The organism is Burkholderia perseverans (genome assembly GCF_022870505.1).
Lineage (GTDB): Bacteria > Pseudomonadota > Gammaproteobacteria > Burkholderiales > Burkholderiaceae > Burkholderia > Burkholderia plantarii.
In genome coordinates this window covers 2,603,430-2,716,357 of record NZ_CP045093.1, presented here as the reverse complement: position 1 = coordinate 2,716,357, position 112,928 = coordinate 2,603,430, and the positions used below count along the sequence as shown (strand labels likewise).

Annotated in this window: 100 protein-coding genes, 1 pseudogene and 1 riboswitch; of the genes and pseudogenes, 70 read left to right on the top strand and 31 right to left on the bottom strand. The window is 69.7% G+C overall.

What is annotated here, in order from left to right; genetic code table 11:
* Window positions 1-91: 91 nt before the first annotated feature.
* Entirely contained in the window at window positions 92-1,711 is a 1,620-nt protein-coding gene (locus BpN12_RS11200; protein WP_246792666.1) for a methyl-accepting chemotaxis protein, read from the top strand.
* Between the two features lie 299 nt (window positions 1,712-2,010).
* Here BpN12_RS11200 and BpN12_RS11195 read toward each other — a convergent pair whose 3' ends face one another.
* From BpN12_RS11195 to BpN12_RS11180, 4 genes are all read right to left on the bottom strand, one after another.
* Complete coding sequence (locus tag BpN12_RS11195; protein ID WP_246792665.1) at window positions 2,011-3,348, bottom strand: dicarboxylate/amino acid:cation symporter; 1,338 nt, start codon at window positions 3,346-3,348, stop codon at window positions 2,011-2,013.
* A gap of 437 nt (window positions 3,349-3,785) precedes the next feature.
* Window positions 3,786-4,820: an alpha/beta fold hydrolase gene (locus BpN12_RS11190; RefSeq protein WP_246792664.1), complete on the bottom strand. Its 1,035-nt coding sequence runs from the start codon at window positions 4,818-4,820 to the stop codon at window positions 3,786-3,788.
* Window positions 4,821-4,826: 6 nt separating this feature from the next.
* Entirely contained in the window at window positions 4,827-6,470 is a 1,644-nt protein-coding gene (locus BpN12_RS11185) for a flavin-containing monooxygenase (protein WP_246792663.1), read from the bottom strand.
* Window positions 6,467-7,375 (bottom strand): SDR family NAD(P)-dependent oxidoreductase, encoded by a 909-nt coding sequence (locus BpN12_RS11180; RefSeq protein WP_246792662.1) that lies wholly within the window; start codon window positions 7,373-7,375, stop codon window positions 6,467-6,469. The genes BpN12_RS11185 and BpN12_RS11180 overlap by 4 nt, the downstream gene beginning before the upstream one ends.
* Window positions 7,376-7,476: 101 nt before the next feature.
* On the opposite strand from BpN12_RS11180, the gene BpN12_RS11175 reads away from it, so the two are divergent.
* Window positions 7,477-8,160 (top strand): TetR/AcrR family transcriptional regulator, encoded by a 684-nt coding sequence (locus BpN12_RS11175; RefSeq protein WP_246792661.1) that lies wholly within the window; start codon window positions 7,477-7,479, stop codon window positions 8,158-8,160.
* Window positions 8,161-8,287: 127 nt separating this feature from the next.
* Here BpN12_RS11175 and BpN12_RS11170 read toward each other — a convergent pair whose 3' ends face one another.
* Window positions 8,288-9,187, bottom strand: coding sequence for a LysR family transcriptional regulator (locus BpN12_RS11170; RefSeq protein WP_246794691.1), 900 nt, complete (start codon window positions 9,185-9,187; stop codon window positions 8,288-8,290).
* Between the two features lie 144 nt (window positions 9,188-9,331).
* Here BpN12_RS11170 and BpN12_RS11165 point away from each other — a divergent pair.
* Window positions 9,332-10,321, top strand: a pseudogene (locus BpN12_RS11165) (pyridoxamine 5'-phosphate oxidase family protein); the annotation flags it as partial.
* 467 nt (window positions 10,322-10,788) lie between these two features.
* On the top strand, window positions 10,789-11,178 hold the full coding sequence (locus tag BpN12_RS11160) for a cytidine deaminase (protein ID WP_246792660.1): 390 nt from the start codon (window positions 10,789-10,791) through the stop codon (window positions 11,176-11,178).
* A 29-nt stretch (window positions 11,179-11,207) separates the two neighbouring features.
* On the opposite strand, the gene fnr is transcribed toward BpN12_RS11160, so the two are convergent.
* The 3 genes from fnr to BpN12_RS11145 all read right to left on the bottom strand — a co-directional run bounded on the left by fnr (window position 11,208) and on the right by BpN12_RS11145 (window position 13,247).
* Entirely contained in the window at window positions 11,208-11,972 is a 765-nt protein-coding gene (fnr, locus tag BpN12_RS11155) for a fumarate/nitrate reduction transcriptional regulator Fnr (RefSeq protein ID WP_246792659.1), read from the bottom strand.
* Window positions 11,966-12,382: a response regulator gene (locus tag BpN12_RS11150; RefSeq protein ID WP_246792657.1), complete on the bottom strand. Its 417-nt coding sequence runs from the start codon at window positions 12,380-12,382 to the stop codon at window positions 11,966-11,968. The genes fnr and BpN12_RS11150 overlap by 7 nt, the downstream gene beginning before the upstream one ends.
* 232 nt (window positions 12,383-12,614) lie before the next feature.
* Complete coding sequence (locus BpN12_RS11145; protein ID WP_246792656.1) at window positions 12,615-13,247, bottom strand: helix-turn-helix transcriptional regulator; 633 nt, start codon at window positions 13,245-13,247, stop codon at window positions 12,615-12,617.
* Between the two features lie 248 nt (window positions 13,248-13,495).
* Between BpN12_RS11145 and BpN12_RS11140 the strand changes: the two genes are divergently transcribed.
* The 5 genes from BpN12_RS11140 to BpN12_RS11120 all read left to right on the top strand — a co-directional run bounded on the left by BpN12_RS11140 (window position 13,496) and on the right by BpN12_RS11120 (window position 19,144).
* The gene (locus BpN12_RS11140; protein ID WP_246792654.1) at window positions 13,496-15,031 is read left to right on the top strand and encodes an amino acid permease; all 1,536 of its coding nucleotides are present in this window, start codon (window positions 13,496-13,498) and stop codon (window positions 15,029-15,031) included.
* 631 nt (window positions 15,032-15,662) lie between these two features.
* Complete coding sequence (locus BpN12_RS11135) at window positions 15,663-16,379, top strand: ABC transporter permease (RefSeq protein WP_246792653.1); 717 nt, start codon at window positions 15,663-15,665, stop codon at window positions 16,377-16,379.
* On the top strand, window positions 16,376-17,329 hold the full coding sequence (locus BpN12_RS11130) for a glycine betaine ABC transporter substrate-binding protein (protein WP_246792651.1): 954 nt from the start codon (window positions 16,376-16,378) through the stop codon (window positions 17,327-17,329). The genes BpN12_RS11135 and BpN12_RS11130 overlap by 4 nt, the downstream gene beginning before the upstream one ends.
* 13 nt (window positions 17,330-17,342) lie before the next feature.
* Window positions 17,343-17,996 (top strand): ABC transporter permease, encoded by a 654-nt coding sequence (locus BpN12_RS11125; RefSeq protein ID WP_246792649.1) that lies wholly within the window; start codon window positions 17,343-17,345, stop codon window positions 17,994-17,996.
* Window positions 17,993-19,144: an osmoprotectant ABC transporter ATP-binding protein OsmV gene (locus BpN12_RS11120; RefSeq protein WP_246792648.1), complete on the top strand. Its 1,152-nt coding sequence runs from the start codon at window positions 17,993-17,995 to the stop codon at window positions 19,142-19,144. Before BpN12_RS11125 ends, BpN12_RS11120 begins: the two co-directional genes overlap by 4 nt.
* Window positions 19,145-19,292: 148 nt before the next feature.
* Here BpN12_RS11120 and BpN12_RS11115 read toward each other — a convergent pair whose 3' ends face one another.
* Both BpN12_RS11115 and BpN12_RS11110 read right to left on the bottom strand, forming a co-directional pair.
* The gene (locus tag BpN12_RS11115) at window positions 19,293-19,478 is read right to left on the bottom strand and encodes a hypothetical protein (protein WP_246792646.1); all 186 of its coding nucleotides are present in this window, start codon (window positions 19,476-19,478) and stop codon (window positions 19,293-19,295) included.
* 173 nt (window positions 19,479-19,651) lie between these two features.
* Window positions 19,652-20,692 (bottom strand): AraC family transcriptional regulator, encoded by a 1,041-nt coding sequence (locus BpN12_RS11110; RefSeq protein ID WP_425306260.1) that lies wholly within the window; start codon window positions 20,690-20,692, stop codon window positions 19,652-19,654.
* 119 nt (window positions 20,693-20,811) lie between these two features.
* Here BpN12_RS11110 and BpN12_RS11105 point away from each other — a divergent pair, with 119 nt between their 5' ends.
* The 6 genes from BpN12_RS11105 (at window position 20,812) to cyoD (ending at window position 29,150) form a co-directional block, all read left to right on the top strand.
* Window positions 20,812-22,845 (top strand): NADPH-dependent 2,4-dienoyl-CoA reductase, encoded by a 2,034-nt coding sequence (locus BpN12_RS11105; protein ID WP_246792644.1) that lies wholly within the window; start codon window positions 20,812-20,814, stop codon window positions 22,843-22,845.
* A gap of 649 nt (window positions 22,846-23,494) precedes the next feature.
* On the top strand, window positions 23,495-25,048 hold the full coding sequence (locus BpN12_RS11100) for a complex I subunit 4 family protein (protein WP_246792643.1): 1,554 nt from the start codon (window positions 23,495-23,497) through the stop codon (window positions 25,046-25,048).
* 240 nt (window positions 25,049-25,288) lie between these two features.
* Window positions 25,289-26,179, top strand: a complete 891-nt coding sequence (gene cyoA / locus BpN12_RS11095) for a ubiquinol oxidase subunit II (protein WP_246792642.1) — start codon at window positions 25,289-25,291, stop codon at window positions 26,177-26,179.
* A gap of 2 nt (window positions 26,180-26,181) precedes the next feature.
* Window positions 26,182-28,197, top strand: a complete 2,016-nt coding sequence (cyoB, locus tag BpN12_RS11090) for a cytochrome o ubiquinol oxidase subunit I (RefSeq protein WP_246792641.1) — start codon at window positions 26,182-26,184, stop codon at window positions 28,195-28,197.
* A complete protein-coding gene (gene cyoC / locus BpN12_RS11085; RefSeq protein WP_042628642.1) occupies window positions 28,197-28,808 on the top strand; it encodes a cytochrome o ubiquinol oxidase subunit III in 612 nt (203 codons plus the stop codon). Before cyoB ends, cyoC begins: the two co-directional genes overlap by 1 nt.
* Window positions 28,809-29,150 (top strand): cytochrome o ubiquinol oxidase subunit IV, encoded by a 342-nt coding sequence (cyoD, locus tag BpN12_RS11080; protein WP_042628641.1) that lies wholly within the window; start codon window positions 28,809-28,811, stop codon window positions 29,148-29,150. It begins immediately after the preceding gene.
* Window positions 29,151-29,255: 105 nt separating this feature from the next.
* Here cyoD and BpN12_RS11075 read toward each other — a convergent pair whose 3' ends face one another.
* Entirely contained in the window at window positions 29,256-29,921 is a 666-nt protein-coding gene (locus tag BpN12_RS11075) for a hypothetical protein (RefSeq protein WP_246792640.1), read from the bottom strand.
* 141 nt (window positions 29,922-30,062) lie between these two features.
* Between BpN12_RS11075 and BpN12_RS11070 the strand changes: the two genes are divergently transcribed.
* The 3 genes from BpN12_RS11070 to BpN12_RS11060 all read left to right on the top strand — a co-directional run bounded on the left by BpN12_RS11070 (window position 30,063) and on the right by BpN12_RS11060 (window position 32,647).
* Complete coding sequence (locus BpN12_RS11070; RefSeq protein ID WP_246792639.1) at window positions 30,063-30,800, top strand: response regulator; 738 nt, start codon at window positions 30,063-30,065, stop codon at window positions 30,798-30,800.
* Window positions 30,784-32,031 (top strand): ATP-binding protein, encoded by a 1,248-nt coding sequence (locus tag BpN12_RS11065; RefSeq protein ID WP_246792638.1) that lies wholly within the window; start codon window positions 30,784-30,786, stop codon window positions 32,029-32,031. Before BpN12_RS11070 ends, BpN12_RS11065 begins: the two co-directional genes overlap by 17 nt.
* A 196-nt stretch (window positions 32,032-32,227) precedes the next feature.
* On the top strand, window positions 32,228-32,647 hold the full coding sequence (locus tag BpN12_RS11060; protein WP_246792637.1) for an HIT family protein: 420 nt from the start codon (window positions 32,228-32,230) through the stop codon (window positions 32,645-32,647).
* 186 nt (window positions 32,648-32,833) lie between these two features.
* Here the strand turns inward: BpN12_RS11060 and BpN12_RS11055 are convergent, their stop codons facing one another.
* On the bottom strand, window positions 32,834-34,465 hold the full coding sequence (locus BpN12_RS11055) for a phospholipase D family protein (RefSeq protein WP_246792636.1): 1,632 nt from the start codon (window positions 34,463-34,465) through the stop codon (window positions 32,834-32,836).
* A gap of 398 nt (window positions 34,466-34,863) precedes the next feature.
* Here BpN12_RS11055 and BpN12_RS11050 point away from each other — a divergent pair, with 398 nt between their 5' ends.
* From BpN12_RS11050 to BpN12_RS10980, 15 genes are all read left to right on the top strand, one after another.
* Window positions 34,864-36,153 (top strand): DUF445 domain-containing protein, encoded by a 1,290-nt coding sequence (locus tag BpN12_RS11050; RefSeq protein WP_246792635.1) that lies wholly within the window; start codon window positions 34,864-34,866, stop codon window positions 36,151-36,153.
* Between the two features lie 368 nt (window positions 36,154-36,521).
* Entirely contained in the window at window positions 36,522-38,105 is a 1,584-nt protein-coding gene (locus BpN12_RS11045; RefSeq protein ID WP_246792633.1) for a Na+/H+ antiporter, read from the top strand.
* A 60-nt stretch (window positions 38,106-38,165) separates the two neighbouring features.
* Window positions 38,166-38,603, top strand: coding sequence for a hypothetical protein (locus BpN12_RS11040; RefSeq protein WP_246792632.1), 438 nt, complete (start codon window positions 38,166-38,168; stop codon window positions 38,601-38,603).
* A 397-nt stretch (window positions 38,604-39,000) separates the two neighbouring features.
* On the top strand, window positions 39,001-40,641 hold the full coding sequence (locus BpN12_RS11035) for an acetolactate synthase large subunit (RefSeq protein WP_246792631.1): 1,641 nt from the start codon (window positions 39,001-39,003) through the stop codon (window positions 40,639-40,641).
* A 55-nt stretch (window positions 40,642-40,696) separates the two neighbouring features.
* Window positions 40,697-42,130, top strand: coding sequence for an aldehyde dehydrogenase family protein (locus tag BpN12_RS11030; protein WP_246792630.1), 1,434 nt, complete (start codon window positions 40,697-40,699; stop codon window positions 42,128-42,130).
* A 469-nt stretch (window positions 42,131-42,599) separates the two neighbouring features.
* Entirely contained in the window at window positions 42,600-43,697 is a 1,098-nt protein-coding gene (locus tag BpN12_RS11025; RefSeq protein ID WP_246792629.1) for a hybrid sensor histidine kinase/response regulator, read from the top strand.
* Window positions 43,698-43,985: 288 nt separating this feature from the next.
* The gene (locus BpN12_RS11020) at window positions 43,986-45,665 is read left to right on the top strand and encodes a methyl-accepting chemotaxis protein (protein WP_246792628.1); all 1,680 of its coding nucleotides are present in this window, start codon (window positions 43,986-43,988) and stop codon (window positions 45,663-45,665) included.
* Window positions 45,666-45,685: 20 nt separating this feature from the next.
* On the top strand, window positions 45,686-46,201 hold the full coding sequence (locus BpN12_RS11015; RefSeq protein WP_246794689.1) for a chemotaxis protein CheW: 516 nt from the start codon (window positions 45,686-45,688) through the stop codon (window positions 46,199-46,201).
* A complete protein-coding gene (locus BpN12_RS11010; protein WP_246792627.1) occupies window positions 46,198-47,874 on the top strand; it encodes a CheR family methyltransferase in 1,677 nt (558 codons plus the stop codon). Before BpN12_RS11015 ends, BpN12_RS11010 begins: the two co-directional genes overlap by 4 nt.
* Window positions 47,858-48,607, top strand: coding sequence for a chemotaxis protein CheW (locus BpN12_RS11005; RefSeq protein WP_246792626.1), 750 nt, complete (start codon window positions 47,858-47,860; stop codon window positions 48,605-48,607). The genes BpN12_RS11010 and BpN12_RS11005 overlap by 17 nt, the downstream gene beginning before the upstream one ends.
* Window positions 48,604-51,159 carry a hybrid sensor histidine kinase/response regulator gene (locus tag BpN12_RS11000; protein ID WP_246792624.1) on the top strand — a complete coding sequence of 852 codons (2,556 nt, stop codon included), beginning with the start codon at window positions 48,604-48,606 and terminating at the stop codon, window positions 51,157-51,159. The genes BpN12_RS11005 and BpN12_RS11000 overlap by 4 nt, the downstream gene beginning before the upstream one ends.
* Window positions 51,156-52,181, top strand: a complete 1,026-nt coding sequence (gene cheB / locus BpN12_RS10995) for a chemotaxis response regulator protein-glutamate methylesterase (RefSeq protein ID WP_246792623.1) — start codon at window positions 51,156-51,158, stop codon at window positions 52,179-52,181. The genes BpN12_RS11000 and cheB overlap by 4 nt, the downstream gene beginning before the upstream one ends.
* A gap of 190 nt (window positions 52,182-52,371) precedes the next feature.
* Window positions 52,372-53,961: a helix-turn-helix transcriptional regulator gene (locus BpN12_RS10990; RefSeq protein WP_246792621.1), complete on the top strand. Its 1,590-nt coding sequence runs from the start codon at window positions 52,372-52,374 to the stop codon at window positions 53,959-53,961.
* Window positions 53,962-54,148: 187 nt separating this feature from the next.
* Window positions 54,149-54,334 (top strand): CsbD family protein, encoded by a 186-nt coding sequence (locus tag BpN12_RS10985; RefSeq protein ID WP_042628628.1) that lies wholly within the window; start codon window positions 54,149-54,151, stop codon window positions 54,332-54,334.
* Window positions 54,335-54,491: 157 nt separating this feature from the next.
* A riboswitch (Fluoride riboswitch) is annotated at window positions 54,492-54,560 on the top strand.
* A gap of 95 nt (window positions 54,561-54,655) precedes the next feature.
* Entirely contained in the window at window positions 54,656-55,960 is a 1,305-nt protein-coding gene (locus tag BpN12_RS10980) for a voltage-gated chloride channel family protein (protein WP_246792620.1), read from the top strand.
* Window positions 55,961-56,253: 293 nt separating this feature from the next.
* Here BpN12_RS10980 and BpN12_RS10975 read toward each other — a convergent pair whose 3' ends face one another.
* Both BpN12_RS10975 and BpN12_RS10970 read right to left on the bottom strand, forming a co-directional pair.
* Window positions 56,254-57,225 carry a CPBP family intramembrane glutamic endopeptidase gene (locus BpN12_RS10975; RefSeq protein ID WP_246792618.1) on the bottom strand — a complete coding sequence of 324 codons (972 nt, stop codon included), beginning with the start codon at window positions 57,223-57,225 and terminating at the stop codon, window positions 56,254-56,256.
* A 490-nt stretch (window positions 57,226-57,715) separates the two neighbouring features.
* The gene (locus BpN12_RS10970; protein WP_246792617.1) at window positions 57,716-59,611 is read right to left on the bottom strand and encodes an ABC transporter ATP-binding protein; all 1,896 of its coding nucleotides are present in this window, start codon (window positions 59,609-59,611) and stop codon (window positions 57,716-57,718) included.
* A 1,074-nt stretch (window positions 59,612-60,685) separates the two neighbouring features.
* On the opposite strand from BpN12_RS10970, the gene BpN12_RS10965 reads away from it, so the two are divergent.
* From BpN12_RS10965 to BpN12_RS10935, 7 genes are all read left to right on the top strand, one after another.
* Window positions 60,686-61,987, top strand: coding sequence for a 3-phosphoshikimate 1-carboxyvinyltransferase (locus BpN12_RS10965; RefSeq protein WP_246792614.1), 1,302 nt, complete (start codon window positions 60,686-60,688; stop codon window positions 61,985-61,987).
* Between the two features lie 39 nt (window positions 61,988-62,026).
* A complete protein-coding gene (locus BpN12_RS10960; RefSeq protein WP_246792613.1) occupies window positions 62,027-63,382 on the top strand; it encodes a 3-phosphoshikimate 1-carboxyvinyltransferase in 1,356 nt (451 codons plus the stop codon).
* 37 nt (window positions 63,383-63,419) lie between these two features.
* Complete coding sequence (locus BpN12_RS10955; RefSeq protein ID WP_246792610.1) at window positions 63,420-64,955, top strand: asparagine synthetase B family protein; 1,536 nt, start codon at window positions 63,420-63,422, stop codon at window positions 64,953-64,955.
* A 154-nt stretch (window positions 64,956-65,109) separates the two neighbouring features.
* Entirely contained in the window at window positions 65,110-65,451 is a 342-nt protein-coding gene (locus BpN12_RS10950) for a Rid family hydrolase (RefSeq protein WP_425306308.1), read from the top strand.
* A 78-nt stretch (window positions 65,452-65,529) separates the two neighbouring features.
* Window positions 65,530-66,750 carry an ATP-grasp domain-containing protein gene (locus BpN12_RS10945; protein ID WP_246792607.1) on the top strand — a complete coding sequence of 407 codons (1,221 nt, stop codon included), beginning with the start codon at window positions 65,530-65,532 and terminating at the stop codon, window positions 66,748-66,750.
* A gap of 107 nt (window positions 66,751-66,857) precedes the next feature.
* Window positions 66,858-67,724: a DMT family transporter gene (locus BpN12_RS10940; RefSeq protein WP_246792605.1), complete on the top strand. Its 867-nt coding sequence runs from the start codon at window positions 66,858-66,860 to the stop codon at window positions 67,722-67,724.
* 410 nt (window positions 67,725-68,134) lie between these two features.
* Window positions 68,135-69,022, top strand: a complete 888-nt coding sequence (locus BpN12_RS10935; RefSeq protein ID WP_246792603.1) for a LysR family transcriptional regulator — start codon at window positions 68,135-68,137, stop codon at window positions 69,020-69,022.
* 39 nt (window positions 69,023-69,061) lie between these two features.
* Here the strand turns inward: BpN12_RS10935 and BpN12_RS10930 are convergent, their stop codons facing one another.
* Entirely contained in the window at window positions 69,062-71,425 is a 2,364-nt protein-coding gene (locus BpN12_RS10930; protein WP_246792602.1) for a TonB-dependent receptor, read from the bottom strand.
* 368 nt (window positions 71,426-71,793) lie between these two features.
* On the opposite strand from BpN12_RS10930, the gene BpN12_RS10925 reads away from it, so the two are divergent.
* Window positions 71,794-72,735: a Dyp-type peroxidase gene (locus BpN12_RS10925; RefSeq protein ID WP_425306307.1), complete on the top strand. Its 942-nt coding sequence runs from the start codon at window positions 71,794-71,796 to the stop codon at window positions 72,733-72,735.
* Between the two features lie 95 nt (window positions 72,736-72,830).
* Here BpN12_RS10925 and BpN12_RS10920 read toward each other — a convergent pair whose 3' ends face one another.
* Together BpN12_RS10920 and BpN12_RS10915 are read right to left on the bottom strand one after the other, a co-directional pair.
* On the bottom strand, window positions 72,831-73,235 hold the full coding sequence (locus BpN12_RS10920; protein ID WP_198256954.1) for an OsmC family protein: 405 nt from the start codon (window positions 73,233-73,235) through the stop codon (window positions 72,831-72,833).
* Between the two features lie 133 nt (window positions 73,236-73,368).
* Window positions 73,369-74,298 (bottom strand): LysR family transcriptional regulator, encoded by a 930-nt coding sequence (locus tag BpN12_RS10915; protein ID WP_246792598.1) that lies wholly within the window; start codon window positions 74,296-74,298, stop codon window positions 73,369-73,371.
* Window positions 74,299-74,435: 137 nt separating this feature from the next.
* Here BpN12_RS10915 and BpN12_RS10910 point away from each other — a divergent pair, with 137 nt between their 5' ends.
* From BpN12_RS10910 to BpN12_RS10885, 6 genes are all read left to right on the top strand, one after another.
* Complete coding sequence (locus BpN12_RS10910) at window positions 74,436-75,677, top strand: acyl-CoA dehydrogenase family protein (RefSeq protein WP_246792597.1); 1,242 nt, start codon at window positions 74,436-74,438, stop codon at window positions 75,675-75,677.
* Entirely contained in the window at window positions 75,674-76,747 is a 1,074-nt protein-coding gene (locus tag BpN12_RS10905) for a phosphotransferase family protein (protein WP_246792595.1), read from the top strand. The genes BpN12_RS10910 and BpN12_RS10905 overlap by 4 nt, the downstream gene beginning before the upstream one ends.
* On the top strand, window positions 76,744-77,475 hold the full coding sequence (locus tag BpN12_RS10900; RefSeq protein WP_246792593.1) for a histidine phosphatase family protein: 732 nt from the start codon (window positions 76,744-76,746) through the stop codon (window positions 77,473-77,475). The genes BpN12_RS10905 and BpN12_RS10900 overlap by 4 nt, the downstream gene beginning before the upstream one ends.
* Before the next feature lie 42 nt (window positions 77,476-77,517).
* Complete coding sequence (locus BpN12_RS10895; RefSeq protein WP_246792591.1) at window positions 77,518-78,288, top strand: SDR family oxidoreductase; 771 nt, start codon at window positions 77,518-77,520, stop codon at window positions 78,286-78,288.
* Window positions 78,289-78,380: 92 nt separating this feature from the next.
* Window positions 78,381-79,175, top strand: a complete 795-nt coding sequence (locus tag BpN12_RS10890; RefSeq protein WP_246792590.1) for an SDR family oxidoreductase — start codon at window positions 78,381-78,383, stop codon at window positions 79,173-79,175.
* A gap of 75 nt (window positions 79,176-79,250) precedes the next feature.
* Window positions 79,251-80,270, top strand: a complete 1,020-nt coding sequence (locus BpN12_RS10885) for an NADP-dependent oxidoreductase (RefSeq protein ID WP_246792589.1) — start codon at window positions 79,251-79,253, stop codon at window positions 80,268-80,270.
* Window positions 80,271-80,301: 31 nt separating this feature from the next.
* Here BpN12_RS10885 and BpN12_RS10880 read toward each other — a convergent pair whose 3' ends face one another.
* From BpN12_RS10880 to BpN12_RS10855, 6 genes are all read right to left on the bottom strand, one after another.
* Window positions 80,302-80,751, bottom strand: a complete 450-nt coding sequence (locus tag BpN12_RS10880; RefSeq protein ID WP_246792588.1) for a hypothetical protein — start codon at window positions 80,749-80,751, stop codon at window positions 80,302-80,304.
* A 104-nt stretch (window positions 80,752-80,855) separates the two neighbouring features.
* On the bottom strand, window positions 80,856-81,407 hold the full coding sequence (locus BpN12_RS10875) for a hypothetical protein (RefSeq protein ID WP_246792587.1): 552 nt from the start codon (window positions 81,405-81,407) through the stop codon (window positions 80,856-80,858).
* A 335-nt stretch (window positions 81,408-81,742) separates the two neighbouring features.
* A complete protein-coding gene (locus tag BpN12_RS10870) occupies window positions 81,743-82,903 on the bottom strand; it encodes an epoxide hydrolase family protein (protein ID WP_246792586.1) in 1,161 nt (386 codons plus the stop codon).
* 254 nt (window positions 82,904-83,157) lie between these two features.
* Complete coding sequence (locus BpN12_RS10865) at window positions 83,158-83,856, bottom strand: glycoside hydrolase domain-containing protein (RefSeq protein WP_246792584.1); 699 nt, start codon at window positions 83,854-83,856, stop codon at window positions 83,158-83,160.
* Window positions 83,857-83,980: 124 nt separating this feature from the next.
* Window positions 83,981-84,298, bottom strand: coding sequence for a hypothetical protein (locus BpN12_RS10860; RefSeq protein ID WP_246792582.1), 318 nt, complete (start codon window positions 84,296-84,298; stop codon window positions 83,981-83,983).
* Between the two features lie 20 nt (window positions 84,299-84,318).
* Window positions 84,319-84,759: a hypothetical protein gene (locus BpN12_RS10855; protein WP_246792579.1), complete on the bottom strand. Its 441-nt coding sequence runs from the start codon at window positions 84,757-84,759 to the stop codon at window positions 84,319-84,321.
* A gap of 530 nt (window positions 84,760-85,289) precedes the next feature.
* Here BpN12_RS10855 and BpN12_RS10850 point away from each other — a divergent pair.
* The 10 genes from BpN12_RS10850 (at window position 85,290) to BpN12_RS10805 (ending at window position 89,762) form a co-directional block, all read left to right on the top strand.
* Window positions 85,290-85,577 carry a RebB family R body protein gene (locus tag BpN12_RS10850; protein ID WP_246792577.1) on the top strand — a complete coding sequence of 96 codons (288 nt, stop codon included), beginning with the start codon at window positions 85,290-85,292 and terminating at the stop codon, window positions 85,575-85,577.
* Between the two features lie 45 nt (window positions 85,578-85,622).
* Window positions 85,623-85,892, top strand: a complete 270-nt coding sequence (locus tag BpN12_RS10845; RefSeq protein ID WP_246792576.1) for a RebB family R body protein — start codon at window positions 85,623-85,625, stop codon at window positions 85,890-85,892.
* Between the two features lie 43 nt (window positions 85,893-85,935).
* Window positions 85,936-86,205 (top strand): RebB family R body protein, encoded by a 270-nt coding sequence (locus BpN12_RS10840; RefSeq protein ID WP_246792575.1) that lies wholly within the window; start codon window positions 85,936-85,938, stop codon window positions 86,203-86,205.
* Window positions 86,206-86,251: 46 nt separating this feature from the next.
* On the top strand, window positions 86,252-86,521 hold the full coding sequence (locus BpN12_RS10835) for a RebB family R body protein (protein WP_246792573.1): 270 nt from the start codon (window positions 86,252-86,254) through the stop codon (window positions 86,519-86,521).
* Window positions 86,522-86,549: 28 nt separating this feature from the next.
* Entirely contained in the window at window positions 86,550-86,819 is a 270-nt protein-coding gene (locus tag BpN12_RS10830; protein ID WP_198256973.1) for a RebB family R body protein, read from the top strand.
* Between the two features lie 38 nt (window positions 86,820-86,857).
* Window positions 86,858-87,130 (top strand): RebB family R body protein, encoded by a 273-nt coding sequence (locus BpN12_RS10825; RefSeq protein WP_246792571.1) that lies wholly within the window; start codon window positions 86,858-86,860, stop codon window positions 87,128-87,130.
* A gap of 67 nt (window positions 87,131-87,197) precedes the next feature.
* Window positions 87,198-87,407 (top strand): RebB family R body protein, encoded by a 210-nt coding sequence (locus BpN12_RS10820; RefSeq protein ID WP_246792570.1) that lies wholly within the window; start codon window positions 87,198-87,200, stop codon window positions 87,405-87,407.
* 29 nt (window positions 87,408-87,436) lie between these two features.
* A complete protein-coding gene (locus tag BpN12_RS10815) occupies window positions 87,437-88,048 on the top strand; it encodes a RebB family R body protein (RefSeq protein ID WP_246792568.1) in 612 nt (203 codons plus the stop codon).
* 131 nt (window positions 88,049-88,179) lie between these two features.
* Window positions 88,180-88,527, top strand: a complete 348-nt coding sequence (locus tag BpN12_RS10810; protein ID WP_198256977.1) for a hypothetical protein — start codon at window positions 88,180-88,182, stop codon at window positions 88,525-88,527.
* Between the two features lie 20 nt (window positions 88,528-88,547).
* Entirely contained in the window at window positions 88,548-89,762 is a 1,215-nt protein-coding gene (locus BpN12_RS10805; protein WP_246792565.1) for a hypothetical protein, read from the top strand.
* A gap of 49 nt (window positions 89,763-89,811) precedes the next feature.
* On the opposite strand, the gene BpN12_RS10800 is transcribed toward BpN12_RS10805, so the two are convergent.
* Window positions 89,812-90,012, bottom strand: a complete 201-nt coding sequence (locus tag BpN12_RS10800) for a hypothetical protein (RefSeq protein WP_246792563.1) — start codon at window positions 90,010-90,012, stop codon at window positions 89,812-89,814.
* A gap of 16 nt (window positions 90,013-90,028) precedes the next feature.
* On the opposite strand from BpN12_RS10800, the gene BpN12_RS10795 reads away from it, so the two are divergent.
* Together BpN12_RS10795 and BpN12_RS10790 are read left to right on the top strand one after the other, a co-directional pair.
* The gene (locus BpN12_RS10795) at window positions 90,029-90,364 is read left to right on the top strand and encodes a hypothetical protein (RefSeq protein WP_246792560.1); all 336 of its coding nucleotides are present in this window, start codon (window positions 90,029-90,031) and stop codon (window positions 90,362-90,364) included.
* A gap of 446 nt (window positions 90,365-90,810) precedes the next feature.
* On the top strand, window positions 90,811-92,493 hold the full coding sequence (locus tag BpN12_RS10790; RefSeq protein WP_246792558.1) for a helix-turn-helix domain-containing protein: 1,683 nt from the start codon (window positions 90,811-90,813) through the stop codon (window positions 92,491-92,493).
* 24 nt (window positions 92,494-92,517) lie between these two features.
* Here BpN12_RS10790 and pdxR read toward each other — a convergent pair whose 3' ends face one another.
* Complete coding sequence (gene pdxR / locus BpN12_RS10785; RefSeq protein ID WP_246792556.1) at window positions 92,518-94,029, bottom strand: MocR-like pyridoxine biosynthesis transcription factor PdxR; 1,512 nt, start codon at window positions 94,027-94,029, stop codon at window positions 92,518-92,520.
* 83 nt (window positions 94,030-94,112) lie between these two features.
* On the opposite strand from pdxR, the gene BpN12_RS10780 reads away from it, so the two are divergent.
* From BpN12_RS10780 to BpN12_RS10770, 3 genes are read left to right on the top strand one after another with little or no spacing between them, the layout of a single operon-like run.
* The gene (locus tag BpN12_RS10780) at window positions 94,113-95,366 is read left to right on the top strand and encodes an MFS transporter (RefSeq protein WP_246792554.1); all 1,254 of its coding nucleotides are present in this window, start codon (window positions 94,113-94,115) and stop codon (window positions 95,364-95,366) included.
* Window positions 95,367-95,414: 48 nt separating this feature from the next.
* Entirely contained in the window at window positions 95,415-95,588 is a 174-nt protein-coding gene (locus BpN12_RS10775; protein ID WP_246792553.1) for a hypothetical protein, read from the top strand.
* Window positions 95,579-96,553, top strand: coding sequence for an alpha/beta hydrolase (locus tag BpN12_RS10770; protein WP_246792552.1), 975 nt, complete (start codon window positions 95,579-95,581; stop codon window positions 96,551-96,553). The genes BpN12_RS10775 and BpN12_RS10770 overlap by 10 nt, the downstream gene beginning before the upstream one ends.
* Here the strand turns inward: BpN12_RS10770 and BpN12_RS10765 are convergent.
* The gene (locus BpN12_RS10765) at window positions 96,534-97,559 is read right to left on the bottom strand and encodes a zinc-dependent alcohol dehydrogenase family protein (RefSeq protein ID WP_246792550.1); all 1,026 of its coding nucleotides are present in this window, start codon (window positions 97,557-97,559) and stop codon (window positions 96,534-96,536) included. The genes BpN12_RS10770 and BpN12_RS10765 overlap by 20 nt on opposite strands.
* Window positions 97,560-97,681: 122 nt before the next feature.
* On the opposite strand from BpN12_RS10765, the gene BpN12_RS10760 reads away from it, so the two are divergent.
* Window positions 97,682-98,611 carry a LysR family transcriptional regulator gene (locus BpN12_RS10760; protein ID WP_246792548.1) on the top strand — a complete coding sequence of 310 codons (930 nt, stop codon included), beginning with the start codon at window positions 97,682-97,684 and terminating at the stop codon, window positions 98,609-98,611.
* A 52-nt stretch (window positions 98,612-98,663) separates the two neighbouring features.
* On the opposite strand, the gene BpN12_RS10755 is transcribed toward BpN12_RS10760, so the two are convergent.
* The gene (locus BpN12_RS10755; RefSeq protein ID WP_246792547.1) at window positions 98,664-99,611 is read right to left on the bottom strand and encodes a LysR family transcriptional regulator; all 948 of its coding nucleotides are present in this window, start codon (window positions 99,609-99,611) and stop codon (window positions 98,664-98,666) included.
* Window positions 99,612-99,793: 182 nt separating this feature from the next.
* Here BpN12_RS10755 and BpN12_RS10750 point away from each other — a divergent pair, with 182 nt between their 5' ends.
* From BpN12_RS10750 to BpN12_RS10740, 3 genes are all read left to right on the top strand, one after another.
* Window positions 99,794-100,486, top strand: a complete 693-nt coding sequence (locus BpN12_RS10750; RefSeq protein ID WP_425306259.1) for an SDR family oxidoreductase — start codon at window positions 99,794-99,796, stop codon at window positions 100,484-100,486.
* 886 nt (window positions 100,487-101,372) lie between these two features.
* Window positions 101,373-103,427, top strand: a complete 2,055-nt coding sequence (locus BpN12_RS10745; RefSeq protein ID WP_246792543.1) for a TonB-dependent receptor — start codon at window positions 101,373-101,375, stop codon at window positions 103,425-103,427.
* A gap of 297 nt (window positions 103,428-103,724) precedes the next feature.
* Complete coding sequence (locus BpN12_RS10740; protein ID WP_246794688.1) at window positions 103,725-104,147, top strand: hypothetical protein; 423 nt, start codon at window positions 103,725-103,727, stop codon at window positions 104,145-104,147.
* 126 nt (window positions 104,148-104,273) lie between these two features.
* Here BpN12_RS10740 and BpN12_RS10735 read toward each other — a convergent pair whose 3' ends face one another.
* From BpN12_RS10735 to BpN12_RS10720, 4 genes are all read right to left on the bottom strand, one after another.
* Window positions 104,274-105,329: an AI-2E family transporter gene (locus BpN12_RS10735; RefSeq protein WP_246792542.1), complete on the bottom strand. Its 1,056-nt coding sequence runs from the start codon at window positions 105,327-105,329 to the stop codon at window positions 104,274-104,276.
* Window positions 105,330-105,514: 185 nt separating this feature from the next.
* On the bottom strand, window positions 105,515-106,102 hold the full coding sequence (locus BpN12_RS10730) for a BPSL1445 family SYLF domain-containing lipoprotein (protein ID WP_246792541.1): 588 nt from the start codon (window positions 106,100-106,102) through the stop codon (window positions 105,515-105,517).
* A gap of 52 nt (window positions 106,103-106,154) precedes the next feature.
* The gene (locus tag BpN12_RS10725; RefSeq protein WP_246792540.1) at window positions 106,155-106,538 is read right to left on the bottom strand and encodes an ElaB/YgaM/YqjD family protein; all 384 of its coding nucleotides are present in this window, start codon (window positions 106,536-106,538) and stop codon (window positions 106,155-106,157) included.
* Window positions 106,539-107,267: 729 nt separating this feature from the next.
* A complete protein-coding gene (locus BpN12_RS10720) occupies window positions 107,268-109,127 on the bottom strand; it encodes an ExeM/NucH family extracellular endonuclease (RefSeq protein ID WP_425306258.1) in 1,860 nt (619 codons plus the stop codon).
* A gap of 282 nt (window positions 109,128-109,409) precedes the next feature.
* Here BpN12_RS10720 and BpN12_RS10715 point away from each other — a divergent pair, with 282 nt between their 5' ends.
* The 4 genes from BpN12_RS10715 to BpN12_RS10710 form a co-directional block, all read left to right on the top strand.
* Entirely contained in the window at window positions 109,410-109,763 is a 354-nt protein-coding gene (locus BpN12_RS10715) for a YciI family protein (RefSeq protein WP_246792539.1), read from the top strand.
* Window positions 109,764-109,912: 149 nt separating this feature from the next.
* A complete protein-coding gene (locus BpN12_RS33305; RefSeq protein WP_280529115.1) occupies window positions 109,913-110,041 on the top strand; it encodes a hypothetical protein in 129 nt (42 codons plus the stop codon).
* 354 nt (window positions 110,042-110,395) lie between these two features.
* The gene (locus BpN12_RS33300; RefSeq protein ID WP_280529114.1) at window positions 110,396-110,527 is read left to right on the top strand and encodes a hypothetical protein; all 132 of its coding nucleotides are present in this window, start codon (window positions 110,396-110,398) and stop codon (window positions 110,525-110,527) included.
* Window positions 110,528-110,856: 329 nt separating this feature from the next.
* A partial coding sequence (locus BpN12_RS10710) for a beta strand repeat-containing protein (protein WP_246792538.1) occupies window positions 110,857-112,928 on the top strand: 2,072 nt, incomplete at its 3' end.

Below are 112,928 nucleotides of genomic sequence, written 5' to 3'. Positions count from 1 at the left end.
CGGCTCGACAGAAGGTCAAGAAGCGGCCTGCGCCTGCCGTTAACCCCGTCGTCGTCCCCCCGAACTCGTGTACTTCCCCCTGGTGTCAAAAATGCTCAGCAAGATCAAGGTTGCATCCGGCCTGCTATGCGTTCTGGTCGCTTTTTGCGTGTTCCAGATCGCCACGGCGGCTTTCGGTTACTGGGCGCTCTCGCGCACCCATGACGACGTCGCCGACCTGTCCAACATCGCACTCAAGCAGTCCAACGCGGCCAGCGACGCCACCCAGTTGCTGATGGACGCGCGCATCAACCTGTCGCGCGCCGGCACGCGGATGGTGAAGGGCGGCGAGGAGCCCGTGCCGATCGTGCAGCACGCACGCGATTCGCTGGCGGCCTCCGATCGCAGCTTCGCGAACTTCATGGCCTCGGCCAAGCTCAACGACGAGGACACCACGCGCGCGGCCGCGCTCAACGAGCGCTACCAGGCCTATCACAAGGCGCTCGGCGAACTCGCGCAGTATCTCGACGCCGGCAACATCCAGGCGTTCCTCGACCAGCCGACGCAGTCGTTCCAGGATGCCTACCTGGCCGAGCTGCACAACTTCACGCAGTTCGGCGACCGCGCGAACCACGCCTCGATCGATGCGATCGACACGCGCCTCGCGCTGTTCACCGACGTGGCGATCGGCATCGTGGTGCTGCTGCTGGCGGTTACCGCCTTCGTCCACCTGATGCTGCGCCGCGGCCTGGTGGAGCCGCTCGAGGAAGCCGGCCGCCACTTCGACCGGATCGCCGCCGGGCGTCTCGACACGCCGATCGCGCTGCGCGGCAGCAACGAGATCGGCCACCTCTACGCCGGCCTTGCCAACATGCAGGCGAGCGTGGCGCGGACCGTGAAGACGGTGCGCGAAGCGGCCGACGCGATCCACCTCGGCGCCGACGAGATCGCCACCGGCAACGCCGATCTCTCTTCGCGCACCGAAAGCCAGGCGGCCTCGCTGGAGGAAACGGCGGCGAGCATGGAAGAGCTGACCACCAACGTGCATCACAACGCCCAGCACGCCGGCGAGGCGAACCAGCTCGCGGCGAGCGCGCTGTCGGCCACCTCCACCGGCAACCAGGTGGTGGGCGAGGTGGTGGACAAGATGCGCGGCATCGCGCAAAGCTCGGACCGCATCGCCGAGATCATCTCGGTGATCGACGGCATCGCGTTCCAGACCAACATCCTGGCGCTGAACGCGGCCGTGGAAGCGGCGCGCGCCGGCGAGCAGGGGCGCGGCTTCGCGGTGGTGGCGGGCGAGGTGCGGGCGCTCGCGCAGCGCAGCGCGCAGTCGGCCAAGGAGATCAAGTCGCTGATCAGCGAATCGGTGAACCAGATCCGCGGCGGCTCGCAGCTCGTCGAGAACGCGGGCGAGGCGATGCGCAACGTGTCGGTGTCGATCGAGCGCGTCGCGCAGATGATGTCGGACATCAGCGCCTCGTCGCACGAGCAGAGCACCGGCATCGGGCAGGTCAACCAGGCCGTCAACCAGATGGACGAGATGACCCAGCAGAACGCGGCGCTCGTCGAGGAAGCGGCGGCCGCGGCGGCCTCGCTGCACCAGCAGACGCAGCGCCTGAAGGAAGCGGTGTCGGTGTTCCAGATCTCGGACGCGGTGCTGCGTCCGGCGGCGGCCTCGCCGTTCGGCGCCGGCGCGCGCTTTGCCGGTTCGGAGCCGCGCGTCGCGTAAGCGTTTGGATGAGATGGCCGGCAGTCTCGCCGGGCCATCATCGAATCGTCATCGTCGCGGTGCCTGCCCGCGATGATGACGATCTTCTTCCGCCAATTCCCTTCATGCGGGATGCGGCCGGTGTCATGCGGCTGACGCATCGGCCGCGTCGTTCGTTCCCCGCGATGGCTTTGACTGTCCCGGCGCTTGCCTTGCCGCGATGCGCGACGGCGCGCGCCTCGGCCGCTTCGATCCGCTTCAACGATTCATCCAGGCGCCGGCATCGGCTTGCGCCTACCGCCGCCGCATGTCCGCGACGACTACGAACGCCCTTCGTGCGCGGCCAGCGGCGCCGGCTCGTGCTGCCGCGTGGCCGGCTGCTCGGCGGGCGGCGGCTCGCGGTCGAGCACCGCGCGCGCCGTCTTCATGTCGAGCGCGCCTTCCCAGCGCGCCACCACCACCGTCGCCACGCCGTTGCCGATCAGGTTCGTGACGGCGCGCGCCTCGTTCAGGAAGCGGTCCACGCCGAGCAGCAGCACCAGCCCCGACACGGGGATCTGGTGCATCGAGGCGAGCGTCGCGGCCAGCGCCACGAAGCCGGCGCCGGCCACCCCGGCCGAGCCCTTCGAGGTCAGCAGCATCACGCCGAGCAGCAGCAGCTGGTCCCAGATCGACAGGTGGATGTTGAACGCCTGCGCCACGAACACGGCCGCCATGGTCAGGTAGATCGCGGTGCCGTCGGCGTTGAACGTGTAGCCGGTGGGCAGCACCATCCCCACCACCGGGCGCGAGCAGCCGAGCTTTTCCATCTTGAGCAGCATCTGCGGCAGCACGGCCTCGGTCGAGGCGGTGCCGAGCGTGATCAGGATCTCGTCGCGGATGTAGCGCAGGAACTTCCACAGCGACAGGTCGCAGAGCTTCATCGCGATGCCGAGCACCACCACCACGAACAGGATCGAGGTGGCGTAGAGGCACAGCATCAGCTGGCCGAACGAGGCCAGCGTGCCGATGCCGTATCTGGCGATGGTGAACGCCATGCCGCCGAACGCGCCGATCGGCGCGACGTACATGACGATCCGCACCACCCCGAACATGCCTTGCAGGAACATGTCGAGCATGTCGACGAGCGGCGCGGTGCGCGGCCCGAGCCTGGCCAGCGCGATCGCGAAGATCACCGAGAAGAAGATGATCGGCAGCATCTCGCCGTTCGCGAACGCGCCCACCACGCTGTTGGGCACGATGCTCATCAGGAAGTCGAGCGTGCCGTGCTGCTTGGCCGCGTGCGTGTAGCTGGCGATCGCGGCGGCGTCGAGGTGGCCGGGGTCGGCGTTCATGCCGCTGCCGGGCCGCACCAGGTTGACGATCACGAGGCCGATCGCGAGCGCCAGCGTGGAGGCGATCTCGAAGTAGACGATCGCCTTGACGCCGACGCGACCGGCCTCGTGCAGGTCGCTCATGCGCGCGATGCCCACCACCACCGAGGCGAAGATGATCGGCGCGAGCAGCATGCGGATCAGCTTGATGAACAGATCGCCGAGCGGCTTCAGCTGCGAGCCGACATCGGGGAGAAAGTGGCCGACGAGGATGCCGGCGACGATGCCGATCAGAACCTGGACGTAAAGCCTGGAAAGCGACTTCCGAATGCGGGATGCCAGCATGCCTGTCTCCTGTGCGTGGCGCGGTTCACGGCAAACCCGTGCGCCGCTGCCCGCGAGACGCGTCGCGGCGAAATGGGTGCGCGGGTTTCGCCTTGCAGTCCTTCCGGATCTTTTGTCGTACCTAAGACGGGCTAGCATAGTCCCGCGCCGCGACCCGACAATTCACCGCCATTCATTTCATTTTTCACTCAAGGTGAAAACTGGAACGGCGGTTGGTTCGCGATCGGGATGGGGCGGGAGATGCCGGCCGCCGGGCGGGGCCGGGAGAGCGTAGCGGGAGCGGGAGGCGGGGCGTTGAAGCGGGCCGGACGAGGTGGCTGGGGCGGTGCTCGACGTGGGCGGTGATGCGGATCGGCGAATACGCGCAGGCCCGCCCGGCTGCGGCACGCGCGGCAAACCTGCGACGAGCGCGGTAGCGCCCGCCGCGCGCGACGTTATCAGCGCCCCGTGGCGAGGCGCGCGGCCGGCTGCAGCGTGCCGGCCTGGTCGACCTCGGGCAGTGCCGGATCCGGCCGAGCCGAATCGTGCCGCGACGCCGCGTTCGCCGCCGCGGCCACCGCGAGGAGCCAGTCGGTGGTCTCGGCCGGCTGCGTCACGGGCAGCATGTGGCCGCCCTCCACGGCGCTCAGCTCGACGCCGTCGAGCTTGCGCTTGAGCCCCTCGCCATGCTTGTGGAAATCGAGGATCGCGTCCTGGCGCCCGTACAGCATGCTGACCGGCACGCCCAGCGTCGGGTAGCGGCGCTCCAGGTCGGGCAGGTCCTCGGGCGCGGCGACCAGGTCCGACGACGCCGCGTAGAACGCCTCGGGCCGCAGCCCCATCAGGCCGCCGCCCTTCAGCGGGAAATCACGCGGCACCGGCTCGGGCGCGAAGATCGCGTCGATCGCCTTGCGGCTTTGCAGGATCATGATCGGGATGCCCATCGTCAGCGACGCGAAGCGGCGCAGCGCCGCCGGGCGCAGCGCGAGCCCGCGGAACGCCTTGGGCGGCTCGGTCTCGGTGTGCGTGAGCGGCGCGATCAGCGCGATGCGGCTCACGCGCTCGGGGTAGTCGAGACCGACCGCGAGCGCGATCGCGCCGCCGAGCGAATGGCCCACCAGCACCGGCCGCTCGAGGCCGAGCGTCTCGATGAAGCGCGCGATGGCGCGCGCCTGTGCGTAGACGTTCGCGCGCGAGGCGGGGCCGCGCGTCGAGCGTCCCGAGCCGGCCCGATCGACCAGGATCACGCGATGCGATTGCGCGAGCCGCGCCAGGTCGAGGTAGGCGAAGTTCAGCAGCTGCCCGCACAGGCCATGCACCATCACGATCGGCGGGCCGCTGCCGTAGTCGACGTAGTGCAGGCGGTCGCCGTCGATCTCGACGAACTTGCCCTCGGGCGGAAAGCGGCGGCGCACCTGATGCGCGGTGAACAGCGTGAACGCGAACAGCACGGCGTAGAGGGCAACCACGATGGCGATCAATTGGACGATCATGATTTTTCACCTTCTCTCGTAGGCGGGTTCGGAAGCGGCGTGGCGCGGGTCCGCGGCGGCGGCCGGGCGGGTCGCGGCCGGCCGGCGCGCAAAGCGCATCGCGCCGTCGGCGAGCGAGCCGAAGCGCAGCAGCGCGAGGTCGCGTGCGTAATTCTGATGCGATTTCCACGGATTGCGCAGGCCCTGCTTCGGCAGCAGCGCGGCGGCGCGCTGGATGTAGCCGGAGCTGAGGTCGACGGCCGGCGCGAGCGGCATGGCCGCGTCGTCGAGCGTCGGCGTGCAGCTGTCGTAGCCGTGCGCGCGCATGTGGTTGAGCAGCCGGCAGACGTACAGCGAGATCAGCTCGGCCTTCAGCGTCCACGACGCATTGATGTAGCCGAACGAGGTCGCGAGGTTCGGCACGCCGCTCGCCATCATGCCCTTGTACGACACGGCCTCGCCGAACTCGACGGCGCGCCCGTCCACGCTCAGCGTCGCGCCGCCGAGCATGCGCACCTTGAGCCCGGTGGCGCTGACGACCAGGTCCGCCGCGAGCGTCTGGCCGCTTTTCAGCAGCAGGCCCTCGGGCGTGAAGCGCTCGATCTCGTCGGTGGCGATCGACGCGCTGCCGGCGCGGATCGCCTTGAACAGGTCGCCGTTCGGTACCAGGCAGAGCCGCTGGTCCCACGGCGCGTAGCGCGGCGTCAGATGCTTCGCGACGTCGAAGTCCGGCCCGAGCTGGCGGCCCGCGGCGCGCAGGATGAAGCGCTTCGCCACCTCGGGGCGGCGCCGCGCGAACCGGTACACGTACATCGTCAGCAGCACGTTCCGGGCCCGCACCAGCCGGTGCGCGAGGCCGGCCGGCAGCCAGCGGCGCAGCCGCATCGCGAGTTTGTCGCGCGCCGGCATCGAGAGGATGTAGGTCGGCGAGCGCTGCAGCATCGTCACGTGCGCGGCCTCGCGCGCCATCGACGGCACCAGCGTGACCGCCGTCGCGCCGCTGCCGATCACCACCACGCGCTTGCCCGCGTAGTCGAGATCGCGCGGCCAGTGCTGCGGATGCACGATGCGGCCGCGAAAGTTCTCCATGCCGGGCCAGCTCGGCGCGTGGCCGTTCTCGTAGTCGTAGTAGCCGCTGCACATGTAGAGGAAGCGGCAGGTGAAGCGCAGCGCCTGCGGCGGCTGGCCGTCGCCGCTGCCGTCGGCATCGCCGCGCAGCACCTCCACCTGCCAGCGCGCCGTGGCCGGATCCCAGTTCGCGCCGGTCACGCGGTGCTGGAAGCGGATCGCGCGCTCGAGGCCCGCCTCGCGCGCGGTGTCGCGAATGTAGTCGAGGATCGTCGCGCCTTCGGCGATCGCGTTGTCGCTGTGCCAGGGCCGGAAGCTGTAGCCGAGCGTGAACATGTCGGAGTCGGAGCGCACCCCGGGATAGCGGAACAGGTCCCAGGTGCCGCCCAGCGTCGCGCGGCTTTCGAGGATCGCGAAGCTCGCCCACGGGCAGCGCTCGCGCAGGTGGTGCGCCGCGCCGATGCCGGACAGGCCCGCACCCACGATCAGCACGTCGAGATCGGTGGCCGCCGGGGCCGTCCCGCCGTCCTGCCCGTGTTCTTGCCCGTGCAGGCGTCCGGCGGCGGGGCGGGCCGCCTCGCCCGGCAGGTGGGGAGCGCTCATGCCGCGTCCCTCGTATCGGTCGAGCGGTTCGCGGCTGCGTCGCCGCCGCCGTGGCGCCGCAGATTGCGTTCGCGCGACTGGCGCACGAAGCGCAGCACGAACACCTGGTAGGCGGCGCCGAACAGCCGCGCGATCCGGTCGAGCCGGCGCGCATCGGCGCCGATCAGCACGCGGCGCGCGTTGCGCGTCACGCCGGCGAGGATCTGCCGCGCGGCCTCGTCGGCGCTGGTCGCGTCGATCAGCTTGTTGGCGGCGCGCCGGTGCGCGTCGGGGCTCTGGCCCGTCAGCGTGACGATCCGCTCGTCGATGCGCGAGGCCGTGGCGATGTTGGTGGCCACGCCGCCCGGATGCACGCAGGTCGCGCTGACCGGCGCGCGTTCCAGTTCCAGCTCCATGCGCAGTGCTTCGGTGAAGCCGCGCACGGCGAACTTGCTCGCGTTGTAGGTGCCCTGGGTGGGCATCGCGACGAGCCCGAACAGGCTCGAGGTGTTGATCACGTGGCCGTCGCCCGATTCGCGCAGGTAGGGCAGGAACGCCTGCGTGCCATGCACGACGCCCCAGAAGTTGATGCCCATGATCCACTCGAAATCCTCGATGCGGACCTGTTCGGCCGGCGCCGCGAGCGACACGCCCGCGTTGTTGAACACCAGGTGTACGCGGCCATGCGTTTCGCGCGTGGCTTTGGCCCAGCCGAACACCGCCTCGCGCGAGGCCACGTCGAGCCGTTGCGAACTCACGCGCACGCCGTGCGCGCCGCATAGCGCGACGGTCTGCGCGAGGCCGATCTCGTTGATGTCGCTCAAGGCGAGGTGGCAGCCGCGGCGCGCAAGCTCCACGGCGAGGCTGCGGCCCATGCCGGAGCCCGCGCCGGTGATGGCGGCGACCTTGTTGGCAAAATCCTTCATCGACGCTCCTTGCGGGCTTGCCGCCTGGCCGAAACGCGGCTTAAATGTGGTGTTGAGCGTCACCAATTTAATGATGCCATTGTGCGATGTCAAATAGCGAAATGGAGAAATCCCTCGAAACCGCCGAGAAGGGGCGCCCCTACGGCGGCGTGGCCCGCGAGGCGCGCGACGCGGAACGGCGCGCCGCGCTGATCGGCGCCGGCACGCGGCTGTTCGGCTCGCAGGGCTTTCGCCGCACCACGGTGCGCGCGATCTGCCGCGAGGCACGGCTCAACGACCGGTATTTCTACGCGGCGTTCGCGAACACCGAGGCGCTGCTGCAGGCCACCTACCAGCATCACGCGCAGCGCCTGCGCGACGCGATCGGCGCGGCGCTCGACGGCGCGGGCGAGCGGCTCGACGCGCGCGTCGACGCGGGGCTGCGCGCGTTCTTCGCGTTCCTGCGCGACACCTGCGCCGCGCGCGTGCTGCTGCTGGAGGTGATGGGCGTGAGCGCCGAGACCGATACGACCTACCAGCGCAACCTGCTCGAATTCGGCCGGCAGATCGTCTCGGTGGCGCGCGCGGGCGACCCCGAGGATCCCGAGCAGCGCGCCGACGCGCGGCTGACCGGGCTCGCGCTGGTGGGCGCGATGACGAACGCCGGCGCGGCCTGGCTGCTGACCGGCTATCGCGATCCGGAGGCGCGCATGGTGCGCAATTGCCGGCGCGTGCTGCTCGGCACGCTGGCGATGTTCGATGCCGATCGGGATGGGGCGCGGATCGATGTCGATGCTTCTGCATGAGGTGGTGAGCGAGGTGCCGGCAGGCGGGCCGTGCTTGTCCGGTCGCGGGTCCGGTCGCGCCGCATCTTCCCGATAGCGGCCTGCCGCGCGAGCGCGGGCCGCTTTTCCCTCGCGTTTCCCTTCTCCATCAGCCGCCGAGCCGCGCCTTCAACACGTCGATCGCCGCGCGCACCTTCGCGGAAGGATGATGCGTGGACGGATAGATCGCATGGATGTCCGCCTCCGGCATCGACCAGTCGGGCAGCAGGCGCACCAGCCGGCCCGCGGCGATGTCGTGCTCGACGGAAAAGCTCGTCGCGATGCCGAAGCCGCAGCCGGCGAGCAGCGCCGCATGCACGGCGGGCATCGAGTTCGAGGCGAACGCGCGCCGGCAGCGGACCCGCGCGCGGCGGCCGTCGCCGTGCTGCAGCTCGAATTCGGGCCGCTGCAGCGCGGACAGCGACGCGTAGGGCCAGCCGGCCAGCGCGGCCGGCTCGGCGGGCCGGCCCCAGCGCGCGATCGCGGCCGGCGGCGCGACCACCCAGCGCTCGAAGCCGCCGATGCGCACCGAGCGGTGGTTCGAATCGGACAGCCGGCCGAAGCGCACCGCCACGTCGATCCGTTCGGCCACCAGATCGACGCGGCGGTCGTCGCAGATCAGTTCCACGTCGAGCGCCGGATGCGCGTCGCGCAGTGCCACCAGCGCCGGCGCGACCACCAGCGCGCCGTAGTCGATCGGCGCGCCCACCCGCAGCGTGCCGCGCAGCGGCCCCGCCTCGCCCGCCACCGCGTCGAGCGCGGCCTCGGCGGTGCGCAGGATCTCGCCGGCCGCCTCGTAGAGCGTCTGCCCGGCGTCGGTCACGCTGAGCCGCCGCGTGGTGCGCACCAGCAGGTTCGCGCCCACCTCGGCCTCGAGCCGCTGCATGTGCGTGCTGACCATCGTCTTGGCGATGCCGAGCCGCGCGGCGGCGGCCGTCAGCGAGCCGGTCTCGACCACCGCCGCGAAGATCGCGAGGCGGTTCAGGTTCACGTTGCGCGTATCGACCATCGGATTGTCCATGATGAGTGGATTGTGTTTCGTCGATTATCCGTCTTTCGCGAACGAACCGGCGGGCTTAGGCTGTCGATTCGCGTCGGGCGATCGGCCAATCGGCCGGATTGGCCCGTGGCGCGCCACGACGGAGGCACAACGATGAACGGACCCACGACGATCGAACGCGGCAAGGCGGCCGGCGCCTCGCCGTTCCATGCAGGCGAACTCGCGGTGCAGCGGCGCGCGGGCGTCGCCGAACACGCCGACGCGGCCGGCCGCATCGGCATTCGCGGCTTCATGCCCGAGCAGCACCGCGCGTTCTTCGCGCAGCTGCCGTGGTTGATCGTCGGCGGCGTCGATGCCAGCGGCCAGCCGTGGGCGACGCTGCGCGCGGGCGAGCCGGGGTTCGTCGCGTCGCCCGATCCGGTCACGCTGCGCGTGGCGGGCGGCGCGCTGCGCGACGATCCGCTCGCCGACGCGTGGCGCCCCGGCGCGCCGTTCGGCGGCCTCGGCATCGAGCTGCCCACGCGGCGCCGCAACCGCGTGAACGGCACGGTCGCGGCGCTCGACGGCGCGGTGCTGTCGATCGCCGTCACGCAGAGCTTCGGCAATTGCCCGAAATACATCCAGCGCCGCACGCCGGAGCCGGTCGCGCCGGCCTGGCCGGCGGTGCCGTCGCGGCGCGCGAACGCGCTCGACGAGGCCGACCGGGCGCTGATCGCGCGCGCGGACACGTGCTTCGTGGCGAGCGCGAATCTCGATCCGGACGCACACCACGCGCGCGGGGTGGACGTGTCGCATCGCGGCGGCCTGCCCGGCTTCGTGCGCGTCGACGACGCCCGGACGCTGACCGTGCCCGACTACAGCGGCAACCGCTACTTCAACACGCTCGGCAACTTCGTCTCGAATCCGCGCGCGGGGCTGCTGTTCGTCGATTTCGAGCGCGGCGACCTGCTCTATGTCGCGGCACGCGCCGAGATCGTCTGGGACGGGCCCGATCTGGCCGCGTTCGAGGGCGCGCAGCGGCTCGTGCGGTTTTGCCTGAGCGAGGTGCGGCGCAGCGAGGCGGCGCTGCCGTTTCGCTGGTCGGCGGCCGAATATGCGCCGCAGTTCGCGCGGGCGGGGGCGGGCGGGGCCGGCGGAAGTGCCCAAGGGACGGGACCGGGGCAGCGGACGTTCGCGGGGGGCGACGGTGGTGCGGAGCATGCCGCGCGGCGTGGCGACTAGGTGGCGCCGCCGGTCGCGCTGCGCGACGGCGCCGCGAATGTGCCTGCCGCCGCGCTGATCGAACGCGGTGGACGGACTGATAAGGGCGAGGACCGCGGCCCCGACCGGCGTTCCCGCCTTCGACGGCACGGTTTCTCGCCCCCGGCATGCGGCGCCGCGGCGGCTGCCACTGCCGCGCGGACGAACGAGGCCGGGGCGTTCGCCTGCCTCGCGCCACCCGGCCGTGTCGGGGCCGACGAGGCGCGTGGTTCTCGATGATCTCTGGCGTTCGGCGATCGGCGCGGCTAGGATGCCAGCGGAGCGCATCCGCCCGGGATCAAGCCCGGGATCGGCCCGCGACGCGCACCCAGCGGCAGTATGAAGCGACCTGAAGCAGCGAGGAGAAGACGATGGACCACGACACCCTGATCGAAGCCGCACGGCGCGCGCGCGAGCACGCCTACGCGCCGTATTCCCGGTTCAAGGTCGGTGCGGCGGTGGCGACGCACGACGGGCGCGTCTTCGAGGGATGCAACGTGGAGAACGGCTCGTATGGCTTGAGCAACTGCGCCGAACGCACGGCGTTGTTCGCGGCGATCGCGGCCGGCTGCCGGCCCGGCGATTTCGCGGCGCTGGCCGTGATCGGCGACGTGCCCGAGCCGATCGCGCCGTGCGGCGCGTGCCGGCAGGTGATGGTCGAACTCGGCGGCGCGGCGCTGCCGGTGGTGCTGGCCAACCTGGCCGGCGCGCGGCAGGAAACGACGGCGGCAGATTTGCTGCCGGGCGCGTTCCGTCTCTAAGCGGGGTGCGGAATGAAGCGCGCCGCGCGTCAGACCTGCACGAGCCGCTGCGCGTCGGTGATGCGGATCTGCCGGCCGCGCGAATCGATCATGCCGCTGCGCTGGAATTTCGACAGCATGCGGCTCACGGTTTCGAGCGTCATGCCGAGGTAGCAGCCGATTTCCTCGCGCGTCATCCGCAGGTTGAATTCGGCCGGCGAATAGCCGCGCGCCTTGAAGCGCGCCGACAGGTTCAGCAGGAACGAGGCCACGCGCTGCTCGGCCGTCATGGTGCCGAGCAGCATCATGGCGCGCGATTCGCGCACGATCTCGCCGCTCAGCAGCTGATGCAGATGCTGCTGCAGCGGCCGCATCTCGCGGCACGCCGCTTCGAGCTGCGCGAACGGGATGATGCAGACGGTGCTGTCCTCGAGCGCGATCGCGTCGCTGTGATGCTCGCCGTCGCCGAGGCCGTCGAGCCCGAGCGTCTCGCCCGTGATCTGGAAGCCGGTCACCTGCTCGTGGCCGTCGCGATGCATCACGATCGTCTTGAACGAGCCGGTGCGCACCGCGTAGAGGCTCGTGAACGGATCCTGGGCGCGGAACAGCGCGTCGCCGCGCTTGACGTGTCGCATCGTGCAGATCAGCGCGTCGAGCCGACGGAATTCGGCGTGCGTGAGCCCCGCGGGCATGCAGACGTTGCGTGTCGCGCAATTCGAACAGCGCGCGCCGGGCTGCTTCAGCGCGTCGAGCTGCGCGGCCGCGGGCGGCGGCACGTCGGGGGCGATCGGAGCGGGCTTCGTGGCGGTCAGCATGATGGGGCTCGTTCGGGGGCGGGTTGAGGGCGGCGCGCATGGGCGAGCGCGTCGATCGTGCGGCATGCCAGCTCGAATTCCGTGGTCTTGTCGAAGAAGTAATGCGCGCCGGCGTCGTGGCTCGCGGCCCGGAAAGCCGGCCCGGACAGGTTCGTCAGGATCACGGTGGTCACGTGCGGCGCGAAGCGGGCCAGCGCGCCGAGCAGTTCGAGCCCGCTGCCGGACGGCAGGCGCAGCTCGATCACGGCGACGTCCGCGCCGCTCGACACGATGCCGGCGAACGCCATCGCGTGATCCTCCGATTCGCCGACCACCGACACACCCGCGAGCGGTTCGAGCAGCGCCGCGACGCGCCGGCGGATCGCGACGGCCGGTTCGACGACGTAAACACGGAGAAGGGTGGTGTCCATGCGGGCGAGTATCCCAGCCGCGCGCACCGAATGAAATCAGCGACGTATGAAATCGCGGTAGGTGTTTCGCTGAAATTTGTAGGCCGTTTCCTACAAACGCGACGCGCCGGTCGGTGAATGGCGTCCCGGGCGCGGCGAGCCGGAAGGCCGGGGGACCGGCAGCCGGCTCGAAGTCCGGCCGCGAGACCGGCGCTGCAACCGGCGCAAAGAGCAGCCGGCCGCGTCCGGCGCCTTATTTCGCGTCGTTGTAGACCGTGGCGCGCGACACGCCGAGATGCTGCGCGATGACTTCCATGGCGCGGCGCACCTCGAGGTAGCCCTCGCCGCGCAGCGCCTGCATCAGCTCGCGGCGCTGCTCGGTCTTCAGCGAGCGCGGCGTGGTGGCGAGCGTCATCGCGAAGCGGTCGATCCGCTCGCGGATCGCGTCGGCGTTGGCCGGGTCGAGCGTCTCGCCGACGTGATCCGGCCCGGTCTGGCAGAACTGGTTCAGCAGGCTCTGGATGCCACGGAACAGCGTGACGTCGACGTTCATGCACAGCGCGGCAACGTAGTCGCCGTTGGTGTCCTTGATGCCGATCGAGGTGCTTTTCGCGGGCCGCCCGTCGGCGAAGCGGTTCGCGTAGTTCGTCAGCAGCGGCGGGTAATCGCTGTCGGCGATGCGCGCGAGGCCGAGCTCGGTGGTCGGATCGCCCACGGCGCGGCCCGACAGGTTGTTGTGGATCGCGATGATCGAGTTCTCGGGCGTGCGCAGGTCGTGTACCACCACCTCGGTGAACGGCGCGAACATCTCGCCGAGCCCTTGCGCGATGGTGCGGACCTGCTCGATCAGCGAAGCCTGTTCCGACGCGGAAGTCTTTCGGGTCATATTGGACGTTTTATCCGGAATTTGACGGTATTGTAACCATCGCCCGGAGCATCGCCCGGCATCGCCTCGCGATCCCCGCGCCGGGCGTTCGCCGCGCGCTCCGGGCGCAGCGGGGGTGCCCGGCGAATCGGGTAGAATCCGCGCTGCGCGCGAGACGCGCCGGCGCCGGTTCGCGGCCGCGCCGCCCGACCCGGGCGGCCCACGGCACGCGCGACCGACGCCGCCAGCCCGCCCTCAGTCCGTCCGTTATGTCATTACAAGATCCGAATTCCGAGCACACCGCCGCCCCTTCTCCCCAACTCAAGCGCAGTCTCAAGGCCCGCCACCTGACGATGATCGCGATCGGCGGCTCGATCGGCACGGGCCTGTTCGTCGCCTCGGGCGCCTCGATCTCGCAGGCCGGCCCCGGCGGCGCGATGCTCGCCTATCTGCTGATCGGCCTGATGGTCTACTGCCTGATGACGAGCCTCGGCGAGATGGCCGCGTTCATGCCGGTGTCCGGCTCGTTCGCCACCTACGGCGCGAAATACGTCGAGGAAGGCTTCGGCTTCGCGCTCGGCTGGAACTACTGGTACAACTGGGCCGTCACGATCGCGGTCGAGCTGGTGGCCGCGCAGCTCGTGATGGGCTACTGGTTTCCGCACGTGCCGGGCGTCTGGTGGAGCGCGGCGTTCCTCGCCGTGATGTTCCTGCTCAACGTGTTGACCGTGCGCGGCTTCGGCGAGGCCGAATACTGGTTCGCGCTGATCAAGGTGGTGACGGTGGTGGCGTTCATCGGCATCGGCCTGCTGATGATCTTCGGGATCCTGACGGGTGGCCCGATGCCGGCGTGGCAGAACTTCACGATCGGCGACGCGCCGTTCGCGGGCGGCCTGCCGGCCATGATGGGGGTGGCGATGATCGCCGGCTTCTCGTTCCAGGGTACCGAGCTGATCGGCATCGCGGCCGGTGAATCGGAGAACCCGCACACCACGATTCCGCGCGCGGTGCGCCAGGTGTTCTGGCGCATCCTGCTGTTCTACGTGCTGGCGATCTTCGTGATCGGCATGCTGGTGCCGTACACCGATCCGAGCCTGCTCAAGAGCGACGTCACCGACGTGGGGGTGAGCCCGTTCACGCTGGTGTTCCGCCACGCGGGCCTCGCGTTCGCGGCCGGCGTGATGAACGCGGTGATCCTCACGGCCGTGCTGTCGGCCGGCAACTCGGGCATGTACGCATCCACGCGGATGCTCTACGACCTCGCCAGGGAAGGCCGCGCGCCGCGCCTCTTCGCGCGCCTCTCGAAGGGGGGCGTGCCGCGCAACGCGCTGATCGCGACCACGGCGGTGGGCGCGCTCTGCTTCCTGTCCTCGCTGTTCGGCGACAAGACCGTCTACCTGTGGCTGCTGAACACCTCGGGCATGACGGGCTTCATCGCCTGGCTCGGCATCGCGGTCAGCCACTACCGGTTCCGTCGCGGCTTCGTGAAGCAGGGCTTCGCGCTGTCGAGCCTGCCGTATCGCTCGCGGCTGTTTCCGTACGGGCCGATCTTCGCGTTCGTGCTCTGTCTCGTGATCGCGCTGGGGCAGGACTACCAGGCGTTCCTCTCGAACCGGATCGACTGGGTCGGCGTGCTGGCCACCTACGTCGGCATCCCGCTGTTCCTCCTCGTCTGGTTCGGCTATCGCCTGACGCATCGCGACAGCCGCCTGGTGCGCTACGAGGACATGGAAATCGCGCCGTGGCTCGACGGCGACACGCGTCGCGAAGCGCGCCAGCTCAAGGAAAAACCGGACACGGCGTGAGCGCCGTCGCGCGCTGCGCGGCCCGATTGTCCGGCCGCGCAGCGTGTAACGATCGTGGCACATGGCTTGCTATGCAGGAGCGAATCGTTTCGTTTTCCTGATCGATTCTTCCGTGTCTCGCCCAGCGCAAACGGGACCGGCGCGCTTCGCGCCCGATTTCATTCCCGCCGCCGCGCGGGAACCGTTTTTGTGCGATCGTACCCTTCAAGGGTAGACGCTTTCTTGGAAATTCCCTTATACTGCGCAGCAAGTCGCTGACTTTTCCCGGTGAATTACACGCCGATGCGTGCATGATCGCTGCAACCGGAAAGTCGGTTCAAGTATCCCGTCAACCGGAGCAACCTGCTCCTGCGGCGTCCGCATCTTCTTGCAGCCGCATCCTTGCCGTCTTCAGACGGTGCCTGGCCTGGGCAGCGCACGCGCGCTGTGCTGGCTGAACATGACAATCGAACGAACGCGGTAGCGTTCAAGCAGGACTCCGGACCATCGCATCGCTGGCCGGATGCGATGCCGTTTTTGTCGGTTCGATCCCGGCACGCCCGGGATCCGTACCTTCCATTCGCGACGCCTCACGGCGTTTTCGCGGCGTGTGGCCGTTCGCGCGCGCCGCTCCGATAAGGGGGCACTTTTCATGACTCGACGCACTGTCCGTATCGCGGGCAGCCTGCTGCTGGCCATCATCCTGTTGGGCTGGATCGCGCATGCGATCGGCGCCGACACATGGCGGCAATACTCGGGCGATCTCGTCTACTACACCGGCCGGCATCTGATGCTGGTGGGCTGCTCGATGGCACTCGCGATCCTGGCGGGCATTCCGGCCGGCGTCGCGCTGAGCCGGCCGTCCGCCTCGCGCCACGCCGAGCGCTTCATGCAGGTGTTCAACATCGGCAACACGGTGCCCTCGCTCGCGGTGCTCGCGATCGCGCTCGGCATCTTCGGCATCGGCGACGTTCCGGCGATCGTCGCGCTGTTCCTGGCTTCGCTGCTGCCGATCACGCGCAATGCCTACGAAGGCATGCGCAACGTGCCCGCCGCGCTGCGCGAGGCGGCGCGCGGCATCGGCATGACGCCATGGCAGTCGCTCATGCGCGTCGAGCTGCCGAACGCGCTGCCGATCATCATCGGCGGCGTGCGCACCGCGCTCGCGATCAACGTCGGCACCGCGCCGCTCGCCTACCTGATCGGTGCCGACAGCCTCGGCACGCTGATCTTCCCCGGCATCTACCTCGACAACCAGCAGATGCTGCTGCTCGGCGCGGCCTCCACGGCGGTGCTCGCGCTGCTGCTCGACGGCATCGTCGCGGCCGGCAGCCGCCATGTGTTCGCCCGCAACGGAGGTGCCGCATGAGTTTCGCGAAACTCGCCCGGTCCGCCGGCGCCACGCTGGCGCGCCGCTTCGCGGCGGCCGTCGCGCTGCTGCCGCTCGTCTCGCTGGCCTCGTTCTGCGCGCTCGCGAGCGCGCCGGCCGCGGCGCAGTCGTTGACGGTGGGCGGCAAGAACTTCACCGAGCAGTACGTGCTGGCCGAGATCACCTCGCAGTACCTGCGCTCGCGCGGCTACACCATCGAGACCCGCACCGGCCTCGGCAGCGTGCTGCTGCGCAGCGCGTTCGTGAACGGCCAGGTCGACGTGGTGTGGGATTACACCGGCACCGCCGCGCTCGTCTACGACAAGATCAAGGACAAGCTCTCGCCCGAGGCGATGTACCAGCGCGTCAAGGAGATCGACGGCAAGCAGGGCCTGGTGTGGCTCAACGCATCGCCGCTCAACAACACCTACGCGCTGGCGCTGCCGGCCGAGGCGGCGAAGCAGACCGGCATCCGCACCATCTCGCAACTGGCCGCGAAGATCGCGAGCGACCCGAAGGGGACGCGCCACACGTTCGGGATGGACGCGGAGTTCGCCAATCGTCCGGACGGCCTGAAGCCGCTGGAAGCCGCCTATCACCTGCATTTCCGCCGTTCGGAGACGAAGCAGATGGACGCGGGGCTGGTCTACACGGCGCTGCACAACAACCAGCTGACGATCGGCCTCGTCTACACCACCGACGGCCGCGTGCGCGGCTTCGGCATCGTGCCGCTCGAGGACGACCTGCACTTCTTCCCGCCCTACAACGCCACGCCGGTGGTGCGCGCGGAAGTGCTCAAGCGCAATCCGAAGCTCGCCACGCAGCTGAACGCGCTGTCGGCCGCGCTCAACAACGACGTGATGCTCGACATGAACAAGCGTGTCGACATCGACGGGGCCTCGGTGCAGCAGGTGGCGGCAGATTTCCTGCGCACGCACCCCTTACCGTGACCGGGAGACGACCATGACCGTCCAAGACTACCTGGCCGCCAACTGGCCTGAACTGCTCCAGCTCACGCTGCAGCACATCTATCTCGTCGGCATCGCGGTGGGCTGCGCGATCGTCGCCGGCGTGCCGCTCGGCGTCGTGATCAGCCGCCACGAATGGCTCGCGCCGCCGCTGCTCGGCATTGCCACCGTGATCCTCACGCTGCCTTCGATCGCGCTGTTCGGGCTGATGATCCCGATCTTCTCGCGCTTCGGGCAGGGCATCGGCGCGGTGCCGGCGATCACCGCCGTGTTCCTCTATTCGCTGCTGCCGATCATGCGCAACACCTATCTGGCGCTGCGCAACGTCGATGCCGGCATCAAGGAGGCCGGCATCGGCATCGGCATGACGTCGTGGCAGCGGCTGCGGCTCGTGGAGCTGCCGCTCGCGGTGCCGGTGATCCTCGGCGGCGTGCGCACGGCGGTGGTGATGAACATCGGCGTGATGACCATCGCGGCCGTGATCGGCGCGGGCGGGCTCGGCTCGCTGATCGTCCGCGCGATCGGACAGAGCAGCATGATGAAGCTGCTGGTGGGCGCGGTGCTCGTGAGCGTGCTCGCGATCGTCGCGGATCTGCTGTTGCAGGCGCTGCAGCGCGCATTGACACCGAAGGGAGTGCAGAAGACATGATCGAACTCGACCAACTGACGAAGACCTTCTCGCAGAAAGACGGCCAGCCGGTGCGCGCCGTCGATTCCGTGAGCCTGACCGTGCCGGAAGGCGAAATCTGCGTGTTCCTCGGCCCCTCGGGCTGCGGCAAGACCACCACGCTGAAGATGATCAACCGGCTGATCACGCCGACCTCCGGGCGCGTGCTGATCGACGGCGAGGACACCACCAGCCTGAACGAGGTGGACCTGCGCCGCCGCATCGGCTACGTGATCCAGCAGATCGGCCTGTTCCCGAACATGACGATCGAGGAAAACATCACGGTGGTGCCGCGCCTGCTCGGCTGGGACAGGAAGCGCTGCAAGGAGCGCGCGACCGAGCTGATGTCGATGGTGGCGCTCGATCCGAAGCTGTACCTGAAGCGCTATCCGCGCGAGCTGTCGGGCGGCCAGCAGCAGCGCATCGGCGTGGTGCGCGCGCTGGCGGCCGATCCGCCGGTGCTACTGATGGACGAGCCGTTCGGCGCGGTCGATCCGATCAACCGCGAATCGATCCAGAACGAGTTCTTCCAGATGCAGCGGCAGCTGAAGAAGACCGTGATCATGGTGAGCCACGACATCGACGAGGCGATCAAGCTCGGCGACCGCGTGGCCGTGTTCCGGCGCGGCAAGCTGGTGCAGTACGACCATCCCGACACGCTGCTCGCGCATCCGCGCGACGAGTTCGTCGGCCAGTTCGTGGGCCAGGACAGCACGCTCAAGCGCCTGCTGCTCGTGAAGGCCGGCGACGCGGCCGCGCAGCCGCCCACCGCGCGCGCCGACACGCCGCTCGCCGAGGCGTTCTCGATCATGGACGACAACGACAGCCGCTACCTGACCGTGGTGGACGACGCGCAGCACGCGCTCGGCTTCGTCGCGCGCCGTGTCGCGCGCGGCGCGACGGGCACCTGCGGCGAGCGGCTCAGCGAGTTCCCGGCCACCGTCTCGTCGGAGGACAACCTGCGGATCGTGCTGTCGAAGATGTACCAGTACCGCTCGTCGTGGATGCCGGTGCTCGATGGCGACGGCGCCTATCTCGGCGAGGTCACGCAGGACTCGATCGCCGACTACCTGAGCTCGGGCCGTTCGCGCCAGCAGACCGGCCAGCCGCCGCGCATCGTGACGGCGTAGGCGACACAGGCAACGCGCCGGTGGTTCCACCGGCCCGTGGTCGAACACGGCCCGGATCGTCCCGAACCTGGGCGATCCGGGCCGGTTTCGTTTTCAGGTTCGGAAAACCTGGCCGGAGCGGCCGAGGTAGTCAGAGTGGCCGTGCCGCTCAGTGCGGCACGCGGGCCAGCGTCAGCAGGGCCAGCAGTTCGTCGACGCTGAAGCGGCCGTCGAGCGTGACGCGTCCGCCGACCCAGTTGGGGCGGTTGCGCGCCGTGTCCCAGTCGATCCAGCCCGGCGCGCCGCGCAGGATGGCGACGGCGCTCTGCCTTGAGGTGCGTTCGTTGTCCGACATCGAGATTCGATTCCCTTCAGTGCCGCGCGTCGATTGAAACGGCCGGCGCCATGCGCGCGGAGCAGGGCAGGGCCGGCCGATGGAAAACGAGCGATTGTCGGTCGCGTGGCGGCGTCTGGATATCGGAATGGCTGGAGATGGCGCCGGTTTCCGCTGCGCCGCGCCGGCGAGCTTCAGGCACCGTGCCGGTATGCGCTCGGCGTCATGCCGGCCCACTTGCGGAACGCGCGCGTGAAGTTCGCCGGGTCGCTGAACTGCAGGCGCGCGGCGATCGTCTTCAGGTCGAGGTCGGAGGCGCGCAGCAGCTGCCGCGCATCGCGATGGCGCGCGTCGTCGAGCAGCGCGCGATAGCCGGCGCCGGCCTCGTCGAGCCGGCGCCGCAGCGTGCGCGTGGACACATGGAGGCGGCGCGCGAGCGCGCCCGGGTCCGGATAGCCGTCGGCGCCGAGCACCAGTTCCGCGCGCACGCGCTCGACCCAGTCGCCCTCGTCGTGGCGCACCGCCGCGTAGTCGCGCTCGACCTGCGCGAGCGCCTGGCGGTGCGCGACCTCGTCGGCGAACGCCAGTGGCCAGTCGAGCGCCTCGCGCGCCACCCACAGCGCATGCGCGTCGCAATCGAAGCGCACCGGCGGCAGGCGCTCGCGATAGCGCGCGAACCAGGGCGGCTGCGGCCACGCGAAACGCAGCTCGAGCGGCGGCGCGCCATCGGGCGCGCGCGGGCCGGTCAGCAGCGGCAGGCTCTGCGCGATGCCGGTCAGCACGAACTCGAACATGGTGTGATGGCGCAGCACCGGGCTCGCCTGCACGCCGGCGAGCGTCAGCGTCGCGCCGTCGCCGTGCTCGGCGTAGGTCAGCGTGTATTGCCGGTTGCGGGTGCGGAAGTAGCGCGCGTTGACGGCCAGCGCGGTGCGTAGGTCGGGCGCGGTGAGCGTGGCGTAGCCGAGGAAGCCGTGCGCCGACGGCCGCAGCCGCAGCCCGAGCGCGAAGCCGAGCCCCTCGTCGCCGGTCAGCCGGATCGCGTTCAGCACCAGCCGCGCCCATTGCGAGGGCGCGACCCGCGCATCGGGCTGCGCCAGCACCTCGTCGCGCAGGCCGGTGCCGGCGCGCACCTCGCGCGCGTCGAGGCCGCGCTCGTCGAACACCTGCAGCAGCAGGCGCGGGTAGGCCACCGGAATCGTCGGCCGCCGCAGCCCGAGGCCGTCCTTGCTTCCCATGCCGGTCACCGCCTTGATTCTGGCCACGAATGACAAGCATTATGGCTGTTTGACCCCTCACGCTCAAGGCGCCGCGCGCCTACGATCGGCGGATCACAAAAAAGAGACGCCCCGCCATCATGACCACTCCGTTCCCGCATCTGCTCGCGCCGCTCGATCTCGGCTTCACCACGCTGCGCAACCGCGTGCTGATGGGCTCCATGCATACCGGCCTCGAGGACAGCCGCAAGACGCTGCCGCGGCTCGCCGACTATTTCGCCGAACGCGCGCGCGGCGGCGTCGGGCTGATCGTCACCGGCGGCTTCGCGCCGAATCTGGCCGGCTGGACCAAGCCGTTCGGCGGCACGCTGGCCACCGGCGCCGCCGCGCGCCGCCATCGCGCGATCGCCGACGCGGTCCACACGGAAGGCGGCAAGATCGCGCTGCAGATCCTCCATACCGGCCGCTACGGCTATCACCCGCTCGCGGTCGCGCCGTCGCGCATCAAGTCGCCGATTTCGCCGTTCACGCCGCGCGCGCTGTCGGCGGCCGGCGTCGAACGGCAGATCCGTGCGTTCGTGCGCTGCGCGGCGCTGGCGCGCGAGGCCGGCTACGACGGCGTCGAGATCATGGGTTCCGAGGGCTACCTGATCAACCAGTTCCTCTCGCTGCACACCAACCGGCGCGACGACGCCTGGGGCGGCAGCTACGAGCACCGCATGCGCTTCCCGGTCGAGATCGTCGAGCGCACGCGCGAGGCGGTCGGCCGCGACTTCATCATCATCTACCGGCTGTCGATGCTGGACCTGATCCCGGCCGGCAGCGACTGGGACGAGACGGTGCGGCTCGCGAAGGCCGTCGAGCGCGCGGGCGCGACGCTGATCAACACCGGCATCGGCTGGCACGAGGCGCGCGTGCCGACCATCGCCACTTCGGTGCCGCGCGGCGCGTTCGCCTGGGTCACGCGCAAGATGAAGGGCGAGGTCGGCATTCCGCTGGTCACCACCAATCGCATCAACCGGCCGGAGCTGGCCGAGCAGATCCTCGCGGACGGCGCGGCCGACATGGTGTCGATGGCGCGGCCGTTCCTGGCCGACCCCGAGTTCGTGAGCAAGGCGGCGAGCGGGCGCGCCGACGAGATCAACGTCTGCATCGGCTGCAACCAGGCCTGTCTCGACCACGCGTTCAGGAACCGCATCGCCTCGTGCCTCGTCAATCCGCGCGCCTGCCACGAAACGCTGCTGAACTTTACGCCGGCCGTGCGCGTGAAGCGCATCGCGGTGGTGGGCGCGGGGCCGGCCGGGCTTTCCTGCGCGACGCAGCTGGCGCGGCGCGGGCACCAGGTCGAGCTGTTCGACGCGGCCGACGAGATCGGCGGCCAGTTCAACCTGGCCAAGCGGATTCCCGGCAAGGAGGAGTTCCACGAGACGCTGCGCTACTTCGGGCGGCAGATCGAGCTGAGCGGCGTGACGCTGCGGCTGGCCCGGCGCGTGGACGCCGACCAGCTGATCGCGGGCGGTTACGACGAGATCGTGCTGGCCACCGGCGTGGCGCCGCGCGACCCGCGCATCGCCGGCGGCGACGGCCCGAACGTGCTCGGCTATGCCGACGTGCTGAACGGCCGGCGGCCGGTGGGGGCGCGCGTCGCGGTGGTGGGGGCGGGCGGGATCGGCTTCGACGTGGCCGAGTACCTGGTCCACGCCGGCACCTCGCCGTCGCTCGACGCGGCCGCGTGGCGGGCCGAGTGGGGCGTGACCGACCCGGCGCTCGCGCGCGGCGGCATCGCGCCGGCACGCGTGGCGCCGCCGGCACGGCAGGTGACGCTGCTGCAGCGCAAGCCGGCGCCGCTCGGCAAGGGGCTCGGCAAGACCACCGGCTGGATCCACCGCGCGACGCTGAAGATGAAGGCGGTGGAGATGGTCGGCGGCGTCAACTACGAGCGCATCGACGCGAGCGGGCTGCACGTGACGTTCGGCGAGAAGCGCGAGCGGCCGACGCTGATCGAGGCCGACACGATCGTGCTGTGCGCCGGGCAGGAGTCGCGCCGCGACCTGCAGGCGCCGCTGCTGGCGGCGGGCCTCGCCGTGCATCTGATCGGCGGCGCCGAGCTGGCGGCCGAACTCGACGCGAAACGCGCGATCGAGCAGGGCGCCCGGCTGGCCGCGCGGCTCTGAGTGCCGCGCTGGCCGTGGCCCGGATGCAGCGGGAAACGGGCTGCAACCCGGGCTGCAAGCCGGGCCACGAGCCGGGCCACGAGCACGAGCCAGACGCGCAGGAAACACGGCTCGCCGCGGGCTGGACGAGCGGCCCGCGTGAGCGTTATTCTGTCGCGCGACACTGACGGTTTAGGAATACAAAGCTTTCATTTTCGTTGCGGCGAGCGTGCCTCGGAGATGGCCGCTTTCCTCATAACTGAAAGTATTCTGTAATGTTGTATGTAAGTATTTTGGAAGATTTGGCGAAGCCGTGGATCGCTTCAGCTTCGCGTCCAAAACGTCAAATTAGTATAGATTTTGATTTGTCAAGCCCCACTTTGATGCAGTCTGACAGCCCCGCGTCCGCCGCAGCCGTGAAAAAAAACCTAGTAAAAACAACGGCTTGATTGTGCGAAAAAAATGCAACGGAATGTTGCGATGCAAAAGGTCGCACTTCCATTTATCCTCGTTAACCCGGCGCGGTGTGATTTCTTTTGTTACATAGCTTTCAATCAAATTACATCGCGAGCGCGTCGCCGCCGCGAGCGAGCTGACATTACAAATCTTACGTTTCTTTCGTCTCAGTCGACCGACTCTCTGACCGGGTTTTCATAGGGTTTTTGCCGCCATGCAATCTGTACCATTTCTGAGCCTCGCGATCTGGACGCCGATCGTGTTCGGCGTGGCCGTCCTGCGCATCGGATCGGATCGTTATCCGCACCGGGCTCGGTGGCTCGCGCTGGTGGGCGCGATCGTCGGCCTGCTGCTGACCGTGCCGCTCGTCACCGGTTTCGACGCGCACAACACGGCGGTGCAGTTCACCGAATACAAGCCGTGGCTCGCGGCCTTCGGTTCGGCATGGCGAATGGGCGTGGACGGGCTGTCGCTGTGGCTGGTGGTGCTGTCGGCGTTCACCACGCTGGTGATCGTGATCGCCTCGTGGGAATCGGTCACGACGCGCGTGGCGCAATACCACGGCTCGTTCCTGATCCTGTCGGGGTTGATGATCGGCGTGTTCACCTCGCTCGACGGGATGCTGTTCTTCATCTTCTTCGAAGCCACGCTGATCCCGCTGTTCGTGCTGATCGGCACCTGGGGCCACGCGAACCGCTCGTATGCGGCGATCAAGTTCTTCTTCATCTCGTTCGCCGGCTCGCTGCTGATGCTGGCCGCGATGCTGTACCTGTTCGGCCTCACGCACACCTTCGACATGGCCGTCTGGCAGCACGCCCGGCTCGGCTTCGCGCCGCAGCTGCTGGTGTTCCTCGGCTTCTTCGCGGCGTTCGCGGTCAAGGTGCCGATGTGGCCGGTCCACACCTGGCTGCAGGACGTCTACACCGACGGCCCGACGGGCGCCGCGGTCTCGCTGGGGATGATCAAGATCGGCGGTTACGGCTTCCTGCGCTTCGCGTTGCCGATCACGCCCGACGCGGCCCACTACCTGGCGCCGGTGATGATCGGCCTGTCGCTCGTCGCGGTGGTCTACGCGAGCCTGCTGGCGCTGGCGCAGAAGGACATGGCCAAGATGCTGGCCTACTCGTCGGTCGCGCACATGGGCCTCGTCACGCTCGGCGTGTTCCTGTTCAACCAGATGAGCATCACCGGCGCGATCGTGCAGATGATCTCCTACGGTTTCGTGGCCGGCGCGATGTTCCTCTGCGTCGGCGCGCTCTACGATCGCACGCGCACCCGCGCGATCGCCGAATACAGCGGCGTGGTCAACACCATGCCGCGCCTCGCGCTGTTCGCCGTGCTGTTCGCGATGGCCAACGTCGGCCTGCCGGGCACCTCGGGCTTCGTCGGCGAATTCCTCGTGATCATGGGCGCCGTGCGCGTGAACTTCTGGATCGGCGCGATCGCCGCGCTGACCCTGATCCTGAGCGCCGCCTACACGCTCTGGATGTTGAAGCGCGTGATCTTCGGCGCGATCAAGCACGATCGCGTCGGCAAACTGATCGATCTGAGCCGTCGCGAGTCGATCGTGTTCGCGGCATTGGCCGTGATCGTGCTCGCAATCGGTATTTATCCGAAGCCGTTCACCGACGTGATCGACCCGGCCGCCGCCAATATCGTCGCGCAGCTCGAGCGCGCGAAGCCGGCGGACGACGGGGCGGGCGCCGCGCCGACGGCTTCCACGATCAGCGTTCAGACCGATGCGCGCATCCCGCGCACACCGACCTGAACGTCGACGCCACGCCTGAAAGCCCCACGGGGCGGGCGTGGCGAGCCGGTTCCCAGGCTGCGCAGGGACCGGCTGACAAGTTGCATGATGTGGCAACCTGTCGCACGGTGGCTTTTGGTAAAAATGATTTGCTAAGATTCACCGCTTTTTCCCACTTCGATGGACTTATGATGCTGGCGCTTGGCGAATCGGGGCATAGCCGGTTTGCTTTATCGTCCACGCGTAAATCAGGCAAATGTGATGAATAGAAAGGCTTTTAGAAGCTTCTTGCTTTTATTGGGCGCCGGGTTGCTTGTCTGTCTATCCGGTTGCAGCTACGACCTGCTGGATCCGAAAGGCAGCGTCGGTGTCGCTGAGAAAGGACTGATCTGGACTTCGACGTGGGTGATGCTGATCGTGGTCATCCCCGTGATCGTGCTGACGCTGCTGTTCGCGTGGCGCTATCGCGAGTCCAACCGCAACGCGACGTATGCGCCGAAATGGTCGCATTCGAACGCGATCGAAGTCGTCGTCTGGACGATTCCGACGCTGATCATCCTGTACCTTGGCATCCTCACCTGGAAGTCGACGCACGAGCTTGACCCGTACAAGCCGCTCGCCTCGAACGTGAAGCCGATCAACGTCGAAGTCGTTGCGCTCGACTGGAAGTGGCTGTTCATCTACCCGGATCTGGGTATCGCATCGGTGAACCAGCTCGCGATTCCGGTCGGCACGCCGGTGAACTTCCGCATCACGTCCGACTCGGTGATGAATTCGTTCTTCATCCCGCAGCTCGGCACGCAGGTGTACGCGATGGCCGGCATGCAGACGCGTCTGCACCTGATCGCCGACGAAGCGGGCGATTTCGCCGGCCTGTCCGCGAACTACAGCGGCCGCGGCTTCTCGGACATGAAGTTCCGTACGCTCGCCACGTCGCAGGGTGACTTCGATGCATGGGTGCAGAAGGTCCGCGCCTCGTCGCAGCGCCTCGACATGAACGAGTACACGAGCGTCGCGAAGCCGAGCGAAAAGGATCCGGTGCGTTTCTTCTCGACCGTCGATCCGCGCCTGTTCAATAACATCGTTGGCAAGTACAACAACGGCCACGTCATGGAATTCAATGACGCGTCGTGCAGTACGACGAAGGGGTAAGCATGTTCGGAAAACTTACACTCGACTCGATCCCGTATCACGAGCCAATCCTCGTGATCACGGCGCTCGGCGTCGGCATCGTCGGGGCGCTCGTGCTGGGCCTCGTCACTTACTTCGGTAAGTGGAAATATCTCTGGACCGAGTGGCTGACGAGCGTCGACCACAAGCGTCTTGGCGTGATGTACATCGCCGTTGCCCTCGTGATGCTGCTGCGCGGCTTCGCCGACGCGATCATGATGCGTACCCAGCTCGCGCTCGCGTACAACGCGCCGGGCTTCCTGCCGCCGCACCACTACGACCAGATCTTCACCGCGCACGGCGTCATCATGATCTTCTTCATGGCGATGGCGTTCATGGTGGGCCTGATGAACCTGGTGGTGCCGCTGCAGATCGGCGCGCGCGACGTGGCGTTCCCGTTCCTGAACTCGCTGTCGTTCTGGATGACGGCAGTGGGCGCGATCCTGCTGATGATCTCGCTGTTCATCGGTGAATTCGCGCAGACCGGCTGGCTCGCGTATCCGCCGCTCTCGGAGCTTGCGTACAGCCCCGGGGTAGGGGTGGATTACTACATCTGGGCGCTGCAGATCTCCGGGGTGGGCACGCTGCTGACCGGCGTGAACTTCTTCGTGACGATCATCAAGATGCGCGCGCCCGGCATGACGCTGATGAAGATGCCGGTGTTCACGTGGACGGCGCTCTGCACCAACGTGCTGATCATGGCGGCGTTCCCGATCCTGACCGTCACGCTGGCGCTGCTCGGCCTCGACCGTTATCTGGGGATGCACTTCTTCACGAATGACGGTGGCGGCAACGTCATGATGTACCTGAACCTGATCTGGGCCTGGGGTCACCCCGAGGTGTACATCCTGATCCTGCCGGCGTTCGGCGTGTTCTCGGAAGTCGTGGCGACCTACGCGAAGAAGCCGCTGTTCGGCTACAAGACGATGGTCTACGCAACCTGCGCGATCATGGTCCTGTCGTTCCTCGTGTGGCTGCACCACTTCTTCACGATGGGCTCGGGTGCCGACGTCAACGCGTTCTTCGGCATCGCCACGATGATCATTGCGATCCCGACCGGCGTGAAGATCTTCAACTGGCTGTTCACGATCTACCGTGGCCGCCTGGAATTCAGCGCGCCGATCCTCTGGACGCTGGGCTTCATGGTGACGTTCACGGTGGGCGGCATGACCGGCGTGATGATGGCGATCCCGGGCGCGGACTTCGTGCTGCACAACAGCCTGTTCCTGATCGCCCACTTCCACAACGTGATCATCGGCGGCGTGCTGTTCGGCTACCTGGCGGGCTTCAACTACTGGTTCCCGAAGGTGTTCGGCTTCAAGCTCAACGAGAAGCTCGGCAAGCGTGCGTTCTGGTTCTGGCAGTTCGGCTTCATCTTCGCCTTCACGCCGCTGTACGTGCTCGGCTTCATGGGCGTGACGCGTCGTCTGAACCACTACGACAACCCGTCCTGGCATCCGTGGATGGAAATCGCGCTGTTCGGCGCGGTGCTGGTGCTGATCGGCATCGTCCACCAGCTGCTGCAGCTGTACGTGTCGATCCGCGACCGCAACCTGCCGGGCAACCGTGACCTGACGGGCGATCCGTGGAACGGCCACACGCTCGAGTGGGCAACGTCCTCGCCGCCGGCTTCGTACAACTTCGCGATCATCCCGACGATCCACGAACTCGACGAAGTGTCGTACCGCAAGGAACGCGGCCTCGGCTTCGGTCTCGAGAAGGGCCAGCAGTACGAGGACATCCACATGCCCTCGAACACGAGCGCGGGCTTCTTCATCGGCATGTTCTCGCTGGTGCTCGGCTTTGCCGGCGTCTGGCACATCTGGTGGATGGCCATCATCGGCTTCGTCGGCATCGTTGCGACCGCGATCATCTACAGCTCGCAGAAGAACGAGGGCTACTACATTCCGGCCGACACGGTGCGGAAGATCGAAGAGCAGCGTGGCGGCGCGCGCGTCGCGGTACCGCGTCCTGCTGAAGTGGAACTGGAGGCCAACTGATGGCACAAAGCACCCTGACTGCCGATCACCATCACGCGGCAGAGCATCACCATCCGCCGTCGCATTCGGTGTTCGGCTTCTGGCTGTACCTGATGACCGACTGTATCCTGTTCGGCACGCTGTTCGCCGTGTTCGCGGTGATGCAGCACGAGTTCGCCGGCGGCCCCACGGCCAAGGATCTGTTCGACATCCCGGGCGTCGCGCTCGAAACGGCGGCGCTGCTGCTGAGCTCGATCACCTACGGCTTCGCCATGATCGGCGCGCACCGCAACAACCGCGGTGCCGTGTTCGGCTGGCTGGCCGTGACGTTCCTGCTCGGCGCGTCGTTCCTGTTCATGGAAATCCGCGAGTTCACGCACCTGATCGCCGATGGCGCGGGTCCGGACCGCAGCGGCTTCCTGTCGTCGTTCTTCACGCTGGTGGCCACTCACGGTCTGCACGTGACGATGGGCCTGATCTGGATGGTCGTGCTGGTGGTCCAGATCGCGCGCAACCCGGAGCTGTCGGAGCAGGACGTGCGTCGCCTGACGTGCCTGAGTCTGTTCTGGCACTTCTTGGACATCGTCTGGATCTGCGTGTTTACCTTCGTCTACCTCGTGAGTGTGATCTAAATGGCCCATTCGCATACGCATGCGTCGCACGACGACGCCTCGCACGGCACCGTCAGCAGCTACCTGGTCGGGTTCGTGCTGTCGGTGATCCTGACGGCCGCGTCGTTCGGCGTGGTGCTCGGCGGCTGGTTCTCGACCAACGAAGTCAAGATCCTCGTGCTGGCCGCGCTGGCCGCCGTGCAGATCGTGGTTCACCTGATTTTCTTCCTGCACATGAACGGCTCGTCGAGCCAGCGCTGGAACGTGACCGCCTTCGCCTACACGGTGTTGACGGTGGTGATCCTGATCGTCGGTTCGCTGTGGATCATGCACAACGTCAGCATCAACATGATGTCGCGCTGATCGAGCGCCGGCCTGCTTCGCCCGGATTGACGGGCGAGGCGGTCGAAAAGAAAGCCGCCCGTCGGGGCGGCTTTTTTTTTGTTTGCGTGGCCGGAGCCGTGCCGCTCAGGGGATGATGTCCGGCAGCAAGTTGTTGTCCTTGATGTACGTGTCGCTATCGCACCAGGTGAACAGCGCCTGCCCGTCCCGATCGTGCCTGGCGTAATCGATCTTGGGGTCGTTCGGGCCGCTGACCTGCACCATGGTGGCGTCGGGAAATGCGGCGGCAATGCCCAGCGATTTTTTCAATTCGTCGGGCGTGAAGGCATGCGAAAAATTGCCGTCGTCGTCGCCATGAAAACCGTAATAGACGGTGATTTTCCCGGCCGCCTCGATCTGTGGCGCCACCACTGCCAGCTTTTTGGCGAATCCGTCGACGTCGGATTGGCCGTCGTTGGTGAACACGTTCTTCGGGTACGACATGATCTGGTCCGGCATGATCGATTCCTTGAATTGAGTTGAAAGCGTCGTTGCCCGGCCGGCCATGCCCGTCAATGCACGCCAATCGTGAGGTTTGTCCCTGGCAGCAACGGCCGTGAACGGAAGGTGGCGCGTGGCGGGCTTCACACCACGCGACGCGGAACCCGCGGCCCACGGAATCGAGTATCCCCGGCAAGGAATCGCGGCGATTGAGTGAAACGACGGGAAATACGAAGAAAACAGCGATTCCGGTATCGGGCAAGCCGCGCGCCCTTCGGCGGCGGTGGCGTCGGCGCAAACCCCCGCACGCACGTAAGACTCCGTAAGCCGTCTTAAGGCGAAGCAAGCATGAGCGCACCGGCTTCGCTTATAGTCACCGGATTGCAAGCCGGCGCGGCGGGCCGTTGCCGCGTTTCACCGTCCGTTTCCGTTTCTTACCGTTTTCCCGAGCACATGTCCGATACGCCCATCCAGGTCCTGCTGGTCGACGACGATGCCGCGCTGCGCGATCTGCTCCGTACTTTTTTCCAGCAACGCGGCATCGAGGTGTCGGTGCTGCACGACGCCACCACGCTGGAGCGGCGCCTCGAGCGCGAGCGGCCGTCGGTGATCGTGCTCGACCTGATGATGCCCGGCATCGACGGGCTGACCGTGCTCAAGCAGCTGCGCGCGAGCGGCGACACGATTCCGGTGATCATGCTGACGGCGCGCGCCGACGGCGTCGATCGCGTGATCGGCCTCGAACTCGGCGCCGACGACTATCTCGGCAAGCCGTTCATGCCGCAGGAACTGCTCGCGCGGATCCACGCGGTGCTGCGCCGCCACGCGCCGGCCGGCCTCGCGCGGCCCGCCGCCGAGCGGCGCGAGGCGCTGCGCTTCGGCCCGTTCCGGCTCGACTTCACGACCCGCACGCTGTATCGCGACACCGAGGCGCTCAAGCTCACGGGCGGCGAATACGCGCTGCTCGAAGTGTTCGCGATGCATCCGATGGAGACGCTCTCGCGCGCGCGGCTGCTCGACATGCTGCACGGGCCGTATTCGAACCTGACCGAGCGCGGCATCGACGTGCCGGTCTGGCGCCTGCGCCGCCTGCTGGAAGACGACCCGGCCCAGCCACGCTACGTGCAGACGATGCGCGGCGTCGGCTACATGTTCGTGCCCGGCGGCGATGCTGATGAAGCGCCGGTTTGACACGCTGTTCGTCCGGCTCGCGTTGATGGCGATCGGCCTCGTGCTGGTGGTCCACGCGATCGGCCTGGTGCTGCTCGACCGCGAGCGGCTGCGCCTGGAAGTGGAGCAGACGCGCCGCGTGATCGCGCTGTCCACGCAGGCGCAGGCGAGCGGCAGCGCGCTCGGGCTCGCGGTCAGCGCGATGCTCGGCACCTCGTTCGTCGACGTGAAGGACGCCGTGGCGTTCGGTTGCCCGAAGCCCTGCGTCGACACCTACGGCCCGTTCGAGCGCCATCTGCGCGAGGCCATGCCGCCCGGCACGCACGTGGTGGGCGACGGTAGCTCGCGCACCATCTGGGCACGCTACCCGGGCGCGCGTTACTGGATCACGCTGCCCTCGACGATGCCGTCGGTCACGCGCTTCATCGGCGCCTCGTCGCTGACGATGCTGATCGGCATCGGCCTCGCGATCTTCGGCGCGTGGCGCATCCAGCGCCCGCTGCGGCGGCTCGCGCAGGCGGTGCGCGATTTCCGGCTCGGCAACCGGCAGCCGGCGGTGCCGGTCGGCGGCCCGCGCGAGGTCAAGGACGTGATCGCGAACTTCAACGAGATGGTGAGCGAACTCGCGCAGGGCGAGCAGGAGCGCGCGGTGATGCTGGCGGGCCTCGCGCACGACCTGCGCGCGCCGATCACGCGCATGCAGGTGCGCGCCGACCTGCTGCCCGACCAGGCCACGCGCAACGGTTTCCTGCGCGATGCCGAGGCGCTCTCGCGGATCGTCACGCAGTTCCTCGATTTCGCGGGCGAGGGCGTGCAGCCGTCGCCGACCGCGAGCGTCGACGCGCACTGCCGTCAGCATTACGGCGGCGAACTCGACGACGCGCTGGTCAGCGTCGACCTGCGCGCCGGCGAGGGCTTCCGGCTGCCGCTCGTCGATCTCGACCGGATTCTGTCGAACCTGATCGAGAACGCGATGACCTACGGCGAGCCGCCGGTGGAGATCGCCACGGTGGCGCTCGCGCAGGGTTACCGGCTGGTGGTGCGCGACCACGGCCCGGGCATTCCCGAGGCCGAACTCGAACGCGCGCAGCGGCCGTTCGTGCGGCTCGACGCGGCGCGCGGCGGCGACGCGCATTGCGGGCTCGGGCTCGCGATCGTCAAGCGGCTGGTGCGCCAGCGGCGCGGCAGCTTCGTCGCCTCGAACGCCGACGACGGCGGCTTCGTGGTCACCATGACGTTCCCGGCGGCGTGACGCAACGAGCGGGCGGCGCGCGGCCCGGCGGCGCTGCCGTATCCGCGAGGGCGGCTCGCCGCTCCGCCGTTGCGCCGTTGCGCCGGAACGCCCGACGGCGATGCGCGGCCAGCTTGCCGGTCGTGCTTGCGCGTTCGCGCGCGAGCCCCGAGAATCGTCGTTCCCGTTCAACCGAACCCAGACGACGAGCGACCTCATGGCTTACGACGACAACAACATCTTCGCGAAGATCCTGCGCGGCGAGCTGCCCTGCACGAAGGTCTGCGAGACCGATACGACGATCGCGTTCATGGACATCATGCCCCAGTCGCCGGGGCACGTGCTGATCGTGCCGAAGGAAGCGGCGGTGATGCTCTACGAGCTGTCCGACGAGGCGGCGGCCGAATGCATCCGCCTGAGCAAGCGCGTCGCGCTCGCGATCCGCGAGGCGCTGCAGCCGGACGGCCTGTTCGTCGGCCAGTTCAACGGCGAGGCGGCCGGACAGACGGTGCCGCACGTCCACTTCCACCTGATCCCGCGCTGGGCCACCCAGCCGCTCGGCGCGCACTCGCGCGAGGTGGCCGATCCGGCCGAACTGACGGCGATGGCCGAGCGGATTCGCGCGGCGCTGAAGTAAGGGAAGGCGGCGCGGCCGGTCGCGATTCAGTCACGCATCGGCCACGCCTTCCCGTCACATTCTCATCACCCACTCGCCGGCCACACCCGGTTCGCCGTCAGGCGGCCTCGCGCGGCCGTTCGCCGTGGCGGCGCGGCTCGCGTTGGCACCTTATCCGGCATCTTATCCGGCACCTCACCCGCCACCTCACAGCTGGCCGTCCACCGGCAGCATCCGGAACAGCCCCGTCAGCGCGTTACGCAGCAGCCCCGCGTGCGGATCGACGCTGTAGGTACGCTGCTGGCCATCCTCCACGTCGGTCCAGACCAGCGGCGAATGCCAGCCGTTCGGCGACGGCGACGGATCGGCCAGCGTCACGCGGTAGCTCTCGGTCGGCGCCGTGACGTGGTCGAACAGCGTGGCGACCTCGCCGGCCAGCTGCGGGCTGCGGATCACCAGCGCGAGTTCGGTGTTGAGGTAGGCCGAGCGCGGATCGAGATTGAGCGAGCCGATCACGAGCGTGCTGCGGTCCACCACGTAGGCCTTCGCATGCAGGCTCGCGCGCGACTGCGAGCCGAACATCCGCACGGTCGAGCCTTGCGGCTGCTCGGCACGGAATTCGTAGAGCTCCACGCCGCGTTCGAGCAGCGGCACGCGGTAGGGCGCGTAGCCGGCCTGCACGGCCACCGCGTCGGTGGCCGCGAGCGAATTGGTCAGCACGGCCACCCGCACGCCGCGCGCGGCGAGCTGGCCGAGCGCCTCGACGCCGGCATCGTGCGGCACGAAGTATGGCGAGATCAGCAGGAATTCGCGGCGCGCCTCCTTGGTCAGCATCGCCAGCTGCTGCATCGGCGGGCTCTGGTAGGTGCCGGCCGCCATCGTGATCTTCTCCGGCGAATCGACCGCGAACGTCGCGTTGGCCCACACCAGCCCGAGCTGCTCGCGCGCGATCTGGTCGGCGAGCGGCGTGGCGTTCAGCGGCTTCGCGTCGTAGGGCGTGGCGTTCTCGCGCCAGTGCTCGCGCAGCGCGTCGCGCGTGCGGTCGAGATCCTGCGGATCGAAATGCTGGTGATTGAGCACGCGCAGCGGGTAGGCGCTCGCGCTCGCCCAGTAGGTGTCGAAGCTGCGCGAGATGTCGGCCGTGACGGGGCCGGCCGCGAGCACGTCGAGATCGCGGAACTGCAGCGTCGGGCTCGCGCTGAAATACTCGTCGCCGAGGTTGCGGCCGCCGACGATCGCGAGCTGGTTGTCGGCGATCATCGCCTTGTTGTGCATGCGCCGCGTGAAGCGGTCGATCTTCGAGACGAAATCGGCGGTGCGCGCGAACACGCCGCGCTGGGTCGCCCCGAACGGGTTGAACACGCGGATCTCGATGTTCGGATGCGCGTTCAACGACGCCATCACCTGCCCGATGTCCTTGAAGTTCAGGTCGTCCACCAGCATCCGCACCCGCACGCCGCGATCGGCCGCGTAGAGCGCCGCGGCCAGCAGCAGCTTGCCGGTGGTGTCCTCGGTGGCGATGTAGTACTGCATGTCGAGCGTCTTGGTGGCGGCGCGCGCGAGCGCGATGCGCATCTGCAGCGCGTCGGTGCCCACCGACAGCACGCGAAAGCCCGACTGCCCCGGATGCGCGCGCTCGGGCGCCGCGAGCGCGTCGTGCAGCGGCGTGGGCGTGTCCGGCGGCAGCGCGTGCGAGACGGGGCGCGACAGCGTGGTGGCGGGCGGATGCGTGGCGCAGCCGGCGAGCCACAGCGCGGCCAGGCCGGCTGCGGCGAAGCGGCGAGCCGCGTGCGCCGGATGGCGGACGCACGGCTCGCGACGGACGGGGATGGCCGGCACGCTGCGGACTCCTTGGGGATGCGAGGCGAGTGGGGCGCCGGCGGGCGGGAACGCCGGGCGCGGTGTGCGCAACGATTCTACGGGCGAGCCCCGCCGGCGGCAACCGGCGGGCGATCCGGCGTGGCGTGCCGCTGATGGCCGGGCGAGGCCATGTGTCGTCGCGTGTTTCCGGTAGCGGGAACGCCGCTTGCGAGCGGGCATGCGGGCATCTGTTGCGGCCGGCGCGGACGGGCATGCCACAGCCTCGGTGTACCATCGGACAGCTCGCGCCGGTCCGCTTTTTAGTGTATCTGGCGCGATGCAGCGCGAAGTCACGGCAACCACGCGAACACGCGACAACCAGGGGCCGCCCGCCGGCGCGGGCGGCGTGATGCGGACGATCTCCAGGACGGGACCCGATGCGGGACAAGGCGGCGGAACTGAAGGCGAGCAAGCGGCGCGCGCTCGGATTGCTGATCGGCGTGACGGCCGTGTTCGTCGTCACGCTGGGTTTCCCGGGCGGGGTCTGGGTGGACGGCGTGAAGGCCGTGGCCGAGGCCGCGATGGTGGGCGCGCTGGCCGACTGGTTCGCGGTGGCGGCGCTGTTCCGGCGCGTGCCGATTCCGATCGTGTCGCGCCATACCGAGATCGTGCCGCGCAACCAGGCACGCATCGCCGACAATCTCGCGCAGTTCGTGCATGACCGCTTTCTCGATCCGGCCTCGATCGTCGCGCTGATCCGGCGCCACGATCCGGCCGAACGCTTCGCGCAGTGGCTCGTCGAGCCGGCCAACACGGCGCTGCTCGGCGGCTACGTGGCGCGGCTCGCGAGCCTCGCGCTCGACATGGTCGACGACGCGCGCGTGCGCGGCTTCATTCGCGACGCATTGCGCGCCGCGCTGGACCGGATCGACCTGTCGCGCTCGGCCGGTGCGATCCTCGAGACGCTGACGCACGACGGGCGCCACCAGCAACTGCTCGACGACGGCATCGCGCAGCTGGTCGCGCTGCTGCGCGAGCCCGACAACCGCGCCGCGATCGCCGCCTACATCGTCGAGTGGCTGAAGGGCCGCTACCCGAAGATGGAGCGCGTGATGCCGACCGCCTGGATCAGCGAGAGCGGCGCCGAGCTGATCGCGAACACGGTCACGCGCGTGCTGGTGCAGATCGGCGAGGATCCGGATCATCAACTGCGGCGCAGCTTCGACGCCACCGCCGGACGGCTCGTCGAGCGGCTCAAGACCGATCCGCGGTTCCTTGAAAAGGGCGAGGAGCTGAAGCGCTACCTGCGCGACGGCGAGGCGTTCAACGGCTACGTGGCCGAGCTCTGGACCCAGCTGCGCGACTGGCTCAAGGCCGATCTCGCGCGCGAGGATTCGGTGCTGCACCGGCAGGCCGCCGCGCTCGGCGGCTGGCTCGGCGAGCGGCTCGCGGCGAGCCCGGCGCTGCGCGCCTCGATGAACGAGCACGTCGAGAAGGCCGCCGCCGAGATGGCGCCCGAGTTCGCGGTGTTCCTCACGCGCCACATCAGCGACACGGTCCGCAACTGGGATACGGCGGAGATGTCGCGTCAGGTCGAGCTCAACATCGGCCGCGACCTGCAGAGCATCCGCATCAACGGCACGGTGGTGGGCGGGCTGATCGGGCTCGCGCTGTATCTCGTGACCTGCGCGGCGCGCTGGGCCGGCGCCTGGGCGCCGCCGCACTGAGCGCGGTGCCCAGGCGGCGCCGGTGGCGTGGCGCGGCACGATGAGAATGCCGATGTGACGGGAGCGGGGGGCGATGGGCATCGATGGCTTTCCAGGGCATCCGGACGGCCGCCTGCCCGGCAAACGCGACCGGCCGTGCCGGGGGCTGCCCGGCTCGCCGCCACCACGCCATCACCAAGCCATCTCCGTGCCGCTTCCGGGCTGCCAGCCCGCTGCCGCCGGGGCCGCGCCGCGCCGCAGCCAGGCCGTTTCCGTGCCGTTTCCCACCCCCTCCGCCTCACCGCGCCGACGCTTATCACCGTCGCGCGCGGCGTTGTGGTGTAATCGCGCGGCCGTAAGCTGCCATTCATCCGCGTGAAGGAGTGCCCGTGTCTCCCGTGTCCGTCTTCAAACTCGTCCTGCTGTCGTTCGCCGCGATCGTCGTGCTCGAGCTCGTCGCCAAGAAGCTGCGGCTGCCGCCGGCCGCCGCGCTGCTGGTGGGCGGCGCGGGCATCGCGTTCGTGCCGGGCCTGCCGCCCGTCAACCTCGATCCCGATCTGGTGCTGATCGTGTTCCTGCCGCCGCTGCTGGTGGACGGCGCGTATTTCTCGGTCTGGGAGGAGTTCAAGCGCAACCTGGGCGGCATCATGCTGCTGGCGATCGGCGCGGTGGTGTTCACCACGCTCGCGGTCGGCGTGGCCGTGCATTGGGTCGTGCCGGCGCTGCCGTGGGCCGCCTGCTTCACGCTCGGCGCGATCGTCTCGCCGCCCGACGCGGTGGCCGCCAAGGCCGTGCTCGAACGGGTCGCGCTGCCGCGCCGGCTGATGGTGCTGCTCGAAGGCGAGAGCCTGCTCAACGACGCGGCCGGCCTGGTGCTGTTCCGCTTCGCGGTGGCCGCCGCGCTGACCGGCGCGTTCAGCTTCGAGGGCGCGGTGGTGCGCTTCGCGGAACTCGGGCTGGGCGGCGTGGCGGTGGGCTTCATCGTCGGCTGGCTGCTGATCCGCTTCATTCGTTTGTTGTCCGACGAATACCTGATCGTCACGACCGCCGTGCTCGGCGGCTGGGTCAGCTACATCGCCGGCGAGACGCTGGAGGTGTCGGGCGTGATCTCGGCCGTCACGATGGGCATGATGCTCGGCTGGCACCAGCACGAGATCTTCAGCGCCACGGTGCGGGTCCGCTCCACGGCGTTCTGGCAGATCATGGTGTTCCTGCTGGAGGCGCTGGTGTTCGTGCTGATCGGGCTGTCGCTGCGCGGCGTGATGCTGCGCCTGGGCGGCTTCGGCGAGGTGTTCGCCACCATGACGCCGGCCGTGCTCGCGGTGCTGGCGGCCGTGATCGGCTCGCGCTTCGTCTGGGTGTTCGCGGTCGAGACGCTGAAGCTGCCGCGCCGCTGGCTCGGCCATGCGGAACCGCGCGCGGACTGGCGCGCGGCCACCGTGATGAGCTGGGCCGGCATGCGCGGGGTGGTGACGCTCGCGATCGCGCTGTCGCTGCCTGAGGCGATGCCGGGCCGCGACATGATCCTGGTGGCCGCGTTCGCGGTGATCCTCGTCACGGTGCTGCTGCAGGGCACCACCATCGGCCCGCTGATCCGGCTGGTCGCGCCGCGCGACGCGCATGCGCCGGACGCGCGCCACCTGAGCGAGCCGCAGGCCTGGAGCCGGCTCGCGCGCGCGCAGCTCGCGGCGATCGAGCCGCTGGTGCGCGACGCCGCCGGCAACGTCGTGCATCCGCGCCTGCTCGAGCAATACACCTATCGCGCGGCGATGGCCGAGCGTTTCCAGCACGAGACCGCGTTCCCGGCGCAGGACGTCCACGCGCACTACGACGTGGTGCTGGCGGCGGTCTCGGCCGGGCGCGCCGAGATGCTGAAGATGCATCGCAGCGGGCTGATCCACGACGAGATCCTGCACGTGCTCGAACGCGATCTCGACCTGCAGGAAGTCACGGCGCGCCACGCCATGGAATGAACGGCGCGGGCCTGGCCCGACGCCGTTGCGAACCTCCACCACGAACCCAGGGCTTGACCGATGAAACGATCCGCCATCGCCACCATCGCCGCCGGTTTGCTGGCCGGCCTCTTCGCCGGCACCGCGCACGCCGGGATCGACCAGCAGATGCGCTGCTTCCATTCCGACGACGCGGTGATCCACCTCGAATTCCGCACCTTCGACGATTCCGGTTCGGACTGGTCGGGCGGCTACGTGCGCTACAAGGGCGCGAAGCGGGTGATCCCGATCGTGCCGAGCACCGAGCATGCCACCGAGCTCGTGCCGGGCCGGCCCGACGAGGTCGCGCGCGTCTGGGTGGAGGTCGTCGACGGCAAGGTGACGGGGCAGTACGAGATGGACAGCCAGGGCGCGATCGTCAACGACATGCGCTACACGAAGTTCTCGCCGCGCCGCACTTACCATTTCGTCGACGATCCGCAGGCCTACGCGGACGGGAACGGCAGCTGCAAGTGGTGAGCGCCCGGCACGGCGCGGTGGGGCCGACCGCGCCCGCCGGCGCCGTGCATGGCAGTGGTCGTCCGGTCCACCGTCAAAGCCACCTTCCAATCCACCCGCGGATTGCTCATCCGCTCCGGCTCCGCGCGCGCTGACGATTGCCTTACTCGTTGCGCCCGCCTGCAGCCCACGCGCCGATCTCCTACAATCGAACCCATCGCTCGCCGCACCGCGCGCCGGGTTTCACGCCGGTGGCCGTGCGCTTCCCGCCTTGCCTCCCGCTTCCCGCCGCGCGCAACGGCATGCTTTTGCATTGGTCAATCTGCAGGTAACGAGCCGCCCGCGTCGTAGGCCGACACGGGTGTCTGCCACGCCGTGCGCCGGAAACCGGCACGCGGCATCCACCGAGAGCGTCCCCATGAAAGCATCCGATCTGTTCGTCAAGGCACTGGAAGCGGAGGGCGTCGAATACGTATTCGGCATCCCCGGCGAAGAAAATCTCGATCTGCTCGAATCGATCCGCCACTCGCGGATCAAGCTGGTGCTGACGCGCCACGAGCAGGCGGCGGGCTTCATGGCCGCCACCTACGGGCGGCTCACCGGCCGCGCCGGCGTCTGCCTTTCCACGCTCGGCCCGGGCGCCACCAACCTCGTCACGGCCGCCGCCTACGCGCAGCTGGGCGGCATGCCGATGCTGATGATCACCGGCCAGAAGCCGATCAAGACCAGCAAGCAGGGCCATTTCCAGATCGTCGACGTGGTCGACATGATGCAGCCGCTCACCAAGCTCACGCGCCAGATCGTGTCGATCGGCCATATCCCGTCGGCGGTGCGCGAGGCGTTCCGGCGCGCCGAGGACGAGCGCCCCGGCGCGACCCATCTCGAACTGCCCGAGGACATCGCGCACGAGGAAGGCGACGGCAAGCCGATCCCGGCCAGCTACAGCCGCCGCCCGGTGGCCGAGGAAAAGGCGGTGGGGCGCGCGGTCGAGGCGATCCGCCAGGCCCGCCATCCGCTCTTGATGATCGGCGCGGGCGGCAACCGCAAGACCAGCTGCAAGATGCTGCGCGAGTTCGTGGACGCCACCGGCATCCCGTTCTTCACGACGCAGATGGGCAAGGGCGTGATCGACGAATCGCATCCGCTCTGGCTCGGCAACGCCACGCTGTCCGACGGCGATTTCGTGCATCGCGCGATCGACCATGCCGACTGCATCATCAACGTCGGCCACGACGTGATCGAGAAGCCGCCGTTCTTCATGCGCGGCGGCGACCGCACGGTGATTCACGTCAACTTCCTCGGCGCGCAGGTCGATCCGGTCTATTTCCCGCAGATCGAGGTGGTGGGCGACATCGCCAACGCGGTCTGGCAGATGAAGGAGGCGCTGGCCGAGCCGCCGGAGTGGGATTTCTCGCGCTTCATGCTGATCAAGGAACGCTTCGACGCGCACCTGAAGAAGGGCGAGGACGACCCGCGCTTCCCGCTGCACCCGGTGCGGGTGGTGCATGACCTGTACGGCGCGCTGCCCGAGGACGGCATCGCCTGCCTCGACAACGGCATGTACAAGATCTGGTTCGCGCGCTACTGGCGCGCCCACGAGCCGAACTCGCTGCTGCTCGACAACGCGCTGGCCTCGATGGGCGCCGGGCTGCCCTCGGCGATCGCCACCAAGATCGTCCACCCGGACAGGAAGGTGGTGGCGATCTGCGGCGACGGCGGCTTCATGATGAATTCGCAGGAGCTGGAGACGGCGGTGCGCCTGAAGCTCGACCTGGTGGTGCTGGTGCTGCGCGACGACGCGTTCGGCATGATCCGCTGGAAGCAGGAGAACATGAACTTCCCCGATTACGCGATGACGCTCGACAACCCCGACTTCGTCGCCTATGCGCAAAGCTACGGCGCGCACGGCCATCGCGCGGAATCGGCCGACGCGCTCGCGCCGCTGCTGGCGCGCTGCCTGGCAAGCCCGGGCGTGCATCTGGTCGACGTGCCGATCGACTACTCGGACAACGAGAAGATCCTGAACCGCGAGATCCCGCGCCTGTCCGCGCAGCTCTGAGCGGCCGCCGCGACGTTTTCTTTCCTGCTGTCTTTACCGCACGGAGGCATCTGCCATGAAGGAATCCTATCCGTATTACCTCGCCAACGAGGCCGTGTACGCCAACACCGATCTCGAAGTCACCGACAAGTTCAGCGGCAAGGTGGCCACGCGCGTCGCGCTGGCCGACGCGAAGGCGATCGACGCCGCGATCGCGGCCGCCGTCGAGGCCCAGCAGCCGCTGCGCGAATGGCCCGCGTTCCGCCGCCAGGCCGTGCTCGACCACTGCGTCGCGCGCTTTCGCGAGCGCTTCGACGAACTCGCCGACGCGCTCTGCGTCGAGGCCGGCAAGCCGATCAACGATTCGAAGGGCGAGGTCACGCGCCTGATCGACACGTTCCGCGTGGCCGCCGAGGAATCGGTGCGGATCGGCGGCGAACTGGTCGATCTCGAGATCTCGCAGCGCGCGCAGGGCTATTCGGGCTACACGAAGCGCGTGCCGATCGGGCCGTGCTCGTTCATCTCGCCGTTCAATTTCCCGCTGAACCTGGCGGCCCACAAGGTCGCGCCGGCGCTCGCGGTGGGCTGCCCGTTCGTGCTGAAGCCGGCCAGCCGCACGCCGATCGGCGCGCTGATCATCGGCGAGGTGCTGGCCGAGACCGACCTGCCGAAGGGCGCGTTCTCGGTGCTGCCCGCGCGGCGCGACGGCGCGGACCTGTTCACCACCGACGAGCGCTTCAAGTTGCTGTCGTTCACCGGCTCGCCGGCGGTGGGCTGGGACCTGAAGCGGAAGGCCGGCAAGAAGAAGGTGGTGCTCGAACTGGGCGGCAACGCGGCCGCGATCGTCGACGCGGACCAGCGCGAGCGGCTCGACTACGTGGTGGACCGGCTGATCTTCGGCGCGTTCTACCAGTCCGGCCAGAGCTGCATCGGCGTGCAGCGGATCCTCGCTCACGCGAGCCTCTACGACGCGCTGCGCGAGAAGCTGATCGCGAAGACGCGCGCGCTGAAGATGGGCGACCCGAAGGATCCGCAGACCTTCGTCGGGCCGATGATCTCCGAGTCCGAGTCGAAGCGGCTGGCGGGCTGGATGGAGGCGGCGGTCGGCGCGGGCGCGAAGATCGTGGCGGGCGGCAAGGTGGACGGCGTGATGTTCGAGGCCACGCTGCTCGAGAACGTCGGCCGCGAGCAGGACCTCTACCGCAAGGAGGCGTTCGGGCCGGTCGCGCTGCTCGAGCCGTTCGAGCGCTTCGACGAGGCGCTCGCGCGCGTCAACGACAGCGACTTCGGCCTGCAGGCCGGCGTGTTCACCGATTCGCTCGCGCACGCGCACCGCGCCTGGGACGAACTCGAGGTGGGCGGCGTGGTGATCAACGACGTGCCGTCGTTCCGCGTCGACAACATGCCCTACGGCGGCGTCAAGGATTCGGGCCTCGGCCGCGAGGGCGTGCGCTACGCGATGGAGGACATGACCGAGCCGCGCTTGATGGTGATCCGCAAGCCGTCCTGAGCATCGCGCGGGCGGTTCGCGCCGGGATGGCCGTGCGCGGGGCTCCCGGCGCGGGCCGCCATGCCCCGGGGGCCGGCCGGTTCGCCGGCATGGCCCGAGCACCGCCGGGGCAGTTCCCGGGCGCTTTCCGGGCATTTCGGGCGGTCCACCGCGCCGCGTCTTTCCCGCGGTTTCCACCGCACCGGCGGCGCGCCTGCCGCGTTTCCCGCCCCCGTCAAGTCCCGCGCGCGGCAGGCCGCGCCGTGTCGCGGTAATCCCACCGTTTGCGGCCCGATTCCGTCATTGTTGTATGGATGGAAGGAAAATCATTTAAAATCATCGGCTTATATTTACTTAAAAGAATCAATATCGTGCAAATCCGGCGATTCGTAACCGGGAATGCGCCAGCAAGGACGTCGGCGGTGCGTGTGCCCGCTCCCGACGAACCCGCCGTCCGCCGCGGCCGCAAGGCGATGGCACTCGCGATGCGATGAATGGAATGACTCACACGAACTACGCATCGGATTCATACGAATCCGGCATTTCCGTGCTGCTCGTCGACGATCAGGCCTTCGTCGGCGAGGTGATCCGCCGCCTGCTGGCCGCCGAGACCGACATCGCGCTGCATGTCTGCGTCGATGCCGGCAGCGCGCTCGAACTGGGCCGCACGCTGCGCCCCACCGTGATCCTGCAGGACCTCGTGATGCCCGACGTCGACGGCCTGGATCTGGTGCGCGCGTGGCGCGCCGAGGCGGCCACCGCGCAGGTGCCGATCATCGTGCTGTCGATCAACGACGATCCGCTCGCCAAGCGCGAGGCGTTCTTCGCCGGCGCGAACGACTACCTCGTGAAGCTGCCGGACCCGATCGAGATGATCGCGCGGATCCGCTATCACTCGAACTCGTACCACATGCTGCGCCAGCGCGAAGAGGTGCTCGACTTCCTCTCGCACGACATGCGCGCGCCGCAGGCTTCGATCCTCTCGCTGCTGGAGGCCTATCGCGCGGCGCACGGCGGGATGCCGATGCTGCTCGAACGGATCGAGATGCATGCGCGGCGCGCGCTCGCGCTGGCCGACGGCTTCATCCAGCTCACGCGCGCGCAGTCGGAGAAGCGGCCGAGCGAGCTGGTGTGCCTCAACGAGGTGCTGCTCGACGCGGCCGACCAGCTGTGGGAGAAGGCGGCCACCACCGGCAGCCGCGTGAAGGTGGAATTGCCCGAGACGGAGTGCCTCTGCGTGGGGGACCGGATGATGCTCACGCGCGCGCTGGCGAACCTGATCGACAACGCGCTGAAGTACGCGCCGCCCGCCTCCGAGGTGCGCGGCCTGATCGCCGACGACGGCGAGCGCTGGCTGATCGGCGTGGAGGACGAGGGCGAGGGGATCGCGCCGGCGCAGCGCGCGAGCGCGACCGAATCGTTCGTGCGGCTCACGCATGGCCCCGACTCGCAGAAGGGCGGCTTCGGGCTCGGCCTCGCGTTCGTGCGCGCCACGGCCGCGAAGCACGGCGGCGCGCTGATGATGCGCTACACGCCGCGCGGGTTCATGGCCGGGCTCGGGCTACCGAAGGCGCGCGCGGCGCGCTGAGCCGGCGCGGGCGGCAGGGCCGCCTGCCGGCACGACGGCACGCGGCGGGCGGCGGGCGGTGGGCGACGTAGCGGCGGCCGCACGACCGGCTTGCGCCGGAATGCGGCCTGGCCACCACGCCGGGCCGGCCCGGGCTGTCTCGGCGGCCATAAAGAAAGTACACTCTGCTGGCTCGCGCCCGCCGGCGCGGCGGCCGCAGCGGTACGGCGTCCGGCACCGGGCCGCCGCGCCGGCCATGCGCCCCGCCGGCGGCTCCTGAACGCATCAGCAGACTACCCACATCGAAACATGGCCAACGTGTCGCCTCGCGCAAGCACCGAAAGTCTCCCCCAGTCCGCCACCGGTGCGCGGATCACGCTCGGCAACCGGATCCTGCTCAGCTTCGGCGTGCTGTTCGTGCTGATGCTGCTGATGGCCGGCCTGTCCTACACCCAGCTGCGTTCGATCGATCAGGAGACGGTCAGCATCCAGCGCGACTCGCTGCAGGGCGTGTATCTGGCCACGTCGCTGCGCGCGGCCGCGAACGAGTCGTACACGGCGATGCAGCGCGCGATCTTCGTCGATCCCGATTCGGATGCCTCGCGCCGCGATCTCGACCGCATCCCCGGCATGCTGGAGTCGTTCGAGAAGCTCTCGACGTCGTACCAGAACGCCACGTTCCGCGACGACGACCGCGCGCGCTTCGTCACCTTCCGCGCCGTCTACGACCGTTACCTGCCGCTCTTGGCCGACGCCGTGCAGAAGGCGCGCACGGGCGCCCACGCCGACGCGGCGGCGTCCTACGGGCGCGTCACGCCGGTCTGGGAGGACGTGATCCGCAACGCCAACGTGCTCGTCACCGAGAACCGCACGTTCGCCGATCAGTCGGCGCAGGCGATCCGCGAATCGGTGTACGGCACCGAGGTCACGCTCGCCACCGTGCTGGCTGTGGTGCTGATCTGCTCGGCCGTGCTCGGCTGGTTCCTGTACCGCGCCGTGATGCGGCCGATGACCGAGCTGGTCGGCGTCCACGACGTGATGCGCACGGGCGACCTGACCCGGCGCCTCGACCTGCGCCGCCGCGACGAGTTCAGCATGCTCGAGACCGGCTTCAACCGGATGGCCGACGAGCTGACCACGCTGGTCGCGCAGGCCCAGCAGTCGTCGCTGCAGGTCACCACCTCGGTGGCCGAGATCGCCGCCACCTCGCGCGAGCAGCAGGCCACCGCCAACGAGACGGCCGCCACCACCACCGAGATCGGCGCGACCTCGCGCGAGATCTTCGCGACCTCGCGCGACCTGGTGCGCACCATGAACGAGGTGTCGTCGGTGGCCGAGCAGTCGGCCTCGCTCGCGGGCCTGAGCCAGAGCGGCCTCACGCAGATGGGCGAGACCATGCGCAGCGTGATGGACGCGGCCGGCTCGGTCAACGCGAAGCTCGCGATCCTCAACGAGAAGGCGCTCAACATCAACCAGGTGGTGGCCACCATCACCAAGGTCGCCGACCAGACCAACCTGCTGTCGCTGAACGCGGCGATCGAGGCAGAGAAGGCCGGCGAATACGGCCGCGGCTTCGCGGTGGTCGCCACCGAGATCCGCCGGCTGGCCGACCAGACCGCGGTGGCCACCTACGACATCGAGCAGACCGTCAAGGAGATCCAGTCGGCGGTGTCGGCCGGCGTGATGGGCATGGACAAGTTCTCCGAGGAAGTGCGGCGCGGCATGCTCGACGTGCAGCAGGTGGGCTCGCAGCTCTCGCAGATCATCCACGAGGTGCAGACGCTCGCGCCGCGCTTCCAGCTCGTCAACGAAGGCATGCAGACCCAGGCGAGCGGCGCCGAGCAGATCACCCAGGCGCTCTCGCAGCTGTCCGAGGCGGCCCAGCAGACGGCCGAATCGCTGCGCCAGTCGTCGCAGGCGATCGACGACCTGACGCTGGTGGCCAACGCGCTGCGCACCAGCGTGTCGCGCTTCAAGGTCGAGGCGTGAGCGCCGAGGCCCGCCACGCCATGCTGTTCCTGCTGTTCGAACTCGACGGCGCGCGCTACGCGCTCGACGTCGCCGACGTCGCCGAAGTGCTGCCGCTCGCCGAGACCAAGCCGATTCCGGGCGCGCCCGACTGGGTGGCCGGGATCCTGATCCATCGCGGCGAGCCGGTGCCGGTGATCGACGTGACGCGGCTCGCACTCGGCCGGCCCGCGGCGCGGATCCGCTCGACGCGGCTCGTGATCGTGCGGGTGCGCGTGCCGCTGGCCGGCGACGCGGAGCCCGCGCCGGCCGACGGCGAGCGCCGGCTCGGACTGATCGTCGAGCACGGCACGCAGACGGCGCGCTTCGAGGGCGCCGCGTTCCGCGACGGCGGCGTCGATACTCCGCACGCGCGCTGGCTCGGGCCGGTGGCGCACGACGCGCATGGCGTGGTGCAACGGGTGACGGTGCGCCATCTGCTCGGCCCCGAGGCGCGCGCGCTGCTGTTCGCGGCCGCGCACGAGGCGCGGCAGGCAGCGGCGGGAGGCGAGGCATGACGGCAGGCGATTTCGAGGCGCGTTTCCATGCATGGCTGTCGCGCGAGACCGGCATCGATCCGGCCTCGCTCGGCGCCGATTTCGTCGCGCGCGCGCTGGCCGAGCGGATCGGCGCGACGTTCGGCGGCGACGCCGCGCGCGAGCTGGCGGCGGTGGCGCGCACCTGGCAGCCGTCGCCGGCCGAGATCGACGCCTACTGGCAGCTGCTGAACGCGTCGGCCGCCGAGCGGCGCGCGCTGATCGAGCTGTTCGTGGTGCCGGAGACCTGGTTCTTCCGCGAGCGCGAGGCGTTCGCCGCGCTCGCCGCGCTGGCCGTCGAGCGGCTGCGCACGCGGCCCGCGCAGCCGGTGCGGGTGCTGAGCGCGCCGTGCTCGACGGGCGAGGAGCCCTACACGGCGGCGATGGCGCTGGTCGATGCCGGCCTCGACGCGAGCCAGCTGCGGATCGACGCGCTCGACATCAGCGCGCGCGCGATCGATCACGCGCGGCGCGGCGAATACGGCCGCAACTCGTTTCGCGGCCACGCGCTCGAGTTTCGCGGCCGCCACTTCGATTCGACCGCCGACGGCTGGCGCCTGCACGAGCGGATTCTCGACTGCGTGCAGTTCCGCCATGCCAACCTGCTCGAACTCGGCACCGCCGGCGAGCTGCGCTACGACTTCATCTTCTGCCGCAACGTGCTGATCTATTTCGACCGCGGCGCGCAGGAGCGCGTGCTGCGCACGCTCGACGCGCTGCTCGCCGACGACGGCATGCTGTTCGTCGGCCCCGCCGAGACTGGCGTCGTGATGCGCCACGGGATGAGTTCGGCGAGGATTCCGCTCGCGTTCGGCTTCCGCCGCGGGACCGAGAGCGGCGGTGCCGGCGCGATGTCGCCCGCCGCGCCGCCCGCGCAACCCGCGCCGGTGGCCGCGAGCCGCGCCGGCGTGGGCACGGCGCCGCTGCCGCCCGTCGGCGCGCTGCCGACGCTCGTCGCGGCGCCCGAGCCGGCCGCGCGCGAATGGTTCGGCGACATGCCGTGGCCGCTGCCCGGCTCGGCCTCGCGGCCGGCCGGCGCGGCTCACGGCGGCGCCGGTTTCGCGGGCGCGGTGGCGGGCCGGGCCGGCGCGCCGGCCCGCGTGCCGCGCGCGGGGGGCGGTGCCGGTGCCGGTACTGGTTTCGCTGCGGAGGAGACCGGTCCGGCCCGCGCGGGCGCCCTGCGCGGCAGCAGCACGCTCGCGACGCGCGCGCCCGCCGCGATGGCCTCGATGCGTTCGTCGATGGCCTCGATCTCGACCGCGGCCACGCCGGCGCGCCTGCCCGGCCAGCTCGACGCGCCGGACGGCGCCGGCTCGCTCGACGCGGCCCGCGCGCTGGCCGACGCGGGCGAGTTCGACGCGGCCGAGCGCGCGGTCCACGCCGCGATGGACGAGGCCGGCCCGAGCGCCGACGCCTACTACCTGCTCGGCCTGATCGCCGACGCGCAGGGGCAGCCGGCCGCCGTCACGTATTACCGCAAGGCGCTGTACCTGGCGCCGACCCATCGCGAGGCGCTCACGCACCTGGCGACGCTGCTCGACATCGCCGGCGACCACGAAGGCGCGCGCTGGCTGAAGGAGCGCGCGCGCCGCGCCGACGCGCAGGCCGGCAAGCACGGCGAACCGGGAGGACGCGGCCATGCACGACGCCGCTGAAATCGGGCGCGGCCCGGACGCGAACCGGGACCTGGTCCCGGACCTGACGCCGGGCGCGATCGACGATTGCTGGAACCGCATCGGGGTGCGCGGCGACCAGTCGTGCGAGCGCCTGACCGAGGTTTCGCGCTGCCTGAACTGCCCCGTGTTCGCGCGCAACGCGGCGCTGCTGCTCGACCGCCCGCTGTCCGCCGACGATCTCGCGCAGGCCGCGCGGCGCGTCTCGGAGCCGGTCGCGCCGGGCGTCGGACACGGCGGCGCGGAGGCGGGCGCGCGCCAGGCGGTGCTGGCGTTCCGCGTGGCCGACGAATGGCTCGCGCTGCCCACCGCGGTGGTCCGCCAGATCGTCGACGATCTGCCGATCCACTCGCTGCCGGACCGCCGCAGCCGCGCCGTGCTCGGCATCGTCAACGTGCGCGGCACGCTGCGTATCGCGGTGTCGCTCGCCGAGCTGCTCGGCCTCGAGGCCGGCGCGCCGCGCGCGGCCGGCGGCGCGCGCGCCGGCTTCCGGCGCATGCTGGTGGTCGCGCATCGCGGCGAGCCGGTGGTGTTCCCGGTCGACGACGTCGAGGGCGTGCTGCGCTTCGGCGCGGCCGACCGCGCGGCGACCCCGGCCACCGTGGCGCGCGCCGGCAGCGCGCACACGCGCGGCGTGTTCGTCTGGCGCGACCGGATCGTCGGGCTGCTCGACGAGGACCGGCTGTTCGAATCGCTGTTGCGGAGCCTGCGATGAGCCAAGACGACGACCTGAGCCGCCAGTCGCTGCTCGAGCTGTATCAGGAGGAGACCCAGACCCAGACCGAGGCGCTGTCGCGGCAGCTGCTCGCACTCGAACACGGCGCGCAGGACGCGGCCGCGTTCGAGGCCTGCATGCGCGCGGCGCATTCGCTGAAGGGGGCCGCGCGCATCGTCGGCGTGCCGCAGGGCGTGGCGATCGCCGGCCGCATGGAGGATTGCTTCGTCGGCGCGCAGCGCGGCGAGCGCGTGCTGGGCGCGAGCCACATCGACGCGCTGCTGATGGGCGTGGACCTGCTGGTGCGGGTCGGCGATCCGCGCAGCGCCGCGTCGGTCACGCCGATCCAGATCGATGCGTTCGAGGTCGCGCTCGCCAACGCCGACGATGCCGGCGACGCCGGACGCGCGGTGCCGGACGAGACCGCGCCGCTGCCGTCGGGCTTCGCGTCGGGGGCCGCCTCGGCGGTCTCGTTCGACGCGCCGGGCTCGCTCGGAGGCGCCGCGGCGGCTTCGGGCGCCATGGATTTCTCCGATCTGTCCGCGCTGTTGCGGCTCGATGCGCCGGCTGCCGGTGGGTCCGATGCGTTCGGCGTGCCCGGCGCGCCGTTCACCGGCGATGCCGAACCGGCGGTGCCGGCCGATCTCGCCGCCCAGCTGCGGATCGCCGCCGATACCGCGCCCGTGCCGCCCGGCGCGCCCGAAGCGGACGCGCCCCCGCCGGGCGCCCCGGTGGCGCCGCCGCCGGCCGCGAGCCTGACGGCGCCGTCGTCCGAGGCGCCGCCGCCGGCCGAGCCGGGCGGCGACGCTGGCCAGATGCGCCGCGTGCGCGCCGACAGCCTGAACCGGCTGCTGAGCCTGTCGGGCGAATCGCTGGTGGAATCGCGCTGGCTCAAGCCGTTCGCCGAATCGATGCAGCGCATGCGGCGCGCCCAGCGCGATGCGGGCCGCGCGCTCGATTCGCTGTACGAAGCGCTCGCCGACGATCTCGACCCGGCCCGCGAGGCCGCGATGAGCGAGGTCCGGCAGATGCTCAACGACCTGCAGCGCACGTTCGCGGCCCGCATGGACGACCTGGATCGCTTCGAGCGGCGCAGCTCCCACATCGCCGAGCAGCTCTACGACGAGGCGCTGCAGTGCCGGATGCGCCCGTTCGGCGACGCCACGCGCGCCTATCCGCGCGTGGTCCGCGATCTGGCGCGCTCGCTCGGCAAGCGCGTGCGCTTCGCGATCGTCGGCGAGACCACCCAGGTCGATCGCGACCTGCTCGACCTGCTCGATGCGCCGCTCGGCCACCTGCTGCGCAACGCGCTCGACCACGGCGTCGAGCCGCCCGAGGCGCGGCTCGCGCGCGGCAAGCCGGCCGAGGCCACCATCACGCTCGAGGCGCGCCACAGCGCCGGCTCGCTGCTCGTCAGCGTGGCCGACGACGGCCCCGGCGCCGATCTCGCCGCGGTGCGCGCCGCGATCGTGCGCCAGCGGCTGACCGACACCGAGACCGCGGCGCGGCTGACCGACGCCGAGGTGCTCGAATTCCTGCTGCTGCCCGGCTTCTCGATGCGCGAGCAGGTGACCGACGTGTCGGGGCGCGGCGTCGGCCTCGACGCGGTCCACGAGATGGTCAAGCGCGTGCGCGGCGCGGTGCGGATCTTCAACGAGCCGGGCGAGGGCATGCGCTTCGTGCTGCAGCTGCCGCTCACGCTGTCGGTGATCCGCAGCCTGCTGGTGGAGGTGGGCGGCGAGCCCTACGCGTTCCCGCTGGTCCACGTGCGGCGCGCGCTCGAACTCGAACGCGCCGCGATCGACGTGCTCGAGGGCCAGCAGCATTTCTCGCTCGACGAGCGCCGCGTCGGGCTGGTCACCGCGCACCAGCTGTTCGACGCAGGCGAGCCCGACGGCGCTCGCGCCAACACGGCCGTGGTGGTGATCGGCACCGAGCCCGAGACCTACGGCGTGGCGGTGGACCGCTTCCTCGGCGAGCGCATGCTGGTGGTGCAACCGCTCGACGCTCGGCTGCAGAAGATCCGCAACATCGCGGCCGGCGCGCTGCTCGAGAACGGCGATCCGGTGCTGATCGTCGACGTCGAGGATCTGGTGCGCTCGATCGACAAGCTGATCCGCGGCGGCCAGCTCACCAAGCTGCGCAGCGGCGCCGACCAAGCGCTCGCGCGGCGCCGCAAGCAGGTGCTGGTGGTGGACGATTCGCTGACGGTGCGCGAGCTGGAACGCAAACTGCTGGAGAAGCGCGGCTACGCGGTGACGATCGCCGTCGACGGCATGGATGGCTGGAACGCGATCCGCAGCGACACCTTCGACCTGGTCGTGACCGACATCGACATGCCGCGCATGGACGGCATCGAGCTCGTCACGCTGATCAAGCGCGACCCGCTGCTCAAGGGCGTGCCGGTCATGATCGTGTCGTACAAGGATCGCGACGAGGACCGCCGGCGCGGGCTCGACGCCGGCGCCGACTACTACCTGGCGAAGGGCAGCTTCCACGACGAGGCGCTGCTCGACGCCGTCCACGACCTGATCGGGGAGGCGACGTCATGAACATCGGCATCGTCAACGACTTGCCGCTCGCGGTTGCCGCGCTGCGCCGCGCCATCGCGCACCGGCCCGACCACCGCGTGCTGTGGGTGGCCGCCGACGGCGAACAGGCGGTGGATTTCTGCCAGGCGAACCCGCCCGACCTGGTGCTGATGGACCTCGTCATGCCGAAGGTGGACGGCGTGGCCGCCACGCGGCGCATCATGGAGCGCTCGCCGTGCGCGATCCTGATCGTCACGGCCAGCGTGGACGCGAACAAGGCCACCATCTACGAGGCGATGGGCGCCGGCGCGCTCGACGCGGTGGATACGCCCACGCTCGCGCAGGGCATGATCGCCAACGAATCGCAGCCGCTGCTCGCGAAGATCGACCAGATCGGCCGGCTGCTCGCCACGCGCGGGCCGCTGCCGCCGTCGGCGCAGCCGGCCGGCCCGGCGGCGCTCGCGCAGCCGCCGCTGGTGGCGATCGGCGCGTCGGCGGGCGGCCCGACCGCGCTCGCGGCGCTGCTCAAGCCGCTGCCCGAGGATTTCCCGGCCGCGATCGTGATCGTGCAGCACGTCGACCAGGCGTTCGCGATCGGCATGGCCGAGTGGCTCGACGGCTTCACGCGGCTGCCGGTGCGCGTCGCCCGGGCCGGCGGCATGCCGCAGCGCGGCGAGGTGCTGCTGGCCGCCACCAACGATCACCTGCACCTGAACGCGCGCGGCCAGCTCGGCTACACGCGCTATCCGGAAGAGACGCCGTACCGGCCGTCGGTGGACGTGTTCTTCCACAGCGTCGCCGAATCGTGGCGCGGCGAGGCGCTCGGCGTGCTGCTGACCGGCATGGGCCGCGACGGCGCGCTCGGCCTGAAGGCGATGCGCACCAAGGGCTTCTACACCATCGCGCAGGACGCCGCGACGAGCGCCGTCTACGGCATGCCGAAGGCCGCCGCGGCGATCGACGCGGCCTCGGCGATCCTGCCGCTCGAGCGCATCGCGGAACGCCTGATGTCGCAATTACAGCGCGTGCCGCGTCTGCGCTGATCCGGGGCACGCCGCTTGCGCGGGCGCCACGGGCCCGCCCGGCGGGCCGGAGCGGGCGGGCGTGAGCGGCGGCGGCGGGGCGGGCACGCGGCGTGCTCACCCTGGAGGTTTTCCACGCTCGGTGCTCCCCATGTCGCGCATCCCCCTCGTTTCCGGCCTGGCCCGGCGCTCCAACCGAATGCACCTGTCGATGACCCAATCCGCCAACGAGTACCAACCCGCCCCGGCCGACGAGCAGGCGCTGAAGACCCACACCGACCGGCGCCAGCTGCACCAGATCATCGCCGGGCTGACCGAGGGCGTGATCCTGGTCGAGCCGGACCAGCGCATCGTCTGGGCCAACGAGGCCGCGCTCGCGATGCACGGCGTGGCCACGCTCGCCGAACTCGGCGCCGACGTGACCGAGTACCGCGAGCGCTTCCGGCTGCGCGACACCAACCACGATCCGGTGCGGCAGGGCCAGTATCCGATCGATCGCGTGATCAGCGGCGAGCAGTTCAGCGACGTGACGGTGGAGGTGGAATCGGCCGCCGACGAATCGCAGCGCTGGGTCCACCGGATCCGCAGCCTGGTGCTGACCAACGCCGCCGGCGAGCCCGACTGTCTCGCGCTGGTGCTGCACGACGCCACCGAATGGGCCAGCGCCGAGCAGCGCTTCGAGCGCACCTTCAACGCGAATCCGGCGCCGGCCGCGATCTGCCGGCTCAGCGACTTCCGCTACGTGAAGGTGAACCAGGGCTTTCTCGACATGACGCGCCACGCGCTCGACGACGTGATCGGCCGCTCGGTCTACGAGCTCGACGTGTTCGATCGCGCCGAGCGCCGCGAGCTGGCCATCGAGCGGCTCGGCGACGGCATGACGATCCCGCCGATGGAGGCGCTGCTGCGCACCGCCGACGGCGGCGACCACGCCGTGATCGTGGCCGGCCAGCCGATCGACATGGGCGACGACGCCTGCATGCTGTTCACGTTCACCGACCTGCAGCCGCGCCGGCAGGCCGAGACCGCGCTGCGGCAGAGCGAGGAGCGCTTCGCCAAGGCGTTCCGGATGGCGCCCGTGGCGATGGCGATGCTGACCGCCGGGCGCTTCGAGATCCTCGACCTGAACGACGCGTTCGTCGCGATGACGGGCCACGAGCAGGGCGAGCTGCTCGGCCGCGCGGCCGACGAGGTCGGGCTGTGGGCCGATCCCGGCGCGCTGCGCGAGATCGCGGCGGCGCTGCAGGGCGAGGCCGTGGTGCGCATGCGCGACGTGCAGGTGACGACGCGCGACGGCGACCTGCGCGACTGCGTGGTGTCGGCCGACGCGGTGGCGATCCACGGCCAGGACTGCATCCTGATCGCGCTGCTCGACATCAGCGAGCGCAAGCGCACCGAGATGGAACTGATCCAGGCGATCGAGACGGCGATGCAGGATGCCTCGTGGTTCAGCCGCACGCTGATCGAGAAGCTCGCCAACGTGCGCCGCGCCAAGGCGCCCGACGCCGGCGCGCAGCTCGCCGACCTGACCGCGCGCGAGCGCGACGTGTTCGACCTGCTCTGCCACGGGCTGCCCGACAAGGAGATCGCGAACCGGCTCGGGCTCGCGCCGAACACGGTGCGCAACCACGTCGCCACGATCTACACCAAGCTCGACGTGCATAGCCGCGGCGAGGCGATCGTCTGGGCGCGCGAGCGCGGCATCGTCGGCGCCGATCCGGCCGCGGGCAGCGCCGACGACGCCGCGCCGAGAGCCGCGTCGAAGTCCGGGCGCCCGCCGCGCCGGCCGGCGCGACGCTGAAAGGCGATTGAATGAAAGGGCGGTGGGTTGAAAAAAATACACGGCGCTCCGGTGCGAATGCACTAGCGGCGCTGGCCCATCTGCACCTGCCGCGGCGCGCGCGGCGGCGCGATCATGGTCACTCCCGGCTCGCGGCCCACGGCCAGCGTGGCCGGTTCCCCCGACGAATCTCTCGAAGGAGTCGACCATGGACAAGAACCGAATCGACGGCAAGCTCAAGCAGGTGAAGGGCTCGGTGAAGGAAGCGCTCGGCAAGGTGACGGGCGATCGCAAGACCGAGGCCGAAGGCGTGGCCGAGAAGACCCAGGGCAAGCTGCAGGAGAAGGCCGGCCAGACCGCCGACGCGATCCGCAAGCACTCGAACCTGCACTGACGCCGCTGTCGGCCCGGCGCCCGCTTCTTTGCAGCGGGCGGCGGGCCGGCCGGCACCGCTCACGTCCCGCCGCGCCGCGTCGCGCGGCGGGACGTTTTCATGCGGGGCATGGAATGACGGCGGCCGGTTGCCGCCCGCGGGGCACCTCGCGTACAATCCGCGCTTCGGAGATGGCATGCCTCCGCCCCCAACCGCCGGTCAGCCGGCTGATGATGCCTACGGATCCTGGGTGCAGGAGGTCGTAGGCCGTCCCGATCGCAAGCCGATCTCAAGCGGCATCCCCTGCCGCCCGGGTTTGATGTCCTGTCGAACCTGAAAACCATGAAAGCTTTCGAAACCGTCGAGCAGTTCGCGATGCTGCGCGCGCTCGGCCGCTGGCTCGCGCTGTCGTCCGTGGTCGGCGCGCTGGCGGGCTCCGCGTCCGCGCTGTTCCTTTACCTGCTCGACCTGGCCACCGGCACGCGGCTCGCGCATCCGTGGCTGCTGGGGCTGCTGCCCGCGGCCGGCTTCGCCACCGGCTGGCTCTACCTGCGCTTCGGCAGCGCGGTGGAGGGCGGCAACAACCTGCTGATCGACGAGATCCACGATCCCGCGCGTGCGGTGCCGACGCGGATGGCGCCGCTGGTGATGATCGCCACCGTCGTCACGCATCTGTTCGGCGGCTCGGCGGGCCGCGAGGGCACCGCCGTGCAGATGGGCGGCGCGCTCGCCGACCGCATCGCGCGGCTGCTGGGCGTGGATGCCGAGACGCGCCGGATCCTGCTGATGGCCGGCATCGCCGCCGGGTTTTCGTCGGTGTTCGGCACGCCGCTGGCGGGCGCCGTGTTCGGCCTCGAGGTGCTGGCGATCGGGCGCCTGCGCTACGACGCGCTGCTGCCGTGCGTGGCCGCCGCGATCGTCGCCGACGGGGTGTGCCGGCTGTGGGGCATCCGTCACCCGGTCTATCCGGTGCCGTTCGTGCCGGCGGTGGGCGTGGCCACGGCGGCCTCGGCGATCGTCGCGGGCATCGCGTTCGGAGTGGTGGGGATGCTGTTCGCCGACGCCACGCATGCGCTCGGCGCGCGCTTCAAGCGCTGGATTCCGTACGCGCCGCTGCGGCCGGTGGCGGGCGGCGCGCTGGTGGCGGTGGCGGGCGCCGCGCTCGCGGTGCCGCAGTATCTCGGGCTCGGCATTCCCACCATCGAGGCCGCGTTTCGCGGGCCGCTGCCGGCCTGCGATTTCGCCGGCAAGTTCGCGTTCACGGTGGTCACGCTCGCCTCGGGCTTCAAGGGCGGCGAGGTCACGCCGCTGTTCTACATCGGCGCGACGCTCGGCAACGCGCTCTCGCACCTGCTCGCGCTGCCGCTGCCGGTGCTGGCCGGGCTCGGCTTCGTGGCCGTGTTCGCCGGCGCCGCGAACACGCCGATCGCCTCGACGATCATGGCCATCGAGCTGTTCGGCGCGCCGATCGGCGTGTTCGCGGCGCTCGCCTGCGTGGTGGCCTATCTGTTCTCGGGGCATACCGGCATCTACCGCGCGCAGCGCATCGGCCATGCGAAGCATCCGTGGCTCGACGCGAGCGGACGGCTCGCCGACGTGGCGGCGCGGCGTGTGGCGATGAAGCGCGAGCGTGACGTGGCGGGTTGAGCGCGAAAGCGCATCGGCGGGCCGGCGCGGGGTGCGGCTGGCGCCTGCCGTGGATGGCGCGCGATGGGTTGATGGCCGGCGATCGAGACGGGTGGTCGGTGCCGGCTGGCCGTCTTCGCGGCGGGCGGAGCGACTGGCTCGCATGGCCGGTTCGCATGACCGGCGCGCCGGGGGATCCGTGAAGCCGGTCGGTGGCGTCGATTCGCGGTGGCGTCCCGCTGGGGCGATCGGTCGAGTCGGTCCACGCAGCCGGCCGGCGCAATGCATGCGCGCCGGCCGGCTGGCGGCGGCCCTCAGCCCGCGTGGCCGGCGCCGCCGTGGACGGACGGATGCGGCGCGGCCGCGTCGCGCGCGGTGCCGGTACGCGCCGGCACCGCGCGCCAGACGAACCACGCGAGCGCGCCGAGCGCCGGGAACACCAGCACGCTGCCCTCGGGCCCGACCGTGCCGCCGCTGAGCCAGACCGGCCCCATCGCGTGGCTTTCGAGCAGGCTCTGGGCCGGCATCAGGCCGCTGGTGGGCGCGCCGAACAGGAACGACTCGGCCCAGTCCCAGGTCGCGTGCATGCCGAACACCCACCAGAGCGAGCCGGTGCGCCAGATCGCGAGACAGGCGACGAAGCCGTAGATCACCACCGGCACGATGCCGCCGAGGTTCTCGCCGTGGTTCGACATGTGCGAGAGGCCGAACGCGAGCGAGGTCAGCACCGCGGCGACGGCCGGATGCGTGCCGCGCGCGAGCCGGAAGAACACGTAGCCGTGGAACGCGAGTTCCTCGGCGGCGGCCACCAGCGCGAACGCGAGCGCCCAGGTCAGGCCCGCCTCGAGCGCGGCCGGCAGGCTGCCGCCCGAATAGGTCAGCGTGGCGCCGCCCGTGGCCACCAGCAGCGCCATGATCGTCGAGACGGCGACGAGCCCGCACAGGCTGCCGAGCAGCAGGTGCCGGACGCGGCCGGACGCGCGCAGGCCGAAGTCGAGCCACGAGCGCCGGTCGACGCGGCTCATCACGCGCGTGGCGACCAGCACCGCGCCGCACATCGCGAGTTCGAACACGAACTGGTGGCCCGCCGTGAGCTTGCCCTGCAGCCGGAACGGCAGATCGAAACGCGCGGCGGCGAGATCGGCGAGCGCCATCAGCGCGGCCACGATCGCCGTGTAGAGCAGGGCCGCCCAGCCGCTGCGCAGCCCGGCGGCGCCGAACCACAGATCGCGGAAGCGGAAGGGCGGAGCGACGCGTGATCGGTCGGTGTGCGAGACGTCTTTCACCGGATAGGTCCTCGTTCTTTTGTCATGGCGCGAGCGGACGGATGGCCGGGTGCGTTGCAGGCCGGTTGAAGGCCGTTCGACGCCCATCGGCAAACCCTCGTGATTATGTGGATCATCGGCGCCGAATGGTATAGCCGCGTCGGCGCGCGTGGAATCGTTCCGCGTGCGGCACGTTGCGCCCGGCGCGCGCCGGGCCGCATCGGACGGCGCGTGGCGCGGGCCCTGCGCGCAGGCCTCGCGGGCCGTGGCGGTGCGAACGAAACGACACGGAACGCGCGGCTGCGCTCGCCGTGGACGCGCGAGGCGGCGGTGACGGGTTGTTGAAAGGATCGACGCGTCGTGCGACCGTGCGTGCGAAAAGACAACGTGGCGGCAAGCGATGCCCGCCGCCACGTCATGCGTCGCGCCGCCAGCGGAAGCCGCTGGAGCCACCGAGGCCGCTGGAGCGGCGTGATGCGACGCCGCCAGGAAGCAAGCCCCACCCGCGCCGCTACGAAGCCCCGAGCGCCGGATCGCGCGCGCCGTTGCCGCGATCGTCCGCGCCGGGCGTGCGCAGCCCGTCGATGCCGTAGCCGCCCGTCTGCTCGATCAGCCCCTTCGCGAGTTCGAGCGCCTGCTGCTCGAACAGGCGCCGGTAGACGCCGCCCTCGATGCGGATCAGCGCGTCGTGCCTGCCTTCCTCGATCACGCGGCCGCGATCGAGCACGAGCAGGCGATCGAGCGAGCGCACCGTCGACAGCCGGTGCGCGATGACGATGGTGGTGCGCCCCTCCATCAGCCGTTCCATCGCGTGCTGGATCAGCAGCTCGCTCTCGCTGTCGAGGCTCGAGGTGGCCTCGTCGAGGATCAGCACCGGCGCGTCGGCCAGGAACGCGCGCGCGATCGCCACGCGCTGGCGCTCGCCGCCCGACAGCTTCACGCCGCGCTCGCCCACCAGCGTGTCATAGCCGTCCGGCAGCGCTGCGATGAAGCCGTGCGCGCTCGCCAGCGTGGCGGCATGCACGATTTCCTCGCGCGTGGCGCCGGGGCGCGCGTAGGCGATGTTGTCGGCGAGCGAGCGGTGGAACAGCACCGGCTCCTGCTGCACGATCGCGATGCGGCCGCGCAGCGACGCCTGCGTGACCTGCGCGATGTCCTGCCCGTCGATCGTGATGCGCCCGCCGTCCACGTCGTAGAGCCGCTGGATCAGCTTGATGAACGAGGTCTTGCCCGAGCCCGAGTGGCCGACCAGCCCGAGCCGCTCGCCCGGCGCGATGCGCAGCGAGAAGTCCGAATAGAGCGGGGTGCCGCGCGAGCCGTAGCGGAACGTGACGTGTTCGAAGCGGATCTCGCCGCGCGTGATCGTGATCGGCGGCGCGCCGGGCGCGTCGTCGATGCCGAGCGGCTGGCTGTCGAGCGCGACCAGTTCCTCCATGTCGTTGACCGAGCGCTGCAGGTTGCGGATGTGCATGCCGATGTCGCGCAGATAGCCCTGCAGCATGAAGAACATCGTCAGCGCGAACGCGATGTCGCCCACGCTCGCGCGATCGTGCGTCCAGAGCCACAGCGCGCTGCCGAGCATGGCTGCCTGCATCAGCACCAGCAGGGTGGCCTGCGCGCAGCCGCTCAGCGTGCCGCGCAGCCAGGTGCGCCGCGTGCGCAGCCGCCACTTGCCGATCACGCGGCCGATCCGCGCTTCCTCGCGCGTCTCGGCGCCGAACGCCTTGACCACCGCGTTGCAGCTGACCGAGTCGGCGAGCGTGCCGCCCAGCCGCGTGTCCCACGCGTTGCCGAGCCGCGCGGCCGGCGCGATCAGGCCGAGCGAGAGCGACACGGTGATCGCGATGAACAGCAGCGAGCCCACCCCCACCACCAGCCCCATCACCGGCCAGTGCAGGCCGAGCAGCAGCGTCGCGCCGGCCAGCATCACCACCGACGGCAGCAGCGCGATCAGCAGCGTGTCGTTGAGCAGGTCGAGCGCCCACATGCCGCGCGTGATCTTGCGGACCGTGGAGCCGGCGAAACTGTTGGCGTGCCAGTCGGTGGAGAAGCGCTGCACGCGATGGAACGCGCCCGCCGCCACCTCGCTCATCATGCGCAGCGTCAGCGAGATCAGGTTCATGAACATCACCTGGTGCAGCAGCGCGCCCGCCACGCCGAGCGCGACCAGCGCCGCGAACGCGTGCAGCGCGGCGGCCAGGGCGGCGGCGCGGTCGGTCAGGCCGAGCGAGATCGCGTCGACCAGGCGGCCCGCGAACATCGGGGTGAGCACGTCGCAGAGCGCGGCGAGCAGCGCGAACAGCGTGACGCCGGTGAAGCGCAGCGGCTGGTCGCGCCAGCGGCGGAACGTGAAGCCGAGCACGTCGTTGAACGGCCGGCTGCCTTGACGATCGGTAGATTGGGTCATGTGTCGTGGCCCGGTCGCCTCGTGAGCGCCGGACGGTTTCGATGTCGGTGACGGATGGATCGCCGGCTCCGCATGCCGCGCCGCCATGACGGCGGGGACGGACGGCGGGCGAAACCGGAAAAATACGCTCGCGTCCGGCGCAAGGCGCGGAACAGGAACCAGGGACGATCGGGAAAAACGGGCGGAAGGCTCCGGGAGCCGGCCGCCGGCAGCGGACCTAGACGGCGCCGTGCCGCATGCCGTTCAGGAAGGCACTACGTGATGGCAGCTTGAGCATCTCGACCTCCCTTGAACGCGAATGGATGGAGCGTTGATGGACACGAAACGGGCGGGCGCCCGCTGCGCGCACGGGCGAATTGTCGCCCGTGCGGTGATTCTAAGCGCAGCCGCGCGGCGTTGCCAAGCGCCGCGGCGCCGGCGGTGTTGCCGAAGCGAGACGGCGCGGCGGCTCGCCGGTTCGCCTCGGGGAATCGACATTCGCGATGCCGGATTAGCGGGTCCGCAATGCGTTTATCGAAGCTGCCTATATTGTTTTGCGTGATGATTAATTAATCTCGAATTGTCAAATCAATATCCTGAATAATGGATTCCAAGCCGGAATCAAACTTGTGACGGATTTTCATCAAAAACTGCTTGCGGCCTGAAAGTATGTGAAGTGATACTGACGCTCGCATCGTCTCTGGTCGCGGGTTTCTGAAATTCGAATCAGTTTTTGATTGTGGTCAATATTGCGATTTCAAATTACGGGATCGGTTGATTTTGCGAATTTCCGGTGATCTCGAAACAATGGTGCGGGTTATGTATGGCGGTGTTTTATTTTTGAATATTCGAGTGATTGATTCGTGCCGGTCTGCATGAATGAATCGCCCTCGGGAACCGGTTCGCGTCCCTTCTGAAAACGGCTGCGCGTACCCGGCCGGCATCCTGCCGGGCGGCGGCGATGCTGCCTCCGTCGCGGCCGTCAAATAGTCGCGATGGTGTCATTCGTGCCACCTCCGGAATCGCGGGATTCGATCGGAAAACTGGTGGAGTGCCATTTTCACGAACATTCAAGCTTCGTGCGGGAGTGTGATTGTGAGCAAAGTGACTGTTTATCCGGGGGCGGAACTCGCGGGCAGCGTCGCGATTCCGGCCTCGAAGCCGCATATGCAGAGAGCGTTGCTGCTGGCGCTGCTCAATTCCGAAACAACGTGTATCAATAACATCTCCTGGTGTGCCGAAACCGAAAGGTTATTGGCCGCCCTGCAGCATTTCGGTTTGAAAATCCTGGCGCGGGAATCGCATGCGCTGAGATTGCGCGGCGTGGGGCGCCGGCTCGAGATCGGCGCGCCGATCGAGGCGGAGGGCTCCGGCATGCTGTTCCGGATGAGCGTGGCGCTGGCCTCGCTGGCGGGCGATACGGTGCGGATTCGCTGCAACGATTCGCTGTTCAGTCGCGACAGCGTGTTCGACGAGGCGTTCTTCTCTCACCTCGGCGTGCAGGCGCGCCGCCGCGACGGCAATCTCGTCGAGATCACGCGCAAGCCGTACCCGGCGCGCATCCCGATGACCACGCGCAAGAGCACGCAGTTCGCGTCGTTCGCGCTGTTCGTCGCGCCGTTCGGCGAGCGGCCCGAGATCCTCGTCGAGCCCGACGCGGGGCAGGCCGGCTACATCGACATGACGGTGCGGACCATGGCGCTGCTCGGCAGCACCGTCACGCACGAGCCCGGCCGCATGAGCGCGAGCGCCTATCGGCCCGGCGACATCACGATCGACATCCCGTCCGATTTCACCTCGCTCAGCTATCTCGCCTCGTCGGTGCTCAGCATCGGCCGGCCCGGCGGCGTGACGATCGCCGGCTACTACCCCGGCCACACGCTGAACGAAGGCCGGCTGTTCGGCCTCTACCGGCAGTTCGGCCTCGCGCTCGACTACGACGCGGCGGGCCGCGCGCTGCGCGTGTCGCGCGAGGCGCCGCCGCGCGAGGCGAGCGAGGAGATCTCGCTGAGCGAGCTGCCTTCGGTGGCGGCGAACCTGATCGCCGCCACCTCGAACCTCGGCGAGCGGATCCGCTTCGGCGGCGTGAGCGGCATCAACAACCACAAGTGCCAGCGCGCCTTCGTGATCAGCGAGAACATCCGCGCCATGGGCGGTCGCAGTTCGCTGCTGTTCAACAGCATCGGCATGTTCGACCGGATCCAGATCGAAGGGCGCGGGCCGCTGGCCGGCGGCACCGAGCTGCCGAGCTACCGCGATCACCGGATCTGCGCGGCGAACATCATCGCCGCGCTGGGCGCGAAGCAGAAAACGGTCGTCCACGACGCCGACAAGCTCGACGACGGCTTCCCCCGCTTCATCGAGACGCTGCGCGCCCTGGGCGCCGAGATCGCCTGAGCGCGCGTGTCTTTCCCCCTACCTGCCAATGGAGCAGCCATGACAACACGAAGCAATCAGTCGCCGAGTTTCTTCGAAATCAGTCAAACCGCGAAGCTGGGCGGGACCCTCGATCTGCCGGCCTCGAAGAGTTCGTCGACGCGCGCGCTGCTGACGGCGTCGCTGACGCCGGGCATCAGCTCGATCCGCAACCTGGCCTCGGGCTTCAACGCCACGGCGATGAAGCAGAACTGCGAGCGGCTCGGCGCGTCGTTCAGCAGCGAGGGCAGCCACACGACGGTCAAGGGCATCGACGTGCGCCACATCGAGCGCCCGATCAGCTTCGATCCCGGCAATTCGGGCGTGGTGCTGCGCCTGCTGATGGGGGTGGCCGGCTACCTGCCCGACAGCGAGTTCGTCACGCAGTATCGCCACTCGCTCGGGGTGCGCTCGCAGGCCGAGATGATCGGCGCGCTGCGTCGCCTGAACGTGCAGTGCGAGGCGGTGGGCGACGACGCGCGGCTGCCGATCCGGATCCGCTCGGACCGGCGCCTGAGCGGCTACACCGAGGTGTCGTGCCGCAAGAGTTCGCAATTCCTGAGCGGCCTGCTGTATCTCGGCGCGGTCGGCGACGACGATCTCGAGATCCAGGTGACCGACCACATCACGGCGCCGTCGATGGTCCACACGACGATCAACAACCTGCGCCACGCGGGCGTGCCGGTGGAGTACGACGACGCGTTCCGCCGCTTCTTCGTGAAGGGCGCGAGCCGCTTCGGCGCCAGCAGCTTCACGGTCGGCGCGGACCCGGCCAGCACCGCGGCGATCCTCGCGCTGTGCGGCTCGCTGACGGCCGACGTGACGCTGAACGGCTTCTTCGAGGAGGAACTGGGCAACGGCGCGGTGATCCAGTACCTGACCGATACCGGCACGCGCATCACGCCGCTCGACGACAACCGCATCCGCGTCGAGGGCGGCACCGAGATCCGGGCCCGCGACTTCGACGGTTCGCTCGCGCCCGACGCGGTGCCGGCGCTGGCCGCGCGCGCCGCGTTCGCGAACGGCACCAGCGTGTTCCACAACATCGAGCACATCCGCTACAAGGAGTCTGACCGGATCTCCGACTTCCGGCACGAACTCGACAAGCTCGGCGTGCATTCCGACGAAAAGCTCGACCAGCTGATCATCCACGGCAATCCGCGCGGCTACGCGGGCGGCGTGGTGCTGGACGGCCACTACGATCACGGGCTGATCATGGGCCTGACCACGATCGGCCTGCACTGCAAGGAGCCGGTGCTGATCAGGGAGCCGTTCCACGTCGGCCAGACCTACCCCGGGTATTTCGCCGACATCGCGTCGCTGGGCGCGCAGGTCGCCGAGCTGACCTATCCCGCCGCGGCCCTCGAACGCGCCTGAGCGCGCTCGCCCCCGACAACCTTCCCGAGAGAAAGCCATGTGTGGAATCGGCGCCATTTTCACGACGCAGCGCTCGTCGATCGACGATCTCGAGCCTTCGCTGACCGCCTTGATGACCAAGATCGCGCATCGCGGCGACGCTTCGCGCTTCAACGAGAACCTGATCCGGCCGCGCTTCGGCCTGTCGACCAACCGGCTCGCGATCCTCGAGCGCGAGCATGCCCGCCAGCCCGCCTCGGACCACGAGCTGGACATCCATGCCGTGCTGAACGGGCAGATCTACAACTACCGGGAAATCCGCGACGAGCTGAAGGCGCGCGGCCATCGCTTCCAGGGCGGCGACGCCGAGGTGCTGCTGCGGGCCTACATCGAGTACGGCCGCGACTTCGCGACCAAGCTCGACGGCATGTTCAGCTTCGTGATCTATGACAATCGCAACGGCCGCTTCCTGATCGGCCGCGATCACGTCGGCATCAAGCCGCTCTACTACGCGAGCCGCGACGAGGTCTGGTACGTGGCCTCCGAGATCAAGTCGCTGACCGGGCTCGGCGTGGAGATCCACACGCTCGAACCGGGCACGCTGTTCGACGGCGCCGCGCCGTACCGCTACGCGCGCTACGACGAGAACCATCCGGCCAGCCGCGACAGCTTCGAGGTCGCGAGGGCGCGCGTGCGCATCCTGCTGGAGGAATCGGTGCGGCGGCGCGTCGACACCGACCTGCCGGTCGCGGTGATGTTCAGCGGCGGCATCGACAGCGCGATCGTGCTGTACCTGGCCAAGCAGTACCACCCCGACGTCACGGCGATCACGTTCGGCCTGCCCGGCTCGAAGGACACCGAGGTCGCGCAGCGCTACTGCGCCGAGCACGACATCCGGCTCGTCACCTACACGTTCACGAAGCAGGACCTGATCGCCAACATCGACGACGCGGTCTACTACAGCGAGTTCTTCGAGAAGATCGATGCGATCGATTCCACCATCGCGCACTTCGGCTACTACGTGGCCAGCAAGCTCGGCTTCAAGGTGTCGCTGTGCGGCGAGGGCAGCGACGAGATCTTCGCCGGCTACGACCTGTTCAAGACCCACGCCGCGCCGGACGCGCTGTCGCTGTACCGGCTCAACAACCTGCACCGCACCGACCTGCAGCGCGTCGATCGCGCCAGCATGCGCAACACCGTGGAGGCGCGCGTGCCGTTCATGGACGCGGCGCTGATCGACTACGTGCTGGGCCTCGACTTCTCGTACAAGCTGCGCGACGGCGTCGAGAAATACATCCTGCGCGAGGCGTTCCGCGACGCGCTGCCCGACTACATCATCGATCGCCCGAAGATCCGCATGCCCGACGGCAGCGGCGTGAAGAACACCATCATCGATCACATCGAGGGGCTCGGCGAGGCGGCCTCCGGCGACATCGTGGTGGCGGACCGGCTGCGCGAGATCGGCCTGTCGGACCGGCCGGCGCTGTACTTCGCGCAGAAGTATCTGTCGAGCGGCTATCCGTTCCCGACCCGGCGCTTCAAGGAGGCCGGCAAGGACTATTCCGAATCGGGGTACTTCCATTTCGTGTCCTGAGCCCGCCGTGCGCGCGCCGTCCGACTCGCGTCGGCCGCGGCGTGGCGCGGCACCCACCCTTTCATTCCATCCTTCATGAGGTGAAACAGCCATGTCCACCAGTCTCGATTCAACGAGAAACACCGTGTTCAGCCCGTCCTTCTGGGAAGACAAGATGGGCTACGCGCGCGGCAAGCGCGTCGGCAACCAGGTCTTCATCGCCGGCTGCGTGGCATCGGACGGCAATGCCGAGGTGATCGGCGACAACGCCTACGACCAGACCGTATTCGTGATCGGCAAGATCGAGAAGTACCTGAACCAGCTGGGCGCCCGGCTGGACGACGTGGTCAGCACCACGACCCACCTGACCGGCTTCGAGCATTTCGACGGCTACTGCCGCGCGTTCAGCGAGCGCTTCAGCGAGATCCGCCCGGTCAACACCACGGTGGCCGTGAAGTCGCTCGTCAAGCCCGAGCACGTCGTCGAGATCACCGCGATCGCGATCGTCGACGACTGACGCATCGTCCCGCGCGGCGGTCGGCCCGGCCGCCGCGCGCATCTTCCAACCATTGCAGGTCGTGAAGGAGCGGCAGACATGAAGACATTCCTGTTCATCGAGGCGCGGCCGATCGAATGCGCCGGCATCGCCTACCTGCGCGAAGCGGGCTTCTCGCCGGTGCTGCTGACCTCGCTGAACCGCATGAACAAGACGCTTTACGACGATCTCGACCTGTCGCTGTTCGATGCCGTGCATGAAGTCGACACACGCGACGTGGCCGCGATGCTGGCGTTCGTGGCCGCGCGCGGCCTCGAGGTGGCGGGCGTGCTCGGCTGCTTCGACGATTTCGTGATTCCGGCGGCCGAGGTCGCGGCGGCGCTGGGCCTGCCGCATCCGTCGCTCGACGGGCTGCGCAACGCGTTCAGCAAGAAGCAGGTGCGCGACGTGCTGATCCGCAGCGGCTTCGCGCAGCCGGCCTACGAGCTGCTGCAGGCCGACGCGCTGCCGGCGCGGCCCGGCATCGGCTTTCCGTGCGTGATCAAGCCGCTGCGCGACGCCGGCGCCTACAACGTGAGCCTGTGCCGCGACGAACACGATTACGCGGCCGCCGTCGAGCGGATCCGTGCCGGCGGCGCGCGCTCGATGCTGGGCCGGTCGCAGGCCACCTATCTCGCGGAGGAATTTCTCGAAGGCCGCTTCTACGGCGCCGAACTGATCCATGCCGCCGGCGCCTGGCGGATCCTCGGCATCAACCGGATCTTCGTCGCGCCCGAGGACGGCCTGTGCATGACGGGCATCTCGCATCCGTCCGACCTGTCGCCGGCCGAGGCCGACGCGCTCGGGGCCGTGATACTCGACTGGATCGCCGCGCTGGGCCTGAGCGGCGGCGCGCTCAACGTCGAGTTCATCCTGACCGCGCGCGGGCCGATGCTGGTCGAGATCAACCTGCGCATCGCGGGCGCGCGCGCGGTACGCCAGATCGCGCTGACCTCGGGCGTCGACATGGTGCGCCTGCTGATCGACTTCTGCCTCGGCCGCCCGGCGCCGGTCGTGCCGCGCGTCGAACGCGCCCACGCCTACGTGGCCGACGCGTTCGTGTTCTGTCCCGAGGCCGGCACGATTCGCGACATTCGCTTCGCGTCGTCGGACCCGCACTACGTTGCGAGCGGATTCCGCAAGCTGCCGTTCGTCTCCACCACCGGCTCGCGCAATTTCGGCTCCGTGATCGGTTACGTGCTCGCGCACGGCGCCAGTTGCGACGAGGCGATGCGGCACGCGCGGGCACTCGCCACCAGCGTGCGCGTCGAGGTCGAATGAGGCGTGGTACACGCGCTCGGCACAAATGCACTATCTTCGCAGTGCTGGCCGATGCGGGGCCATCCCGGCCTCGGCTGCCCGCATCCGAAAACAAAATGAGAGGCGACATGGCAATCCTGATGGGCTTGATTTCCGCGTTGTGCTGGGGCAGTACCGATTTCATGGCGGGGCAGGCCGCCCGGCAGGTCGGCGTGACACGTTCGCTGTTCTACAGCCAGTCGTTCGGCTTCCTGCTGCTGACCGCCGTCCTGGCGTTTCGGCCGGCCTCGCTGCGGATCTCGGCGATCGATACGGGCCTGCTGATCGCGATCGTCGCCGCGATCTGCAACCTGGTGGCGATGGCCGCGCTGCTCAAGGCGCTGTCGATCGGCAAGGCCTCGGTGGTGGCGCCGATCGTCTCGCTGTACGGCGCGGTCACGACGCTGCTGGCCGTGCTCGGTGGCCAGTCGGTGACAGGCATGACGGTGGCGGGCCTCGCGCTCTGCATCGTCGGCGCGAGCCTCGCGAGCATGTCGAAATCGAGCGGCGGCAAGGCCGAATCGCCGGCCTCGATCGGCTTCGCGATGCTGTCGGCGCTCGCGTTCGGGCTCGGCTTCTGGCTGCAGGGCGCGTTCGCCGTCAAGAGCCTCGGCGTGCTCAGCGCGCTGTGGATCTACTACCTCACCGCGGTGGTGATCCTGTTCCTGCTGCTGGTCGGCCAGCGCAAGCTGGTCGCGCCGCCGGGCTCGATCGTGGTGCTGCTGATGTCGATCAGCCTGTTCAGCCTGGTCGGCTTCTTCTCGCTGGCGTTCGGCGCCACCACCGGCCACGTCGCGATCGTCACCGTGCTCAGTTCGCTCGCGAGCGGCGTCACCGTGCTGCTCGGCTTCTTCATCCGCCACGAGCGACCGAGCCAGGCGCAGTGGGCAGGAATCGTCGCGATCATCGTCGGCGTGGTGCTGCTGAAGCTCACGCCGCAGCTGCTGGCCGCCTGAGCCGGCGCGCGCTTCGAGCGGCCCGCGCCGGCCGCGCGCGCCGCCTCCGGGGCGCTGAGCGGACGGCCGGCGGCGTGCCGGCACGCGTGTCGGCGCCGCGTGGACGGCCGGCCTCGCCGCGACGGCACGCGGGCGCCGCGCCATCGCATCGCCGGCATGCGGCCGCCGTCCGCGTCGAGTGTCTCGCATCGCCGCGCGGCTTGGGCAGGCGCCTCATGTAAGCGGCTCACCCCGACGCTCGCACCGGATCGCCCGCGGACGGCCTTCGGACGCCGGAGGCCACCCGGTCCGGCGCGCCGCCGACGCCGCCTCGGCCCGCACGGCACAGATTGGCGGAAAACGGCCCCGGTAACAACGGGATGGAGTTCACAACGCTCATGACGGTGCCGTCATGAATCACGGGCGAGTTCATGGAACATCTCGGATCGCTGGACGTCTTCGTGCGGGCGGCGGAGGCGCGCAGTTTCACGGCGGCGGCGCAGCAGCTCGGCCTCTCGACGTCGGCCGTCAGCAAGGCCATCGTCCGGCTCGAGACGCGCGTCGGCGTGCGGCTGTTTCACCGCTCGACGCGCACCGTCGCGCTGACGCCCGAGGGCACGCTGTTCCTCGGGCGCTGCCGGCGCATCCTCGGCGAGGTCGAGGCGGCGGAATGCGAGCTGCAGCACCTGCAGAACAGCCCGCGCGGCAAGCTGCGCATCAGCCTGCCGTCGATCGGCATGCTGTTCATCGAGAAGATCGCCGCGTTCAAGGCCATGTATCCCGAGATCGAACTCGACATCGACTACGGCGACCGGTATGTCGAGATGATCGAGGAGGGGTTCGACGTGGTGATCCGTACCGGCGAGCCGACCGACTCGCGGCTGATCACGCGGACCATCGGCAATTACCGGCGCGTGATCGTCGGGAATCCAGACTATTTTTCCCGCGCCGGCAAGCCGGAGCGGCCCGAGGATCTGGTGCGGCACGCCTGTCTGCTCTACCGCTATCCGAGTACCGGCAAGCTGGATGTCTGGCCGCTCGGCGAGAGCGCGCGCTTCCTCAGCGCCGACCTGCCGGTCAGCATGGTGGCCAACACGCTGGCGCCGCTCGTCTGCTTCGCCGAGCAGGGGCTCGGCGTGACCTGCATTCCCGACATCGCGATCCGCGAGCAGCTGGCCAGCGGATCGCTGGTCAGCGTGCTCGACGGCTACAACAGCGACGTGACCACGTTTCGCGTGATGTGGCCGTCCAGCCGCCAGCTCGCGCCGAAGCTGCGCGTGTTCGTCGACTACGTCGCCGAGCATCTGTTGCGGCTCTGAGGCCGGCCGCCGGCGCCGGCCCCGCGCATCGCGCAAGCCTCAGAAATACTTCGTGACGCCCGCGTACACCGCGCGGGTCGGGCCGTACTGCGGCGCGAACACGCCGATGCCCGAGCCGTCGCGCAGCGCGTAGTTGCTGCCGAACGCGTTGACCAGCACGAGCCGCCCGTCCGCCTTGCCGAGCCACGGCAGGTCCAGATGCTGCACCACCGACAGGTCGACCTGCTCGTACATCGGCAGCTTGCCGGTGTTCGCGAAGCCCTCGCGCAGGCCGCTGCCGACGATGCCGTCGAACGAGAAGGTGGTGCGCCGCCAGGTGTAGGCGCCGCCGAACGAGATCGTCACGCGCTGGTCGTGGTCGAGGTTGACCCAGTGGTTCGAGATGAACGCGAGTTCGTCGGGATCGAAGTTGAACTGCGCCGAATCCACGTTCTTGCCCATCGCGCGGCTGAACGCGACGTTCAGGTAGGCCGAGACGTTGTCGTGCTTGTAGTTCGCGGTGAACTCCACGCCGTACACGCGCCCGTACTGGTAGTTGAACGGCGTGTAGATCAGCGCGCTGCCGAACTGGCCGAGATCGAGCAGGTTGTGGGCCTTCTTGTAGTAGGCGTCGAGGCCGAACGTCATGGCGCCCACCTCCTGGATCACGCCGAGATCGAAGTAGTCGTCGCGCTCGGGCTGCACCGCCGAGTTCTGGGTGACGGCGCTCTGGTTGGTGGTGCCCGTGTAGGCGCCGATCGTCGAGTTCGACACCAGCTCGAACGAGGGCGGCGTGAAGTAGCGCGAGTAGCCGGCGTGCAGCGTGGTGGTCTCGGTCGCCTTGAACACCAGGCCGATGCGCGGGCTCAGCTGGTTGGCCGTCACGTACTGGTCCATGCCGTCGTAGCGCACGCCGTAGTTGACGGTCAGCCGCGAATTGAGCTTCCACTCGTCCTGCAGGTACGCGCTGTAGAGGTAGCCGGTCTTGCTGCTCGCGTTGGCGATCGGGAACGGCACGTCCGAGGCCTGGTTGCCGTCGGCGTCGGTCGGGAACACCGAGACGCTGTCGCGGAACTGCGCGTGCTCCTGCTGCAGGAACAGGCCGGCGCGCAGCGTGTGGTGATCGTTGAGCCGGTAGGTGGTGTCGGCCTGGAGGCCGTAGGCGGTGTCGCTGTGGAAGTCCTGCGAGGCCACGCCGTTGTAGATCAGGTCGCCGATCGGGTCGGGATTGAACTGGGTCCGCGTGTAGCGCGTGAAGAACGCCACCTGGTAGTCGAGCGCCGCGCCTTTGGTGCCCTGCAGCGCGATCACGGCGAAGTTGTTCAGCTCCGACTGGGTCTCGTTGAGGTTCGACGAATCGAAGCCCGGCGTGCCCGCCAGCGTGAAGTTCGGCGTCAGGCCCGGCGTGTTCGGGATCTCGAACTGGTTCGCGGTGGTGCCGAACATCAGGCTCACGCGCGTGCGCGGATCGATCACGTAGGACAGGTAGCCGAACGCGTCGCCCTGGCGCGTGTGGTCGTGCAGCGGATCGGCCGACGAGGTGGGCGCCTCGATGCCGAGGTTGTTGACGCCGAGCGAGCCGGTGAAGAAGTAGCTGAGGTTGCCCTGGTTGCCGTACACGTCGGCGCTGGTCTTCAGCGTCTGGTGGCTGCCGCCGTAGACGTCGATCGCGCCGCCGTTGCCGAGCGCGTCGCCGGACTTGGTGCGGATGTCGACGATGCCGGCCGTGCGGTAGCCGTATTCGGCCGGCAGCGCGCCCGTCAGCAGGTTGACCTGATCGATGATGCGCGTGTCGAGCGACTGCCCGAAGCCGCTGATCGGCTCGGGGATCAGGATGCCGTTGATCCGGTATTGCAGGTCCGCGTGATCGCCGCGCACGTGCAGCTGGCCATACGAATCGTTCGCCACGCCGGGCGCCTGCAGCAGCACGCGGTTGAGCGGCGTGTCGGCGCCCTGCGGCATCGCCTCGATGTCCTTGCTGGTGATCCGGTAGATGCTGCTGCCGGTCTCGGGCAGCAGGCCGTTGCGGGCCGCGTCGAGGCGCCTGGCGGTCACGCTGATGGTCGGCACGTTCTGCGCCGTGACGTCCACCGGCAGCGTCACCGCGATCTCGGCCGGGTGGCCCGCGGCGGGACTGACGGTGTGCGTGACTGCCGCGAAGCCCGGCGACGACACGGACAGCGAGTAGGTGCCCGGCGCCACCGGCGCGGTCGTGAAGCGGCCGGCCGGATCGGTGGCGAGATGGGCGACCTCGTGGCCGGCGGCATCCGTCAGCACGACGCTGGCCGCGTCGACGGGCGCGCCGGCGGCATCGGTGACGGTGCCGCCGAGCGCGACGCCCGGAACGGCCGCGCGGGCAGGGAGGGAGGCAAGGGCGAGCGCGGCCAGCAGCACGGCGCGCGAGATCGGAGTCAGTGTGGTCATGTTGGAGGCCGGGCGGTGGCGGCGCGTGGTTTGCCCTGCCGGTGGCGGGCTTGGAACGGGTTGTGAACGGATTGGGAGCGAAATGATATAACGTATCAAAACCAATACAAAGGATTAATGCAAATCCCCGGAAAATCGGCCCAGGCATTGATTTTGAAAGCCTTTTCCTTGCATTTTCATTCGATGAAACGCGTGTCGAATTGAATTGGAAAGGAATCGGAACGGATCGGGTATCGGCTTGCCGGGCGGCGGGAAAGGGGCGAACGGGACGAGACACGACGGGAACGGGAACGCGGTGCGCGCCGTGCGTGCCACCACCGCGCCGTGCCTTGGGCCGGCGCGCGCCGTATGGGACAATCGCGCCCGCGATTTCGCGCTGTCCCCGCCCATCACCGAACTCCGATTCGACGAACCCGAACCCTACGATGCATCCCATCCAGCAAGGCATTCTCGCGCCGCTTCCGTCGGCCAACCGCTACCTGTCGTTCCAGACCGCCCGGCCCGAGGAGGCCGTCGCCACGCTCGCCGCGCTGCGCGAGGCGGCCGACGGCACGCATACCGTGGTCGGCATCGGCCCGTCGCTGGTGCATGGCCTCGACCGCAAGATCGACGGCCTGAAGCCGTTCCCGGACCTCTCGAAGCCCGGCGCGCCGGTGCCCTCGACGCAGGTCGCGCTGTGGGTCTGGCTGCGCGGCGAGGATCACGGCGAGATCACGCTGCGCTCGCGCGCGATCGAGGCGCTGCTCGCGCCGGCGTTCACGCTGGAGAGCGCCGCCAACGCGTTCCGCTACGCGGACGACCGCGACCTGTCCGGCTACGAGGACGGCACCGAGAATCCGAAGGGCGAGGAGGCGGTGGAGACCGCGTTCGTGACCGGCAAGGGGCCGGGCCTGGACGGCGCGAGCTTCGTGGCGGTCCAGCAGTGGGTCCACGATTTCGCGGCGATGGGCGCGATCGACGGCGACGAGATGGATCGCATCGTCGGGCGCCGCAAGTCCGACAACGAGGAGCTCGACGACGCGCCGGCCTACTCGCACGTGAAGCGCACCGAGCAGGAGAGCTTCAATCCCGAGGCGAAGGTGCTGCGCCGCTCGGCGCCGTGGGCCGACGAGCGCCGCGCGGGGCTCTACTTCGTCGCGTTCGGCCACTCGTTCCGCGCCTTCGAGGTGCAGATGCGGCGCATGGTGGGCGCGACCGACGGCGTGCTCGACGGGCTGTTCCGCTTCACGCAGCCGATCACGGGCGCGTTCCTCTGGTGCCCGCCGGTGGCGGCCGACGGCGGGCTCGATCTGTCCGCGCTCGGGATCTGAGCGGCGGGTGCGGCGCGCGGGCCGGCGCGCCGCGTTTCATGGATTTTTGCGCATTCAACACGGCGCATGCCGTGCCGAATGCGCTCGCTTGCCGCTCAGCGCAGCGTCGTCTCGATCCGCGTGCCGCGCTTGATGAACAGCGTGACGGGCGTTTTCTCGCCGATCTCGCCGAGCCGCGCGCGCTGCGCCTCGTCGAGCGTGTCGCCCTCGATCGTGATGGTGCGGCGCACGTACTGTGCGCCCTCGCGGTCCGCGTGCAGTTCGGCATGCACGTGCAGCGGCACGGCCGGCCATTCCTTGCGCTGCATGTACATCCGCAGCGTCGCGGCGGTACAGGCGCACAGGCTCGCGAGCAGCAGCTCGAACGGCGCCGGGCCGATGCCCTGGCCGCCTTCGCGTTCGGCCTCGTCGCCCTGGAAGCGGTGGGCGCCGGCCTGGATGTCGACGACGTAGTTCGGCGCATCGGCAGCCATTCCGGCTGCGGCATGGATCAGCGGCATGAGAATCCTCGATTCGGAAAACTTCGGAAAACGGATGAAGGCGGGTGCCCGTCCGACAGCGACAGCATAAACGCCTTGTCGCGCGCCTGTCGTCAAGCGTCCGCGCGTGCGTCAGGACAGATTCAGTGCCGAGTCAGGGCAGGCCGTCGCCGCCGCGCGCCGCCTCGCGCACGATCGCGGCCACGCGCTCGCGAAACCAGCGATGCACGCGGTCCGCGTCGCGCGATTCGTGCCAGTAGGCATGGATCGCGTAGGGCTTCACGCGCAGCGGCACCGGCTTGACGACGATCGGCAGCAGCCCCGTCATCCGCAGCGCGTAGGAACGCGGCAGCGTCAGCAGCAGGTCGCCGGCCGCCGCGATCTGGCAGGCGGCGAAGTAATGCTGGCAGGTCAGCTGGATGCGCCGGAACTTGCCGTCGGCGGCCAGCAGCACGTCGAGCGAGTTCGGCTCGCCGAGCGGCGAGACGCTCACGTGGCGCGCCGCGAAATAGTCGGCGCGGCGCAGCGGCCCGGCCGCGAGCGGATGAGCGCGGCGCAGCACCACCACCAGCGCATCGTCGGCCAGCTCGTCGCGCACCACGTGCGGGCCGGTCGGCACGCGCCGCTCGACCGCCAGATCGAGCTGGCCGCTGGCGAGTTCGCGGCCCACGTCGGCCAGCGCCACGCGCCGGCTCACCAGCGTGACGCGCGGCGCCTCCTGCGCGAGCCGCTCGACCAGTTGCGGCAGCGCGATCGATTCGAGCACGTCGCGCACTCCCACCACGAAGCGCTGCTCGACGGTGGCCGGCTCGAAGCTGGCCTGCGCGTGGACGGCGGCCTGCAGGCCCTTCAGGTGGCGCTGCACGTCGGCGATCACGGCGCGCGTGCGCTCGGTGGGCGTGACGCGGTTGCCCTGGCGCACGAACAGTGGATCGCCGAAGTGGCTGCGCAGCCGGTTCAGCGCGTGCGTGACGGCCGGCTGCGTCAGATGCAGCGCGCGCGCGGCCGCGCTGATGCCGCCGTGGACGTAGATCGCGTCGAGCACGCGGAACAGGTTCAGGTCGAGACGCAGGTCGGAGGTCACGGGCGAACGGCGCGCGAAGGCCGTGGAAGAAGGGATCCCGCATATTACTTCCGCTGATGACCCGACATGAAGAACATTCATTTCATCGATCGGACCGATCGGCGTAGGCTGGCGTGCATCTCATCCGGATCGACACCATGGACTTCACGCCCACCGACCGCAGCCAGGCACTTGCCGATCGCCTGACCCGCTTCATGCGCGACGAGATCGTGCCCGCCGAGGCCCGCTACGCGGCCGAGCTGACGGGCGGCGCGGACTGGCGGCGCTGGCGCCAGCCGGCCGTGATGGAAGCGCTGAAGGAAAAGGCCCGTGCGGCCGGCCTCTGGAACCTGTTCCTGCCGGAGACCGAACTCGGCGGCGCGGGCCTGACCAACGCCGAATACGCGCCGCTCGCCGAGATCATGGGCCACTCGTTCATCGCGCCCGAGGTGTTCAACTGCAGCGCGCCCGACACCGGCAACATGGAGGTGCTGGCGCGCTACGGCAGCGAGCAGCAGCAGCGCGACTGGCTCGCGCCGCTTCTCGCGGGCCAGATCCGTTCGGCGTTCTGCATGACCGAGCCGGACGTCGCCTCGTCGGACGCCACCAACATGCAGGCCACCGCCACGCTCGACGGCGACGGGATCGTGCTGAATGGGCGCAAGTGGTGGTCCACCGGGATCGGCCATCCGCACGCGCGCTTCGCGATCTTCATGGGCCTGACCGACGCGCAGGCCGAGCCGCATCGGCGCCATACGATGGTGATCTGCCCGCTCGACGCGCGCGGCGTGACGATCGAGCGGATGCTGCCGGCCTTCCATCACTACGACGAACCGTCGGGCCACGGCGAGGTGCGTTTCGAGCAGGTGCGCGTGCCGGCCGCGAACGTGATCCTCGGGCCGGGCCGCGGCTTCGAGATCGCGCAGGGGCGGCTCGGGCCGGGCCGCATCCACCATTGCATGCGCGCGCTCGGCGCCGCGGAACGCGCGCTGACGCTGCTATGCACGCGCGCCGCCGGGCGCCACGCGTTCGGCAAGCCGCTCGCGGCGCTCGGCGGCAACGCCGACGTCGTCGCGAACCTGCGCATCGCCATCGACCAGGCGCGGCTCCTGACGCTGAAGGCCGCCTGGACCATCGACACGCAGGGCGTGAAGGCCGCGCTGAGCCTGATCTCGCAGATCAAGGTGGCCGTGCCGGCCGTCGCGCAGCAGGCCGCCGACGCGGCGATCCAGATCCACGGCGGCGCCGGGGTGTCCGACGACGTGCCGTTGACGATGCTGTATGCCTACGCGCGCGTGCTGCGGCTCGCCGACGGGCCGGACGAGGTGCATCGCGGCGTGGTGGCGAAGCTCGAGATGAAGCGCCAGCTGGCCGGCGCGGCGGCCGGGGTGGCGCAATGAGCGCGCCGCTCGACACGGCACGCGAGGTGCGCGACGAGGACCGGCTCGACGCCGCGCGGCTCGATGCGTTCCTGAAGGCGCGGCTGCCCGGCCTGGCCGGCGAGCCGGCGATCCGCCAGTTCCATGGCGGCGCATCGAACCTGACCTACCTGATCGCCTATCCGGACCGCGAACTCGTGCTGCGCCGCCCGCCCGCCGGCGCGAAGGCCGGTTCCGCGCACGACATGCTGCGCGAGGCGGCCGTGATGGCGGCACTGAAGCCCGCCTATCCGCGCGTGCCGGCGATCGTCGCGCGCTGCGACGACACGGCCGTGCTCGGCACCGAGTTCTACGTGATGGAGCGCATCGCCGGCGTGATCCTGCGCCGCGACCTGCCGCCCGAACTCGGGCTCGACGCGGCGCTCGCGCGGCGCCTCTGCGAGCGCTTCGTCGATGGCCTGGTCGAGCTGCACGCGGTGGACGCCACCGCGCCGGCGCTGGCCGCGTTCGGCCGCGGCGAGGGCTACGTGGCGCGGCAGGTGGCCGGCTGGCGCGAGCGCTGGCAGCGCGCGCTGACCGACGGCACCGACGCCTGCGAGGACGTGACCGGCTGGCTCGACGCGAACCAGCCGCGCGACGGCCGGCGCTGCGTGATCCACAACGACTACCGTTTCGACAACGTGGTGCTCGATCCGGCCGACCCGCTGCACATCGTGGGCGTGCTCGACTGGGAGATGGCCACGCTCGGCGATCCGCTGATGGATCTCGGCGGCTCGCTCGCGTACTGGGTGCAGGCCGACGACGAGGCGCCGTTCCGCGCGATGCGGCGCCAGCCCACCCACGCGCGGGGCATGATGACGCGCGCCGAGGTGGTGGCGTACTACGGCGCGCGCACCGGCCTCGACGTGAGCGGTTTCGCGTTCTACGAGGTGTTCGGGCTGTTCCGTTTGATGGGCATCATCCAGCAGATCTACCGCCGCTACGTACTCGGGCAGACCACCAACCCGGCGTTCGCGGGCTTCGGCGACGCGGTGCGCTACCTGACCCGGCGCTGCCGCGCGCGCATCGAGCAGGGCGGGGGCCGCGCATGAGCGAGATCGTCCTGATCCGCCACGCCCAGGCCAGCTTCGAGGCGGCCGACTACGACCGCCTCTCGCCGCGCGGCGAGGCGCAGGCCGCGAAGCTCGGCGCCTGGATGGCCGCGCGCGGCGCGTGGCCTGCCGCGATCGTCACCGGCACGCTGCGCCGCCACGCGCAGACCGCCACGCTCTGCGCCGCCGCGGCCGGCTGCACCGACGCGCCGCTGCGCGTGCTGCCCGGCCTCGACGAACTCGACTCCGACGAACTGATCGCGCGCCATCGGCCCGAGCTGGCCGCGCGCGAGGCGCTGCTCGCCGAACTCGCGCGCGCGGCCGACCCGCGCCGCGCGTTCCAGGCGCTGTTCGCGGGCGCCGTGGCGCGCTGGACCTCGGGCACGGCCGATGCCGATTACGCGCTTGCATGGCCCGCGTTTCGCGCGAACGTCCACGCGGCCTGGGAGGCGATCGTGCGCGACGCCGGCGGGCGTGAGGCGGCCGGAGGCAGCGGGCGCGACGGCGGCGGCGAGACCTGGGTGGTCTCGTCGGGCGGCCCGATCGCGGTGATCGTCGCGGCGCTGGTCGGCGCCGATCCGGCGCGCACCTTCGACCTCGCCTGGCCGCTCGTCAACACCAGTGTGTCGCGCATCCGGGCCGGGCGGCGCGGCGCGCTGCTGGTTACCTACAACGCGTGGCCGCATCTCGACGCGGCGGCCGACGCCGCGCTCGTCACGCACCGGTGAGCGCGCGAGTTTTCCTGTTCATTCACAACGAGATTCGACACGATGACAGCCCCCAACCTGTTCGACCTGAGCGGCAAGATCGCGCTCGTCAGCGGCGCGAGCCGCGGCATCGGCGAGGAAGCCGCGCGCCTGCTCGCCGCGTTCGGCGCGCACGTGATCGTCGCGAGCCGGCGCCTGGACGACTGCCGGCGCGTGGCCGAGGCGATCACGGCCGACGGCGGCTCGGCCGAGGCCGCCGCCTGCCATATCGGCGAACTGGAGCAGATCGAGGCGCTCTACGCCGGCATCGACGCGCGCCACGGCCGGCTCGACGTGCTCGTCAACAACGCCGCCGCGAATCCGTACTACGGCCCGATCGTCGATACCGGCATCGACGCGTTCCAGAAGACCGTCGACGTCAACATCCGCGGCTACTTCTTCATGTCGACGCACGGCGTGCGCCGGATGAGCGCGAACGGCGGCGGCGCGATCGTCAACGTGGCCTCGGTGAACGGCGTGATCCCCGGCGACCAGCAGGGCATCTACTCGATCACGAAGGCCGCGGTGATCTCGATGACGAAGGCGTTCGCGATCGAATGCGCGGCCGGCGGCGTGCGCTGCAACGCGCTGCTGCCGGGGCTGACCGACACGAAGTTCGCCTCGGCGCTGACCCGCACGCCCGCGCTGCTCGAACGCGTGCTCGCCCACGTGCCGATGCGGCGCGTGGCGCAGCCGTCCGAGATGGCCGGCGCGATCCTGTTTCTCGCCTCGGCCGCGTCGAGCTACACCACGGGCGCCGTGCTCAACGTCGACGGCGGCTATCTGTCGGTATAGTGGCGACGCACGGCGCGGGCGCGCCGCAAGCTGCAATCAGCAACGCAATCGATAACAGAATCGACAACGCAATCGAATCGGGAGGAGCAGGGATGACGACGATCGGAACGCCGCGGCTCGCGGGCAAATGCGCGTTCATCACCGGCGCGACGGGCGGCCTCGGCAACGCGATGGCGCGGCGCATGGCCGAGCACGGCGCGAAGGTGTTCGTGACCGACGTGGCCGCGCGCGAGGACGCGCTCGCCGCGCTGGTGGCCGAACTCAACGACGCGGCCGGCGCGCGCGTGGCCTGGGCCGCCGAGCAGGACGTGCGCGACGACGCGCGCTGGCAGGCGCTCGCGGCCGAGGCCCATGCCGCGATGGGCGGGCTGTCGGTGCTCGTCAACAACGCCGGGGTGGGTTCGATCGGCAGCGTCGAGCAGATCGAGCAGAAGGAATGGCGGCGCGTGATGGACATCAACGTCGAGAGCATCATCCTCGGCGTGCGCCACGCGCTGCCGTTCCTGCGCGAGAGCCAGCCGGCCTCGATCATCAACGTGTCGTCGGTGGCCGCGTTCAAGCACGAGCCCGAGTACACGGCCTACAACGCGTCGAAGGCGGCGGTGGCCTCGCTGACCAAGTCGATCGCCGTCGACTGTGCGCGCAAGCAGACCGGCGTGCGCTGCAATTCGCTGCATCCGTCGTTCATTCGCACCGGCATCGTCGAGCCGTTCTTCCAGCAGCTCGGCGAGCGCGACGCCACGCGCCGGCTGGTGCGCGGCGTGCCGATGGGGCGCCTCGGCGAGCCCGACGACGTGGCCTACGCCGCGCTCTATCTGGCCAGCGACGAGAGCCGCTACGTGACGGGCGCCGAACTCGTGATCGACGGCGGGCTGTGCGCGATGTGAGGCACGCCCGCCGCGCAGCGCGCGTCGCGCGCCGAACCATCCGATCCGCATTCCAGTGAACTCCGAGGAGCCAGCATGTCCGAAACCGTGAACCGCCAGTTGCGCCTGAAGGCGCGCCCCGACACGCGCGTGGGCGCCGAACATTTCTCGCTGGTCGAGACGCCGCTGCCCGAGCTGGGCGAGGGCGAGGTGCGGGTCCGCGTGCTGTACCTGTCGATGGACCCGACCAACCGCGTCTGGATGAGCGACATTCCGCAGTACCTGCCGCCGGTGGCGATCGGCGAGACCATGCGCGCGCTCGGCATCGGCCGCGTGAGCGCCTCGCGCAGCGACAAGTTCGCGGTGGGCGACCTGGTGCAGGGGCTGGTGGGCTGGCAGGACTACGCGCACGTGGCCGCCGACGAAGTGCCGAAGCTGCTGAAGCTGCCCGCCGAATCGGGGCTGCCGCTGCCGACGCTGCTCGGCGCCTGCGGCATGAGCGGGCTGACCGCCTACTACGGGCTGACCGAGATCGCGCCGGTGCAGCCGGGCGAGACGCTGGTGGTGTCGGCGGCGGCGGGCTCGGTGGGCTCGATCGCCGGGCAGATCGGCAAGATCCACGGCGCGCGCGTGGTGGGGATCGCGGGCGGCGAGGAGAAGTGCCGCTACCTGACCGGGACGCTCGGCTTCGACGCGGCCGTCGACTACAAGGCGCCCGACTGGAAGACGGCGCTGAAGGCCGCGACGCCCGACGGCGTCCATGTGAACTTCGAGAACGTGGGCGGCGAGGTGATGCGCGCGGTGCTGTCGCGGATGGTGATCGGCGGGCGCGTGGCGCTGTGCGGCGTGATCTCGAACTACAACAACGGCGGCCGGGCCGGCGACGATTTCGGCGTGCTGATCTCGAAGCGGCTGACCATGCGCGGCTTCCTGATCCTCGATTACCGCAAGAACCGCGAGGCCGTGCAGCAGCTGGCGGGATGGCTGCGCGACGGCCGCCTGAAGGCCGAGGAAACCGTGGCCGAGGGGCTCGAGAACGCGCCGGAGGTGCTGAACCGGCTGTTCGACGGCAGCCATCGCGGCAAGCTCGTGCTGCGCGTGGCCGAAGACGCCTGAGGGTGACGCGCGGCGGCGCCGCCGCGCTGGATCAGTGATAGACCGTGGTGGACGACTGCAGCTTCGTCAGCGTGCCGTGCTGCAGCCGGAACCAGCCTTGCGGGCCTTGCATCACCACCTCGTCGCCCTGCCAGAACACGCGCCGCACGGCGAGGCGCCGGCCCGCGCGCTGCACTAGCGGCGGCCGGCGGCGCAGGTCGTACAGCACCGGGCCGGCGTCGGTCTGCACCAGCAGGCGCGTGACGCCGTCGGCGCTTTCCGAAGGGGCGTCGAAGTGGACGAGTGTGCCTGCGCCGAAGCGATCGAACGGCGCGCCGCCGCAGCTTGCCACGAAGTCGTGCTCGACGCGCTGGAATTGCAGGCTGCCGCACGGCGCCGCGAACGGGCCGGGCGCGCTGCTCTGGGCTAGCGCGGCGGGCGGAAACAGGGTGGCCGCCGTGGCGGCGAGGGCCGCGAGCGCGGCGGGGAAAAAGCGTGTCATGTCGTTCCGGTCCGGACGCGGCGCGCGCGTCACCGGTCCCGAGTCATTAAGCCTGGCTCATCGGGTCCGACTCATCGGGCTCATCGGTGCAGCCCTGCCGTGCGTCACGCGCGTGCTATTGCAGTTGCCTGCTTGCGGCCGTTGAGGATCATGGCCGCGCAGATCACGACGATCGACAGCATGAACACCGCGAAAAAGCCTTCGAGCGCGATCGCGCCGTTGAACGCCGCCGGTGCCTTGGCGCGCACGATCGTGTTGCAGAGCCCGTGCTCCCCGCAGAGCGAGATCGAGCCGGTGGCCAGGTTGCGCACCACATCGTAGCCGAAATAAGCAGCCGCGGCGGCCGGCACGGCCAGCAACACGAACGAGAACAGGCGGCGCCCGCCGCGCGCGCGCAGCTTGCCGGTCCCGACCGGCCGCGCGCGCGGCCGCGTGAGCGCGCGGTGCAGCGGCATGAAGCTCTTGTAGGTGACGAGGCAGAAACCGAGGCCGAGCACGCCGTGGGCCGCGGCGAACACCGCGATCGTGGTGACGTCGCCCCACTGCTGGGCCGTGCGCATATCCAGCAGCACGCCCCACAGCAGCGTGAGCCAGATCACGACGCCGAAAATGCCGACGTCGACCAACAGGCAATAGGTCAAGACGCGATTGTTCATGCCGCTGTCCCCGAGGCGATATTTGTCTTGGTCAATCGATTTGTGGCGATACGATGCGATAGTTCGCCATGCATTGTCAACCGCGCCGAACCGCGCCGTGAAAGCCCGCGCGGGGCGCGGGGGCGGATTGGCAGCGCGATGCCGCGGATCGGTTTTTTGACTGGAATGTCGGTGGTTTCGTGATGATCGCGCGGCTGGCGGATTGCCGTTTTGCTGCGTTGCGGGTTGAGTGCGGACGGCGTAGCCGCGCGTCGATGCCGTTGGCCGGCCGTAATCGTCGTGATGGCGGCAATGGCCGTGACGACCGAAGCCGCCCGGCCATCGCGCCGTTGTCGTCAGCGCGTTTCGCGCAGCGGCCGGAACATCGCGCGGATCTCCTCCACCAGCAGCGCCGGTTGTTCCAGCGCCGCGAAGTGCCCGCCGCGCGGCATCGCGGTCCAGCGCTGCACGTCGAACACGCGTTCGAGCCACGAGCGCGGCGGCGTCGGCAGTTCGCGCGGAAACGCGGCCATGCCGAGCGGCGGGATCACGCGCTCCGGCGTGTCGAACGCGAGCGGGCGCGCGCGGTTCTCCTTGTAGATGCGAAACGAGGCGTCGAGCATGCCGCCGAACCAGTAGATCGAGATGTCGGTCAGCAGTGCATCGAGCGTGAAGACGCGTTCGAGGTCGCCGTCGCAATCGCTCCAGGCGCGGAATTTCTCGACGATCCAGGCCGCGAGGCCGAGCGGCGAATCCGTCATCGCATAGGCCAGCGTCTGCGGTTTGGTGCCTTGCTCGGCCGCGTAGGCGCCCTCGCTGGCCGACCACGCGGCGGCGGTATCGAGGTAGGCCTGCTCGGTGCCCGTCACGGGCGGCAGGCCGGCGCCGAGCGGCGGCCGGTAGCTGCCGGGAATGTAATTCAGGTGCAGGCCGATCAGCTGCTCGGGAAAGCGGCGCGCGAGCCACATCGAGACCGCCGCGCCGATGTCGCCGCCCTGCGCGGCGAAGCGTTGATAGCCGAGCCCCTGCATCAGCGCGCGCCACAGGCCGGCCACGCCCCATGCGCCCATGCCGGGGCCGGCCGGCGGCGCGGAAAAGCCGAAGCCGGGCAGCGACGGCACCACCACATGGAACGCGTCGGCCGCGTCGCCGCCGTGCGCGGCGGGGTCCGCCAGCATCGGGATCACGTGCTCCATCTCGACGAACGAGCCGGGCCAGCCGTGCGTGAGCACCAGCGGCAGCGGCGCCGGCCCGCTGCCGCGCTGGTGGATGAAATGGAGGTCGAGGCCGTCGACGCTGGCCAGATAGTGGGGCAGGCGGTTCAGCCGCGCTTCCTGCGCGCGCCAGTCGAAGCGGTGCAGCCAGTGGTCGGCCAGCCGCCGCATGAACGCGAGGCTCGCGCCGTCGTCCCAGCGCTCGGCATCGAGCGCGGCGGGCAGGCGCGTGGCGCGCAGGCGCTGGTGCAGGTCGTCGAGCTGCGCTTGCGGGATGTCGATCCGGAAGGCTCGCGGGGTCATGGGGGCGCTCCGTGTCTCGTCGCGGTTTCGGGGTCACGGCATGGCGGACGGCTGCCGAGGCCGGGGTGGCAAGTCATGGTAGCCGAACGCGCGCATCCCGGCCCGCGTTTGTTCGCCGTCGGCTCGCGCGCGCATGAAAGTCCTGGGGCCGGCATGACGGGTTTCTCTGCCGAGCCGGAAGGTGATGCGATATTGAATTCGCTATCCTGATCGATGTCAGCCGGGATCACCGCGAAGCTCGCCGGCAGAACGCATTACACCGCCGCCGACGGATCCGTCAGACTCGACGTGCTCAGATCCGCCGACATCGTTTCGCTCGGCGCCCCCGGCAGCGACAGCACGCAGTTCTGCTCGCACTGCCACACGACCGCGGCGTCGTAGCCGCACAGCGTCGGGTCCGCGCACGGGAACCCGTCCGGCGCGCAGGTGTAGTCGTGCGTATTGGTCTGCGCCACCTTCCAGGCCCAGATGCGGCCATCGCAGGGCGGCTGCACGCCGGCGAGAATCGACGCCATCGCGCCGGCCAGGCCGTGCGAGCAGTAGATCCCCGGCTGATAGCCGGCGGCGTTCACGGCCGTCACCCACGCGGTGAGATAGTCCTTCGAGTCGGCGCCGAGCGCGCTGCCATCCTCCCAGTCGATGAACACGTAGCTGCGCGCGGGAAAGCCTTCGTCCTGCATCAACTTGACGGCGGCCAGCCCGTCCGTGCTGCCCTGTCCGCCGTTCACGTCGTGCGAGCCCGGGCCGATGGTCTGCTGGCCGAGGAAGATCGGCAGCAGGCCCCAGCCCTGCGCGACCAGCGCGGCGCGGTTGCCCATCCAGCTCCGGTCGCCGTGGCTGGGCGCCGGCGCGAGGTAGTAGCCGCACCAGGCAAGGTTGGTGTTGGACTTGAGCCACTGGAGCTGCGCGAGCCCCGGGAACTGGTCGGTGTCGAATCCCGCATGGAAGCTCATCGTGTGTTCTCCTGATTTGATTAGTAAAACGAAATGACTGCCTGAAAGCCGCACCGGCGGATTCAGCCTCGGTGCCCGTGGATCGACGGCGGAGGCACCCCGGCGGCAGGCGCCGGCCCCGCCGCTAGACGAAGCGCGCGAGCGTGGGCGCCGCGCTGGTGAGGCTGTGCATCACGGCCACCACGGCGTTGTGCGCGGCGGCCTCGTCGATCGCCTGTTCGGCGAGCAGCACGTTGCGCAGCGCGTCCTGATACTGGCTCGCGAGCAGTTGCGCCTCGTCGCTCGTCATCTCCTGTTCGTGCTCGGCGATGTACTGCGCGGCGGCGGTCAGTTCCGCGATGTGGGGCGGGGCGCTTTCGGCAACCGCGTCCCAGGCGCCCGCGAGGCTGGTGCGTGCCGCGTGGGTGGCGTCGTCGAGGGCGGTGTTCCAGGTGGTGGTCATGGGGGGATTTCCTGGCAGGGTCAGCGGGCCGGCGCGCCGTTCTTCAGCGCCAGCTCATAGGTGGTGAGGGTGGAAAGCTGCGCGTTCAGCAGCTGCAGCTCGGCGGCGAGGAACGGCGCGTCGAGCGTGTTCTGCTGGCGATGCAGGCGGCGCAGGCGGTCGATCTGGTCGCCGAGGCGGTTGAGCGTCGCGCCGATGTCCTGGTTCGAGCGGCCGGCGGCGGCGCCGATCCGGATCCGCAGCTCGGCCAGCTCCGCCTCGATCGTGGCGTAGAAGCCGGCGTCGTAGGGAATCGCGGCGCCGCCGTCCTCGGCCCGGATGCGCCAGGCGATCACGCGGGAATCGAGGTCGCGCGTCAGCGTCTCGATCTGCTGGTCGGCGCGCACGTCGTAGACGATCGGGCTGCATCCGCCCGCGATCGCGCAACCCAGGACGAGACAAAAGGGGGCATGCCGTTTCATGGTCGTTCGCTCGGTAAAAGACATATCACCGAGCCCAGTCTAGGGACCATCGATATTCAGGTCTTGAACGAATCGATTGTCCTCGGGCATTTTTCGCGAATGCGCCGCATGAAAGGCTGTCGAAATAAGCGCGTTTGCCAATAAGCGGGGTTCTACCTGGCAAAGGCCGTGCCGCTCGGCGGTTTTGCACCGTGCGCGACAGCGAAATCCGCCGGTGCCGGCCGAATCAAAAAGGGTCGGCGGCACGGGCTGCCCAGGTCGACGGCGCCGCCGTTCGGGGCGCGGATCAATTAATTTCGCGCTAAATCATCACATCCGACGAATCCCTGCGCTGCCGAAACCGCATTTTCGTGGCGGCGACGCGTTTCCGCGCGAATTCCCGGTTCGCCATATCCATTGGTTTCTTCAAGCTTTGCCGGGGCTCAATTCATAGACTTTGCCCCAAGACATCGCCGGAACGAAAATTCGCCGCGTGTCGATTTCTTCGCCGATATCGGTGAATCCATTCCGACTTACACAAGGAGCTGCAAATGGCATTTCCCACCTCCGTGAACGATCAAATCACCGATTCGGTCACGCAAGCCAACACGAAAGTGCTGGGCGACGCGCCGGCCATGGCGATGGGCAACCTCTACCAGGCCACGGCCCAGGCGCTCGCGAACGCCGCGCACAACGCGACCAACGCGCAGCAGCAGAGCTACGTGACCTCGCAGTCGTCCACGACGATGGGCGTGGCCACGCTCTACGCGATCGACACGGCGACCGACGGCGTCGCCACGACGCAGATCCTGAAGACCGGCGTGAAGGGCCTCGGCTGATTCGCCGGCATCTTTGTCACCAACGCTTAATCCAGGAGACCACACATGGCCTTTCCCACCGCAGTCAACAGCCAGATCACCGATTCGGTCACGCAAGCCAACACGAAAGTGCTCGGCGACGCCCCCGCGATCGCCATGGGCAACCTGTTCCAGGCCACGGCCCAGGCGCTCGCGAACGCCGCGCACAACGCCACCAACGCGCAGCAGCAGAGCTACGTGACGTCCCAGGCGGCCACCACGATGGGCGTCGCGACGCTCTACGCGATCGACACGGCCACCGACGGCATCGCCACCTCGAAGATCCTCAACAGCTGAGTAGCGCCGCTGCCGTTCTCACCCAACTGAAAGGAGTCACACCATGGCATTCCCGACCGCCGTCAACGACCAGATCACCGATTCGGTCACGCAGGCGAACACCAAGGTGCTGGGCGATGCGCCCGCGATCGCGATGGGCAACCTGTTCCAGGCCACGGCCCAGGCGCTCGCCAACGCCGCGCACAACGCCACCAACGCGCAGCAGCAGAGCTACGTGACGGCCCAGGCGGCCACCACGATGGGCGTGTCGACGCTGTACTCGCTCGACACGGCCAGCACCGGCGTGGCGACGACGAAGATCCTCGGCAGCTGAGTAGTCCCGCAGTCGTATCCACCCAACTGAAGAAAGGAGTCAAACCATGGCATTTCCGACCGCCGTCAACGACCAGATCACCGATTCGATCACCCAGGCCAACACCAAGGTGCTGGGCGATGCGCCGGCCATCGCGATGGGCAACCTGTTCCAGGCCACGGCGCAGGCGCTCGCCAACGCCGCGCACAACGCCACCAACGCTCAGCAGCAGAGCTACGTGACGGCGCAGACGGCCACCACGATGGGCGTCGCGACGCTGTACTCGATCGATACGGCCAGCACCGGTGTGGCGACGACGAAGATCCTCAACTCGTAACGCCTAGCGCCTACCAGGAGACGTCTTCATGGCCTTCCCGACCACCGTCAACGATCAGATCACCGATTCGGTCACCCAGTCCAACGTGCAGGTGCTGGGCGTTGCCGCCAGCATCGCGATGGGCAATCTCTACCAGGCCACGGCGCAGGCACTGGCCAACGCCGCGCACAACGCGACCATGGCGCAGCAGCAGATGTACGTGACCGCGCAGGCCGCGACGACCATGGGCGTCTCGCTGCTGTATTCGCTGGACACGAGTGCGACCGGCATGGCGACGGCGAAGGTTCTCGCCGCCTGATCCCGGCCCACCCCTTCTTTTGAAACGGAGCAATCACGATGGCTTTTCCTACCGCAGTCAACAGCCAGATCACCGATTCGGTTTCCCAGGCCAATACCGAGGTCGTGGGCACCGCGCCGGCGGTCGCCATGGGCAACCTGTTCGTCGCCACCGGCCAGGCGCTGTCGAACGCCGCGCACAACGCGACCAACAACCAGAACCAGTCCTACGTGACGATGCAGGCCGGCACCACGCAGGCGATCTCGACGCTGCTGGGCGTGGATACGGCCACCACGGGAGTCGTCTCGCAGCAGATCCTCGGCCTGGTCTGACGCCCGCGGGGCGCCATGCAAGGTCCCGGCCCGGCCATGACATCGACCGGCGGATGATGCCGCGATCATGAGCATCGCCGAACCGGACGGGCTGCCGATCGCGCTGGCGCCTTCCGCCGCCATGGGGATGACTTACCTCGCCATGGCCGACAGCATCGCGCTGGCGATGGCCAACGCCGTCGCCAGCCAGCAGCGCGGGCAGGTGCTGGGCGAGGCGGCGCTGGCGCAGGTGCTCGCGAAGATACTGGCGTCGGCCTCGGGCGGGCAGTCGTCGTGATGGATCAACCTCATTGAATGGAATCGAACATGAGCAACGTGCCTGATACGGTCAACAGTCAGATCATCGATGCCAACGCCAGCATCGTTACGCTCGCCACCGGGCAGGCGCCGGCACAGGCGTTCGGCATGCTGGACGCGGTGCTGCTGGAAACGCTCGGCATCGCGATGTACAACGCGGTCAACCGGCAGCAGGGCTCCGGCATGATGAGCGCGGCCGCCGTCACGACGGCCTGCGCGAAGATGCTGAGCGTGCCGTTCGACCTCAAGCCGGCGCCGCCGCCGGCCGCCGAGCCGCCGCCGGGCATCGAGCCGCTGCCCGGCCCGCCCGCGCCGACCGATCCCGCCGCCGTGGTGGCCGCGGCCAACGCGCAGGCGCAGGCCGCGCTGGCCACGCTGCAGACCCAGGCGCAGCTGGCGCAGATCACGGCCTCCCAGGCACAGCAGGACATGCAGAACCTGTCGACCAAGCTGCAGGGCGGCACGTCGTCCGCCTCCACCTCGACGAGCCAGTCGAGCTCGTTGAGCACCTCGGCGTCGACCGGTACCTCGAGTTCCGCGAGCCTGTCGACGTCGCTGAGCACCTCGGCCTCGACGGGCACCTCGACGTCGTCGAGCACGTCGACGACGAGCGGGACCTGAGAAGCCGGTCCGGCCCGAACCGACAATCGTCCGGCAATGGCGCGACATACACGCCGGCGCCGAATTCGTCATCGCAGTGATGCCGCGGCCCGGCTGAAGTCCGGCGCGATGCCCACGCTACGGAGTTATCGATGAGTACCCCGAATGTGAATCCTCAAGTGGTCGATGTGATCAACCAGTCGCAGCTGGCGACGATGAGCCCGCAGGTGGTGCTCACGAGCGGCGCCGGCAAGGCCTACCAGGCGGTCGCGCAATCGTCGGCGATCGCGATCCAGGACGCCACCGACGCGCTGCGCAACATCGCCACGATCGCCACCACGGCGGCCGGCGTGGCCATGGCGCAGCTGCTCGCCACCGGCGACGCGAAATACGTCACGGTGCTGGAACAGGCGCAGTCGCTGGTCGCCGCCGCATCGAACGATTTCGGCCAGATCAGCAGCACCGCGGCGGCGCTGCTCAAAGAATTCCCCGCAGGCTGATCGACGACGGAGACGTTTCCATGACGCTGCATATCGCTGCGAGCCAAATCCAGCAGCCCTCCCGGCTGTCCGCTTCGGCGCGCTCCTGTTTGAGCCTGATCGACGGCGGAGTCCAGTGGCTGCAATGGGCGATCCAGTCGCCGGGGCAGCATTTCAGGCTGCCCGATGAAACCCAGATGCTGTGCGCCGTGCAGCAGGGCCTGCATGGCGATCCGTTGTGCCTGCTGCCGGTGTCGGAGCTGCTGGTGAGTCCCGCCAAGCTGATGACGATGGACGGCAACGACCTGCAGACGCTGACCAGCGTCGAGGCGCAGGGCAAGGCCAGGCCCGACCCGGTGCTGGAGAACCAGCTGGCGAGCCTGCTGGTGCGGCACAAGCTGGTGCGCCGCGCCGACCTCGCGGCGCTGCCGACCTGGCTCGGCCAGCTCGGCATCGACACGAGCCCGGTATTCCAGTGCCTGTCGCTCGACGACGCCGGCGCGCTGGTCGAACTGATGCGCACCGTACCGAGCAGCACCAGCGCCGACGCGAACGAGGCGCCGAGCACGCCGGCCGAGACGCAGGCTTCGGCCGCGTTCGCCGCCGCCGAGGCACGCACGCCGATGGAGTTCGTCGACTACATGCGCTTCCACCAGGTGCTGTCGGCCCGCAACCTCGCGGCGCAGGCGCAGGCGCTGCTGCACGCCACGCTGCCCGAGCTGTTCGGCAGCCTGGAGGGACCGCAGCTGCGCGGCCTGCCGACGCCCGACACGGTCGTGCAGGTGGTGCGCGACTGGTACGCGCAATCGCGCCAGCTCGGCTTCTCGCGGCTCTCGCTCGGCGCGCTGCGCATGATCCAGCGCACCGGCTATCCGGGCGGCAGCGAGCCCGACGTGCGGACCGCGCTCTGGCGCTACACCACGGCGGCGCAGATCCTGCTGTCGTCGGTCACCAGCGTGTCCGCGCGGATGGGGCAGGACGGCCGAACCTGTTCCTACGAGCTGCGCCGCGGCACGCAGGGCGCGGTGCTGTGCCTCGACAAGCACGGCGTGATCTCGCTCGACGATTTCGTCGCCGACACCTCGCCCGGCGCGGTGTCGGGCGGGTCGTCGGGTGCATCGGGCGCATCGGGTGCGCCCGGCACGACGCCGGCGCCCGGCGGCAAGAGCGCCGACAAGAGCGGCGGCACGCAATCGAAAACGACCCCGTCGTCGCGCGCGCCGCTCGACGATCTCGCGCTCGGGTACGCAGCATGACTCTCTCCTTGTTCCGAAAGGCCACCATGACCAAAGCCAGTTCCTCCAGTCAGAAGCCATCGGCGGCAACGCAGGCCGCCACGGCACCGGCCGCGAAGTCGCCACCGGCCGCCGCGCCGGCTTCGTCGGCAGCTTCGTCGTCGGCTTCGACCGTGCCGCCGCCGCCATCGTCGTCGCTGCCACCGCCGTCCGCATTGCCTTCGTCTTCGAGCGATGCGACGGCGGCCTCGGCCCCCGCCGCGCCCGCCACCTCGGCGCCGGCCGCCGTGCCCGATCCGTATGCCGCCGTCGCGGCGGCGACCCAGCAGGCGCAGGCCGCGGTCGACGATGCGCAGCAGCTGGTCGAGTCGAACATCCGGCAGTACGAGAGCGCCATGGCGCAGGCGATGCAGACCGCCCAGCAGCAGATCGCGAGCGCGATGCAGATGACCGAGCAGCAGCTCACGCAGGTGACGCAGAACCTCGCGTCGAACGCGGCGAACGCGGCGGGCGGGGTATCGGCCGCGGTGGCGGCCACGCAAGGCAGCGATCAGAGCGTGCAGAACGCGGTGGCGGGTACCGCGGGTTCGGGGGCGGGTTCGGGCAAAAGCGGCCGGAACTGAGGCGCGCCCAAGGTCGCGGCGGCGCGTGCAGCGTCGTCGTGCTCGCGGGAAGCCGGGTCGGCGTAACGTGTGCCACGCAACGCCGACCCGGCCGCCGCGCGAACGCCGAGCCGTGCGGCACCGGCGGCCCGAGCGGCCGCCCGGAGCGGGCGCGGACGTAACACTCCGATCACCGGCGCACGCCAGCGATCTGATTGTCTTGGTAGTTGCCGCCTTGCGAGCGTGATCGGCATCGTTGTCCGCGTTCGCATGGCCTGGCCGGAGCTGCCGTTCGAGGTGAGAGAGATCGGACGGAATCAAATGAATCATGCCGACGTCGTCGCGTGAACTGTTCTGCACTCCGGAACGTTGCGGTGCGATCGGCACGAAGCGTGTTACGGGGCCATATGATGAAGACGCAGCTTGAGTACGAGAGACCAAGGCAGATCATTTCGGAGACGAATGCGATGTTGCCTCTGCCGACCACGGACGAACTGGAATCCCTGTGGCGAGAATCGGTCGCGCGGGGCGGGGACAACGGCGCGTTCCTGTCCACGCTGCTGGGCAACGTGAAGAGCTGGCTGCCGGTCAGCGAGATCATGCTGAACCTGGAGCAGGGCGGCGCCGGCAGCAGCTGGGCGCCGCCCTGCTCGACGGTCGCGCAGCCGCCGCTGTGCTGGTCGGCCACCGGCATGGCCTGCGGCGCCGGCACGCTCGCCGAGCGCACCGCCGAGACGCTCGTGCTGCGCTTCGCCGGCCGCCGGCTCGGCACGCTGCAGCTGTTCTGGCTGCCGGGCGCGGGCACCGATGCGCACACCTCGGCGCTGGTCGCCGAGCTGGTGCGGCGCCTGCGCTGGGTGGTGCTGCGGCACACGTTTCAGGCGGCGAACCTCGGACCGATGGCGCGCTCCACGCTGTGGGTGGGCGCGGGCCGCGCGATCCAGCGCTTCACCGAGCATCTCGAGGTGGCCGTGCGCAGCCATTTCCCGGTCTACCTCGCCGGCGAGTTCGGCACCGACCCGAGTTCGGTGGCGGGCGCGCTGCATGTGTTTCGCTGCGGCGTCGACGCGCCGTTCGTCGAGATCCGCGGCGCGCACCCCGAAGGCTCGCCGGCAGAATGGTTCGCGCGCGCCAAGGGCGGCACGCTCTACATCAACGGCATCCAGGACATGGACCCGGCGCTGCTGTGCGAGCTGCCCGGCTATCTGCCGTCGCGGCTCGGCCAGTGGGCCAGTTCGCCCGCCAAGGGGGAGGCCTGCCATCTGGTCTCGTCGGGGCTCGCGCGCGCCGAGCAGCTGATGGGCTCGCCGGCGCTGCCGCGCGCGCTGATGGCCGAGCTCAGTCTCGTCGAACTCCACGTGCCGCCGCTGCGCGCGCGCATCGACGATCTGCGCGCGCTGTTCTCGCACGTCTGCCAGTGCGTCGGCCATGACATCGAGCTGCATTGCGACGACGACGCGTGGCAGTCGCTCGAGCGCCGCGCCTGGCCGGAAAACCAGCTCGAACTGACGCGGCTGGCCGCGCAGCTGGCGCTGTCGGTGCAGGACCGCAGCGTGCGGCTCAGCGACCTCGCGCCGGCGGCCGCGCCGGTCGCCGCGATCGATCGCGCGCGCGGCCTGGCGGCGCCGGCCCCGTTGCTGCCGGCGCCGGCCGCGCCCGACGCGGCGCCGCTCGCGGACGTCGCGAGCCCGGATGCCGCGTCGGGCGGGAGTGGCGAGAGCGAGGAGAGTACCGACCCGCGCGCGCTGCCGCGCACGCCTTCGTCGTGGGCGCAGTACGTGCTGCAGACCGAGCACGGCGCGGGCGGCGAGGCGGAGGCGATGCTGCCGCGGGCGCTGGTGCGCGCGCTGCGCCATCTCGCGGCGCACTACTGCGATCCGCTGACCCAGCCCGATCTCGCGTCCGCCGCCTGTACCAGCGCCTCGCATCTCACCGCGCTGTTCCGGCGCCATCTCGGCGTGAACTTCAAGACCCTGCTCCAGCACATGCGGGTGCAGCGCGCGCGCGACCTGCTCTGCGAATCGCGGATGGTGCGTGTATCCGACGTCGCGATCCGGCTCGGCTTCGCCGACCTGAGCCACTTCGAGCGCTGCTTCAAGCGCATCACCGGCTGCAGCCCGCGCGAATACCGGATGCGGTTCGCGCCGTGACGGAGCGAGGCGCGCGCCCGGCCGTCAGCCGCGCGCGTGCGTATCGAACACGCGGGCCAGCCGCCGCGTGGCGTGATCGGTCTCGGCCTCGCTCAGGCCGGAGAAGCCGAGCAGCAGCCGCGGCACGGCCGGCGCGCGCAGATGCATCGGCGAGACCGGCGTGACGACGACGCCGGCGGCCAGCGCCGCGCGCGCGAGTGCGCGGTCGTCGTGCCAGGTGCCGGTGCCGGCGGCGCTCAGATGCACGCCCTGGCGCGGCACCGGCGCCACCAGATGTGCGGCCAGCCGTGCGGCGAGACAGTCGGCGAGGAAGTCGCGCGCACTCCGGTGGCTTTCGCGCAGCCGGCGCAGATGAGCGGGGAAATAGCCTTCGTTGAGGAAGTCGGCCACCACCCGCTGGGGCAGCGGCGGCGCGAACCGGTCGATGATCGGGCGCACGGCGCGGAAGGCCGGCACCAGGTCGTCCGGCACCACCAGGTAGCCCACGCGCAGGCCGGGCAGCAGCGCCTTGCTGAACGAGCCCGTGTAGATCACGCGGCCGTTCGCGTCGAGCCCCTGCAGCGAGGTGATCGAATGGCCCTCGTAGCGGAATTCGCTGTCGTAGTCGTCTTCGATGATCCAACTGCCGTGGCGCTGCGCGAACGCCAGCAGCTGGAGCCGGCGCGCGAGCGGCAGCGCGGCGCCGGTGGGGTACTGATGCGACGGCGTGACGAAGACCAGCGCGGGCGGCGTGCCGCGGTACGCGTCGAGCGCCGCAGTGCGGATGCCGTCGTCGTCCACCGGTATGCCCACCAGCCGCGCGCCGTTGAGCACCAGCGCCTGGCGCGCGGGCGGATAACAGGGGTCCTCCACCAGCGCGGTGTCGCCCGGCGTGAGCAGCGTGCGGATCGCGAGATCCATGGCCTGCTGGGTGCCGGCGGTGATGAAGATCTGCGCCGACGTGCAGCACACGCCGCGCGAGGCGCTCAGATACGCGGCCACGGCCTCGCGCAGCGCGGGCTCGCCCTGCGGATCGCGATAGCCGTCGCGCGCGTAGTCGAGATGCCGGTGCGCGAGCCGCTTCAGCAGGTTCGCGGTGCGCGCGTCGTGCGTGACGCGCCCGGTCGCGAACGCGATCTGCGCCGGGAACGCCGTCTCCAGCCGTCGGGCCAGTCGCGCCGCCGCGGAAACCGTGCGCGGGCCGCCCGCCGAGGCCGCGGCGCGCAGCTTGCCGCCGCGGATCGGCAGCGCCGGCAGATCGGCGGCGACATAGGTGCCCGAGCCGTGCCGCCCGAGCGCGTAGCCTTCCGCGATCAGCATCTCGTAGGCCTCGGTGATCACGCCGCGCGAGATGCCCCATTCCAGCGCCGCGGTGCGCGTGGCGGGCAGGCGATGGCCCGGGCGCAGCACGCCGCCGACGATGCCGTCGCGCAGGTGCAGATAGAGCTGCCGCACCGCCGGCACGGGCGACGCGTCATCGAGGGCGGGAGCGAAGCCGGCCGCCGCGCTTTCGCGCCGACGCGGCGAGCGCGGGTTCGAAGTGGTTCGCATCGGCATGAGAAAGTGGCTCTGGATTATGGAAAATTCATCGATATTATCAAACCACTTCCTGCCCACCGGTTCGTTTGCCGTCGCCCGCCATGCGCCGATTCGCTGCCTTCCTGCTGTTCTCCGCCACGCTGCTCGCGGCCTCCGGCTACGGTGCCACGTTCCTGCTGTCCGGCTACTACCGCGTGCGCGGCGGCGGCGATCTCGACACCGGCGCCACGCTTGGCGCGGCGATGCTCGGCACCTTCGTCGGCGTGCCGCTGGTCGGCTGGTTCTCGGCGCGCTTCGACGCCGCGCGCATGAGCGCGCTGGCCTGTTGCGCGATCGCGGCCGGCTTCGCGTGGCTCGCCGGCACGGCGGGCCTCGCGCGCGGCGTGTCGCTGGCGGCCGGGCTGCTGATCGGGCTCGGCTGGGGCATGTTCTATCTCGGCGCGCCGCTGGCGCTCTCGGAGCGCATCGCCGACCACGAGCGCGCGCGCTGGTTCTCGCACTTCGGCGCGTTCCAGATGGCCGGCATCGGCGGCAGCCCGGTGGCGCTGCAGCTCGCCGTCCAGCAGGCCGGCCTGCCGATGGACTTCGCTTTCCGGCTGGTCGGCGCCGGCTGCCTGCTGGCCGCCGCGGCGCTGTGGCGGTTCGGCCTGCACGCGCCGCATGCGCCGCGCTCGCGGGCGGTACGCGCCTGGCTGCGCCCGCTTGCCGTGATCGCGCGCGGCGCCGCGCTGCGCCCGATTCTGATGGCGGGCTGCGGGGCCTGCGTGTTCTCGGGACTGCTGACGTTCCAGTCCTCGCTGGTGGCCGGCACCGCCGCGCCGGCGGCCGTCTTCTATGCCGTCAATGCCTGCACGGTGGTGGCGGCGAGGCTGCTGCTCGGCCGCGTGCTGGCCTCGCTGCCGCCGCGGCCGCTGGCGGCCGGGCTGCTGGTCGCGATGGCGCTCGGCGTTGCCGCCATGTTCGCGGTGGCCGTGCATCCGGCGTTCCAGATCGTCTCGGCGATGCTGGTCGGCGTCGGCTACGGGCTCGTCTATTCGCTGATCCAGACGCGCGCCGTCAACGACGCGCCGGCCGCGTTCCGGCATGCGGCGCTGACCTGGTTCGTGCTGTCCTATTTCGTCGGCGTGTTCGGCTTTCCGGTACTGGGCGCGTGGCTGCTGGTCCACTGCGGACGCGGGGCGCTGCTGGGCGTGCTGCTGCTGGCCGCGCTGCTCGAACTGTCGATCCTGCTCGCGGGCGCGCGCGGCGATGGCGCGCCGCATGCGTCGCACGCCGCCCGGCGCCGGCACGCGGCAGGGCGGATCGCTTCGGCCGTGCCGGCCGGGGCGGCGCCCGACGAGCGCGGGCGCGGCTGATCGCCCGCATCGCGTCCGGATCGTTGTCACCGCATGGAGTCCCGAGTCATGCCGCAACCGAACCGTTTCGTCCGTCCCGACCTTGCCGCCTTTCTGGCTGCGCTGGCCAGCCGGCCCGGCGCGACGCTGCATCATCCCGAGGTGGCCGTGGCGCGCGCCGACTATGCCGCGTCGAAGGCGTCGACCGAGCTGCCGGTCGGCGAACTCGCCACATGGACCTGAGCGTACCCGGCGGCGCGGGCCACGTCGCGGCGCGCCTGTTCGACGCGAGGCACGAGCGTGCGCCCGGGCCGCTCGTGCTGTTCTTCCATGGCGGCGGTTTCGTGATCGGCGATCTGGCCAGCCACGCGAGCCTTTGCGCGCAGATCTCGCGATCGCTCGATCGGCCGGTGCTGGCCGTCGATTACCGGCTCGCGCCGGAGCATCCGTGGCCGGCCGCGCCCGACGACTGCGAGGCGGTGGCGCGATGGGCCGCGTGCGGGCCGGCCGTGCTCGGGCGCGGGGTCACGTCGCTGGTGGCGTGCGGCGACAGCGCCGGCGGCAACCTCGCGATCGTCACGGCCATGAGCCTGCGCGACCGGCCGGCGGCGGTGCCGGTGGTTGCCCAGTTCGTGTTGTATCCGCTGGCCGACGCGGAGCGCGACACGCCATCGGCGCGGCGGTTCGCGCACGGTTATCTGCTCACGCGCGAGAGCCTCGCCTATTCGGCCGGCGCCTATCGCGCCGATGCCGCCGACCTCCGCCATGCGCCGATGCGAGGCGAGCTTGCCGGGATGCCGGCGGCGGTGGTCGCGACCGCCGGCGTCGATCCGATTCGCGACCAGGGGCGTGCCTACGCCGCGGCGCTGGCGCTGGCGCTGGCCGGCGTACCGGCGGTGTTCCAGGAGGCGGCCGGCAATATCCACGGATTCGCGACGCTCAGGCGCGCGATCGGTTCGTCGGTCGACGATCTGGCGCAGGCGCTCGCGGCCGCGAAGGCGACCGTTGCCGGGCACGCACCACGTCGATCCGCCGGTTCGTTGCGCATGCAACGACACAGGCCACGGGCCGGAGCGCGGCATCGCTTCGAATGCGGCCGGTACGGTACGGGCGCGCGCCGCCTGTCGTGGCCGGGCACGGCAGGTCGAGGAAGCCGGGCCGGTGCGGCGGCGGCCGGGACCCCCGCGCCTACGCGTCGGCCACCTTGATCACGACCTTGCCGAACGGGCCGCGCGCCAGGTGCTCGAAGGCCTGCACGGCCTCGTCGAAGCGATAGACGCGATCGATGACGGGCCGGATCCGGTGCGCGTCGAGAAACGCGTTCATGCGCTCGAATGCGCTGCGCGGCGCCACCGCGATGCCGCGGATCGTGGTCTGGCGAAAGATCAGCGGCATCAGGTCCAGCGCGCTGCGCTGCCCGGTGAGGAAGCCGACCTGCGCGATCACGCCCTGCACGCGCGTGGCGGCCACCGAGCGGTTGATGCCGTCGCCGCCCGCCACGTCGATCGTGACGTCGGCGCCAAGGCCGCCCGTCAGCGCCAGCACCTCGCGCTCCCAGTCGGGATGCGTGCGGTAGTTGACGCCCTCGATCGCGGCCCCGCCCGCCAGCGCCTTCACGCGCGCCAGGTTCTCGTCCCGGCTGGAGGTGACGATCACGCGCGCGCCGTGCGCGGCGGCGATCTGCGCCGCGAAGATCGAGACGCCGCCGGTGCCCTGCACCAGCACCGTCTGCCCCGGCTGGAGACGGCCCACGTCCATCAGCGAATACCACGCCGTCAGCGCGGCGATCGGCAGCGTCGCGGCTTCCTCGTCGCTCATCGAGGCGGGCGCGGCCACCGCGCTTTCCTCGTGAATGATCATGTATTCGGCGAGGCCGCCCGGCAGCGGCATGCCGAGGCAGTGGTCGGGCTCGTCGGGGCCGGGCGCGCCGTCGATCCAGCGCGAATAGAGCGTGGAGTTCACGCGCTCGCCGACCCGGAAGCGCGTCACGCCAGCGCCCACCGCCACCACCGTGCCTGCCGCGTCGGAGACGGGGATCAGCGGCTTCGGCACGCGCTGCGGCTCGTAGATGCCGTCGACGATCGCCTTGTCGCGAAAGTTCAGCGACACCGCGCCAACCTTCACCAGCAGTTCGCCCGGCCGTGGAACGGGCGTGTCGACCTCGCCCGGTTGCAGATGGGACAGACCGAAATCCTTCAGGAGCCATGCCTTCATGTCGTACCTCGTGTGTGCGGAACGGCGGATGCCATCGCTGCCGACGAGTGTAATTTCGGCTTGGCGGTTCAGTTAGTGGTTAAAATTCCGCACATTCGATCCCCTGATTCCGGAATTGAGCGATGGACGACCGTTTTGACGGCATTCGCGAGTTCGTGGCCGCGATCGACCACGGCAGCTTCACGGCCGCCGCCGAGACGCTCGGCGTCACCGGCTCGGCCGTCGGCAAGAGCATCTCGCGGCTGGAGGCGCGGCTCGGCACGCAGCTGCTGCACCGGACCACGCGCCGCATCGACCTGACCGGTGCCGGCGAGACGTTCCTGCAGGGCTGCCGGCGCGTCCTCGAGGAACTCGAGCAGACCGAGGCGCTGCTGGCCACCGGCCGCGAGCAGCCGGTCGGCCGGCTGCGCGTGGACCTGCCCACCACCTTCGGCCGGCGCCATGTGGTGCCGGTGCTGCTCGGGCTGACGCGGCGCTTTCCGCGGCTCGACCTGTCGGTCACGATGCAGGATCGCGTGGTGGACCTGCTCGGCGAGGGCGTCGATCTCGCGGTGAGGATCGGCGCGCTCGACGCGCATGCGGACCTGGTCGCGCGCAAGCTCGGCGAGCAGCGGCTCGTGATCTGCGGCACGCCCGCCTATCTGGCGCGGCGCGGGGTGCCGGCGAGCCGCGAGGACCTGCGCGCCCATGATTGCCTGATCGGCTGGCGGCGCAGCGCGCGGTCGGGCTGGCTGCTGGCGGACCCGGCCAGGGACGCCGGCGAGGCGGCCGAAGCCGGCTACTTCGACGTGCGGGCGCGGCACGAACTGCCCGACGGCGACGCGCTGCTGCACGCCTGCCTCGAAGGCTGCGGGCTCGCGCAGCTGCCGGGCTGGCTCGCGCGCGACGCGCTGGGCGCGGGGACGCTGCACGAGGTGCTGCCCGAGCTGTCGACGACGATGCCGATTCACGCGGTCTGGCAGAAGACGCGGCATCTGCAGCCGAAGGTCAGGGTCGCGGTCGATGAGCTGACGCGGGCGGCGCAGGCGGCGCGGGCGGTGTTCTGGCCTTGAGCTCGGGTAGCGTGCCGGGTGGGTGGCGCGGGGCCACGGCCCGCTCATGCGCCTACGACGCATCCCCCGCCGTCTCGCGCGGATAGGCTGCCCGCCCCAGCGCCAGCACCTCGCCGCGCAGCCAGCGCTGCGCCGGATCCTGGTCGAGGCGCGGATGCCAGATCGCCGAGATGTCGAACGGCGGCATCGACAGCGGCAGCGCGAAGCCCTGCAGGCCGTTGGCGGTGGCGTGATCGGGGGCGAACGCGTTGCCGAGGCACGAGTGCGGGACCACGGCGAGCCGGTCCGAATAACGGGCCACCTGCATCGCCGCGGGATAGGACGGCACCACCATCGACACCGTCCTGCCCAGCCCCAGCGAGGCAAGCGCGGCGTCCACCGGGCTGTCGGCCTGCCCGGCGCGCGCGACCAGCACGTGCTGGCCGGCCGCCCAGCTCGCGGCGTCGACGGTGCCGCCGGCCAGCAGTGGATGCCCCAGCCGTGCCACCCCCGTGTAATGGTCGCGAAACAGCCGCCGCGTGCGCATCTCCGGCGCCGAGGTCCGCACCGTGCCGATCTCCAGGTCGATCTCGCCTTCGCGCAGCGGCCGGGCATCCCAGTCCGGCTTCGGCGTGAAGCGCAGCCGCACGCCGGGCGCGGCGCGGGCGACGCGCGCCATCAGCGCCGCGCCGAGCAGGTCGATGAAGCCCTCGCCGACCCGCAGCGTGAACTCGCGCGCCAGCGTGGCCGCGTCGAAGCGATGCGCGGCGGGGCTCAGCAGCGCCTGCGCCTCGCGCGCCAGCTCGGGCAGGCGCGCGCTCAGCTGCTCGGCGTAGGGCGTGAGCACCAGCGTGCGGCCGGCCTGCAGCAGCAGCCGGTCGCCGGTGGCCGCGCGCAGGCGCGTGAGCGTGCGGCTCATGGCCGACACGCTCAGGTTCAGGCGCCGCGCGGCCGCCGTGACGCTGCGCTCGGCCAGCAGCGCATCGAGCGCGGTGAGGAGGTTGAGATCGATCCGTGACATTCCCGCAGCATAGCGGAAGGCGCGGCAGGCAAGGCGCCTGATGCAAGCCTGGATTGCAGGTGCGGCGTCTGGTGCAAAGCGTGCGCGGCGGCCAGAATCGATGACATCGCATCCCTCGCATCCCATCGCTCAGGCAAGGAGCCACCATGCAACCGTCGCCAACCTCCGCCCATTCATCCCCGATGCCCACGATCCTGCTGATCGGCGCCTCGCGCGGCCTCGGCCACGCGATGGCCGCGGAATTCGTCGCGCAGGGCTGGCACGTGGTGGGCACCGTGCGCGCCGGCAGCGGCCGCACGCGCCTGCACGAGCTGGCCGACGCGCATCCGGGCCGCGTGGGCATCGAAACGCTCGACATCACGCGGCCCGACGAACTCGCGGCGCTGCGCGCGCGCCTCGCCGGCCGGCGTTTCGAGATCCTGTTCGTCAACGCCGGCACTACCAATCCCGATCCGAACCAGACCATCGGTGAGGTCTCGACCGAGGATTTCACGAACCTGATGATCACCAACGCGCTGAGCCCGATGCGCGTAGTGGAGCGGCTGGGCGATCTGGTGCCGGCCGACGGGCTGATCGGCGTCATGTCGTCGGGGCAGGGCAGCGTGGCCGACAACGAGTCGGGCCAGCGCGAGGTCTATCGCGGCAGCAAGGCGGCGCTGAACCAGCTGATGCGCAGCTTCGCGGCGCGCCAGGCCGGCACGCCGCGCGCCATGTTGCTGATGGCGCCGGGCTGGGTGCGCACCGAACTGGGCGGCCCCGACGGGCGGCTGTCGATCGAGGAAAGCGTGCCCGGCGTGGTGCGCGCGCTGCTGGACAAGCGCGGGCGCCCCGGCCTCGAATATCTCGACTATCGCGGTCGGACCGTGCGCTGGTAATGGCGCGTCGGTCACCGCGCCGGGCTTTCGGCCCGTACCGATTTCCACGCCGGTGCGGATCGTCTCGACGCCGTCTGGCGAAAGGTTGCCGCGCACGGTCCGCCGAGCCTGTCCGGCGGCGCGACGAACGACCGGGCCGCCGCATGGCGGGCCGTGGCGATCGACGGGGGCGGCGTGCACGGCGTGCCGCAGTACCGACAAGCCAAAAAAAAGCCACGGATTGCTCCGTGGCGATAATTATCCAGTCAAGAGGGGGGGTATGACTGGCGTCTGGCCGCCTCTGATCACCGGGTACCGGGGTGGCCGGGGAGATGATCGCGAGACAGGTCCCATTCTTCTGTCCAGGCGCCCGCGAGTCAATTTCGGGCAGTTAAGCGCGATTAAGGAGACTTACGGAGTCTTGCCGGAACGGCGCCGCGCCGAGGGCCGGCCGCGACTCCCGGACACCGCCCGGTCGCGCTCGAGCGCCGCCGGGCTTGACGCGCCCGCCCCGCAGCGGCCCGGCGCCGCCTGTTTCCGCGATATTTCGGCATCTCACCGAAGCCTGCCGCCGCTTCCTTTCGGTCAGGCCGCATCTTCCTTTCGGAAGTATGTTGTTACAATTTGAAATGATATAACATATCGGTCCGGTGATTCCTTCGCTCCCGCGCACGCCGGCCGGTTCTCGCGCCGGTGACGCCCATCCGATCGGGGCCGAACCGCGCGCATGGCATGATACGTTATATCGTGTCGAGGGCGTCAGGCGTGTGCGCGGATTCCGGCTCATTCACGACAACTCTCGATCAACATGCGCGATTCCGCCCGTCTTTCATCCCGCCTTTCGTCCCGCGTCTTCTCCCGTCTTTCACCTCGCTGCGCCGCGCGCGGGCTGCCGCCGCTGACGCTGATGTTCGCGGCCAGCCTCGCCTACGCGCAATCGGCGGCCACCGGCGCGGCCGCTGGCGCGGCGGCGCCCGCGCCGGCCATCGTCACGCCCACGCCGACGCTCGCGCCGGTGTTCGTGACCGCGAACCCGACCGGCGACACCGAACTGATCTCGCCCACCGCCTCGCTCGGCGGCGACGCGCTCGCGCTGCGCCGCGCGAATTCGCTCGGCGCGACGCTCGACGGCCTGCCCGGCGTGTCCACCACGACCTACGGCCCGATGGTGGGGCGCCCGATCATCCGCGGCATGGACGGCGACCGGATCCGGCTGCTGCAGAACGGCGTGGCGTCCTACGATGCGTCGTCGCTGTCCTACGACCACGCGGTGCCGCAGAACCCGCTGTCGGTCGAGCGCGTCGAGATCGTGCGCGGGCCGGCCGCGCTGCTCTACGGCGGCAACGCGATCGGCGGCGTGGTCAACACCATCGACAACCGGATTCCGCGCGAGGCGCTGAAGGGCGTGTCGGGCGCCGTCGATGCCAGCTATGGCGGCGCGAACGACGCGCGCGCGGGCGCCGCGCTCGTGGAAGGCGGCAATGGCCGCTTCGCGTTCCACGTCGATGCGTTCGACGACGAGGCCGGCAAGCTGCGGATTCCCGGCTTCGCGCGCTCGGCGCGCCAGCGCGCGCTCGACGGCCCCGACGCCGACCAGCCCTCGGGCAGCCTGCCGAACAGCGACGGCCGCTCGCACGGCGGCGCGGCGGGCGGCTCGTACACCTGGGCGGACGGATACGCGGGCCTGTCGTACAGCGGCTTCGAATCGAACTACGGCTCGGTGGCCGAGAGCGACGTGCGCCTGCGGATGCGCCAGCAGCGCGTGGTCGCGTCGTCCGAGATCCGCAACATCGCCGGACCGATCTCGCAGCTGAAGTTCGACTTCGGCTACAGCGACTACGAGCACAAGGAAATCGACGACGGCCAGACCGCCACCACGTTCCGCAACCACGGCTACGAGTTCCGCGTCGAGGCGCGCCATCGCAGGATCGGGCCGTTCGAGGGCGCGTTCGGCGTGCAGGCCTCGCAGAACACGTTCTCGGCGCTCGGCGACGAGGCGCTGGTGCCCACCACGCAGACCACCAACGTCGCGCTGTTCGGTCTCGAGGAATGGCAGGCCACGCAGGCGCTGAAGTTCAGCCTGGGCGGTCGCGTCGAACACGTGAAGGTCGATCCGACGCCGGCCGGCAACGAGCGCTTCGCCGGCGCCGAGTCGCGCAGCTTCACCACCGGCAGCGTGTCGTTCGGCGCGCTCTACAAGCTCGATCCGGTCTGGTCGGTGGCGGGTAGCGTGTCGTACACCGAACGCGCGCCCACCTTCTACGAGCTGTATGCGAACGGCCCGCACGACGCGACCGGCCAGTACCTGATCGGCAATCCGTCGGCCGAGAAGGAGAAGGCCGTCTCCACCGATCTCTCGCTGCGTTACGCGAGCGGGCCGAACAAAGGCAGCATCGGTGTGTTCTACACGCGCTTCTCGAACTACCTGACCGAGTTCAACACCGGCCGGCTCGTCGACGACGAAGGCGAACCGGTCGCGCCGGGCACCGACGACGCGCTCAACGAGGCCGTCTATCGCGGCGTGCGCGCCGAGTTCTACGGCTTCGAGTTCAGCGGCAAGTGGCGCGCGTTCGAGACGGGCGCCCACACGCTCGATCTCGAACTGACGGGCGACTACACGCATGCGCGCAACGCCGAGACCGGCGAGCCGCTGCCGCGCATTTCGCCGCTGCGCGCGACGCTCGCGGCCGACTACGGCTACGGGCCGTTCGGCGCGCGTGCGCAGGTCACGCACGCCTGGGCGCAGCACCGCGTGCCCGACAACGACCTGGCCACCGACGGCTATACCTCGCTCGGCGTGGTGCTGACCTACCGCTTCCACGTCGGCGCGACGCGCTGGCTCGCCTACGTGCGCGGCGACAACCTGACCAACCAGGACATCCGTCTCGCCAGCTCGGTGGTGCGCGACTTCGCGCCCGAGGGTGGGCGCAGCGTGATGGTGGGCCTGCGCACCACGTTCTGACGCGTGCCTGCGGGCGGAGGGGCGGGCGCGGCGCGTCGTTGAGGACGTGGATTTGCGCGCCGCGCGTGGCGGCGCAACACGCGTCGCGATTCGCGTTTCGATACGTGTCGCGACACGCGCCGTGCCGGACGGCGCCGCGAATTCGGTAAGATGGCACGCGCCGAAAGCGGATCACGGCAACCCACGGCCCGCGGCGCCTCGGCGCGCGAGCGCCGGCGGCCATGCCGGATCACTGTTCCTCCGCCTCTCCTTCCAGGACGAATCATGACGAGACGAAGCATGACGGGACGGCGTGCGATGCGCGCCTGTCTCGGTACCTGCCTGAGCGCCGTGCTGCTGGGCATGGCCGGCGCGAGCCTGGCCGCGCCGCTCTGCCAGACGCAGACGCAGGGCAGCCACACCTCGAAGCTCTGCATCGAGCAGACGCCGTTCAAGCACGATTACTACACGCTCTGGGTGGACGACGCGCCCGTCTTCATGCTGCCCGACGACTACGTCGAGAACATCTCGCTCACGCACACGGTGCCCGAGGACGATTCGAACGAGTTCCCGCTGTCGAAGCAGGGCATGCGCAGCGTGACGATCACGGGCGGCTGCCGGCCGCTCGTCGAATCGCAGGGCAGCGGCGGTGATGCGGTCAGCGTGGAGACGGGGCGCGTCTGCTCGTTCGTCTGGGGCCAGCAGGCGCTGGTGAAGGACATGCGCTTCCGGTTCGAGTAACGCCGCGCGACCGCTGCGTTCGCTCGAACGGCAAACGGCCCGCGACGCCTTTCCTCACGGAAGGTGTCGCGGGCCGTTCTTTTTCGTCGCACGCGGCCGCCGCGGCAAGGGCCGCGATGCCGGCCGTCAGGTGCCGGCCTGATCGGCGCGCGCGAAGATGTCCCAGCTCGCCATGAACAGCGCGGCCACCAGCGGCCCGATCACGAAGCCGTTGATGCCGAACAGCGCCATGCCGCCAAGCGTCGAGATCAGCACGACCCAGTCGGGCATCTTGGTGTCCTTGCCGACCAGGATCGGGCGCAGCAGGTTGTCGACGAGGCCGATCACGCCGACGCAGAACACGACCAGGATCGCGCATTTCCAGAACTGGCCGGTCACCGCGAAATAGATCGCGGCCGGCCCCCACACGAGCCCCGCGCCGATTGCCGGCAGCAGCGACAGGAACGCCATCAGCGCGCCCCACAGCAGCACGCCCTCGATGCCGAGGATCCAGAAGATCACGCCGCCCAGCGCGCCCTGCACGAGCGCAACGGCGATGTTGCCCTTCACGGTGGCGCGCACCACCGTCGTGAACTTGCTCAGCAGCAGCTGCTTGTGGTCCTCGTCGAGCGGCAGCGCGCGGCGCACGCGGCGGCCGATCTCGCCGCCGTCGCGCAGCAGGAAGAACACCAGGTAGAGCATGATGCCGAAGCTGACCATGAACTGGAACGTGTTCTGGCCGATGCTGAACGCCTGCGCGGCCACGAACTGGCTGATCGCCGCGGCGCCGTCGGTCAGCTTCTTCTGGATGCCGGCGATGTCGGCCAGCCCGTAGCTGTGCAGCACGCGCTGCAGCGAGGTCGGCAGCACGTGCACGACCTGCTGCAGATAGAGCGTCATGTTCGGCTGCGCGGTCTTGATCTGCTGGTACGCGTAGGCGATTTCCTGCACCAGCGTGGCGGCCACGAACGTCAGCGGCAGGATCACGATCAGCACGATCGCCGACAGCGTGACGAGCGCGGCGAGGTTGCGGCGCTTGCCGAAGCGCGCGGCGAGCCAGCGCTGCACGGGCTGGAACAGGATCGCGAGTATGGTGCCCCAGAAGATCGCGCCGAAGAATGGAATCAGGATCCAGCAGAAGCCGATCGTCACGACGGCCAGCAGGAACTGGAAGAATTTTTGGTGGTCTTTCGCGCTTTCCATGTGGCGCCCGAGCGGCAGGTGAGGAACCGACACCGGCGCGGGCCGGCGTGTCCCGGTTGGTATGGGAGTTTCGCGAGTATGCCTGCAACCGCGGCGCGCGGGTAGCGGCGGCCGTGGCCGCGTCGCGCGCGGACAATAAAAAACGCCGCGGCGTGAGCCGCGGCGCTGCGAGGCGGACGGGCCGCTTACGGATTGATGCGCGTGACCTTCGTGCCGTTGACGGACAGGTCGCCCATCAGGCCCGCGTTGGTCAGCACGATCGCTTCGATCGGCGACTGCACCGTGTTCGAGTCGACCGCGCCGTTCGCGCCGATCTTCACGACCGCCACCGACGCGTCGGCGCCTGCCGACCAGCCGTCCGTGGCGCGGAACTTGTCGAGCGCGTCCTGCGTCATGAACAGGAAGATGACCGCCTTCGACTGCGCGCCGGCCTGCAGGCCGAGCGACAGCGACGAGGTGTTGTAGTAGCCGACCGTGCTGCCGCCCACGCGCAGGGCGCCGTTGCCGGTCTGTGCGCCGAGGATGAAGCCGGCCTGCAGCACGCTCGGGAACACCAGCACGCCGCGCGACTTGGCAACCAGTTCGCGCGAGCCCGGCACCGTCGAGTACAGGCGCGAGAGCGTCGCGTCGACGCTCGAGTTGATCGCCTGACGCTTCGACGAATTTTCCGCCGAGGTCTGCTTTTCGTTCGGCGGCGTGGTGGTGCAGCCGGCCAGGGCGACACTGCCGACCACCAGGGCTGCTGCGGCTTTCATCACAAATGCTTGACGCATGGTTTTTTCTCCTCGTTGCAGGTTGGGTTTTGTACTAGGCCAGAGATTGGGTTCAGCGGCGTGCAAGCAGCAGGCCGGCGATGAAGGCGAGGCCGGCGACGACGCCGGCGGTCTGCCACGGATTCTCGTGGACGGCCTGCGAGACGCGGTCGGCCTGGGCGCGCAGGCGGTAGAGCGCGTCGTCGGTGGCGTCGTCGAGCGTGCCGCGCACTTCGTCGAGTCGGCTGTGCAGGCGCTTGCGCAGCGAGTCGACGTCGGCGTCTTCCTTCTTCAGCAGATCCTCGAGTTCCTCGACGAGCGAGCGCACATCGTCCTTGACGTCGGCATTGAGGTCGCGGGCGGCGTGGCGCGTGTCGCGAGCGACGCGGCGGCCGGTGCGGCGCACTTCGTGGAGGCCGCGATCGAGCTTGTCTTCGAGGCTGTTCGTGAATGCCATGATGGTCGTTCTCCTTAGGATCGATATGAGGTCGATGATGCGAGAGCTGCTCCGATGTGATTCGCATTCTCGCGAGGAGTTTCGCAATTCGTGTGCCACCTTGTGTCGCGAATCAGGAAAGTTGTTTCGCGACAGGGACTTGGCGTCGCGTTGAACGATTGCAGCGGACTTTTGCGGGACGGCGTCGAATCCGGTAGAAATTGCCGGTTTCGGCTTGCCCGGAATCGGTAGGAATGATCGACGTAGAGCGGGCGCGATGGTTGCGATCGGCCGGGAACCGTTGCCGCGCATGGCGCCGCCGCGTTGCCGGCGGATGGCGAGGAACCGGCCTGTTGCATGCCGGTGCGTGGCGCGCGAGGTGCGGGCGCCCCGTTTTCCGGCTTGAAGCGACACGGCGTGCCGATGGTGCTTTTTTGCACGATCGCGCGCGAAGGCTTGTAGTTTTTTCCGTAGCGGCGTGGTTCGATACGCCGCTTGCGCGGTGGATCGCGATGCGCGGAAGGTGTCGCGGGTGGTCTCTCGAGCCCGGCGTGCCGGGCTTGGTTCGGCCCGGCGGCGCGCTGCGTATCGATGCCCGATCGATGCGCGATCGGATGCACGATCGATGCGCGCGCAGCGGTCGGCAGCCGGCTTCGCGGCTCGCGCCGGCGCGCTTTCGCGCGCGGGATCGCGCTGGATGGTGCCGCGCTTCAGCGTGAGTACCGTGCCCGTGGCCAGCGCGAGTGGCCGTCATGCGCCGGGTGAACCGGAGGGCGCGGCGCCGGCGCCCGAGGACGCGTCCGGCGCGGCGGAACCGTCGAGCGCGAGGTCGACGATCACCGGGTCGTGATCCGACGAACGATACGCATCGGGCGCATAAAACGCGGTCCGTTGCCAGTCGCTCTTGTAGGCGAACGCGTATTGCAGCGCGGCCGGCTCGTCCGCGTTGATGTGCCAGTGATGCACGGCCAGCACGCGCGGCACGAGCGACGCCGACGCGAGCGCGTGATCGAGGTATCCCGATTCGCCGCGAAACACGTAGCTGTAGGCGCCGGCGCCGAGAAAGCGCGCAACGAGGTTCACGTAGCCGCGCGCTTCGAGGCGCGCGATCGGTGCTTCCTTCGCATAACTGTTCAGATCGCCGATCAGCAGCACGCCGGGGTGGCCGGCGCCGGTCGGATCGCCGTCGAGCCAGTCGGCGAGGCGCCGCGCCATGCGCACGCGGGCCGGATTCCAGCAGCCCTGGCCGTCGCCCCGGTCGGCATCGGCGCCGGTCGCGCCGCGGCAGCGCTTTGATTTCAGATGATTGACCACGACCGTCAGCGCGTGCGCGCCGCCGCTGCGCCGGAACGTCTGCGCGAGCGGCGCGCGGCTCAGGCCGTCGCTCGCGAGCGTGGCCGGCTGGCCGACCGGCTTGACCGTGCGGCCGTCGTAGAGCAGCGCCACCTTGATCGCGTCGCCGCCGAGCCGCTCGCCGCCGGGCTCGACCACGCGCCAGCCGTCGCCGAGCTGCGTGGCCAGCCGGCGCACGGCGCTGCGTTCGCCATGGCCGTTGTTGGCGATTTCCATCAAGCCGACCACGTCGGCCCGCAGCGCCGTGATCGCGCTGACGATCTTTGCCTCCTGCCGCAGGAATTCCGCGTAGGTCGGCGCGCCGCGATGATCGGGCGCGTCGAAGCCGGCGCCGCGCCCGTCGCCGTTGAAATAATTCAGCACGTTGAACGCGGCCACGCGCAGGTCGGCCCGCGCGTCGCGCGCGGGCGCCGCGACACGCGGGTTCGCGGCCGCGTCGAAGGCCGGTGCCGGCGCGCCCGGCACGGGCTGCAGCCGCCACGCGCCGAAGCGCCGTTCCATCACGCCTTCGACGTCGCGCACCGTGTAGCCGACGCGCAGCGGATTCGCGGCGGACAGGCCCGGCGCCGGATAAGGGACCACGGCCGGATTCTGCCGGCTCGAGCCGTCGTCGAGGATCAGCCGGTTGCGCGCGTTCGCCCCGGCCTGTGCCCGCACGCCGGCCGTGTCGGCCGCATCGATCAGATGGGTCGGCACCGGCAGCCGGCCGCGGCTGAGCAATATGCTGCCGTAGCGGCCGAGTTCGTGGACCTCGCTGACGGTCAGCGTCTGCGGCAGGCGCACCAGCATGCCCTCGACGGCCGCGAACGCGGCAGCATCCGCCACCGGCAGCGTCAGCGTCGCCGGGCTGACCGTCCGGCCATGCGCGCAGACGGCGATCGGGCCGGCCAGCGTCAGCTGCGTCTGGCCATACTTCCGCTCGATCGCGCCGGTCACGCGGACCCGATCGCCCGCGGTGGCGCGCGCCCGCGGCGCGTAGACGAACAGCCCCTCGGACACGCCGGGCTGGAACGCGCGTTGCGCGTCGGCCTGCTGGACGAAGAAGCCGCCGAGTCCGCCGGCGCCGCCGTAGTCGGCGGTGACGACGGCCTCGATCGACACGATGCGCAGGTTGGCCGGCGAATCCGGGCCGCCACGGACCTCGGCGATCGGCGTCGCAGCGCCGCCGCAAGCGGCATCGACGGCGACGGGGGCGCCGAACGCCGGCAGCATGGCAAGCCAGCAGATCGATACGAAACGTGCAATGGTCCAATTCATGGTGTCGGCATGGAAACGATGGAAGCGGATTGACGGAACCGTGTCGGCATGATGAACGCAGTAAATATCGAGATGCGTGCGCTGGCCATTCGGCCAGGGTGTCGTGAACGCGCGCCGCCGTTACGCTGTCCTCATCGTTTGATGCCGTGGCGCGAGCCGGCTGGCGCGCCGAGGTGGACGCTCGCGGCCGGCGCGCCCAGAATGGGCGACACGTCCCGCATGGCCCACCCGACCCGTATGGGCCGCGCTCCCCGTCATCGTCGTCCGATCCCGGAGAACACCATGGCTTTTATGCTTCTGATTGCCGAACCCGCTGGCCAGCGCGCGCAGCGCACGCAGGACGAGGGCCGCGCGCTGTACGAGCGGATGCTGCGTTTCAGCGGCGAACTGCAGTCGCGCGGCGTGCTGCGCGCGGCCGAATCGCTGGTGTCCGACGATCAGGCCACGCGCGTGCAGATCCGCAACGGCGAGGCGCGCGTCATGGACGGGCCGTTCGCCGAGGCCAAGGAGATGATCGGCGGCTTCTTCCTGCTCGACGTCGCCACCGAGGGCGAGGCGGTGGCGATCGCGAAGACCTGTCCGGCCGCCGAGTGGTGCACGGTCGAGGTACGCGAGATCGGCCCGTCTTTTCGGTGAGCGCCTGACGGCGGGGCGCACGCCGCGCTGCGCGGGTTCGGGGTTTCCCCCGGTACGCGCCTGCGTTGTCGAAATCGCGCCGCCTCGCGCGTCGTGACAGGAGCCCGCCACACGGCGCGGCACGTTTCGACCCGACGGGGGACGGTGCGATGCGATTGATGATCCAGGTGCGGGCGACGCTTGCGAGCGAGGCGGGCGGCCGGCCCGACGACGACCTGCTGGCGGCGAAGGGTGCCTGTCACGAGGAACTGGCGAATTCCATCGCGCCGCCGCGATGACGCGCAACGCGCGCGAGCGGGCGCTGCTGCTCGAACGCGCCGAGGCGCCGCCGCCCGATCCGGATCGCGTCTGATCTGTCCTGAACGTCACGAGCGCCCCGGAGAGCCCCGAGTCCCGAGTCCCGAGCCTCGAACGCCTTGAGCGCCTTGAGCGCCGAACGCCCGCGCACCCCCGCACCTCCAGCCACCGCTTCCCCGCGCCCAACCATCCGCAGTGCCGTCCACCACGGCGCCTGACCTGTTTTCATCACGCTCTGACAAAATGCCGTGGCGCGTCACTATTGCCGCACTATAATTCCGCACCCGCGCACGCATTCCCATGCCGTCCGATGCCAGGGCCGGAATGGTTGCGCGATGCAAATCATGGATGGAGATTATTCGGCCGACGAAACGTTAAAATCGGCCGGATTAGAAAAAATCGCGAGTATTGGCTGGGCGGGCGTTACCGATCGGTTATGCCTCGTTGCCGCTTTTTTCATTGTCTGAAAACACAGGTGCCGGCTGCCGATTCGCACGTTTCGTCCTGAGATCAAGGCCGGCCAGGCCGCCTCGAACCGCTGTGACGTCGTGTTGAAGTCCTGATTTTCTGATTGCCGCGATTGCTTTGGGCCGCGCGGGGTGCCGCTGCGTGGCAGCGTTCGGTCATATTCGCTGCCCGGCGATCATGGCCGTCGGCTTCGTCGTGAATAACCGGCATCGATGTGTGGCGCCCGTTCCATCGATTCGTTTTTCGGAACGCCGGCCGCCGTCGAGTGATCCTTGCTTCACCATTAAGCGCGCCATATCCATAAAACATGTTTCAGGGGGAATTGCCGATGTCCCGCACCCGCGTTTCGAAAGATCCGAAAGACGGCGAGTTGCCGAAACTGCTGCCCGCGATGGGCGTGTTTTTCGCGCTGGTCGGCGCCGGCATCATTCCCGCTCACGCGACCTGCACGGCGGTGGGCAGCAACGTCACCTGCTCGGGGGCGGCCAACCCGCTCGCGCCGAGCTACGCGAACGGCGCCAACAACCTGAACGTGACGGTGAACAACGGCGCCACCGTGGGCGTGCTGCTCGGCACCGGCGGCAACGTGATGACGCTGACGGGCGTGAACAACACGCTCACCAACAACGGCCAGATCGACACGACCACGCTCGGCACCGGGCTCGGCGTGCTGTCCTCGGGCGTGGTGATGGGCAACGCGGCGGGCAGTACGGAGACCGTCGTCAACAACGGCATCATCCGCGGCAGTTCCGGCGTGGCGGTCGCGCTGACCGGCATGGCGCTGGCGGTACAGAACGGGGCCGGCGGCACCACCAACATCACCAACACCGGCCTCATATCGACCGCGGGCATTCTCGGCGCGACGCTGGTCGGCCCCGACGCGGGCGTGATCGCGGCCTATGGCGGCGGCCAGGTCAACATCGACAATTCGGGCACCATCACGGGCCGCGTCGCGCTCGACAGCGCGGCGGGCGGCAACACGTTCACGAATTCCGGAACCGTGAACGGCAGCGTGTCGATGGGGCAGAACAGCACCAACCAGTTCATCGCCACCACCGGTTCCTCGGTCAGCGCGGCGGGCGGCACCGCGCTCCAGGCCAACCTCGGCATCGGCGCGACCACCCTCGGCTTCGCGGCGACCGGCATCGTGGACGGCGGCGCCGGCGGCGACAACACGCTGTCGCTGCAGCAGGGCAGCGGGGCCACCGGCTCGATCGACAACAGCAGCTACATCAACTTCAACCACCTCGACGTGCAGAGCGGCACCTGGACGCTGTCCGGCGCGTCGGGCGCGACCGACGCCACGCTCGGCAACGGCGCGACGGCGGTGATCGACAACGGGGCCTCGCTCGGCACCGGTACCATCAATTCGAACGGCGGCGCGATCCAGGCCTCGACCTCCGGGCTCGCGCTGTCGAACGACGTCAGCCTGACGGGCAACGGGCTGACCGTGGGCGGCACCACGAACCTCGGGCTCAGCGGGACGATATCGGGCGGCGGGGCGCTGACCCAGGCCGGCACCGGCACGCTGCTGCTGAGCGGCGCGAACACCTACACCGGCGGCACCGATCTGCAGTCGGGCACCGTGACGGTCGGCAACAGCGCCGCGCTCGGCACCGGCACCGTGACGGTGAGCGGCAACGCGACGCTCGACTCGAGCCAGTTCGTATTTCTGACGAACCAGATCGCCGTGAACACGGGCACGACGCTCACGCTCGGCGGCAGCAACCCGCTGGCGCTGGCCGGCGCGATTTCGGGCGACGGCGGCGTGACCAAGGACGGCCTGGGCGTCGTCACGCTGGCGGCCGCCAACACCTACACCGGCCCGACCGTGATCAACTCGGGCACGCTGGCGCTCGGCGGCGCCGGCTCGCTGCTGTCCACCGCCGCGGTGAATCTCGCCGGCGGCGGCGCCGACTTCGAGATCGCCGGCGCGAACGGAAACGAGACGATTGGTTCGCTGTCGGGCGTGGCCGGCTCCACCGTCGGGCTCGGCGTCAACTCGCTGAGCTTCGGCGATGCGACCAACCAGAGCTTCGGCGGCACGATCGAGGGCGACGGCGGGATCGTCAAGCAGGGCAGCGGCACCGAAACGCTGACGGGCGCCAACACCTATACGGGCGGCACCACCATCAGCGCGGGCACGCTGGCGCTCGGCGTGGGCGGCTTGCTCGCGGCCACCGGCGACGTGGATCTCGACACGGCGGGCGCCGGCTTCTACATCAGCGGCTCGGGCGCGAACCAGACCATCGGCGGGCTGTCGGGCGTGAGCGGCACCACGGTCACGCTCGGCTCGAATTCGCTGAGCTTCGGCGACACGGCCGACCACACGTTCGGCGGCACGATCGGCGGCACCGGCGGCGTGGTCAAGCAGGGCAGCGGCACCGAAACGCTGACGGG

Excerpts from the sequence above, each read along its gene's own strand:
- BpN12_RS10990 (WP_246792621.1), top strand. The coding sequence starts at position 52,372 with ATGACCCAATCCGCCAACGAGTACCAACCCGCCCCGGCCGACGAGCAG.
- cyoD (WP_042628641.1), top strand. The coding sequence starts at position 28,809 with ATGGCCCATTCGCATACGCATGCGTCGCACGACGACGCCTCGCACGGC.
- BpN12_RS10890 (WP_246792590.1), top strand. The coding sequence starts at position 78,381 with ATGACGACGATCGGAACGCCGCGGCTCGCGGGCAAATGCGCGTTCATC.
- BpN12_RS10875 (WP_246792587.1), bottom strand. The coding sequence starts at position 81,407 with ATGAACAATCGCGTCTTGACCTATTGCCTGTTGGTCGACGTCGGCATT.
- BpN12_RS11035 (WP_246792631.1), top strand. The coding sequence starts at position 39,001 with ATGAAAGCATCCGATCTGTTCGTCAAGGCACTGGAAGCGGAGGGCGTC.
- BpN12_RS10770 (WP_246792552.1), top strand. The coding sequence starts at position 95,579 with ATGGACCTGAGCGTACCCGGCGGCGCGGGCCACGTCGCGGCGCGCCTG.
- BpN12_RS11200 (WP_246792666.1), top strand. The coding sequence starts at position 92 with ATGCTCAGCAAGATCAAGGTTGCATCCGGCCTGCTATGCGTTCTGGTC.
- cyoB (WP_246792641.1), top strand. The coding sequence starts at position 26,182 with ATGTTCGGAAAACTTACACTCGACTCGATCCCGTATCACGAGCCAATC.
- BpN12_RS10815 (WP_246792568.1), top strand. The coding sequence starts at position 87,437 with ATGAGCAACGTGCCTGATACGGTCAACAGTCAGATCATCGATGCCAAC.
- BpN12_RS11150 (WP_246792657.1), bottom strand. The coding sequence starts at position 12,382 with ATGGACACCACCCTTCTCCGTGTTTACGTCGTCGAACCGGCCGTCGCG.
- BpN12_RS10900 (WP_246792593.1), top strand. The coding sequence starts at position 76,744 with ATGAGCGAGATCGTCCTGATCCGCCACGCCCAGGCCAGCTTCGAGGCG.
- BpN12_RS11050 (WP_246792635.1), top strand. The coding sequence starts at position 34,864 with ATGCGGGACAAGGCGGCGGAACTGAAGGCGAGCAAGCGGCGCGCGCTC.
- BpN12_RS10920 (WP_198256954.1), bottom strand. The coding sequence starts at position 73,235 with ATGCCGCTGATCCATGCCGCAGCCGGAATGGCTGCCGATGCGCCGAAC.
- BpN12_RS11175 (WP_246792661.1), top strand. The coding sequence starts at position 7,477 with ATGGAGAAATCCCTCGAAACCGCCGAGAAGGGGCGCCCCTACGGCGGC.
- BpN12_RS10750 (WP_425306259.1), top strand. The coding sequence starts at position 99,794 with ATGCCCACGATCCTGCTGATCGGCGCCTCGCGCGGCCTCGGCCACGCG.
- cheB (WP_246792623.1), top strand. The coding sequence starts at position 51,156 with ATGAACATCGGCATCGTCAACGACTTGCCGCTCGCGGTTGCCGCGCTG.
- BpN12_RS11180 (WP_246792662.1), bottom strand. The coding sequence starts at position 7,375 with ATGAAGGATTTTGCCAACAAGGTCGCCGCCATCACCGGCGCGGGCTCC.
- BpN12_RS11105 (WP_246792644.1), top strand. The coding sequence starts at position 20,812 with ATGACCACTCCGTTCCCGCATCTGCTCGCGCCGCTCGATCTCGGCTTC.
- BpN12_RS11070 (WP_246792639.1), top strand. The coding sequence starts at position 30,063 with ATGTCCGATACGCCCATCCAGGTCCTGCTGGTCGACGACGATGCCGCG.
- BpN12_RS11015 (WP_246794689.1), top strand. The coding sequence starts at position 45,686 with ATGCTGTTCCTGCTGTTCGAACTCGACGGCGCGCGCTACGCGCTCGAC.
- BpN12_RS10870 (WP_246792586.1), bottom strand. The coding sequence starts at position 82,903 with ATGACCCCGCGAGCCTTCCGGATCGACATCCCGCAAGCGCAGCTCGAC.
- BpN12_RS10830 (WP_198256973.1), top strand. The coding sequence starts at position 86,550 with ATGGCCTTCCCGACCACCGTCAACGATCAGATCACCGATTCGGTCACC.
- BpN12_RS10790 (WP_246792558.1), top strand. The coding sequence starts at position 90,811 with ATGTTGCCTCTGCCGACCACGGACGAACTGGAATCCCTGTGGCGAGAA.
- pdxR (WP_246792556.1), bottom strand. The coding sequence starts at position 94,029 with ATGCCGATGCGAACCACTTCGAACCCGCGCTCGCCGCGTCGGCGCGAA.
- BpN12_RS10715 (WP_246792539.1), top strand. The coding sequence starts at position 109,410 with ATGGCTTTTATGCTTCTGATTGCCGAACCCGCTGGCCAGCGCGCGCAG.
- BpN12_RS10730 (WP_246792541.1), bottom strand. The coding sequence starts at position 106,102 with ATGCGTCAAGCATTTGTGATGAAAGCCGCAGCAGCCCTGGTGGTCGGC.
- BpN12_RS11115 (WP_246792646.1), bottom strand. The coding sequence starts at position 19,478 with ATGTCGGACAACGAACGCACCTCAAGGCAGAGCGCCGTCGCCATCCTG.
- BpN12_RS10980 (WP_246792620.1), top strand. The coding sequence starts at position 54,656 with ATGAAAGCTTTCGAAACCGTCGAGCAGTTCGCGATGCTGCGCGCGCTC.
- BpN12_RS10760 (WP_246792548.1), top strand. The coding sequence starts at position 97,682 with ATGGACGACCGTTTTGACGGCATTCGCGAGTTCGTGGCCGCGATCGAC.
- BpN12_RS11170 (WP_246794691.1), bottom strand. The coding sequence starts at position 9,187 with ATGGTCGATACGCGCAACGTGAACCTGAACCGCCTCGCGATCTTCGCG.
- BpN12_RS10755 (WP_246792547.1), bottom strand. The coding sequence starts at position 99,611 with ATGTCACGGATCGATCTCAACCTCCTCACCGCGCTCGATGCGCTGCTG.
- BpN12_RS33300 (WP_280529114.1), top strand. The coding sequence starts at position 110,396 with ATGCAAATCATGGATGGAGATTATTCGGCCGACGAAACGTTAAAATCG.
- cyoC (WP_042628642.1), top strand. The coding sequence starts at position 28,197 with ATGGCACAAAGCACCCTGACTGCCGATCACCATCACGCGGCAGAGCAT.
- BpN12_RS10780 (WP_246792554.1), top strand. The coding sequence starts at position 94,113 with ATGCGCCGATTCGCTGCCTTCCTGCTGTTCTCCGCCACGCTGCTCGCG.
- BpN12_RS10840 (WP_246792575.1), top strand. The coding sequence starts at position 85,936 with ATGGCATTCCCGACCGCCGTCAACGACCAGATCACCGATTCGGTCACG.
- BpN12_RS11005 (WP_246792626.1), top strand. The coding sequence starts at position 47,858 with ATGCACGACGCCGCTGAAATCGGGCGCGGCCCGGACGCGAACCGGGAC.
- BpN12_RS11160 (WP_246792660.1), top strand. The coding sequence starts at position 10,789 with ATGGACCACGACACCCTGATCGAAGCCGCACGGCGCGCGCGCGAGCAC.
- BpN12_RS11185 (WP_246792663.1), bottom strand. The coding sequence starts at position 6,470 with ATGAGCGCTCCCCACCTGCCGGGCGAGGCGGCCCGCCCCGCCGCCGGA.
- BpN12_RS10765 (WP_246792550.1), bottom strand. The coding sequence starts at position 97,559 with ATGAAGGCATGGCTCCTGAAGGATTTCGGTCTGTCCCATCTGCAACCG.
- BpN12_RS11065 (WP_246792638.1), top strand. The coding sequence starts at position 30,784 with ATGAAGCGCCGGTTTGACACGCTGTTCGTCCGGCTCGCGTTGATGGCG.
- BpN12_RS10745 (WP_246792543.1), top strand. The coding sequence starts at position 101,373 with ATGTTCGCGGCCAGCCTCGCCTACGCGCAATCGGCGGCCACCGGCGCG.
- BpN12_RS10955 (WP_246792610.1), top strand. The coding sequence starts at position 63,420 with ATGTGTGGAATCGGCGCCATTTTCACGACGCAGCGCTCGTCGATCGAC.
- BpN12_RS11190 (WP_246792664.1), bottom strand. The coding sequence starts at position 4,820 with ATGATCGTCCAATTGATCGCCATCGTGGTTGCCCTCTACGCCGTGCTG.
- BpN12_RS10950 (WP_425306308.1), top strand. The coding sequence starts at position 65,110 with ATGGGCTACGCGCGCGGCAAGCGCGTCGGCAACCAGGTCTTCATCGCC.
- BpN12_RS11040 (WP_246792632.1), top strand. The coding sequence starts at position 38,166 with ATGAAACGATCCGCCATCGCCACCATCGCCGCCGGTTTGCTGGCCGGC.
- BpN12_RS11030 (WP_246792630.1), top strand. The coding sequence starts at position 40,697 with ATGAAGGAATCCTATCCGTATTACCTCGCCAACGAGGCCGTGTACGCC.
- BpN12_RS10905 (WP_246792595.1), top strand. The coding sequence starts at position 75,674 with ATGAGCGCGCCGCTCGACACGGCACGCGAGGTGCGCGACGAGGACCGG.
- BpN12_RS10885 (WP_246792589.1), top strand. The coding sequence starts at position 79,251 with ATGTCCGAAACCGTGAACCGCCAGTTGCGCCTGAAGGCGCGCCCCGAC.
- BpN12_RS10945 (WP_246792607.1), top strand. The coding sequence starts at position 65,530 with ATGAAGACATTCCTGTTCATCGAGGCGCGGCCGATCGAATGCGCCGGC.
- BpN12_RS11135 (WP_246792653.1), top strand. The coding sequence starts at position 15,663 with ATGACTCGACGCACTGTCCGTATCGCGGGCAGCCTGCTGCTGGCCATC.
- BpN12_RS11000 (WP_246792624.1), top strand. The coding sequence starts at position 48,604 with ATGAGCCAAGACGACGACCTGAGCCGCCAGTCGCTGCTCGAGCTGTAT.
- BpN12_RS10910 (WP_246792597.1), top strand. The coding sequence starts at position 74,436 with ATGGACTTCACGCCCACCGACCGCAGCCAGGCACTTGCCGATCGCCTG.
- BpN12_RS10855 (WP_246792579.1), bottom strand. The coding sequence starts at position 84,759 with ATGAAACGGCATGCCCCCTTTTGTCTCGTCCTGGGTTGCGCGATCGCG.
- BpN12_RS11140 (WP_246792654.1), top strand. The coding sequence starts at position 13,496 with ATGTCATTACAAGATCCGAATTCCGAGCACACCGCCGCCCCTTCTCCC.
- BpN12_RS10895 (WP_246792591.1), top strand. The coding sequence starts at position 77,518 with ATGACAGCCCCCAACCTGTTCGACCTGAGCGGCAAGATCGCGCTCGTC.
- BpN12_RS10735 (WP_246792542.1), bottom strand. The coding sequence starts at position 105,329 with ATGGAAAGCGCGAAAGACCACCAAAAATTCTTCCAGTTCCTGCTGGCC.
- BpN12_RS10720 (WP_425306258.1), bottom strand. The coding sequence starts at position 109,127 with ATGAATTGGACCATTGCACGTTTCGTATCGATCTGCTGGCTTGCCATG.
- BpN12_RS11020 (WP_246792628.1), top strand. The coding sequence starts at position 43,986 with ATGGCCAACGTGTCGCCTCGCGCAAGCACCGAAAGTCTCCCCCAGTCC.
- BpN12_RS11025 (WP_246792629.1), top strand. The coding sequence starts at position 42,600 with ATGAATGGAATGACTCACACGAACTACGCATCGGATTCATACGAATCC.
- BpN12_RS11130 (WP_246792651.1), top strand. The coding sequence starts at position 16,376 with ATGAGTTTCGCGAAACTCGCCCGGTCCGCCGGCGCCACGCTGGCGCGC.
- BpN12_RS10810 (WP_198256977.1), top strand. The coding sequence starts at position 88,180 with ATGAGTACCCCGAATGTGAATCCTCAAGTGGTCGATGTGATCAACCAG.
- BpN12_RS10960 (WP_246792613.1), top strand. The coding sequence starts at position 62,027 with ATGACAACACGAAGCAATCAGTCGCCGAGTTTCTTCGAAATCAGTCAA.
- BpN12_RS10805 (WP_246792565.1), top strand. The coding sequence starts at position 88,548 with ATGACGCTGCATATCGCTGCGAGCCAAATCCAGCAGCCCTCCCGGCTG.
- BpN12_RS11010 (WP_246792627.1), top strand. The coding sequence starts at position 46,198 with ATGACGGCAGGCGATTTCGAGGCGCGTTTCCATGCATGGCTGTCGCGC.
- BpN12_RS10835 (WP_246792573.1), top strand. The coding sequence starts at position 86,252 with ATGGCATTTCCGACCGCCGTCAACGACCAGATCACCGATTCGATCACC.
- BpN12_RS10825 (WP_246792571.1), top strand. The coding sequence starts at position 86,858 with ATGGCTTTTCCTACCGCAGTCAACAGCCAGATCACCGATTCGGTTTCC.
- BpN12_RS11125 (WP_246792649.1), top strand. The coding sequence starts at position 17,343 with ATGACCGTCCAAGACTACCTGGCCGCCAACTGGCCTGAACTGCTCCAG.
- BpN12_RS10820 (WP_246792570.1), top strand. The coding sequence starts at position 87,198 with ATGAGCATCGCCGAACCGGACGGGCTGCCGATCGCGCTGGCGCCTTCC.
- fnr (WP_246792659.1), bottom strand. The coding sequence starts at position 11,972 with ATGCTGACCGCCACGAAGCCCGCTCCGATCGCCCCCGACGTGCCGCCG.
- BpN12_RS11110 (WP_425306260.1), bottom strand. The coding sequence starts at position 20,692 with ATGGGAAGCAAGGACGGCCTCGGGCTGCGGCGGCCGACGATTCCGGTG.
- BpN12_RS10740 (WP_246794688.1), top strand. The coding sequence starts at position 103,725 with ATGCGCGCCTGTCTCGGTACCTGCCTGAGCGCCGTGCTGCTGGGCATG.
- BpN12_RS11145 (WP_246792656.1), bottom strand. The coding sequence starts at position 13,247 with ATGACCCGAAAGACTTCCGCGTCGGAACAGGCTTCGCTGATCGAGCAG.
- BpN12_RS10970 (WP_246792617.1), bottom strand. The coding sequence starts at position 59,611 with ATGACCCAATCTACCGATCGTCAAGGCAGCCGGCCGTTCAACGACGTG.
- BpN12_RS11120 (WP_246792648.1), top strand. The coding sequence starts at position 17,993 with ATGATCGAACTCGACCAACTGACGAAGACCTTCTCGCAGAAAGACGGC.
- BpN12_RS10850 (WP_246792577.1), top strand. The coding sequence starts at position 85,290 with ATGGCATTTCCCACCTCCGTGAACGATCAAATCACCGATTCGGTCACG.
- BpN12_RS10865 (WP_246792584.1), bottom strand. The coding sequence starts at position 83,856 with ATGAGCTTCCATGCGGGATTCGACACCGACCAGTTCCCGGGGCTCGCG.
- BpN12_RS10860 (WP_246792582.1), bottom strand. The coding sequence starts at position 84,298 with ATGACCACCACCTGGAACACCGCCCTCGACGACGCCACCCACGCGGCA.
- BpN12_RS10985 (WP_042628628.1), top strand. The coding sequence starts at position 54,149 with ATGGACAAGAACCGAATCGACGGCAAGCTCAAGCAGGTGAAGGGCTCG.
- BpN12_RS10725 (WP_246792540.1), bottom strand. The coding sequence starts at position 106,538 with ATGGCATTCACGAACAGCCTCGAAGACAAGCTCGATCGCGGCCTCCAC.
- BpN12_RS10880 (WP_246792588.1), bottom strand. The coding sequence starts at position 80,751 with ATGACACGCTTTTTCCCCGCCGCGCTCGCGGCCCTCGCCGCCACGGCG.
- BpN12_RS11100 (WP_246792643.1), top strand. The coding sequence starts at position 23,495 with ATGCAATCTGTACCATTTCTGAGCCTCGCGATCTGGACGCCGATCGTG.
- BpN12_RS10930 (WP_246792602.1), bottom strand. The coding sequence starts at position 71,425 with ATGACCACACTGACTCCGATCTCGCGCGCCGTGCTGCTGGCCGCGCTC.
- BpN12_RS10940 (WP_246792605.1), top strand. The coding sequence starts at position 66,858 with ATGGCAATCCTGATGGGCTTGATTTCCGCGTTGTGCTGGGGCAGTACC.
- BpN12_RS10775 (WP_246792553.1), top strand. The coding sequence starts at position 95,415 with ATGCCGCAACCGAACCGTTTCGTCCGTCCCGACCTTGCCGCCTTTCTG.
- BpN12_RS10845 (WP_246792576.1), top strand. The coding sequence starts at position 85,623 with ATGGCCTTTCCCACCGCAGTCAACAGCCAGATCACCGATTCGGTCACG.
- BpN12_RS11060 (WP_246792637.1), top strand. The coding sequence starts at position 32,228 with ATGGCTTACGACGACAACAACATCTTCGCGAAGATCCTGCGCGGCGAG.
- BpN12_RS33305 (WP_280529115.1), top strand. The coding sequence starts at position 109,913 with ATGCGATTGATGATCCAGGTGCGGGCGACGCTTGCGAGCGAGGCGGGC.
- BpN12_RS11195 (WP_246792665.1), bottom strand. The coding sequence starts at position 3,348 with ATGCTGGCATCCCGCATTCGGAAGTCGCTTTCCAGGCTTTACGTCCAG.
- BpN12_RS10935 (WP_246792603.1), top strand. The coding sequence starts at position 68,135 with ATGGAACATCTCGGATCGCTGGACGTCTTCGTGCGGGCGGCGGAGGCG.
- cyoA (WP_246792642.1), top strand. The coding sequence starts at position 25,289 with ATGAATAGAAAGGCTTTTAGAAGCTTCTTGCTTTTATTGGGCGCCGGG.